The sequence below is a fragment of the Shinella sp. S4-D37 genome (genome assembly GCF_040812195.1).
Lineage (GTDB): Bacteria > Pseudomonadota > Alphaproteobacteria > Rhizobiales > Rhizobiaceae > Shinella.
Genome location: NZ_JBFNXL010000005.1, coordinates 1 through 108,020, shown reverse-complemented (window position 1 = coordinate 108,020; position 108,020 = coordinate 1). Strand labels below are relative to the sequence as shown.

At 65.7% G+C, this 108,020-nt stretch carries 118 protein-coding genes and 1 tRNA gene (1 of these 119 running past the window's edge); 48 read left to right on the top strand and 71 right to left on the bottom strand.

Going from position 1 to position 108,020, the window contains the following annotated elements; translation table 11 throughout:
• The 8 genes from cysP to AB3G45_RS07950 all read right to left on the bottom strand — a co-directional run.
• Positions 1-830, bottom strand: the 5' portion of a protein-coding gene (gene cysP, locus AB3G45_RS07985) for a thiosulfate ABC transporter substrate-binding protein CysP (RefSeq protein WP_367830083.1). The gene continues 154 nt to the left of window position 1, outside the view; 830 of the gene's 984 nt are visible here — the first part of the coding sequence; the start codon lies at positions 828-830; its stop codon lies off the left edge, out of view.
• 141 nt (positions 831-971) lie between these two features.
• On the bottom strand, positions 972-1,844 hold the full coding sequence (locus AB3G45_RS07980) for a 3-hydroxybutyryl-CoA dehydrogenase (RefSeq protein WP_367830082.1): 873 nt from the start codon (positions 1,842-1,844) through the stop codon (positions 972-974).
• A 146-nt stretch (positions 1,845-1,990) separates the two neighbouring features.
• Positions 1,991-2,920, bottom strand: coding sequence for an electron transfer flavoprotein subunit alpha/FixB family protein (locus AB3G45_RS07975; RefSeq protein WP_367830081.1), 930 nt, complete (start codon positions 2,918-2,920; stop codon positions 1,991-1,993).
• A 22-nt stretch (positions 2,921-2,942) separates the two neighbouring features.
• Positions 2,943-3,692 carry an electron transfer flavoprotein subunit beta/FixA family protein gene (locus tag AB3G45_RS07970; protein WP_367830080.1) on the bottom strand — a complete coding sequence of 250 codons (750 nt, stop codon included), beginning with the start codon at positions 3,690-3,692 and terminating at the stop codon, positions 2,943-2,945.
• A 183-nt stretch (positions 3,693-3,875) separates the two neighbouring features.
• Positions 3,876-4,661, bottom strand: a complete 786-nt coding sequence (locus AB3G45_RS07965) for a rhomboid family intramembrane serine protease (protein ID WP_367830079.1) — start codon at positions 4,659-4,661, stop codon at positions 3,876-3,878.
• 34 nt (positions 4,662-4,695) lie between these two features.
• The gene (locus tag AB3G45_RS07960) at positions 4,696-5,274 is read right to left on the bottom strand and encodes a cob(I)yrinic acid a,c-diamide adenosyltransferase (protein WP_367830078.1); all 579 of its coding nucleotides are present in this window, start codon (positions 5,272-5,274) and stop codon (positions 4,696-4,698) included.
• 7 nt (positions 5,275-5,281) lie between these two features.
• Positions 5,282-5,479: a twin transmembrane helix small protein gene (locus AB3G45_RS07955; RefSeq protein ID WP_367830077.1), complete on the bottom strand. Its 198-nt coding sequence runs from the start codon at positions 5,477-5,479 to the stop codon at positions 5,282-5,284.
• A gap of 101 nt (positions 5,480-5,580) precedes the next feature.
• Positions 5,581-6,408, bottom strand: a complete 828-nt coding sequence (locus tag AB3G45_RS07950; RefSeq protein ID WP_367833534.1) for an SDR family oxidoreductase — start codon at positions 6,406-6,408, stop codon at positions 5,581-5,583.
• 214 nt (positions 6,409-6,622) lie between these two features.
• Here AB3G45_RS07950 and AB3G45_RS07945 point away from each other — a divergent pair, with 214 nt between their 5' ends.
• Positions 6,623-7,567, top strand: a complete 945-nt coding sequence (locus tag AB3G45_RS07945) for a YihY/virulence factor BrkB family protein (protein ID WP_367830076.1) — start codon at positions 6,623-6,625, stop codon at positions 7,565-7,567.
• On the opposite strand, the gene gluQRS is transcribed toward AB3G45_RS07945, so the two are convergent.
• Positions 7,514-8,422: a tRNA glutamyl-Q(34) synthetase GluQRS gene (gene gluQRS, locus AB3G45_RS07940; protein ID WP_367830075.1), complete on the bottom strand. Its 909-nt coding sequence runs from the start codon at positions 8,420-8,422 to the stop codon at positions 7,514-7,516. The genes AB3G45_RS07945 and gluQRS overlap by 54 nt on opposite strands.
• Positions 8,423-8,548: 126 nt before the next feature.
• On the opposite strand from gluQRS, the gene AB3G45_RS07935 reads away from it, so the two are divergent.
• Together AB3G45_RS07935 and AB3G45_RS07930 are read left to right on the top strand one after the other, a co-directional pair.
• Entirely contained in the window at positions 8,549-9,199 is a 651-nt protein-coding gene (locus AB3G45_RS07935) for a DNA-3-methyladenine glycosylase (protein WP_367833533.1), read from the top strand.
• 104 nt (positions 9,200-9,303) lie between these two features.
• Positions 9,304-9,861, top strand: a complete 558-nt coding sequence (locus tag AB3G45_RS07930; RefSeq protein WP_367830074.1) for an HNH endonuclease — start codon at positions 9,304-9,306, stop codon at positions 9,859-9,861.
• A gap of 70 nt (positions 9,862-9,931) precedes the next feature.
• Here the strand turns inward: AB3G45_RS07930 and AB3G45_RS07925 are convergent, their stop codons facing one another.
• On the bottom strand, positions 9,932-10,441 hold the full coding sequence (locus AB3G45_RS07925) for a disulfide bond formation protein B (RefSeq protein ID WP_367830073.1): 510 nt from the start codon (positions 10,439-10,441) through the stop codon (positions 9,932-9,934).
• A gap of 170 nt (positions 10,442-10,611) precedes the next feature.
• Between AB3G45_RS07925 and AB3G45_RS07920 the strand changes: the two genes are divergently transcribed.
• Positions 10,612-10,696, top strand: a tRNA-Leu gene (locus AB3G45_RS07920).
• A gap of 256 nt (positions 10,697-10,952) precedes the next feature.
• Here AB3G45_RS07920 and AB3G45_RS07915 read toward each other — a convergent pair.
• Positions 10,953-11,303 (bottom strand): hypothetical protein, encoded by a 351-nt coding sequence (locus AB3G45_RS07915; RefSeq protein ID WP_367830072.1) that lies wholly within the window; start codon positions 11,301-11,303, stop codon positions 10,953-10,955.
• A gap of 24 nt (positions 11,304-11,327) precedes the next feature.
• The gene (locus tag AB3G45_RS07910; RefSeq protein ID WP_367830071.1) at positions 11,328-11,480 is read right to left on the bottom strand and encodes a hypothetical protein; all 153 of its coding nucleotides are present in this window, start codon (positions 11,478-11,480) and stop codon (positions 11,328-11,330) included.
• Between the two features lie 138 nt (positions 11,481-11,618).
• Here AB3G45_RS07910 and AB3G45_RS07905 point away from each other — a divergent pair, with 138 nt between their 5' ends.
• Positions 11,619-11,951 carry an RcnB family protein gene (locus AB3G45_RS07905; protein ID WP_367830070.1) on the top strand — a complete coding sequence of 111 codons (333 nt, stop codon included), beginning with the start codon at positions 11,619-11,621 and terminating at the stop codon, positions 11,949-11,951.
• A gap of 48 nt (positions 11,952-11,999) precedes the next feature.
• Here AB3G45_RS07905 and AB3G45_RS07900 read toward each other — a convergent pair whose 3' ends face one another.
• A complete protein-coding gene (locus AB3G45_RS07900; protein WP_367830069.1) occupies positions 12,000-12,407 on the bottom strand; it encodes a hypothetical protein in 408 nt (135 codons plus the stop codon).
• Positions 12,408-12,416: 9 nt separating this feature from the next.
• Here AB3G45_RS07900 and AB3G45_RS07895 point away from each other — a divergent pair, with 9 nt between their 5' ends.
• Positions 12,417-12,722, top strand: coding sequence for a hypothetical protein (locus tag AB3G45_RS07895; RefSeq protein WP_367830068.1), 306 nt, complete (start codon positions 12,417-12,419; stop codon positions 12,720-12,722).
• Between the two features lie 27 nt (positions 12,723-12,749).
• Positions 12,750-13,493 (top strand): hypothetical protein, encoded by a 744-nt coding sequence (locus tag AB3G45_RS07890; RefSeq protein ID WP_367830067.1) that lies wholly within the window; start codon positions 12,750-12,752, stop codon positions 13,491-13,493.
• A 471-nt stretch (positions 13,494-13,964) separates the two neighbouring features.
• Here the strand turns inward: AB3G45_RS07890 and AB3G45_RS07885 are convergent, their stop codons facing one another.
• The 4 genes from AB3G45_RS07885 to AB3G45_RS07870 all read right to left on the bottom strand — a co-directional run bounded on the left by AB3G45_RS07885 (position 13,965) and on the right by AB3G45_RS07870 (position 15,094).
• On the bottom strand, positions 13,965-14,258 hold the full coding sequence (locus AB3G45_RS07885) for a hypothetical protein (protein WP_367830066.1): 294 nt from the start codon (positions 14,256-14,258) through the stop codon (positions 13,965-13,967).
• A complete protein-coding gene (locus AB3G45_RS07880; protein ID WP_367830065.1) occupies positions 14,255-14,512 on the bottom strand; it encodes a hypothetical protein in 258 nt (85 codons plus the stop codon). Before AB3G45_RS07880 ends, AB3G45_RS07885 begins: the two co-directional genes overlap by 4 nt.
• Complete coding sequence (locus AB3G45_RS07875; protein ID WP_367830064.1) at positions 14,509-14,844, bottom strand: hypothetical protein; 336 nt, start codon at positions 14,842-14,844, stop codon at positions 14,509-14,511. The genes AB3G45_RS07880 and AB3G45_RS07875 overlap by 4 nt, the downstream gene beginning before the upstream one ends.
• Positions 14,845-14,932: 88 nt before the next feature.
• Complete coding sequence (locus AB3G45_RS07870; protein ID WP_367830063.1) at positions 14,933-15,094, bottom strand: hypothetical protein; 162 nt, start codon at positions 15,092-15,094, stop codon at positions 14,933-14,935.
• A gap of 266 nt (positions 15,095-15,360) precedes the next feature.
• Here AB3G45_RS07870 and AB3G45_RS07865 point away from each other — a divergent pair, with 266 nt between their 5' ends.
• Entirely contained in the window at positions 15,361-15,624 is a 264-nt protein-coding gene (locus AB3G45_RS07865; RefSeq protein ID WP_367830062.1) for a BON domain-containing protein, read from the top strand.
• A gap of 74 nt (positions 15,625-15,698) precedes the next feature.
• Positions 15,699-17,342: an AMP-binding protein gene (locus tag AB3G45_RS07860; protein ID WP_367830061.1), complete on the top strand. Its 1,644-nt coding sequence runs from the start codon at positions 15,699-15,701 to the stop codon at positions 17,340-17,342.
• A gap of 22 nt (positions 17,343-17,364) precedes the next feature.
• Here AB3G45_RS07860 and AB3G45_RS07855 read toward each other — a convergent pair whose 3' ends face one another.
• The 3 genes from AB3G45_RS07855 to secA all read right to left on the bottom strand — a co-directional run bounded on the left by AB3G45_RS07855 (position 17,365) and on the right by secA (position 23,053).
• Complete coding sequence (locus tag AB3G45_RS07855) at positions 17,365-18,633, bottom strand: GNAT family N-acetyltransferase (protein ID WP_367830060.1); 1,269 nt, start codon at positions 18,631-18,633, stop codon at positions 17,365-17,367.
• Positions 18,623-20,050 carry a lipopolysaccharide biosynthesis protein gene (locus tag AB3G45_RS07850; RefSeq protein WP_367830059.1) on the bottom strand — a complete coding sequence of 476 codons (1,428 nt, stop codon included), beginning with the start codon at positions 20,048-20,050 and terminating at the stop codon, positions 18,623-18,625. Before AB3G45_RS07850 ends, AB3G45_RS07855 begins: the two co-directional genes overlap by 11 nt.
• Positions 20,051-20,326: 276 nt before the next feature.
• Positions 20,327-23,053 carry a preprotein translocase subunit SecA gene (gene secA / locus AB3G45_RS07845; RefSeq protein WP_367830058.1) on the bottom strand — a complete coding sequence of 909 codons (2,727 nt, stop codon included), beginning with the start codon at positions 23,051-23,053 and terminating at the stop codon, positions 20,327-20,329.
• A 238-nt stretch (positions 23,054-23,291) separates the two neighbouring features.
• Between secA and AB3G45_RS07840 the strand changes: the two genes are divergently transcribed.
• The 6 genes from AB3G45_RS07840 to AB3G45_RS07815 all read left to right on the top strand — a co-directional run bounded on the left by AB3G45_RS07840 (position 23,292) and on the right by AB3G45_RS07815 (position 27,337).
• A complete protein-coding gene (locus AB3G45_RS07840) occupies positions 23,292-24,191 on the top strand; it encodes a peptidylprolyl isomerase (RefSeq protein ID WP_367830057.1) in 900 nt (299 codons plus the stop codon).
• A gap of 50 nt (positions 24,192-24,241) precedes the next feature.
• Positions 24,242-25,474: a bifunctional glutamate N-acetyltransferase/amino-acid acetyltransferase ArgJ gene (gene argJ / locus AB3G45_RS07835; protein WP_367830056.1), complete on the top strand. Its 1,233-nt coding sequence runs from the start codon at positions 24,242-24,244 to the stop codon at positions 25,472-25,474.
• A 33-nt stretch (positions 25,475-25,507) separates the two neighbouring features.
• Positions 25,508-26,266, top strand: coding sequence for a GNAT family N-acetyltransferase (locus tag AB3G45_RS07830; protein ID WP_367830055.1), 759 nt, complete (start codon positions 25,508-25,510; stop codon positions 26,264-26,266).
• Entirely contained in the window at positions 26,263-26,685 is a 423-nt protein-coding gene (gene mutT / locus AB3G45_RS07825) for an 8-oxo-dGTP diphosphatase MutT (protein ID WP_367830054.1), read from the top strand. Before AB3G45_RS07830 ends, mutT begins: the two co-directional genes overlap by 4 nt.
• A 112-nt stretch (positions 26,686-26,797) precedes the next feature.
• The gene (locus AB3G45_RS07820) at positions 26,798-27,115 is read left to right on the top strand and encodes a hypothetical protein (RefSeq protein ID WP_367830053.1); all 318 of its coding nucleotides are present in this window, start codon (positions 26,798-26,800) and stop codon (positions 27,113-27,115) included.
• 39 nt (positions 27,116-27,154) lie between these two features.
• The gene (locus AB3G45_RS07815; protein ID WP_367830052.1) at positions 27,155-27,337 is read left to right on the top strand and encodes a Flp family type IVb pilin; all 183 of its coding nucleotides are present in this window, start codon (positions 27,155-27,157) and stop codon (positions 27,335-27,337) included.
• 4 nt (positions 27,338-27,341) lie between these two features.
• Here the strand turns inward: AB3G45_RS07815 and AB3G45_RS07810 are convergent, their stop codons facing one another.
• A complete protein-coding gene (locus AB3G45_RS07810; RefSeq protein ID WP_367830051.1) occupies positions 27,342-28,211 on the bottom strand; it encodes a methyltransferase domain-containing protein in 870 nt (289 codons plus the stop codon).
• 62 nt (positions 28,212-28,273) lie between these two features.
• Here AB3G45_RS07810 and AB3G45_RS07805 point away from each other — a divergent pair, with 62 nt between their 5' ends.
• Genes AB3G45_RS07805 through AB3G45_RS07785 form a run of 5 tightly spaced genes read left to right on the top strand, consistent with a single transcriptional unit; the run spans position 28,274 to position 31,228 of the window.
• Positions 28,274-29,065 carry a ComF family protein gene (locus AB3G45_RS07805; protein WP_367830050.1) on the top strand — a complete coding sequence of 264 codons (792 nt, stop codon included), beginning with the start codon at positions 28,274-28,276 and terminating at the stop codon, positions 29,063-29,065.
• Positions 29,066-29,099: 34 nt separating this feature from the next.
• On the top strand, positions 29,100-29,357 hold the full coding sequence (grxC, locus tag AB3G45_RS07800) for a glutaredoxin 3 (RefSeq protein WP_367830049.1): 258 nt from the start codon (positions 29,100-29,102) through the stop codon (positions 29,355-29,357).
• Between the two features lie 10 nt (positions 29,358-29,367).
• Complete coding sequence (locus AB3G45_RS07795) at positions 29,368-30,225, top strand: carbon-nitrogen hydrolase family protein (protein WP_367830048.1); 858 nt, start codon at positions 29,368-29,370, stop codon at positions 30,223-30,225.
• Positions 30,222-30,650 carry a DUF1178 family protein gene (locus AB3G45_RS07790; protein WP_367830047.1) on the top strand — a complete coding sequence of 143 codons (429 nt, stop codon included), beginning with the start codon at positions 30,222-30,224 and terminating at the stop codon, positions 30,648-30,650. Before AB3G45_RS07795 ends, AB3G45_RS07790 begins: the two co-directional genes overlap by 4 nt.
• Positions 30,650-31,228, top strand: a complete 579-nt coding sequence (locus AB3G45_RS07785) for a DUF3291 domain-containing protein (protein WP_367830046.1) — start codon at positions 30,650-30,652, stop codon at positions 31,226-31,228. The genes AB3G45_RS07790 and AB3G45_RS07785 overlap by 1 nt, the downstream gene beginning before the upstream one ends.
• Before the next feature lies 1 nt (position 31,229).
• Here the strand turns inward: AB3G45_RS07785 and ubiG are convergent, their stop codons facing one another.
• The 4 genes from ubiG to AB3G45_RS07765 form a co-directional block, all read right to left on the bottom strand.
• Positions 31,230-31,979: a bifunctional 2-polyprenyl-6-hydroxyphenol methylase/3-demethylubiquinol 3-O-methyltransferase UbiG gene (gene ubiG, locus AB3G45_RS07780; protein WP_367830045.1), complete on the bottom strand. Its 750-nt coding sequence runs from the start codon at positions 31,977-31,979 to the stop codon at positions 31,230-31,232.
• 94 nt (positions 31,980-32,073) lie between these two features.
• Positions 32,074-33,198, bottom strand: coding sequence for a mandelate racemase/muconate lactonizing enzyme family protein (locus tag AB3G45_RS07775; protein ID WP_367830044.1), 1,125 nt, complete (start codon positions 33,196-33,198; stop codon positions 32,074-32,076).
• 22 nt (positions 33,199-33,220) lie between these two features.
• The gene (locus AB3G45_RS07770; protein ID WP_367830043.1) at positions 33,221-34,720 is read right to left on the bottom strand and encodes an aldehyde dehydrogenase family protein; all 1,500 of its coding nucleotides are present in this window, start codon (positions 34,718-34,720) and stop codon (positions 33,221-33,223) included.
• Positions 34,721-34,728: 8 nt separating this feature from the next.
• Entirely contained in the window at positions 34,729-35,871 is a 1,143-nt protein-coding gene (locus AB3G45_RS07765; protein ID WP_367830042.1) for an iron-containing alcohol dehydrogenase, read from the bottom strand.
• A 91-nt stretch (positions 35,872-35,962) separates the two neighbouring features.
• On the opposite strand from AB3G45_RS07765, the gene AB3G45_RS07760 reads away from it, so the two are divergent.
• Genes AB3G45_RS07760 through AB3G45_RS07745 form a run of 4 tightly spaced genes read left to right on the top strand, consistent with a single transcriptional unit; the run spans position 35,963 to position 39,221 of the window.
• Complete coding sequence (locus AB3G45_RS07760) at positions 35,963-36,886, top strand: LysR substrate-binding domain-containing protein (protein ID WP_367830041.1); 924 nt, start codon at positions 35,963-35,965, stop codon at positions 36,884-36,886.
• Positions 36,887-36,942: 56 nt separating this feature from the next.
• Positions 36,943-37,776 (top strand): DUF6030 family protein, encoded by an 834-nt coding sequence (locus AB3G45_RS07755; protein WP_367830040.1) that lies wholly within the window; start codon positions 36,943-36,945, stop codon positions 37,774-37,776.
• A 23-nt stretch (positions 37,777-37,799) separates the two neighbouring features.
• Entirely contained in the window at positions 37,800-38,414 is a 615-nt protein-coding gene (locus AB3G45_RS07750) for a thermonuclease family protein (protein ID WP_367830039.1), read from the top strand.
• Positions 38,415-38,471: 57 nt separating this feature from the next.
• Positions 38,472-39,221 carry a metallophosphoesterase gene (locus AB3G45_RS07745; protein ID WP_367830038.1) on the top strand — a complete coding sequence of 250 codons (750 nt, stop codon included), beginning with the start codon at positions 38,472-38,474 and terminating at the stop codon, positions 39,219-39,221.
• Here AB3G45_RS07745 and AB3G45_RS07740 read toward each other — a convergent pair.
• The 9 genes from AB3G45_RS07740 to AB3G45_RS07700 all read right to left on the bottom strand — a co-directional run bounded on the left by AB3G45_RS07740 (position 39,218) and on the right by AB3G45_RS07700 (position 50,137).
• Positions 39,218-40,645 (bottom strand): mannose-1-phosphate guanylyltransferase/mannose-6-phosphate isomerase, encoded by a 1,428-nt coding sequence (locus tag AB3G45_RS07740; RefSeq protein ID WP_367830037.1) that lies wholly within the window; start codon positions 40,643-40,645, stop codon positions 39,218-39,220. The two genes, AB3G45_RS07745 and AB3G45_RS07740, sit on opposite strands and share 4 nt — an antisense overlap.
• A 222-nt stretch (positions 40,646-40,867) precedes the next feature.
• Entirely contained in the window at positions 40,868-41,275 is a 408-nt protein-coding gene (locus tag AB3G45_RS07735) for a F0F1 ATP synthase subunit epsilon (RefSeq protein ID WP_367833532.1), read from the bottom strand.
• A 64-nt stretch (positions 41,276-41,339) separates the two neighbouring features.
• On the bottom strand, positions 41,340-42,866 hold the full coding sequence (atpD, locus tag AB3G45_RS07730) for a F0F1 ATP synthase subunit beta (RefSeq protein ID WP_367830036.1): 1,527 nt from the start codon (positions 42,864-42,866) through the stop codon (positions 41,340-41,342).
• Positions 42,867-42,892: 26 nt separating this feature from the next.
• Entirely contained in the window at positions 42,893-43,774 is an 882-nt protein-coding gene (locus tag AB3G45_RS07725) for a F0F1 ATP synthase subunit gamma (RefSeq protein WP_367830035.1), read from the bottom strand.
• 116 nt (positions 43,775-43,890) lie between these two features.
• Complete coding sequence (gene atpA, locus AB3G45_RS07720; RefSeq protein WP_367830034.1) at positions 43,891-45,420, bottom strand: F0F1 ATP synthase subunit alpha; 1,530 nt, start codon at positions 45,418-45,420, stop codon at positions 43,891-43,893.
• Complete coding sequence (locus AB3G45_RS07715; RefSeq protein WP_367830033.1) at positions 45,420-45,986, bottom strand: F0F1 ATP synthase subunit delta; 567 nt, start codon at positions 45,984-45,986, stop codon at positions 45,420-45,422. The genes atpA and AB3G45_RS07715 overlap by 1 nt, the downstream gene beginning before the upstream one ends.
• Positions 45,987-46,248: 262 nt before the next feature.
• The gene (locus tag AB3G45_RS07710; RefSeq protein ID WP_367830032.1) at positions 46,249-46,632 is read right to left on the bottom strand and encodes a DUF4345 domain-containing protein; all 384 of its coding nucleotides are present in this window, start codon (positions 46,630-46,632) and stop codon (positions 46,249-46,251) included.
• A gap of 102 nt (positions 46,633-46,734) precedes the next feature.
• A complete protein-coding gene (locus AB3G45_RS07705; protein WP_367830031.1) occupies positions 46,735-48,939 on the bottom strand; it encodes a primosomal protein N' in 2,205 nt (734 codons plus the stop codon).
• 61 nt (positions 48,940-49,000) lie between these two features.
• The gene (locus tag AB3G45_RS07700; protein WP_367830030.1) at positions 49,001-50,137 is read right to left on the bottom strand and encodes an AAA family ATPase; all 1,137 of its coding nucleotides are present in this window, start codon (positions 50,135-50,137) and stop codon (positions 49,001-49,003) included.
• 93 nt (positions 50,138-50,230) lie between these two features.
• Here AB3G45_RS07700 and AB3G45_RS07695 point away from each other — a divergent pair, with 93 nt between their 5' ends.
• On the top strand, positions 50,231-51,166 hold the full coding sequence (locus AB3G45_RS07695) for a tyrosine recombinase XerC (protein WP_367830029.1): 936 nt from the start codon (positions 50,231-50,233) through the stop codon (positions 51,164-51,166).
• A gap of 145 nt (positions 51,167-51,311) precedes the next feature.
• Complete coding sequence (locus tag AB3G45_RS07690) at positions 51,312-52,310, top strand: TraB/GumN family protein (protein WP_367833531.1); 999 nt, start codon at positions 51,312-51,314, stop codon at positions 52,308-52,310.
• A 3-nt stretch (positions 52,311-52,313) separates the two neighbouring features.
• On the opposite strand, the gene AB3G45_RS07685 is transcribed toward AB3G45_RS07690, so the two are convergent.
• From AB3G45_RS07685 to sdhC, 17 genes are all read right to left on the bottom strand, one after another.
• Positions 52,314-52,811, bottom strand: coding sequence for a DUF2867 domain-containing protein (locus AB3G45_RS07685; protein ID WP_367830028.1), 498 nt, complete (start codon positions 52,809-52,811; stop codon positions 52,314-52,316).
• An 83-nt stretch (positions 52,812-52,894) separates the two neighbouring features.
• A complete protein-coding gene (gene lpdA, locus AB3G45_RS07680; RefSeq protein WP_367830027.1) occupies positions 52,895-54,301 on the bottom strand; it encodes a dihydrolipoyl dehydrogenase in 1,407 nt (468 codons plus the stop codon).
• 24 nt (positions 54,302-54,325) lie between these two features.
• Positions 54,326-55,078: an SDR family oxidoreductase gene (locus tag AB3G45_RS07675; RefSeq protein ID WP_367830026.1), complete on the bottom strand. Its 753-nt coding sequence runs from the start codon at positions 55,076-55,078 to the stop codon at positions 54,326-54,328.
• The gene (locus AB3G45_RS07670; RefSeq protein WP_367830025.1) at positions 55,075-55,563 is read right to left on the bottom strand and encodes a hypothetical protein; all 489 of its coding nucleotides are present in this window, start codon (positions 55,561-55,563) and stop codon (positions 55,075-55,077) included. Before AB3G45_RS07670 ends, AB3G45_RS07675 begins: the two co-directional genes overlap by 4 nt.
• Before the next feature lie 3 nt (positions 55,564-55,566).
• A complete protein-coding gene (locus AB3G45_RS07665) occupies positions 55,567-56,208 on the bottom strand; it encodes a LysE family transporter (protein ID WP_367830024.1) in 642 nt (213 codons plus the stop codon).
• A gap of 14 nt (positions 56,209-56,222) precedes the next feature.
• On the bottom strand, positions 56,223-56,636 hold the full coding sequence (locus AB3G45_RS07660; RefSeq protein WP_367830023.1) for an MAPEG family protein: 414 nt from the start codon (positions 56,634-56,636) through the stop codon (positions 56,223-56,225).
• A gap of 12 nt (positions 56,637-56,648) precedes the next feature.
• Entirely contained in the window at positions 56,649-57,884 is a 1,236-nt protein-coding gene (gene odhB / locus AB3G45_RS07655) for a 2-oxoglutarate dehydrogenase complex dihydrolipoyllysine-residue succinyltransferase (RefSeq protein WP_367830022.1), read from the bottom strand.
• Between the two features lie 55 nt (positions 57,885-57,939).
• Positions 57,940-60,936: a 2-oxoglutarate dehydrogenase E1 component gene (locus AB3G45_RS07650; protein WP_367830021.1), complete on the bottom strand. Its 2,997-nt coding sequence runs from the start codon at positions 60,934-60,936 to the stop codon at positions 57,940-57,942.
• Positions 60,937-61,073: 137 nt separating this feature from the next.
• On the bottom strand, positions 61,074-61,976 hold the full coding sequence (sucD, locus tag AB3G45_RS07645) for a succinate--CoA ligase subunit alpha (protein WP_367830020.1): 903 nt from the start codon (positions 61,974-61,976) through the stop codon (positions 61,074-61,076).
• Positions 61,977-61,994: 18 nt separating this feature from the next.
• Positions 61,995-63,188, bottom strand: coding sequence for an ADP-forming succinate--CoA ligase subunit beta (sucC, locus tag AB3G45_RS07640; RefSeq protein WP_367830019.1), 1,194 nt, complete (start codon positions 63,186-63,188; stop codon positions 61,995-61,997).
• A gap of 27 nt (positions 63,189-63,215) precedes the next feature.
• Positions 63,216-64,178, bottom strand: a complete 963-nt coding sequence (gene mdh / locus AB3G45_RS07635; RefSeq protein ID WP_367830018.1) for a malate dehydrogenase — start codon at positions 64,176-64,178, stop codon at positions 63,216-63,218.
• 165 nt (positions 64,179-64,343) lie between these two features.
• The gene (zapE, locus tag AB3G45_RS07630) at positions 64,344-65,537 is read right to left on the bottom strand and encodes a cell division protein ZapE (RefSeq protein ID WP_367830017.1); all 1,194 of its coding nucleotides are present in this window, start codon (positions 65,535-65,537) and stop codon (positions 64,344-64,346) included.
• 38 nt (positions 65,538-65,575) lie between these two features.
• Positions 65,576-66,115 (bottom strand): protease inhibitor Inh/omp19 family protein, encoded by a 540-nt coding sequence (locus AB3G45_RS07625; protein WP_367830016.1) that lies wholly within the window; start codon positions 66,113-66,115, stop codon positions 65,576-65,578.
• Between the two features lie 145 nt (positions 66,116-66,260).
• Entirely contained in the window at positions 66,261-67,040 is a 780-nt protein-coding gene (locus tag AB3G45_RS07620) for a succinate dehydrogenase iron-sulfur subunit (RefSeq protein WP_367830015.1), read from the bottom strand.
• 18 nt (positions 67,041-67,058) lie between these two features.
• The gene (gene sdhA / locus AB3G45_RS07615; protein ID WP_367830014.1) at positions 67,059-68,900 is read right to left on the bottom strand and encodes a succinate dehydrogenase flavoprotein subunit; all 1,842 of its coding nucleotides are present in this window, start codon (positions 68,898-68,900) and stop codon (positions 67,059-67,061) included.
• A 6-nt stretch (positions 68,901-68,906) separates the two neighbouring features.
• Positions 68,907-69,287, bottom strand: coding sequence for a succinate dehydrogenase, hydrophobic membrane anchor protein (gene sdhD, locus AB3G45_RS07610; RefSeq protein WP_367830013.1), 381 nt, complete (start codon positions 69,285-69,287; stop codon positions 68,907-68,909).
• A gap of 10 nt (positions 69,288-69,297) precedes the next feature.
• Entirely contained in the window at positions 69,298-69,690 is a 393-nt protein-coding gene (gene sdhC, locus AB3G45_RS07605) for a succinate dehydrogenase, cytochrome b556 subunit (protein WP_367830012.1), read from the bottom strand.
• Between the two features lie 300 nt (positions 69,691-69,990).
• On the opposite strand from sdhC, the gene AB3G45_RS07600 reads away from it, so the two are divergent.
• The gene (locus tag AB3G45_RS07600; protein WP_367830011.1) at positions 69,991-70,452 is read left to right on the top strand and encodes a hypothetical protein; all 462 of its coding nucleotides are present in this window, start codon (positions 69,991-69,993) and stop codon (positions 70,450-70,452) included.
• Between the two features lie 15 nt (positions 70,453-70,467).
• Here AB3G45_RS07600 and AB3G45_RS07595 read toward each other — a convergent pair whose 3' ends face one another.
• The 5 genes from AB3G45_RS07595 to tsaD are packed head-to-tail and all read right to left on the bottom strand — an operon-like array spanning position 70,468 to position 73,999.
• Positions 70,468-71,124 (bottom strand): methyltransferase, encoded by a 657-nt coding sequence (locus AB3G45_RS07595; protein ID WP_367830010.1) that lies wholly within the window; start codon positions 71,122-71,124, stop codon positions 70,468-70,470.
• A 22-nt stretch (positions 71,125-71,146) separates the two neighbouring features.
• Positions 71,147-71,578: an EVE domain-containing protein gene (locus tag AB3G45_RS07590; RefSeq protein WP_367830009.1), complete on the bottom strand. Its 432-nt coding sequence runs from the start codon at positions 71,576-71,578 to the stop codon at positions 71,147-71,149.
• 5 nt (positions 71,579-71,583) lie between these two features.
• Positions 71,584-71,877 carry a YciI-like protein gene (locus AB3G45_RS07585; protein ID WP_367830008.1) on the bottom strand — a complete coding sequence of 98 codons (294 nt, stop codon included), beginning with the start codon at positions 71,875-71,877 and terminating at the stop codon, positions 71,584-71,586.
• Positions 71,878-71,921: 44 nt separating this feature from the next.
• Positions 71,922-72,908, bottom strand: coding sequence for an NAD(P)H-dependent glycerol-3-phosphate dehydrogenase (locus AB3G45_RS07580; RefSeq protein WP_367830007.1), 987 nt, complete (start codon positions 72,906-72,908; stop codon positions 71,922-71,924).
• Positions 72,905-73,999 (bottom strand): tRNA (adenosine(37)-N6)-threonylcarbamoyltransferase complex transferase subunit TsaD, encoded by a 1,095-nt coding sequence (gene tsaD / locus AB3G45_RS07575; protein ID WP_367830006.1) that lies wholly within the window; start codon positions 73,997-73,999, stop codon positions 72,905-72,907. Before tsaD ends, AB3G45_RS07580 begins: the two co-directional genes overlap by 4 nt.
• A 75-nt stretch (positions 74,000-74,074) precedes the next feature.
• Here tsaD and hemC point away from each other — a divergent pair, with 75 nt between their 5' ends.
• From hemC to AB3G45_RS07535, 8 genes are all read left to right on the top strand, one after another.
• Positions 74,075-75,004, top strand: coding sequence for a hydroxymethylbilane synthase (gene hemC / locus AB3G45_RS07570; protein ID WP_367830005.1), 930 nt, complete (start codon positions 74,075-74,077; stop codon positions 75,002-75,004).
• 5 nt (positions 75,005-75,009) lie between these two features.
• Positions 75,010-75,735, top strand: coding sequence for a uroporphyrinogen-III synthase (locus tag AB3G45_RS07565; protein WP_367830004.1), 726 nt, complete (start codon positions 75,010-75,012; stop codon positions 75,733-75,735).
• Between the two features lie 99 nt (positions 75,736-75,834).
• Positions 75,835-77,097 (top strand): COG4223 family protein, encoded by a 1,263-nt coding sequence (locus tag AB3G45_RS07560; protein ID WP_367830003.1) that lies wholly within the window; start codon positions 75,835-75,837, stop codon positions 77,095-77,097.
• 13 nt (positions 77,098-77,110) lie between these two features.
• A complete protein-coding gene (locus tag AB3G45_RS07555) occupies positions 77,111-78,715 on the top strand; it encodes a heme biosynthesis protein HemY (protein WP_367830002.1) in 1,605 nt (534 codons plus the stop codon).
• A 77-nt stretch (positions 78,716-78,792) separates the two neighbouring features.
• Positions 78,793-79,275 (top strand): TerB family tellurite resistance protein, encoded by a 483-nt coding sequence (locus AB3G45_RS07550; protein WP_367830001.1) that lies wholly within the window; start codon positions 78,793-78,795, stop codon positions 79,273-79,275.
• Between the two features lie 3 nt (positions 79,276-79,278).
• A complete protein-coding gene (locus AB3G45_RS07545; protein WP_367830000.1) occupies positions 79,279-79,995 on the top strand; it encodes a glutamine amidotransferase in 717 nt (238 codons plus the stop codon).
• Positions 79,996-80,097: 102 nt separating this feature from the next.
• Positions 80,098-80,388, top strand: a complete 291-nt coding sequence (locus AB3G45_RS07540) for a YggT family protein (protein WP_367829999.1) — start codon at positions 80,098-80,100, stop codon at positions 80,386-80,388.
• A complete protein-coding gene (locus AB3G45_RS07535) occupies positions 80,385-80,714 on the top strand; it encodes a DUF167 family protein (protein WP_367829998.1) in 330 nt (109 codons plus the stop codon). The genes AB3G45_RS07540 and AB3G45_RS07535 overlap by 4 nt, the downstream gene beginning before the upstream one ends.
• Positions 80,715-80,718: 4 nt before the next feature.
• Here AB3G45_RS07535 and ppa read toward each other — a convergent pair whose 3' ends face one another.
• Complete coding sequence (gene ppa, locus AB3G45_RS07530; protein ID WP_367829997.1) at positions 80,719-81,255, bottom strand: inorganic diphosphatase; 537 nt, start codon at positions 81,253-81,255, stop codon at positions 80,719-80,721.
• A 134-nt stretch (positions 81,256-81,389) separates the two neighbouring features.
• Between ppa and AB3G45_RS07525 the strand changes: the two genes are divergently transcribed.
• Positions 81,390-81,995 (top strand): hypothetical protein, encoded by a 606-nt coding sequence (locus AB3G45_RS07525; RefSeq protein ID WP_367829996.1) that lies wholly within the window; start codon positions 81,390-81,392, stop codon positions 81,993-81,995.
• 3 nt (positions 81,996-81,998) lie between these two features.
• Here AB3G45_RS07525 and AB3G45_RS07520 read toward each other — a convergent pair whose 3' ends face one another.
• From AB3G45_RS07520 to dapF, 7 genes are all read right to left on the bottom strand, one after another.
• On the bottom strand, positions 81,999-82,505 hold the full coding sequence (locus AB3G45_RS07520) for an N-acetyltransferase family protein (protein ID WP_367829995.1): 507 nt from the start codon (positions 82,503-82,505) through the stop codon (positions 81,999-82,001).
• Between the two features lie 214 nt (positions 82,506-82,719).
• Complete coding sequence (typA, locus tag AB3G45_RS07515) at positions 82,720-84,549, bottom strand: translational GTPase TypA (RefSeq protein ID WP_367829994.1); 1,830 nt, start codon at positions 84,547-84,549, stop codon at positions 82,720-82,722.
• Positions 84,550-84,682: 133 nt separating this feature from the next.
• Positions 84,683-84,880: a hypothetical protein gene (locus tag AB3G45_RS07510; protein ID WP_367833692.1), complete on the bottom strand. Its 198-nt coding sequence runs from the start codon at positions 84,878-84,880 to the stop codon at positions 84,683-84,685.
• 283 nt (positions 84,881-85,163) lie between these two features.
• A complete protein-coding gene (locus tag AB3G45_RS07505) occupies positions 85,164-85,814 on the bottom strand; it encodes a septation protein A (RefSeq protein WP_367829993.1) in 651 nt (216 codons plus the stop codon).
• The gene (ftsY, locus tag AB3G45_RS07500; protein ID WP_367829992.1) at positions 85,811-87,319 is read right to left on the bottom strand and encodes a signal recognition particle-docking protein FtsY; all 1,509 of its coding nucleotides are present in this window, start codon (positions 87,317-87,319) and stop codon (positions 85,811-85,813) included. The genes AB3G45_RS07505 and ftsY overlap by 4 nt, the downstream gene beginning before the upstream one ends.
• 14 nt (positions 87,320-87,333) lie before the next feature.
• Positions 87,334-88,611, bottom strand: a complete 1,278-nt coding sequence (gene mtaB / locus AB3G45_RS07495) for a tRNA (N(6)-L-threonylcarbamoyladenosine(37)-C(2))-methylthiotransferase MtaB (RefSeq protein WP_367829991.1) — start codon at positions 88,609-88,611, stop codon at positions 87,334-87,336.
• Positions 88,608-89,507, bottom strand: coding sequence for a diaminopimelate epimerase (gene dapF / locus AB3G45_RS07490; RefSeq protein WP_367829990.1), 900 nt, complete (start codon positions 89,505-89,507; stop codon positions 88,608-88,610). Before dapF ends, mtaB begins: the two co-directional genes overlap by 4 nt.
• 314 nt (positions 89,508-89,821) lie before the next feature.
• Here dapF and ffh point away from each other — a divergent pair, with 314 nt between their 5' ends.
• The 5 genes from ffh (at position 89,822) to trmD (ending at position 93,495) form a co-directional block, all read left to right on the top strand.
• Entirely contained in the window at positions 89,822-91,366 is a 1,545-nt protein-coding gene (gene ffh, locus AB3G45_RS07485) for a signal recognition particle protein (RefSeq protein WP_367829989.1), read from the top strand.
• An 11-nt stretch (positions 91,367-91,377) separates the two neighbouring features.
• Positions 91,378-91,701, top strand: a complete 324-nt coding sequence (locus tag AB3G45_RS07480; protein ID WP_367829988.1) for a chorismate mutase — start codon at positions 91,378-91,380, stop codon at positions 91,699-91,701.
• Positions 91,702-91,738: 37 nt separating this feature from the next.
• Positions 91,739-92,104: a 30S ribosomal protein S16 gene (gene rpsP / locus AB3G45_RS07475; protein ID WP_367829987.1), complete on the top strand. Its 366-nt coding sequence runs from the start codon at positions 91,739-91,741 to the stop codon at positions 92,102-92,104.
• Between the two features lie 115 nt (positions 92,105-92,219).
• Positions 92,220-92,798, top strand: coding sequence for a ribosome maturation factor RimM (gene rimM / locus AB3G45_RS07470; protein WP_367829986.1), 579 nt, complete (start codon positions 92,220-92,222; stop codon positions 92,796-92,798).
• A gap of 1 nt (position 92,799) precedes the next feature.
• A complete protein-coding gene (gene trmD / locus AB3G45_RS07465; RefSeq protein WP_367829985.1) occupies positions 92,800-93,495 on the top strand; it encodes a tRNA (guanosine(37)-N1)-methyltransferase TrmD in 696 nt (231 codons plus the stop codon).
• Here the strand turns inward: trmD and AB3G45_RS07460 are convergent.
• Positions 93,477-94,223, bottom strand: a complete 747-nt coding sequence (locus tag AB3G45_RS07460) for a sulfite exporter TauE/SafE family protein (RefSeq protein WP_367829984.1) — start codon at positions 94,221-94,223, stop codon at positions 93,477-93,479. The genes trmD and AB3G45_RS07460 overlap by 19 nt on opposite strands.
• A 303-nt stretch (positions 94,224-94,526) precedes the next feature.
• On the opposite strand from AB3G45_RS07460, the gene rplS reads away from it, so the two are divergent.
• The 5 genes from rplS to AB3G45_RS07435 all read left to right on the top strand — a co-directional run bounded on the left by rplS (position 94,527) and on the right by AB3G45_RS07435 (position 99,045).
• On the top strand, positions 94,527-95,045 hold the full coding sequence (rplS, locus tag AB3G45_RS07455; RefSeq protein ID WP_367829983.1) for a 50S ribosomal protein L19: 519 nt from the start codon (positions 94,527-94,529) through the stop codon (positions 95,043-95,045).
• A gap of 153 nt (positions 95,046-95,198) precedes the next feature.
• Positions 95,199-95,996 carry a transporter substrate-binding domain-containing protein gene (locus tag AB3G45_RS07450; protein WP_367829982.1) on the top strand — a complete coding sequence of 266 codons (798 nt, stop codon included), beginning with the start codon at positions 95,199-95,201 and terminating at the stop codon, positions 95,994-95,996.
• A 9-nt stretch (positions 95,997-96,005) separates the two neighbouring features.
• Positions 96,006-96,809 (top strand): amino acid ABC transporter permease, encoded by an 804-nt coding sequence (locus AB3G45_RS07445; RefSeq protein ID WP_367829981.1) that lies wholly within the window; start codon positions 96,006-96,008, stop codon positions 96,807-96,809.
• Between the two features lie 248 nt (positions 96,810-97,057).
• Positions 97,058-98,467, top strand: a complete 1,410-nt coding sequence (gene leuC, locus AB3G45_RS07440; protein WP_367829980.1) for a 3-isopropylmalate dehydratase large subunit — start codon at positions 97,058-97,060, stop codon at positions 98,465-98,467.
• Between the two features lie 65 nt (positions 98,468-98,532).
• Complete coding sequence (locus AB3G45_RS07435) at positions 98,533-99,045, top strand: histidine phosphatase family protein (protein WP_367829979.1); 513 nt, start codon at positions 98,533-98,535, stop codon at positions 99,043-99,045.
• A gap of 199 nt (positions 99,046-99,244) precedes the next feature.
• Here the strand turns inward: AB3G45_RS07435 and AB3G45_RS07430 are convergent, their stop codons facing one another.
• Positions 99,245-100,075 (bottom strand): aldo/keto reductase, encoded by an 831-nt coding sequence (locus AB3G45_RS07430; RefSeq protein ID WP_367829978.1) that lies wholly within the window; start codon positions 100,073-100,075, stop codon positions 99,245-99,247.
• A gap of 131 nt (positions 100,076-100,206) precedes the next feature.
• Positions 100,207-100,752: a L,D-transpeptidase gene (locus AB3G45_RS07425; RefSeq protein WP_367829977.1), complete on the bottom strand. Its 546-nt coding sequence runs from the start codon at positions 100,750-100,752 to the stop codon at positions 100,207-100,209.
• 109 nt (positions 100,753-100,861) lie between these two features.
• Here AB3G45_RS07425 and AB3G45_RS07420 point away from each other — a divergent pair, with 109 nt between their 5' ends.
• Positions 100,862-101,545 carry a response regulator transcription factor gene (locus tag AB3G45_RS07420; RefSeq protein ID WP_367829976.1) on the top strand — a complete coding sequence of 228 codons (684 nt, stop codon included), beginning with the start codon at positions 100,862-100,864 and terminating at the stop codon, positions 101,543-101,545.
• A gap of 31 nt (positions 101,546-101,576) precedes the next feature.
• Positions 101,577-102,032, top strand: coding sequence for a cyclic nucleotide-binding domain-containing protein (locus AB3G45_RS07415; RefSeq protein WP_367829975.1), 456 nt, complete (start codon positions 101,577-101,579; stop codon positions 102,030-102,032).
• A 62-nt stretch (positions 102,033-102,094) separates the two neighbouring features.
• Here AB3G45_RS07415 and AB3G45_RS07410 read toward each other — a convergent pair whose 3' ends face one another.
• From AB3G45_RS07410 to AB3G45_RS07395, 4 genes are all read right to left on the bottom strand, one after another.
• Entirely contained in the window at positions 102,095-102,901 is an 807-nt protein-coding gene (locus AB3G45_RS07410; RefSeq protein ID WP_367829974.1) for an exodeoxyribonuclease III, read from the bottom strand.
• Positions 102,902-102,994: 93 nt separating this feature from the next.
• Complete coding sequence (locus AB3G45_RS07405) at positions 102,995-103,651, bottom strand: outer membrane lipoprotein carrier protein LolA (RefSeq protein WP_367829973.1); 657 nt, start codon at positions 103,649-103,651, stop codon at positions 102,995-102,997.
• 130 nt (positions 103,652-103,781) lie between these two features.
• The gene (locus AB3G45_RS07400) at positions 103,782-106,439 is read right to left on the bottom strand and encodes a DNA translocase FtsK (RefSeq protein WP_367829972.1); all 2,658 of its coding nucleotides are present in this window, start codon (positions 106,437-106,439) and stop codon (positions 103,782-103,784) included.
• Positions 106,440-106,635: 196 nt separating this feature from the next.
• Positions 106,636-107,997 carry an ammonium transporter gene (locus AB3G45_RS07395; protein WP_367829971.1) on the bottom strand — a complete coding sequence of 454 codons (1,362 nt, stop codon included), beginning with the start codon at positions 107,995-107,997 and terminating at the stop codon, positions 106,636-106,638.
• Positions 107,998-108,020 lie beyond the last annotated feature (23 nt).

Below are 108,020 nucleotides of genomic sequence, written 5' to 3'. Positions count from 1 at the left end.
CGGTGGCCGAACTCGGCGGCGATCTTCTGGCCTTCAGGCGCATAGAGGAAATCGAGATAGGACTTCGCGAGGTCGCGGCTGCCCTTGGCGTCGGCCACCTTGTCGACGATGGCGACCGGGAATTCGGCGAGCAGCGAAACGGAGGGCACGACGCTCTCGTACTTGTCCTCGCCATACTGCTTGGCGATCGACTTGGTCTCCGCCTCGAAGGTGATGATGACGTCGCCGATCTCGCGCTCGACGAAGGTCGTCGTCGCCGCACGACCGCCCGTGTCGAAGACCGGCACGTTGTCGAAGATCTTGGTGACGAATTCCTCGACCTTGGCCGGATCGTCCTTGAAGGCTTCCTTGGCATAGGCGGTCGCGGCGAGATAGGTGTAGCGCGCATTGCCCGAGGTCTTCGGGTTCGGGAAGATGATCTTCACGTCGTCACGGGCAAGGTCGGACCAATCCTTGATGTTCTTCGGGTTGCCGGCGCGCACGAGGAAGGACGGGAAGGAGTAGAAAGGCGACGCATTGTTCGGGAACTTCTGCTGCCAGCCGTCGGCGACGAAACCGTTCTTCACGAGAAAGTCGATGTCCGACACCTGATTGAAGGTCACGACGTCGGCCTCTAGGCCCTCGACGATGGCGCGGGCCTGCTTGGACGAGCCGGCATGCGACTGGTCGACGGTGACACCGGGATTCGCCTTCACGAAGGCCTCGTTCTCGGCGACGAAAAGTTCGCGCGCCACGTCGTAGGAAGCATTGAGCAGCTCGTCGGCGGCCTGCGCGGAGAACGGAGCGGCGAGGCCGAGGAGAGCCACGCCGAGAAGGAGCAAACGTTTCATCTGAAAAACCCCGAATGGAACCTGAATTCGGGCAGACAATAGCGACCGGCCGACCCCGATCCGAGGCATGGCCTGCCGCGGCGCTTGCGGCAGGCGAAACATTTTTCCCTGAAAGGGCAGGCTTGGGAAATGTCCCGCCGCTCAGCGTGTCGGGACGGGGACGTCGCCGCGATAATCGTAGAAACCGCGGCCGGACTTGCGGCCGAGCCAGCCGGCCTCGACATACTTCACCAGCAGCGGGCACGGGCGGTACTTCGAATCGGCGAGGCCGTCATGCAGCACCTGCATGATCGACAGGCAGGTATCGAGGCCGATGAAATCGGCAAGCTGCAGCGGGCCCATCGGGTGATTGGCGCCGAGCTTCATGGCGGTATCGATCGCTTCCACCGAACCGACGCCCTCATAGAGCGTGTAGATCGCCTCGTTGATCATCGGCAGAAGGATGCGGTTGACGATGAAGGCCGGGAAATCCTCGGCGACGGTGATCGTCTTGTCGAGCTTGGCGACGAATTCCTTGGCGGCGGAGAACGTGCCTTCCTCGGTCGCGATGCCGCGCACGAGTTCCACCAGCTTCATGACCGGAACGGGGTTCATGAAGTGGATGCCCATGAAGCGTTCCGGCCGGTCGGTGGCCGAGGCGAGCCGCGTGATCGACAGCGAGGACGTGTTGGTGGCAAGGATGGCGTCCGGCTTCAGCACGGAACAGACCTGACCGTAGATCTTGCGCTTGACGGTCTCGTCCTCGGTCGCTGCCTCGATGACGAGATCGGCGTCGGAAAGGTCGTTTATGTCGGACGACCCCTTGATCAGGGCGAGCGCGTCCTTGCGCTCCTCGTCGGTCATCTTGCCAGAGGAAACCTGACGGGCAAGGTTGCCGTTGATCGTGGCCAACCCGGTTTCAACGCGCTCCGGTGACAGATCGTAGATGTGGACCTTGTATCCGGCCACGGCAGAGACGTGCGCGATACCGCATCCCATCTGGCCCGCACCGACAATACCGACATTCTTGATCATAGCGCCAATCGCCCCATCACACGCTCTGCGCCTCTATGCGCAGGCAAAAAAACACCGGGCCGGTCGAGCCGGCCCGGTGAAGTGATAAAGCGCCGCGACGCATTTTTCCAGTGAAATCATCGTCGCAAAGCCGGGCCAAAGCCGGCTCAAAGCGCCTTTTCAAGTTCAGGCAGGATCTCGAAGAGATCGCCGACGAGGCCGTAGTCGGCGACCTGGAAGATCGGGGCCTCCTCGTCCTTGTTGATCGCGACGATGACCTTACTGTCCTTCATGCCGGCGAGATGCTGGATCGCACCGGAGATGCCGCAGGCGATGTAGAGCTGCGGCGCGACCACCTTGCCTGTCTGCCCGACCTGCCAGTCGTTCGGCGCATAGCCCGCATCGACGGCAGCACGGCTTGCGCCAACCGCTGCACCGAGCTTGTCGGCGACGGGCAGGATGACTTCCCGGAACTTTTCCGACGAGCCGAGCGCACGGCCGCCCGAGATGATGATCTTGGCAGACGTCAGTTCCGGACGGTCCGACGAGGAGAGTGCATCCTTGACGTGGGTCGAGAGGCCCGGGTTTGCTGCGGCCGAGACGGTCTCGATGGCCGCGCTTCCGCCTTCGCCGGCAGCGGCGAAGGACGCCGTGCGGACGGTGATCACCTTCTTGTCGTCCGTCGACTGCACCGTCTGGATGGCATTGCCGGCATAGATCGGACGCTTGAACGTGTCGGAAGAGACCACCTCGACGATTTCCGAGACCTGCGCGACGTCGAGCAGGGCGGCCACGCGCGGCAGCACGTTCTTGCCGACCGAAGTCGCGGCCGAGACGATGGCGTCATAGCTGCCGGCCAGTGAGACGATGAGCGCGGCCAGCGGTTCGGCGAGGTTGTTGGCAAGGGTTTGGTCGTCGGCGAGCAGCACCTTCGAGACGCCTGCCAGCTTTGCCGCCTGTTCGGCGGCAGCTTTGGCACCGGCGCCGGCGACGAGCACATGCACGTCGGAGCCGATCTGCGTTGCTGCCGTCAGCGCCTTGGCGGTCAGGTCGGAAAGGGTGGCGTTGTCGTGATCTGCCAGAAGAAGAATGGCCATGGTTTAGTTCTCCCTTTCCTGCTTAGAGCACGCCGGCTTCGTTTTTCAGCTTGTCGACCAACTCGGCGACCGACTTGACCTTGACGCCCGCCTTGCGGCCCGACGGCTCCTCGGTCTTCAGCACCTTCAGGCGCGGGCTCGTGTCGACGCCGAAATCGGCCGGCGTCTTCTTGTCGAGCGGCTTCTTCTTCGCCTTCATGATGTTGGGAAGCGAGGCATAGCGCGGCTCGTTAAGGCGAAGGTCCGTCGTCACCACCGCCGGAAGCTTCACCGAAATGGTCTGGAGACCGCCGTCGACCTCGCGGGTGACCTGTACGCTACCGTCGCCGATCTCGACCTTGGAGGCAAACGTCGCCTGCGCCCAGCCGAGCAGGGCCGAGAGCATCTGGCCGGTCTGGTTGCTGTCGTCGTCGATCGCCTGCTTGCCGACGATGACGAGGCCGGGCTGTTCGGCTTCCGTGACACCCTTGAGGATCTTGGCGACGGCGAGCGGTTCGACGGCGTCGTCCGTCTCGACCAGCACGGCGCGGTCGGCGCCCATCGCGAGTGCCGTCCTCAGTGTCTCTTCTGCCTTCGCAGGGCCGATCGACACGACGACCACTTCCTCGGCCTTGCCGGCTTCCTTCAGCCGCAGCGCCTCTTCCACGGAAATCTCGTCGAACGGGTTCATCGACATCTTCACATTCGCAAGCTCGACACCCGAGCCGTCGGACTTCACGCGAATTTTGACGTTGTAATCAACGACCCGCTTTACAGGGACCAGGATCTTCATGGCTTCCTTCCTTCAAATGCCCGCGAGGGAAAATGCGCCTTTCAAAGGCGCCCTGATTGTCGGTTGGCGACATCGATACGCGTTTTTTCCCCAATTACAATGCACCACGGCCCCTCTCGACCTGAAAAGGGGCGGGTTATAAATTGCCTTTACGTTCACGTCAATTTCCTCCGCGCGACACGCTCACCGCCCCCAATGGGTCGGCGGCGTAGAAGGCTGCGCGGCCGTCTCCTCGACGGCGGCGGGCGCCGCCTCGACATGCCGCACAGCCTTCGGTGTCACGATTGTGCGGTCGAACAGCGGCACGCCCCGCCGACGCAGGACGAGCACGAGGATCGCGCCCGCGAGGATGCCCCCGACATGGGCACCCCAGGAGACGCCGCTGTCGCCATCGACCACCAGCATGTAGAACTGCTGGGCGATCCAGAAGGCGAGCGGAATGACCGCCGGCAGCGGCAGGGGGATGCGGAAGAACACCAGCACCCAGACCCGCACCTTCGGATGCAGCAGGAAATAGGCCGCCACCACGCCGGAGATCGCCCCCGAGGCGCCGATCAGCGGCGCCTCCGAATCCAGCTGCACGAGGCCGTGCACCAGCGCGCCGGCCGCCGCGCAGAGCAGATAGAAGAGCAGGAAGCGGAAATGGCCGAGCGCATCCTCGACATTGTCGCCGAACACCCAGAGGAACAGCATGTTCGAGGCGAGATGCATGAAATCGCCGTGCAGGAACGCATAGGTGATGTAGGTCGCGTCCTCCGGCACCAGCACGAGGCTCGGCTCCAGGTCGGCGAAATCGAAGGCGACGGCGGGGATATAGCCGAGGCCGACGACCGTCGCATCGGAGAAGGCCTGCGTGGAGGCCAGCCCCGTCACCAGCCAGACGACGACATTGATCGCGATCAGGCCGATCGTGACATATTGTACCTTGATGTATTTCAGGGTGTTCGCATCGTGCAGCGGTATGAACATGGATCCCCTTCCCCAAGGCCTGCCGGAAGCGAGCTTACCTGTTCTTGCCCGGAACCCACAATATGTCCGTTCGGCCCTTGTCGTTGACCCAGCGCGCGGCGACGAAGAGGAAATCGGAGAGCCGGTTGATATAGGCCGCAGCCGCGGCTGAGACCGCTTCGCCCTCAACATCCTGCAGGGCGACGATCCGCCGTTCGGCGCGGCGCGCGACGGTGCGCGCAAGGTGCAGCGCCGCCGCCGCGGGCGTGCCGCCCGGCAGGACGAAGGAGCGCAGTGGCTCGAGATCCGCATTGAGCAGGTCGATTTCCTTCTCCAGCCGGTCCACCTGCACCTGCGCGATGCGCAAGGGCTCGTAGTCGAGCTTCTTTCCCGTCTCCGGCGTCGCAAGGTCCGCCCCGAGATCGAACAGGTCGTTCTGGATGCGCATCAGCATCGCGTCGAGATCGGAATGATCGGCAAGGTGCTGGCGCACGAGGCCGACGCAGCAATTCGCCTCGTCCACCTCGCCATAGGATTCGACGCGCAGGTCGTGCTTCTTGCGGCGCGGCCCCGCGACGAGCCCGGTCGTGCCGTTGTCCCCGGTGCGCGTATAGATCTTGTTGAGCTTGACCATGTCTTCCTCAGCGCCCGCCGCCCGTGAGCCAGAGCGTCAGCATAATGAGGACGATCGCGACCGCCTGCAAGAGCACGCGCAGCTGCATCAGCTTGTTGGAGGTGTTGCCGCTGCCGCCCCTGGCCATGTTGACGAGACCGCGCACCAGCACGATGGCGACGAGGCCCATGACGAGCAGGGTCATGAAGGTGAGAAAGGAAGACATGCCAGCGATCCGATTTGATTTCCGTCAGCCCTATTCACATAGGGCATTTCGCGCAAAGTGCACGCTTTTTGCGGGCGAGACCCCTGCGGCGCCGTGCCGCGTCAGCCGAGCCTGCCGATGATGCGGTAGAAGAGCGCCGCCGGCAGCAGCTTTTTCAGGAGCACGCCCTGCCGGGCCGGCGTCGTCACGACATAGTGCGGCTTCGGCGTCTTCGCGGTCAGCGCATGGCGCAACACCGCATGCACCGCCTCCGGCCCAAGCTTGCCGTGCGCCGGCTTCGCCTCGCCGCGCAGGCGCTGAAGCTGGCGGCGATATTCCTCCGCATGGACCGAATGCTCAAGGTCGATGTTCTTCTCGATATGCGTCAGGGCATTGGCCGTGAAGCGCGAGGCGATCGGCCCCGGCTCGATGAGGCTGACATGTATGCCAGAACCCGCAAGCTCCATGCGCAACGTCAGCGACAGCGCCTCGATCGCGAATTTCGAGGCATTGTAGGCGCCGCGCCAGCGATAGGGCACGATGCCGAGGATCGACGAGCACTGCACGATGCGCCCGAAACCCTGCCGGCGCATGATGGGGATCACCCGCCGCGTCAGGTCGTGCCAGCCGAAGACATTCGTCTCGAACTGCATCCGCAGCGCCTCGACCGGCAGGTCCTCGACGGCGCCTGCCTGGCCGTAGGCGCCGTTGTTGAAGAGCGCGTCGAGCCGGCCGCCGGTGCGCTCCAGCACGGTCTCGACGAGCGCGGCGATCGTCTCGGGTTTGGTATAATCCATCGGAAGCGCCTCGATGCCGTCGGCCTCAAGGCTGGCGATATCCTCCTGCCGGCGCACCGTTGCGAAGACGCGCCAGCCCTCCGCTTTCAGCGCCCGGGCGCAATGAGCGCCGATGCCCGAGGAGCACCCGGTCACGATGATGCTCGGCGGCATTGCCGCATTCGAAGAAGGCATGGCGGTTTCCTGTACAAATCTGCGCGTGTTTCCCATATTCATCCCCAGCACGCCGCGCGCCTCTCATGAGGCGCGGCGACGTGGCAAACCATTGAATCCGGACCACACCTGAACCGATCCCGGTGTAAGGGGTTATCTCCGGGCAGACAATGCAAGAGCGGCCGAAGACGGCCGCAAGGGACTGGGATTGCCGATGCCGACCGCCATCCGCCTTGCCTACAAGGTCGTCTTCGATGCGATCTGGCACTTTTCCGAAGACGACGGCTGGGCGATGGCGAGCCATGTCGCGCTATCGACGCTGCTGGCGATCTTCCCCTTCCTGATCTTCGGCACGGCTCTCGGCTCCTTCCTCGGTGCCGACCAGTTCGCCGAAACCGCCGTGCATCTCATCTTCGACACATGGCCGGAATCGATTGCGGCCCCCATCTCGCGCGAGGTCGTCGCGGTGCTCACCATTCCGCGCGGCGGGCTCCTGACCCTCTCCGTGCTCGCCGCCGCCTACTTCGCCTCGAACGGGGTGGAGGCGCTGCGCGTCTCGCTCAACCGCGCCTACCGGGTGGCCGAGACGCGCTACTGGTACGTCACGCGCCTTGCCAGCCTCGGCTTCGTCATCGCGGGCGTGCTGGCGCTGGCGATCCTCAGCATCGTGCTCGTCGCCGCTCCCCTCGCCGTGCGGGCGACGGGCGACTGGCTGCCCTGGCTCGCCTATGTCTATTCCTGGGTGGAAAGCTGGGGGCTGTTCGGCACCATCCTCGTGCTGCTCGTCGGCCTGCTGATCGCCCATCTCTGGCTGCCCGCCGGCCGGCGCAAGATCGCCGACGTGCTGCCGGGCATTCTGGTAACGCTCGTCGCCTGGGGCATCGGCGCCTATGCCTTCGCTTCCTACCTCGCCACCTTCGCCAATTACGTCTCGACCTATGCCGGCCTCGCCTCGATCATGGTGGCGCTGGTCTTCCTCTACATCGTCGGGGCAATCTTCATCATCGGCGCGGAAATCAACGCGGCGCTGATGAAATATCGGGTGAAGCACCTGATCCTCGACAGGGTCCGCGGCGTGCGCAAGCCGCCGCGACCGGAGGAGGATTCAATGGAGGACGAAGCCATAGCCCGCGAGCAGGGCGCGAATGCCGGCCGGTGAGACGCCCCTTTCCCGGTAGGCCGCAAGGCCGGTGTCCTCGTTGCTCTTGGACAGTTTCCGTCCATCCGGCCCCGGCACCAGCCCGTGATGCCGGTAGGAAGGCGTCGGCAGGCCGAGCAGGCTTTGCAGCAGGCGGTGCACGGCCGTCGCATGAAAGAGGTCCTGTCCGCGCACCACGTCGGTGATGCCCTGCGTCGCATCGTCGAGCACCACGGCGAGATGGTAGCTCACCGGCGCATCCGGCCGGGACAGGATGACATCGCCCCAGCGCTCCGGCCGCGCGGCGACGATGCCTGTCTCGCCCTCCGGCCCCTCGCCCGCCTCCGACCATGAAAGCGCCTCCGGCACGAGCGCCAGCGCCTTCTCCATGTCGAGCCGCCAGGCATGCTGGCGCCCCGCCGCGATCCAGCCGAGCGTCAGGTTCCGGTCGAGCGAGCGCTCTTCCGTCGGATAGAGCGGCGCCCCGTCCGGATCACGCGGCCAGGTTCCACCTGCAGCCTCCTGCGCCAGGACCCGCGCCTTCACCTCGCCGCGGCTGAGGAACCCCGGATAGAGCACGCCCATGGCCTTGAGGCGCTCCAGTGCCTCGCCGTAGAAGGCGAGATGCTCCGACTGGCGCCGCGCCGGCTTTTCCCAGTCGAGGCCCAGCCAGGCGAGATCGCGATAGATCGCCGTCTCGAATTCTGGCCGCGAACGGGCGGGGTCGATATCCTCGATGCGCAAGAGGAACCGCCCGCCGCAGGCCGCGGCAAGATCGTGGTTGAGGATCGCCGAGAGGGCATGGCCGAGATGCAGGAGACCGTTCGGGCTCGGCGCGAAGCGGAAGACACGATTTTTTGACAAAGCAGGTTGCATGAGGTCTTCTGGCATGAAGAGGCGTGTCACGTCACACTGTTTGATTTGTCGCATGGTGTCATCGCAAAACCGCGGTAGATTCTTGCGCATCATGCTCGGCACCGGGGCCGCTTGGCGAAAATGCAACTGCACATGATCAGGACGGATGCGGATGTCGCGGCGGGTCTCGTCGACCTCGCCCTGCTCGACGTGCGCCTCTTCACCGTCATCGACAAGGCCGGCCCCGTGCCGCTTCGCCGCCTTTCGCCGGGCTATCGCGGCCTTGCCGGCATCATCGTCGCGCAGATGGTTTCGCGCGCCAGCGCCGACGCCATCTGGCGCCGGCTGGAGGCGGCGGCCGGCGATATCACGCCGCACCACATCCTCGCCCTTTCCGACGAGGACTGCCGCGCCGTGGGCCTGTCGCGCGCAAAGACGGAGACGCTGCGCCGTGCCGCCGACGCCGTCGACCGCGGCGAACTCGACCTCGACGCCGTCTGCCGCATGGAGGCGGCCGCGGCGACCCGCCGGCTGACCGCCATCAAGGGCGTGGGCCGCTGGACGGCGGATGTCTACCTGCTGTTCTGCGGCGGCCATCCGGATATCTTCCCGTCCGGCGACATCGCACTGCAAAACGCGGTCGCCCATGCGTTCGGCCTCGCCATGCGCCCGAGCCCGCAGGAACTCGACCGGATCGCCGAGGGCTGGTCGCCCTGGCGCGGCGTCTCGGCGCGCCTGTTCTGGGCCTATTATTCGCGGGAGATGCGGCGCGAGGCGGCGCCCGTGCTCGAAGGCTGATCCGCTGCGAAATAGCTTGTTTTCGCTTTTCCTTTCCGCTTCACAATGCTGTAACAACGAGCCTAATATAGAAGGGCAGATGCCGAATCGATCAGGAGAAGCCCTTGACGATTTCTGTTTCACCACAGGCCCTGCCAGCCCTCGTCTTGAATGCTGACTACAGGCCGCTGAGTTATTATCCCTTGTCGCTCTGGTCCTGGCAGGACGCGATCAAGGCGGTGTTTCTCGACCGCGTAAACATCATCGCCGAATACGACCATTCGGTGTCGTCGCCGAGTTTCACGATGCGCCTGCCAAGCGTCGTGTGCCTGAAGACATACGTGCAGCCGTCACGCCACCCGGCCTTCACCCGGTTCAACGTGTTCCTGCGCGACAAGTTCGAATGCCAATACTGCGGGTCGCCGGACGACCTGACCTTCGACCATGTGATCCCCCGCGCCCACGGCGGCGAGACGACATGGGCCAACGTGGTCGCGGCCTGCTCCCCGTGCAATTTGAGAAAAGGCAGCAAGCTGCCGAAGCAGGCGGGCATGCACCCGCATCAGAAGCCCTACCAGCCGACGGTTCAGGATCTGCACAACAACGGGCGACTGTTTCCACCCAACTATCTGCACGAAAGCTGGATGGACTATCTCTACTGGGACGTCGAACTGCAGCCCTGATGCCGCAACCGCAGAAACGCCGGACGTTTTTGCGGCACCCACGAGCATTTGCGACCGGGTTGCAGGGATATCACGCTTTCGCCGACCGCACGCCCGAAAAGGCGATCGCGGCGAGGATGAGGCTTGCGATCACGTTCCAGCCGGCAAAGGACAGGCCGAGGAAGCGGAAGGACGCCTCCGTGCAGGACGGGCCGTGCTTGGCGTTGAGATCGGCGAGGAGGTCGCCGGCATTCTGCGTGACGCCCTGCGCCGTGGTCGCGCAGGTCGCAGGTCCCTCCCAGAAGCCCCATTCGACGCCCGCATGGTAGACACCCATGCCGACGCCGACGAGCATCATGATGCCGGCAACGGCAAGCAGCATCCGCGTCAGCCAGGCCGGGCCGCCGAAAAGCGCCGACAGCAGCGCGGCGATCGCGACGGGGATGCCGTAGTAATAGGGATCGCGCTGCAAGAGGCAGAGCGCGCAGGGGATGTAGCCGCCGATATGCTCGAAGCCGAGCGCCCCGCCGACGGTCGCCGCCATGCCGAGCGTCAGGAGGCCTGCGGATGCCTTGCGGGAAAGGTCGAGAGATGCCGTCATCAGGATCGTCCAATCGGGCCGGCAGGGGTGCCGGCGAAACGGCGCCGAGTTCTATCAGGTGAGGCAGCGTTGTAAATCACCCGCACGCATATGTGATCGCACCCCATCCCGGATTTGTCGGTTGCCGCCCGCCAGCGCTTCGTGTAAACGGCGATGGCTGCAAGTGCCGTGCCCCATTGGCGGAACTGGTAGACGCGCTCGACTCAAAATCGAGTTCCGAAAGGAGTGCTGGTTCGATTCCGGCATGGGGCACCATAGTTTTTCGAGAAACGCTGGCTTTTCAGGCAGTACAGGTGAGGCAACTGTTTTCAGTCCACCTTTTAGCCCACCTTTGCGAGCGCGGTAGGATGCGGTGGCCGCTCTCTTATCGTTGGCCAATCGGCATCGGTCCAGATTCGCATGAGGCGGCCCGGGAAAGCGGAGACTCTGACCGGGCATAGCCGATAATCACAGAATCTTATCCTATCGCTGGGCATGTTCCACTTCTTATCGGCGCCCTCTCGATAGAGTTTTATTCAAGCACATGCTTAGTAGCCATACCAAAGGAGGAGGCGATAGGCAGAAAGCGCCGAGAGCGACTTTGGAAGAGATGAAGGCAATCGAAGCGAAGAACCAAAAACCTGCGAAGAGGTCGCGTGATTTGTGGACTGACTACACCGTCGTCGCGCGTCCAGTCCCCGGCGGGGCGCCCGGGCTCAAAAGCCAGAAACAGAAATGATGCTCCTACCTCGTGACGCTCTCTCAGGGTGATGAAGCCGCAGGGGTGATGAAAATCCGGGCTAGCCTCGATCTGCATCGAGAATGGCTGCTGCCCGTTCTCGCTATAAGGAACATCATCCCACCAGCCACGGCTCGCGGTCATGTCACGCTCCTTGCTTGGGAGGGGTTAGGCGCGATGCCTGAAGAGGTATGCGATACCGTCCATGATGGCCGCGACGATCAGAGAGAAAATCGCTCCGAACAGGAAGCCGCCCCACCACGGGGTGACGATCAAGGCGCATATAAACCCGGAGATCAGCATCGAGGTGAAGTTGTTCATCGCTCTCTCCTGAAATGAGGCGCCCGCCTCAGGCGACAGACCGGGGCGGCCTTCATTACAAAAAGTTAACCCTCGCTTTCATCTTTGGTTCATTTCGTCACGGTTACGGTCACCCCATCAACAACGAGGACCGCAACCATGAAGGTTTTAGCCAGATCCATCGCAGCAGCACTGGCCGTGTGCTTTGCTATCGCCCCACTGTCGGCACAGGCCCAGAACTACCAGCCGCACAAGAAGCCGGCCTACCAAACCTCACAAAAGCACCATGCTCAGAAGCCGCCGGTGAAGCGACACAAGTGGTCGAAAGGCCAGCGATACTCGGATTGGAAGCGCCGGCCGCCCGTGCGGGACTACAAGCGCTACGGCCTGCGTGCTCCAGCAAGAGGGCAGCAATGGGTAAAAGTCGACAACGACTATTTGCTCGTGAGCGTTGCGACGGGCCTTATTCTCGGCCTCACTAACGGCCGCTGACATTTCAGCAACGCCCCGCTCTCCGGTTAAGGGGCGGGGCTGAATGCGTTAGGCCGCGGCCGTGTCATCGTCGATGTCATCGCTCGAAACGAGCGTCACGGTGTTCGTCACGACGTTCTTGATCACGAGGACGTCGCCGCCTTCGGGATTGTCCTCCAACGTGCCTTGCCACTTGATGGCCTTGCGGATGTCGGCGAAACCGATCTTGGCCGCCAGGACCCGCTCTTTCGTGATGGCGAGCTTGTCGATGGCCTTCTCCGTGGCCTTTCGCTCTACCGCCTGTTCCCATTCCAAAAGCTCGGCCACACGTTGTCTGATGTTGTCTTTCTGCTGTAATCGTGACGCGTTGCCCCGGTCAGGTTTGAAGCCGGCCTCCGCATATGCGTCATCTGCCGTCTTGCCTTTGGCGAGCGCCTGGGCGAACTTCTCGTGACGAGCATTCTTCAAGACTGGCATTGGATTCCTATGACCGAAAAAATCTCCGATTTGCTGACCGACATGTACTTCACGGTCGATGACCTCGATGGAAGCTATGGAACCGGTCAAGTCATCCGACCGGCCGCCGATGGTATCTATTTTGTACGCTTCGATGGCACGGAGGTGACGCTCCCCCTCGAACTAGCCTCGCTTGGGGAGATGCTGGAGACAACCGACGAAGGCTACAAACTTTGGCGTTTCTTCGACACGCTTGAAGAACGGGCCAAGTGGATCGAATGGCTTGATGCACCGTCAAAGCCGCGTGTCGTATCGCTCGTTAAACCGACGAAGTGAGGGATTAGCTGGGGGAGGATCGACACAATGGATATTCGGATATGCCTTTGCGCTTTCGCCGCGCTCTTCACTTCCGCGAGTGCGGCGAGCTCCGAGAATCTTCAATGGCTCGTCAGCCAATATGACAACACGACTTTTCTCTCATACGGAATTCCGGACACGGACTATTCCCCCATCGGATTTTACTGTTCGACAGGTGATGAAACCGTCCGCCTAATCGTGACCCATGATGCGCCTGACGCAAAGGACGGCCAGCAAATGCGGGTCACGCTGTCGTCGGATGCAGGATCGGTCGAACTCTCTGCCAGTGGCCAGTTTCAAGAGATCGACGACATGCTCCATCTGGAAGGGCAGACTAGACTGGATCGGAAACTCGTCCGGATCCTATCCGCCAATGGTGCCCTGAACGTCTCAATCGATGGCTCCAAACAGGATATCCCACTTGCTGGTGCTGCCGATCATATCGACGCGCTCGTGGCGGCATGCGGGGCGCCGCTCAATCCCAACGACCTTGAGGTCAGGATCACCAACAAAGCAGATATGCCGATCGTCAGCCTGCTTTTCTCGGAACAAGGCGTGAACGATTATGACGGCGACACATATGGGAACCAAGTTCTCGCACCGGGCGACACCACGTATCTGATCATACCGGACGGACGCCCCTCATGCTCATTCGATCTGAGGGCGGAATACGATGAAGAAGCGGAACGTGATCCATTCGAGGGGACGCAGAACCTGTGCGAGAATGGCGAGTTTCTGATAGCCCAGTGAAACCTCTATCTCTACTCTCAACCGAGGATACAGAGAGAATCATCTGAGAAGCCGGACCTAAGCCCGGCTCTCGTTTCAGGCATGCGGGATCAGCAGCGCCTTCGCACCTCGATGAAGTGCAGGCGGGTGCCGGTGGCATCGGTGATATTCATCGCGTCGGCCTGGAACGAACTTCTTCCGCTGGTAAAACCGCGTGAATCCACTCGGCCGATTTGCAAAAAAAGTCGGCTGGAGGGCCTGTAAATCCAGCATTCCCGTAGGGAGAATCCGCCGTCTGGTTCGGGCTATCTGCCCCGAAAAAAAGAACGCATTTCCCCTATCGCGCCGAATGCAGATTTTCGGCAGTGGGACTGGCAGCCTGTCAGCGTGAAGCATGAAGGTCGCACTGGTCGATGATCCATACCCCGCAATCGGCCACCAGTTCACCTACCCAGGCAATGCCTCTGGCGGCTTTCAGGAGGGCAATGAGCTTCATTTGCCGACGCCTCCCCGGAAATCGTGGAGCAGCGGCGGCCGTGGTGTGTCGGCGTATTCGTCGGCCCGCATCGATGCTGCTGGCGAGGCTGCAATCATGCGAAACGCCTCCGCCACGCCGTCGCTCGACCATTGGCGCGTTGGCAACTCGTCCTCATAGCCGGACCAGTCGGCATCGCCACCGCCCTCAAGGTCAGGGTCGCCGTCAAGCATATCGAGAAACTCAATCATCTCCTCGACGTGGCGCTCAAGTTCGGCGCGGCAGAAGCTTTCGGTGATGGCCCTCCTCATGACGGCCACCCCTCTTTCTCGAAATGCTCGCGCTTCGGATGCGTCACATGAAACAGTTCCCCACGCAAGCACTCGGCGGCACTGCACTGTTCGATGGCCAGCCAAGCCATGCGCTGCACGACCCTGCCATGATCATCGTCCATCGTCTCGGCGATCAGCGCAATACCATGCAAGATATCGGAAACCGTGGTCAGTGGAGTTTCCATATCCGATACATGCCGGAAGGGTCCGGTTTCATAAGGATTTCTGCTCATGCCCGTATCCCACGCGTCCAATTTATGCTGCCACGGCACATATGTGGCTTCACCGTATTCATTCCAACGGTCATCATCGTCGTCTTCTTTCGCGAGACGATTGAATTCGATGAGGCGGCGCGATAGGCTTTGATCGCTTCAATCAGCGGGTCAGTACCATGCTCAACGAGTTCGTCTCGCTCTTCATTTGTGCCGGTGCCGATGAGCGAGCCGAGAAACTCGTCAAAATAACCAATCTGGACGGTTTCATGGACCGCGCGTGCCGCGCCGGTATCCTGCTGGTAAACCAGTCCCCATCGGTCCACCTTTGGCCGGACGACGTAATGCGACAAGATGCTACTCAGCATATGAGAACGAAACAAGGACCCGTCGAGAGATTCAGGCAGTTTTCGACGGGTTGTTAGAATGTGTTTTCCTGCGCTACGGCGCTTCAATGCTGGCATGGGGCAGCATTTTTTGTTTGCGCGATGCCGTCAGCCGGAGCGCGGCGCTTTCAGCCCTCGCTTCGATGCGTCCTGCCCGTTGGAACGGGTCCGGCGCGAGGCGCGCGATGGCCTCAACGATCGACTGCACACGATACATCGAACGATGATCCCCGGCTAACCCTTCAAAAAATTTGCTTTTTAGCGGGAACAAATTTTGCGGGGCCGCATTTATTCGGTGCAACGACAGACACCCCCGGATGTGGTTGCGGAGGGGGACCCGAGAGCGATGTGCACGCTCTTGGGTCTCAACCGTTTTCGGGCAAGGTCGCCGATATCGCGCGCCGCCCGTCTTTCCTTCAGCCACAAAGAACAAATAGGCTCCTTCCGCGTTTTGCTGCGGAAGCCGAGCAAGAGGAGTGCGACATGGTCTTCAAGGAAGGGACGTTCAAGGGTAAACCGCCCGAGCATTTCGATGGGCCGCATCCGGCCTGGCTGGAGGCCGCGGTGGCCGATGCACTGTCGATCGCCGGCGACGTGGATGCCTCCGACATCACCGTCACCTGCAAGGGTACGCGGATCGTCCTTTCCGGCAGCGTCGGCTCGGCCGAAGAGGCTGGCCGGGCCGTTGCGATCGCCGCCTCCGTCAAGGAGGTCGGTGAGGTGGACAACCGCCTCTCCTGGCTCTGAGCCCCCAAAAACCGCCATTGCCGGGCGGCACTCCGGAATGCTAGGTGCAATGCAGCAAACTGGAGTGACGCCCGATGCTCGCCGAGAGATCGACTTATGATGCGCTGTACCGGGACTTCCGCTGGGAGACCCCCGAGCGCTTCAACATCGGCACCGCGGTTTCCAATGCCTGGGCGGCGCGCGACCCCGGCCGGGTCTGTCTTCAGCATTTCCTGCCGGACGGCCCGCCGCTCTCCCTCACCTATGGCGAACTTGCCGCCCGGTCGGATGCTTTCGCTGCGGCGCTTGCGGCGGAGGGCGTCCGGGTGGGCGACCGCGTCGCCATCCTGCTGCCGCAGGGTTTCGAGACGGTCATCGCGCATCTGGCGATCTACAAGCTCGGTGCCATCGCCCTGCCGCTCGCCCTGCTTTTCGGCGCAGACGCGCTCTCCTTCCGACTGAGGAACGCCGAGGCGCGGGCGATCGTCACCAACCCCTTCGGCCTGGAACGGCTGGCACCGATCCGGGCCGACCTGCCGGCACTCGACCTGGTGATCGCCACCGGGCTGGCCGCGGGCGGCGCGGCAAAATCCTTCGAAGACCTCCTCGCCCGCCATGCCGGCCCCTTTTCAGCCGTCGACAGCGGGCCGGACGATCCGGCGATGATGATCTACACGTCGGGCACGACGGGCCCGCCGAAGGGCGCGCTGCACGGCCATCGCGTGCTGCTCGGCCATGTGCCGGGTTTCCAGATGCATCACGAATTCCTGCCGCAGCCGGGCGACCGCATCTGGACGCCGTCCGACTGGGCCTGGGCGGGCGGGCTTCTCAACGTGCTCCTGCCGGCTCTGCTGCTCGGCGTGCCCGTCGTCTCCTCGCCGGGCCAGAAGTTCGACCCCGACATGGCCTATCGCATCATGCAGGACATGGACGTGCGCAACGCCTTCATCCCGCCGACGGCGCTGCGGCTAATGAAATCGGTCGCGAACCCTCGCGAAAAATATCGGCTCAACCTGCGCACCATCGGCTCGGCCGGCGAATCGCTCGGCCGCGAGACCTGGGAATGGGTGCGCGATACGCTGGGCATCACCGTCAACGAATTCTACGGCCAGACGGAGTGCAACATCGTGCTCGGCTCGATCGGAAAGCTCGGCGTGTCGCGGCCGGGGCCGATCGGCAAGCCCGTGCCCGGCCATGTGGTGGCCATCATCGATGCAAACGGCCGGGAAATGCCGCGCGGCACCGTCGGCCAGGTCGCGGTGAAGCGGCCCGATCCCGTCATGTTCCTCGGCTACTGGAGGAACGAGCGGGCGACGGCGGAGAAATTCATCGGCGACTGGATGACGACCGGCGATCTCGGGCGCATGGACGAGGAGGGCTACGTCACCTTCTTCGGCCGCGACGACGACGTCATCACGTCCTCCGGCTACCGCATCGGCCCGAGCGAGATCGAGGACTGCCTTGCCGGCCACCCGGCCGTGCAGCTTGCCGCCGCCGTGGGAAAGCCCGATCCCGTGCGCACGGAAATCGTCAAGGCCTATGTGATGCTGCGCCCCGGCCACGCGCCCTCGCAGGCTCTTTCGGACGACATCCGCGACTGGGTGAAGTCGCGCCTTTCCATGCATGAATATCCGCGCGAGGTGGATTTCGTCGATGCCTTGCCGCTGACGACCTCGGGCAAGGTCATCCACCACCTCCTGCGCAAGCGGGCGGCGGAGGAGACGCCGTTCGCCGCCTGATTTACGAAGTCGCGCCCGCCCCTTAGCGGCGCGCCAGCGCGCGGATCTTCTCGCGCAGCAACCGCGCGACATTGCGCGTGTTGCGGTAGAGGTGAAGCTGCGTCGCCACCTGGCGCACGTCGCGGTCGCGGTTCTGCTGCAGGCCGACGACGAGCGTGCCCATGTCTTCGCGTTCCTCCCAGAAGCGGCTCATCACCGGGTGGTCCGGTACGGCGCAGGAATCGGACCGGGCGATGTTGGCATCATCGAGATGCCACTCCGTCAGCTCCGCCACGAGCAGCTTGCCGGGCGAAAATTTCGCGAAGTCCTCGTCATAGGCGGTCTTCCACGTATAGGCTTCGCCGCCCGTCATGAAGACGATCATCGAGGCGATGGCGCGGCCGTCGAGGTCGAGCGTGTGGATGCGCACGCCGTCGATCTCGGCAAGGTTGCTGATCGCCTCGCGGGCGAAAGCCGCGCGGTAGCGGTCGTTGATCATCGCGGTGCGGCCGCGCCCCTTCCAGCCCGAGGCTTCGAGCAGCAGAAACTCCTCCATGCGCAGCCGGATGTCGGCGGGCTGGCGGGCGACGTTGTAGAAAAGCGCGCCCATGGCGTCGAGCTTGCGCCATTGCCGGCGCAACTCGCGGAAATGCTCCGGCGAGACGGCGTGCTGCAGGTAGGTCTGGCCGTCGAGCAGGCTCTCCAGCATCGGGCGGCGATAGGTATCGGTGACGGTGACGGGAAGGTTCCGGCCGATGGCGACGGCGCGCATCATCTGCGCGAAGGCGCCGTTGAGGCGCAGGTCCGGCAGGACGAGGATGCCCGGCAGGCCGCTGCCCGCACTGCCGAGGGCTTCCAGCACGTTGTCGAGCGTTTCGGCGGCCTCCTCGGCATCAACGAGCGGCGTGCCGAGCGGGCCGAACGGGTTCGACCAGACGCGCAGGATGCTGGAGCCGATGGAAAAGCCCGGCTTCTCGATGGAGAACGGCATGAGGAAGCGCATGCGGCTGCGCCCGGCGCTCTCGTCGCGCAGCACCGAAAGGCGCACGGTGCGGTCCTCCAGGCGCGGCATGGCGGGCGCGAGGAAACGGCCGGTGAAGAAGACGTTCGGCTCCATGACGCGGTTCGACAGGAAATCGAGCTCCTGTTGCAGCTCATAGCCGGCCGTCGCCGGATAGAGCGCCAGCGACCGGCCGGTCCGGCCGACGTCGATGCGCTGGTCCGCCGGGGGGGCATGCGAGAGGGCGGGCGGAATGGCCGCCTGGACGCGTCCTGCCGCGATCGTGTGGTCGAAGCCGTGGCTATCGGTCATGGCGGTCCATCCCGTTGGCAAGGCTTGCCTTCACCGGATTGGCGAAGGCGAAGAGAATGATGGAGAGTTTCCAGCGCACGACGAGGTGCAGCAGCAGCGCCTCGACGATCATGGCGCCGGCGGTGGCCGCTGCCGCGCCCGTCAGGCCGAAGAGCGGAATGAGCGTGACGTTGAAGCCGATATTGGCCGTCAGCGCCACGGCATAGACGACGACGCAGAGTTTCTGCTGGCCCGCCATGGTGAGCAGCACCTCGCCCGGCCCGATCAGCGCCTTGGCGAGAATGCCGACGAAGAGGATGAACATCAGGCTGTAGCCGGCCGTGAAGGCGGCGCCGAACAGCGACAGGAGGAAATGGCCGAGCGCCAACACGCCGAGCCCGACGGCCAGCGACGGCCAGAAGCTCCAGCGCACCGTCTCGCCGGCAAAGCGGGCCAGTGCCACCCGGTCGCCGGCTGCGAACAGCGCGGAAAAGCGCGGCGCGGCCGCGGCCTTCACCGAGAAGAACACGAAATGCACGAGCGCCATGGTCTTTGCCGCGGCGAAATAGATGGCGACGCTTTCCGGGTCGAGATAGAGGCCGACGACGATGACGTCGGAATTGGTGAGCAGGAAGCCGAAGCCCTCGATCAGGAAGATCGGCAGCGCCGCCTTGATCCAGAGGGAGAATTCCAGCTTGCGCGGCCCCTTGACGTAACGCTTGCTGAGCCGGCGCAGGATGTTGAAGAACTGCACGACGGTCGTAAGGTAGGTCGCGGCGAGCGCGGCGACCATGGCGGTGAGCGCGGTATGCGGCGCATCCAGGAAGACCGCCAGGACCATGAAGCCGAGGATCAGCAGCGGGCGGATGATATAGGTGGGGCTGAGGGCCACCACCGCCCAGCTATGGGCGCGCGCCGTGCTGTCCAGCACGTCGCCGAGCGCGATCATCGGCATGCAGAACAGGCCGACGAAAAGCGGCACCACATAATAGCCGGCAAAACTGTCGTGGAAGAACCAAAGGACGCAGAGGCCGACGGCCGCCAGCGCCGTCGAGGACAGCATGGCGAAGACGCGGGCCGTCGAGGTGAGGCCGCGGATCTCCGCATGCGCGCTGCGGCCCGCATAGTCGGGCAGGAAGCGCACCACGGTGGTGTGGATGCCGAGGCAGGACATGTCGCCGAAGATGACGACAAGCGCCCAGACGAAGACGAAGATGCCGTATTCGAACTCGCCCATCAGGCGGGCAAGGACGATCTGCGAGAGGAAGGCGATCGCCGCATTGACGACGCGGATGGCGAAGGTGACGAGCGCCATGCGCTGGGCAAGGTTGCGGGGGTCGTCGCTGACGAGGATCGTTCCCAGCGCGCGCACCAGCGGTTCCGCCCTGCCGCGCAGAGCCGATGGCAGCAATTTCTCCGCCGACTGAATGACCGCCATCAACACAGGAACCCGAACGCAACGCAGAACAGAACGAGGATCAGTCTTGTCAGATCAGGGTTAACAAACGGTTGGGTGGCAAAGAATACGCCGCCCGGACATGATATTCAAAAGGCCAGCCGCGGATCGAGCCCTCTCCTCCGTCATGGTCGGGCTTGACCCGACCATCCCCGTCACAAACGCCGTGCGCGCCGTGTGAATCCTCGGGTCAAGCCCGAGGATGACGCTGGAGATTGAAGGCGGCGGACAAGATCAGCCGCCAACGTCATTTTTTGATCACGCCTGTTCGAAGGCGCCGTGGCAATGCTTGTATTTCTTGCCCGAGCCGCAGGGGCAGGCCTCGTTGCGCGACACGCGGCCCCAGGTCGCCGGATCGTTCGGATCGCGATCCTCCGGCGAAACGCCGACGGCCATGAAGCCGCCGCCATTGCCTTCGCCGAAATCGTCGTCGCCGGTCGTGCCGTCGATATGGTGGCCTTCCATGTCCGGCGGCACCGGCGCGGGGGCATCGGCAGCCTGGCGCACCAGTTCGACGCGCATCAGCTGCGCGGTGACGGTCTGGCGCAGGTTCGCCAGCAACGCCTGGAAGAGTTCGAAGGCCTCGGCCTTGTATTCCTGCAGCGGATCGCGCTGGGCATAGCCGCGGAAGCCGATGACGGAGCGCAGGTGGTCGAGGTTGACGATGTGCTCGCGCCAGAGGTGATCCAGCGTCTGGAGCAGCACCGAGCGCTCGACATAGGTCATGATCTCAGGGCCGAAACGCTCCGCACGGTCGGCGGCGGCCTGGTCGGTCGCCTTGTGCAGCCGCTCCAGGATGTCCTTCTCGTCGATGCCTTCCTCGGCCGCCCAGGCGTCGATCGGCAGGTCGAGATTGAGCTGTTCGAGAACGCCCTTCTTGAGGCCCGCCACATCCCATTGCTCGGCATAGGCATTTTCCGGAATGTGCATCCGCACGAGGTTTTCCACCACTTCGTGGCGCATGTCGCCGACGATTTCCGAAAGGTTCTCGCTGTCCATCAGCTCGATGCGCTGCTCGAAGATGACCTTGCGCTGGTCGTTCAGCACGTCGTCATACTTCAGAAGGTTCTTGCGGATGTCGAAGTTGCGCGCCTCGACCTTCTTCTGCGCGCGCTCCAGCGCCTTGTTGATCCAGGGATGGACGATCGCCTCGCCGTCCTTGAGGCCGAGCTTCTGCAGCATGGAATCCATGCGCTCGGAGCCGAAGATGCGCATCAGGTCGTCCTGCAGGGACAGGAAGAACTTCGAGCGGCCGGGGTCGCCCTGGCGGCCGGAACGGCCGCGCAGCTGGTTGTCGATGCGGCGGCTTTCGTGGCGCTCGGTGGCCAGAACGTAGAGGCCGCCGGCGGCCAGCGCCTGCTCTTTAAGCTTCTTCACCTCGGCGACGATGACATCGCGCTTGACGTCGCGCTCCGGGCCCGGCTCCATCTCGGCAAGGTCGCGCTCGAGGCGCATTTCGAGGTTGCCGCCGAGCTGGATGTCGGTGCCGCGGCCGGCCATGTTGGTGGCGATCGTCACGGCACCCGGCACGCCGGCCTGCGAAACGATGTAGGCTTCCTGCTCGTGGTAGCGGGCGTTGAGGACCTGGAAATCCTTGAAGCCCGACATCTTCAGCCGCTCGGCGAGATATTCGGACTTCTCGATCGAGGTCGTGCCGACGAGGACCGGCTGGCCCTTTTCCTTGGCGTCCTTGATCTCCTGGATGATCGCCTTGTACTTCTCCTCGACCGTCCGGTAGACCTCGTCGTCCTCGTCGAGGCGCTGGATCGGCAGGTTGGTCGGCACTTCCACGACGTCGAGGCCGTAGATGTTGCCGAATTCCTCGGCTTCCGTGGAGGCCGTGCCGGTCATGCCGCCGAGCTTGGAATACATGCGGAAATAGTTCTGGAAGGTGATCGAGGCTAGCGTCTGGTTTTCCGGCTGGATCGTCACCTTCTCCTTGGCTTCCAGCGCCTGGTGCTGGCCTTCCGAATAACGGCGGCCCGGCATCATGCGGCCGGTGAATTCGTCGATGATGACGATCTCGTCGTTGCGGACGATGTAGTCCTTGTCGCGGGTGAAGAGCTTGTGGGCCTTCAGGGCGTTGTTGATGTGGTGGACGATGGCGACGTTCTCGACATCGTAGAGCGATTCGCCCTTGAGCAGCCCGGCCCGGCGCAGCAGGCCCTCCAGCTTCTCCGTGCCGACTTCCGAGAAGTTGGCGGAGCGCTGCTTCTCGTCGATCTCGTAATCGGGCTCGTCCAGCATCGGGATGAAGGCATCGATCGTCGTATAGAGATCGGACCGGTCGTCGAGCGGGCCCGAGATGATCAGCGGCGTGCGCGCCTCGTCGACGAGGATCGAGTCCACTTCATCGACGATGGCGAAGAAGTGGCCGCGCTGCACCATCTGGCCGCGCTCGTACTTCATGTTGTCGCGCAGATAGTCGAAGCCGAGTTCGTTGTTGGTCGCGTAGGTGATGTCGCAGCCATAGGCGGCGCGGCGCTGGTCGTCGTCGAGGCCGTGCATGATGACGCCGGTGGTGAGCCCGAGGAAGCCGTAGATCTTGCCCATCAGCGCGCTGTCGCGCGTCGCGAGATAGTCGTTGACCGTCACGACATGCGCGCCCTTGCCGGCGAGCGCGTTGAGGTAGACGGGAAGCGTCGCCACCAGCGTCTTGCCTTCGCCGGTCTTCATCTCGGCGATCGATTTCTCGTGCAGGATCATGCCGCCGATGAGCTGGACGTCGAAGGGACGCAGGCCAAGGACCCGCAAAGCCGCCTCGCGGGCGACGGCAAAGGCCGGGACCAGGATGTCGTCGAGCGTCTTGCCGGCCGCTAGCTGCTCGCGGAATTCCACGGTCTTCGCCCGCAACTCATCGTCGGACAGCGCCTTCATCTGCGGTTCGAGCGCGTTGATGGCATCGACGCGGGGCTTGTAGGAGCGAATGCGACGATCGTTCGAGGAACCGAACAACTTGCGGGCTATGCCGCCGAGGCTGACCATCAGGATGGTCCTTTCTTCATGGGCGCCCGGCGCGTGACAGGTCGCACGATATTTGCGCGCAAAGCCTTGAGACGCCCGGAAACTGTTCTGGACGCGGGATTGCGTGACAGATAAGAGGGGGGTCGAATGATGTCAACGGCTCAAGCGGTTGCACAACTGCCACATTCTGGTGGTGTTGAACCGTTTGGCACCGGATATCGGCCCGATTCCGGCGAGGATGTGAAAGGTCTTTTTCAGTATGTACAAGTACAGCAAGCTCGCAGCAGTCGCCCTGATCGCGATTGCCGCCGCAAGCACCGGCGTCCGCGCTGAGGATGCGGCGGCCGATCCCGTCATCGCCAAGGTGGGTGCCCTCGAAATCCACGAATCGGAGCTGAAGCTCGCCATTGCCGGCCTCGACCCGCAGCTCGCCAACCTGCCGGACGAACAGAAGCGCGTCGCCGCCCTCTCCTCGATTATCGACGTGAAGCTGCTCGCCTCCGACGCCGGCAAGGAAGGCCTGCAGGAGACGCCCGACTTCAAGCAGCGCCTCGCCTTCCTCACCGATCGCGAGCTGCACAATGCCTATTTCAAGAAGCACGTCGTCGACGCCGTGACCCCGGAAGAGGTGAAGGCGCGCTACGACAAGGAAGTCGCCGCCATCGAGCCTGAAGACGAGATCCGTGCACGCCACATCCTCGTCAAGACCGAGGAAGAGGCCAAGGCCATCATCAAGGACCTGGACGCCGGCAAGGACTTCGTCGAGATCGCCAAGGAAAAGTCGACCGACCCGAACAAGTCCGAGGGCGGGGACCTTGGCTATTTCGGCAAGGGCCGCATGGTCCCGGAATTCGAGACGGCTGCCTTCGCGCTGGAAAAGGGCGCCTATTCCAAGGAGCCGGTGAAGAGCCAGTTCGGCTTCCACGTCATCAAGGTCGAGGACAAGCGCAAGCAGCAGCCTCCGGCGCTCGACCAGGTCGAAAGCCAGGTTCGTCAGCTCGTCATGCGCGACAAGTATCTGGAACTCCTGGAAAAGGCCAAGGCCGCCGCTCCGATCGACATCCAGGACGCCGCGCTGAAGACCGCCTATGACGCGGTCAACAAGCCGGAGGCCGCGGGCGAAGGCGAAGCCGCGCCGGCAACCGAAGGCCAGCAGTAGTCGACGACGGCCCGGCGACCGCCGGGCCCTTCTTGCAACAGGAAAGCACGATGTCCGGTTCCGTCTCCCCGCTCGCTCCCAAAACCTATGCCGAGATGCCGCCGGTACGCGGCGTGCGCATGGCGACCGCCGCCGCCGGGATCAAGTACAAGAACCGGACCGACGTGCTGATGATGGTGTTCGACCGCCCAGCCGCGGTCGCAGGCGTCTTCACCCGCTCGAAATGCCCCTCGGCGCCGGTCGATTTCTGCCGCGCCAACCTTCCCGGCGGCGTCGCCCGCGCCGTCGTGGTCAATTCCGGCAATGCGAACGCCTTCACCGGCCGCAAGGGCCGCGAATCGACCAGGATGACAGCCGAGGCCGCCGTCAGGGCGGTCGGCTGCAAGGAAAGCGAGGTGTTCCTCGCCTCGACCGGCGTCATCGGCGAACCGCTCGACGCGACGAAATTCTCCGGCGTGCTCGATAGCCTCGCCGCATCGGGCACGGAAGACTTCTGGTTCGAGGCCGCCAAGGCGATCATGACGACGGACACCTATCCGAAGGTCGCCACGCGCGCGGCCGAACTCGGCGGCGTCACCGTGCGCATCAACGGCATCGCCAAGGGCGCCGGCATGATCGCGCCCGACATGGCGACCATGCTCTCCTTCGTGGTGACGGATGCGGATATCCCGGCGCCGGTACTGCAATCGCTGCTGTCGGCCGGCGTCGGCCCGACTTTCAATTCCGTCACCGTCGACAGCGACACCTCGACCTCCGACACCTTGATGCTGTTTGCCACCGGCGCGGCCGAGGGCCAGGCGCCCGTCACCGCGGACGATGCCGCGCTCGACGGTTTCCGCACGGCGCTGAACGACCTCCTGCGCGACCTCGCGCTCCAGGTCGTGCGCGACGGCGAGGGGGCGCGCAAGATGGTGGAAGTCAGCGTCGAGGGCGCCGAGAACGACGCGGCGGCCAAGAGCATCGCGCTCTCCATCGCCAATTCGCCGCTGGTCAAGACCGCGGTAGCCGGCGAGGACGCCAATTGGGGCCGTATCGTCATGGCCGTCGGCAAGTCCGGCGAGATGGCCGACCGTGACCGCCTCGCCATCTGGTTCGGCAACGTGCGCGTCGCCGTCGACGGCGAGCGCGATCCCACCTACTCCGAAGAGGCCGCGACCGCGGTCATGAAGGGGCAGGACATTCCCGTCCGCGTCGAGATCGGTCTCGGCAGCGGCAAGGCGACGGTCTGGACCTGCGACCTCACCAAGGAGTATGTCGAGATCAATGGCGACTATCGCAGCTAAAGGCCTTATCGCGTGACGCCATCGGAAGAAAACATGAGCGATCTGCCGAAAGTCCGCCGGCTGGAAGCCGTCGGCTTCCGCGCCTGGCCGGCCGCATCCGTGCATTATGACGGAAGCTGGCTGTTCCGGCTGACCGCCGGCCACCCCTCGCGCCGGCTGAACTCGGTGAACCCGCTCGACCCGTCCGACATCCGCGACCTCGAGATCCGCCTGCAAAAGGCCGCGAAGAAATTCTCCGACTACGGCCGCCCGCTGCTGGTGCGCCAGACGCCGCTGACCCCACCGAAACTCGTCGCCCACATGGATGCGGCCGGCTGGGCGGAGGCGGGCCGCACCATCGTCATGATGGCGGACCTTGCCACGCTGCCGCGCGACGAAGGCCTCGACCATCTGCCGAGCCGCGACGTCGGCCGCTTCGTCGACGCCCGCATCCGCGTTGCCGGTGACGACCCGGCGCTGAAGCCCGGCCTTACCGAGATCATCAACGCCATCAAGCCGGAAACCGGCCTCTTCATCTTCGAGGAGCCCGCTTTCGGCCCGGCGGCGGTGGCGATCGCCGTGCACGACAACGACCTCGTCGGCGTGCTCCAGCTCGGCGTGGCGAAGGAGCGGCGCGGCGGCGGCCTCGGCACCGCCGTCCTCCACGCCGCCCTGCGCTGGGCAAAGCTCAAGGGCGCCCGCCAGGCCTGGGTGCAGGTCGAGGCCGACAATGCGGCCGCCATCGCGCTCTATCGCCGCGCCGGCTTCAAGGACGTCTACCAGTACAGCTATCGGGGGCCGCAGGCTGCATGAGCGAGACCGAAACGAAATCCCGCCGCATCCTGCTCGTCGCCGCCTGCGCCCTGGTCGATGCCGATGGCCGTGTCCTCCTGGCACAGCGCCCCGAGGGCAAGACGCTGGCCGGCCTCTGGGAATTTCCCGGCGGCAAGGTGGAGCCCGGCGAGACGCCGGAGGAGACGCTGATCCGCGAGCTGGACGAGGAGCTCGGCATCCGCACGAAGGTCGCCTGCCTCGCCCCGCTGACCTTTGCCAGCCATACCTATGACGATTTCCATCTCCTGATGCCGCTCTATATCTGCCGCCGCTTCGAGGGCACAGCGCATGGCCGCGAGGGGCAGGCGATCAAGTGGGTGCGGCCGAAGGCGCTGCGCGAGTACCCCATGCCGCCGGCCGACGAGCCGCTCATTCCCTTCCTGATGGACCTTCTGTGAGCGGGACGGCAGGGATTTACCCCGTCTTTTTCAGTCTCCGTTAAGCAATCGTTTAGCACCATGGTTCAAAGATTGGGTCTAACGTTGCAATGAATGCCTACGAGACCCTCAGATGCGTGACGAAGACTTCTGGAAAACCGTTCAGGAGAAGGATTTCACGCCGGCCGGCGACAGCCGCACCGGCGCGCTCAACCTCGCCCTGCTCTTCGGCACGGCCGTCATCGCGCTTGCTCTGGTTCTGACCCCGGTGCTGTCCGCAAAGACCGACAAGCGCATGATGGCGAATGTGCCCGACGAATTCGACATGATCTCGACGGGCTCGATCCCGTCGGAAGGCGGAAAACGCTATACGGTGCGCCGCAGCGTTCTGCAGGAAATGCCCGGCGCCGTATGCATCGTCAGCGGCAACGGCGTCAGCAACGGCTGCTGAAGAGACAACGGACATGCACGTAGGGCGCGGGAGCGAGGAATGGTGCGGACATTGCTGAAATCATTCTGCTCCGACCGCGCCGGCGGCACGGCCGTCGAGTACGGGCTCCTGCTGGCGCTCATCTCGATCGGCCTGCTGGCCGGCCTCGAAGCCTTCGGCAACGGCCTCTCGGAAACCCTCACCACGATCTCGAACAGCATGGACTCCGCCGGCAAGAAATAGCCGGTCAGCCGCGCCCGCCCTGTTTCAGCGCGTCGGCCAGGCGCATCGTCGCCGAACCCGGCTTCAGCGGCTTCTGCTGGCTCTCGTGCGGTGCCCAGCCCGATACGTAGATCACCGAGAAACTCGCGCGGATGCGCCCGTCCGGATCGGAGAACCGTTCCGCATAAAGCTCCGCCGCGCGCAGAAATATGCCGCGCGTCAGCGGTCGACGGCTGCGGCCGGCGAGCGGATTGGCCATGCCCATGGCCCGAAGGTCCTTCATCAGCGGAAAGATCGAATCGTAGCGCACCGTATAGGACTCCCTGTCCGTCACCGGCAGGGCGAAGCCGCCGCGCTGGAGGAGTGCGCCGACATCGCGCACGTCCGGGAAGGGGATGACCCGCGGGCTCGCCCCGCCCGTGATCTCGCTTTCCGCCGCAAGCAGCACCTCGCGCAGTTCCTGCAGGGTGCCGCTGCCGGGGATGGCCGCAAGGAACAGGCCGTCCGGCTTCAGCGCGCGGCGGATCTGCACGAAGACGCCGGGCGTGTCGTTGGTGAGATGCAGCGCCAGGGGCGAGACGATGAGATTGGCCGATTGCGGCTCCAGCGGCACCGTCTCGAGCGGCGAGACCGTCACCGCCTCGCCCGGCGCGGCGAACCGCGCGTCGCTCTCCACCCGCTCCATGCCGTCCACTTTGCCCGTCGCGACGATCGCTCGCGCGGCGGCCCCCGTATGACCGTGCAGCTCGACGGCCCGCTCGAAGCGGCGCTCGATGGCGCTAAGGCGCTCGGCAAGCTCGCGCGCCACCACGTCGAGCAGGAAATCCGCCGGCTGGCCGGCGAGCGCGCGCCGCCGGTTCGTGTCGATCAGGGCTTGGTCGAAGAGCGTTTCCATGGGAGATATCCGGTTCGCAATACCATTCGCTTTGGCCGCTCCGACCGGCTATTGTCAACCGTATGGGCGAAATCGAGGCCGAGGCAGCGCCGGCAGTCCCGCTCCGGCAGGCCCTTGCCCGCCGGCTGCGCGGCCTTGCGGAGAGCGCCGTCGACCTCGTCTATCCGCCCGCCTGCGCCGGTTGCGGCGTACTGCTCGGCAGCCACGCGAGCCTCTGCCCGCACTGCTGGTCGAAGCTCGCTCTGATCGAACGCCCCTATTGCGAGGTGCTTGGCACGCCTTTCTCGCACGATCTCGGCCCGGGCATCCTCAGCGCCGACGCCATCGCCGACCCGCCGCCCTTCGACCGGCTCCGCTCCGTCGCGCTCTACGACGATCTTGCCCGCGCGCTCGTGCATGCGCTGAAATACCGCGACCGCACCGACCTCGCGCCGATGATGGCCGGGTGGATGCTGCGCGCCGGCGACGGGGCCGTGGAGGCCGCGGACGCCATCGTTCCCGTGCCGCTGCATCGCCTGCGCCTCCTCTGGCGCAAGTTCAACCAGTCGTCGGAGCTTGCCCGCGCGCTCGGCGGCCTTGCCAGACGGCCCGTTCTCATCGATGCCGTGCGCCGCACGAAGCGCACGCGCCGGCAGATCGGTCTCGGGCCGCGCGCCCGCGAGGACAACGTGCGCGGCGCCTTCACCGTCACGCCCGGGGGCCGCGAGGCGCTGTTCGGCCGCCGCGTCGTTCTCGTCGACGATGTCTATACGACCGGAGCCACCGTTTCGGCCGTCACGCGGGCGCTGAAACGGGCCGGGGCCACCGACGTCACCGTTTTGACCTTTGCAAGGGCGCTTCCCGGACCTATATGAAGACTAGGTTTTCCAAGCTTTGGAGCAGGAGAATATGGCTTCGGTCGTCATCTATACGCGTCAGTTCTGCGGCTATTGCAGCGCCGCCAAGAAACTTCTCGAAACCAAGGGCGTGACCTATCAGGAACACGACGCGACCCACGCGCCGGAGATCCGCCAGGAGATGATCGCGCGCGCCAACGGCCGCAGTACCTTCCCGCAGATCTTCATCGACGAACGCCATGTCGGCGGCTGCGACGACCTGCACGCCCTGGAGCGCGCCGGCGAACTCGACGCCCTGCTCGCAGCCTGAGGACGCTCCCATGACCGTCACGATCGCCGCCCTCCAGATGTGCTCCGGGACCGATCCCGTCCGCAACGTGGAGACGATGCGGCGCCTCGTGCGCGAGGCGGCCGCCAAGGGCGCGGTTTATGTCCAGACGCCGGAAATGACCGGCGCGCTGCAGCGCGACCGGGCGGGGCTGCGCGCCATCCTGCGCACGGAGGCGGATGACCTCGTGGTCGCTGCCGCGGCCGACCTTGCCGCCGAACTCTCCATCCATGTGCATGTCGGCTCCACGGCCATCGCACTTTCCGACGGCAAGGTCGCCAACCGCGGCTTCCTGTTCGGCCCCGACGGCGGGCGGATCTGCACCTACGACAAGATCCACATGTTCGACGTCGACCTCGACAATGGCGAGAGCTGGCGCGAGAGCGCGGTCTATTCGCCGGGTGCCGTCGCGCGCATGGCCGACCTTCCCTTCGCACGGCTCGGCTTCGCTATCTGCTACGACGTGCGCTTCCCCGAACTCTTCAAGGTCCAGGCACAGGCCGGGGCCGAGATCATCTCCGTTCCCGCCGCCTTCACGCGCCAGACGGGCGAAGCGCACTGGGAAACGCTGCTGCGTGCCCGCGCCATCGAGAACGGGGTCTACATCGCCGCCGCCGCGCAGGCCGGCGTGCACGAGGACGGCCGCGAGACCTTCGGCCATTCCATGATCGTCGACCCCTGGGGCCGCATCCTCGCCGGCGCCGGCGGCACGGGCGAGGCCATCGTGCTCGCCGAAGTCGACACCGCCGCCGTCAAGGCCGCGCGTGACAAGATCCCCAACCTGCGCAACGGGCGCGCCTTCACGCTGGAAACGGCGAAGGCGCCTGCGAAGGGAGGCGTTGCCGCTTGATCCGCTACGAGCTCTCCTGTGACAACGGGCACGCCTTCGAAGGGTGGTTCGGCTCGGCGGACGATTTCGACCGCCAGCAGAAGCGGGCGCTCGTCTCCTGTCCCACCTGCGGCTCCGCCCACATCGCCAAGCGCCTGATGGCGCCCTCCGTCTCGACCGCCAGCAAGAAGGAGCGCCGCCAGGAAATGGTCGTGCAGGCCGGCCAGAAGGAGATGATGAGCAAGCTTCGGGAGATCGTCTCGACCATCCGTGCCAATTCGGAGGATGTCGGCGAGCGTTTTCCCGAAGAAGCACGCAAGATCCACTATGGCGAGGCCGAACAGCGCGGCCTGATCGGCCGGGCCTCCGCGGAAGAGGTGCGCGACCTCCTGGAGGAAGGCGTCGAGGTCGCGCCGCTTCCCGTCCTGCCCGACGAAACCAATTGATGCGCGGCCACCATCTCGCGATCTACAATTTCGGCCTGCATGTCGATGACTACGAAAGCCCGCGCGTCGAAGGCTTCCGCCTGCGCGAGCCGCTGAATTTCGAGGCGGCGAACCGGGCGGAGGGCTTCATCGGCCGGTCCGGCTATGATGGCGAGCCGGGACCGGAGAGCTGGGGCGAGAAGGTCTATCCCCGCTTCATCGCCGGCAGCGGCTTTGCCGATGCCCCTTCCTCGCTCTCGCTATGGAGCGGGCTGGAGGCGCTGATGGCCTTCACCTATAACGGCGTCCATGCCGACGCGCTGAAACACGCCCGCAACTGGAACCAGCGGCAGGCCTGGCCCGCCCTCGTGCTCTGGTGGGTGGCGGAAGGCGACCGGCCCCTCTGGACCGATGGCGCCGAGCGGCTGGAGCATCTTGCCGATCACGGCCCGACGCCCTGCGCCTTCACCTTCAAGACGCCCTTCTGCCCAGACGGCCGCGCCATCGCCGCCGATCGCGAGAGCGTGAAGGCGATCGCCGCGCGCAACGCGGCCGGGCAGGAAGACCTTTTGGCCGTTGCGAAGACGCTGAAGGCGTGATTCAGGCAGAGGCGCGGCGCGCCACCATCATGTAGTTCACATCCATGTCCTTCGACAGGTTCCACTGGTTGGAGAGCGGGTTGAAGAACACGCCGGTGCGATCGGTCACCGTCAGCCCCGACGCCGCCAGCGGCTTCTCGATCTCTTCCGGACGCACCAGTTTTTCATACTGATGGGTGCCGCGCGGCAGCCAGCGCAGCACGTTTTCCGCCGCGAAGATCGCCAGCGCCGCCGCCTTCAGCGTGCGGTTGATCGTGGCGACGAACATCATGCCGCCGGGACGCACCATGGAGGCGCAGGTGGTGAGGAAGAAATCGACGTCGGAGACGTGCTCGACCACTTCCATGTTGAGCACGACGTCGAAGGTCTCGCCGGCTTCCGTCAGCGCCTCGGCGGTCACGGCGCGGTAATCGACCGGAACGCCGCTGCCCGCCGCATGGGCCTTGGCGATGCCGATGTTCTTTTCCGAGGCATCCGCACCGAGCACATCCGCCCCCATGCGCGCCATCGGCTCGGCGAGCAGGCCGCCGCCGCAGCCGATGTCAAGGATGCGCAGGCCCTCCAGCGGGCGATGCACCGCGGGGTCGCGACCGAACTGGGCGGAAACGAGATCGCGCACATAGGTGAGGCGGACCGGATTGAACTTGTGCAAGGGCCGGAATTTCCCGGTCGGATCCCACCACTCGGCCGCCATCGCCGAGAAGCGGTCGACTTCCGCCTGGTCGATCGTCGTGCGGGCTGCCTCGCTCATGGCTCGTCTCCTTCGCGTCCGTGTCCTCCGTGAAGTCGGCCTCCCCGGGGCGGATGTCAAGGGTCGAATGCTCAGGGAGACGAAGTGAAGCGGCTCAGCCGAGCCGCGTCGCGCGAAGCCGGTCCTCGTCGAGAACCACGCCGAGGCCGGGCGTTTCGCCCAGTACCAGCCAGCCGCCCTCGTGCCGCAGCGGCGCCTGCAGCGGATAGTCACGGCGCGCCTCGCTCCATTCCGGCCCGTCATAGGGATATTCGAGGAAGGGCGCGTCGCCCGCCCCCGCCGTCAGATGCGCATTGGCGAGCACGCCGATGCCGTTCGTCCAGGAATGCGGGGTGAAGGCGACGCCGGCCTCGCGCGCCTGGAAGGCAAGCCGCCGGCATCCCGTGATGCCGCCGACCAGCGCCACGTCCGGCTGGATCACGTCGAAGGCGCGCTCCTCGATGATATCGCGGAACTCGTAGAGTTCGCGCGTCATCTCCCCGCCCGCGATGCGCACGCTCGTCGCCTCTTTCAACGCCTTCATGCCCTTGCGGTCGGAGCGGTGCAGCGGCTCCTCCATCCAGTAGACGCCGAGCCGTTCCAGCTCGCGCGCCACGACGAGCGCATCCTTGAAGGTCCAGGAGAGCGTGGTGTCCCAGGGCATGCGCCAACCCTGGTTGCAGTCGACCATCAGCTCCAGCCGGTCGCCGACGCGCGCACGGATCGCCTCCAGCGCCTTCACGTCCTCGCGCCAGCCGTTGCGCCCGCCGGCGGAGGAGGAGAACCGCACCTTCATCGCCGGAAAGCCCTCCGCGCTATAGCGCTCGGCCTGGTCTGCCATGGCGGCGGGCTCGCGCAGCACGCCGGAAGACGCGTAGAGCCGCACCCGGTCGGCGCGGCCGCCCAGCATGCGCCAGACCGGCTCGCCCGTCACCTTGCCCGCGAGGTCCCACAGCGCCAGATCGAGCGGCCAGCAGCGGCCATAGTGGAAATTGATGTGCGAGAGCACCTCGTAATGCCGTTCGAGACGGCGCGGGTCCTGCCCGATGAACAGGTCCTCATGGCCCTCGAACCCCTTCATCAGGTCGCCGGAGCCGATGCCTTCGCGGCCCTCCTCGTCGCGCACGCGCACGATCGTTGCGTCGAAATGGCTGCGCGGTCGCCCGTCCCAGCTCGCCTTGAACGGCGGATCGAGCGGCAGCCGGTGATGGCTGATGCCGATGGAAACGATCCTGCTCATGCGCCCCTCCCGTGGAATTCAATCAACCGAACTGCTGCCAGATCGTCTTGTAATCGCAATATTTGTCGATCGCATGCACCGAGCGGTCGCGGCCGAAGCCGGATTGCTTGAAGCCGCCGAAGGGCGTCGCGAAATTCGACATGTCGTAGGTATTGATCCAGACCGTGCCGGCATGGATGCCTTCGGAGAAGCGGTGCGCCCGGTCCATGTCGCGGGTGAAGACGGCGCCGGCAAGCCCGTAGATGGTGTCGTTGGCGATGGCGAGCGCTTCCTCCTCCGTGTCGAAGGCGATGGCCGCAAGCACGGGACCGAAGATCTCCTGCCGGGCGATGCGCATGTCGTTCGTCACATCCGTGATGACACCCGGCGAGACATAGTACCCGCCTGTCTCAGACAAGACGCGCTGCGCGCCGAAGACGCGGCGCCCGCCGTCCTTTTCGCCTGCCGCGACGAGGCCGAGGACCTTGTCCATATGCTCCGCCTCGATCAACGCGCCGATCTGCGACGAGGGCTCGAAGGGATGGGCCAGCACGATCTCCCGGCTCACCACCGCCTCGATCTTTTCGAGCAGCGCGTCCTGCACCGGGCGCTGCACGAGAAGGCGGGTCGCGGCATGGCAGGTCTCACCGGAATTGTAGAAGCAGCCCCAGGCGGCCGCGCTCGCCGCCGCGTCGAGATCGGCATCGGCGAAGACGACGAGCGGCGACTTGCCGCCGAGTTCCAGCGCCACGCGCTTGAGGTTCGACTGGGCGGCATAACCCATGATCAGCTTGCCCACCTCGGTCGAGCCGGTGAAGGCGACCATGTCGACATCGCCATGGAGTGCGAGCGGCTTGCCGACTTCCTCGCCGAAACCCGTGACGACGTTGAGGACGCCGGCAGGCAGGCCCGCCTTAACGGCAAGCTCGGCGAGCCGCAGCGCCGAGAGCGAGGATTGCTCGGCCGGCTTCAGCACCACGCAATTGCCGGCCGCGATCGCCGGTCCGAGCTTCCAGGCGTCGATGATCATCGGATAGTTCCACGGCGTGATCGCCGCGACGACGCCGAGCGGCACCTTGCGGACGAGGGCACGCGCCTTCGGCCCGGTCGGCGCGATCTCGTCATACATCTTGTCGATCATCTCGCCGTAATACTGGATGCCGTCGGCGCACAGGCGCACGTCGACGCCGAGCGAAGCCTGCACCGGCTTGCCGACGTCGAGCGTTTCGAGAAGCGCAAGCTCCTCGCCGTGGGCGCGGATCAGTTCCGCCCAGCGCAGCATGATCCGCTTCTTCTCCTGAGGCTCCTTGCCACGCCACACGCCGCTCGCGAATGCTGCGCGGGCGGCGGCCACGGCGCGGTCGACATCGGCCGCATCGCCGCGCGCCAGCACGGCGCCGGGCTGGCCGTCCATCGGCCGCGTGCGGGTGAAGGTCCGGCCGGATGCGGCAGGCTGCACCCCGCCATCGATGAAATGTCCGCAGGCAAGCGAGAGGCCGTCAAGGCGGTCTTCCCAATAGGCGCGGCTGTGCTGTTCGGTCATGATCGTCCTCAAAGCGTCCGGGGCAGGGCCATCATGCTGGCGGCGAAGGCATCGATATCGGCGTCGGTCACCGTCCGGATCGTCGAGCGGCGCATCGGCTGGTTCTCCGGCGCACGCATTTCACGGGCGAGGTCTTCGGCCGTGAAGGCGGAAAAGGCCGCCGGCAGGGCGCGCACGATGCCGCAGCGATCCATCAGGTCGGCGACGAAACCGGGCAGCATCGCCGGGTCCTGCAGGCCGCAGGCCCGCGCCGCCGCGGCAAGATCGGCCGTATCGGCCTCGACGAGCCAGCCGAGCGTCGCCTCGAAGCCGAGCGCCGTGGCGAGCCCGTGATGCACCGGCGCAAGGCCGGCGAGCGCATGGCTGATCGTATGGGCGATCGCCGTGCCGCAATTGTCGATCGCGATGCCGGCATAGCAGGCGCCGAGCAGCATTTTTCCGCGCGCGTTGCTGTCCATGGGATTGTTCACCGCCGTTTCCAGCGCGTCCGCGAGAAGGCCGAGGGCGGCATGGGCATAGAGCGCGGCGCCGGCATGGGCGTTGCGGTTGGTCGCCGCCTCGAAGGCATGGACGAAGGCGTCGAGGCCGCACCAGGCGGTGAGGTTTGGCGGGAGCGTCACGGTCAGGCCCGGGTCGAGCAGAACGAGGTCCGTCTTGGTCTCGGGCCCCCAGATCCACAACTTCCTGCCTTCCGGCCCGGTGAAGATGGTCGTCGCCGACGTTTCCGATCCGGTGCCGGCGGTGGTCGGCACCAGGATCTTCTTCAGGGGCGCTTTCGGCAGCGGATTGGCGGCCAGCGCATAGTGCATCGGGCCTTCCGCGCCCGCCGCCACGCAGGCCGCGATCTTGGCGATATCGAGCGCCGAGCCGCCGCCGAGGCCGACCACGAGGTCCCGGCTGCGGGCGGCGGCCGTGGCGGCCTCCACGGCGTCGAGCTTCGGCTCGCCCGCAAAGCCGGAGAAGAAATCCGCCGCCACGCCTTCTGCCGCGAACCGGGCGGCGAGGCGCTCGCCGAGCCCGCTTGCGGCAAGGAAGCCGTCGATGACGACGAGCACCGAGCGCGCGCCGAGCGCATGGGCGGATGCGGCGATGGTGTCGTGGACGCCTTCGCCGAAGCGGATCTCGGGCACGAAAGACGTTGTGAACTGCACGGAACCTCCCGAACGGATTTCCCGAACCGTGCATCACGATTTCAGATTTTCAAATCCTTGGATTTTTCGGCCTTTTTGATAACTTCAGATCATGAAGGATGCCCTGCTCGCCCATATCCCCCTTGAAGCCTTCCGCGTCTTCGACGCCGCCTGCCGGCACATGAACTTCTCGCGCGCCGGGCGAGAGCTGAACATCACCCAGGCCGCCGTCAGCCGGCGCATCAAGGGGCTGGAGGACCATCTCGGCACGCAGCTCTTCACCCGCAGCGGCAAGAACCTGGCGCTGACGCCGCGCGGCGAACGGCTGTTCCAGCGCGTGCGCGCCTCGCTCGATTATCTAGAGGAAAGCCTGGAGCCGTTCCGCAGCGGGGCGGGACAGAGCATATCGCTCGCCGCCAGCGGTTCGGTCTCCCATCTCTGGCTCGGCCCGCGCCTGCGCGATTTCTCCCGCGACAATCCCGACGTCGCGCTGCGCCTTGTCACGTCGGACAGCCCGGCCGACCTTGCCTCGGAGAACAACGACCTCGTCATCCTCTACAGTGCCGGGGAACACCCCCGCTGGGCGCTGACGCCGTTGCTTGCCGAGACGCTCGCCCCCGTGGCCTCGCCGGACTACATCGCCCGCAAGGGCCTCGATGCCGCCGCCGTCATGCCGGGCGACCTCACCGGCCTCGACCTCATCGACTACGAGCGCTTCAACGCCAACTGGATCTCCTTCCGCCCCTGGCTGGAAAGGGTCGCGCCGCAGGCGTTCCGCAAGGCGCCGCCGCGGCCGCACCTTACCTTCTCCACCTATGCGCTCGCCATCGACGCCGCCCTCAACGGCGACGGCGTGGCGCTCGGCAGCCTCGACCTCCTTGCCGCCCCGCTTGCCGACGGCACGCTGGTAAAGCTCGGGGCGGCGCATCTCGTCACCGGCTACGGCTACCATCTTGGCCTGCCGAAATTCCGCACCGCGCCGCCCGAAGCCCTCCGGCTCCATGACAGCCTGCTCGCCAGCCGTATCGCACCATAGACCCGCGCGCTTGCAGGCACCCGGGGAGTAGCCTATCAGGAGCGGGAGATCGATGGATGCGGCCCATCGCATCGACACGGGCAACAGCGCGGTTCGGCATGACGGAGCGGAAGCAAGGCAGATCCGGCTTGGTTGTCTTCGGGCTGTTGGCCATCGTGCTGCTCGGAGCGATCGTCGCGACCGTGCTCCTGGCCAACGGCAACCGCAATCTCAACCGGCTGCTCGCCCATTTCGGCTACGATCCGCTCACCGTGGCGCCCCATGCACGCCAACTCCGGCCCTACGAGCTGAAGGGCAACCGCCTGCCGCGCCCGAAGGGCCTCATCTCGGAACGGCTGCTGACCCCCGTCACGCCGACGCAGACCCAATTCGTCCGCACCATCCGCAAGGCGCCGGAAATGCTCTGCGAGGCGCTCCGTCGCGGCGGTTTCGAAACGGCGGGCTGGAAGGCCGGGCTGCTCGATCGGCAAAGCTGGGAGTGCCAGTCCTACCGGGAATTCCCCCACGCGGGCGATGGCGCGAACACGCCCTCCTCCGCCTTCCTGTCGATCCGGGGCAATGCGGAAACCCGCGTCTCCTCCTTCCGCATCAAGCTCAACATCGAGAACGCGGCAACGCAGAACCGCGTGACGGACGCCGTCATCGCGGCCACCGAGGTCTTCCTCGACGAGGTACGCTGGAAAGAGGCGCCCGACATCTTCGCGAATATCCGCGCCCTCCGGGAATTCGACATCATCCGCTTCGGCAACCGCATCCAGCTCAAGAAGGAGTTCGGCGAGACGCCGCGCTACAATTTCATCATCACGCCGGATCGCACGAGAAACCGCGGGTCCTACCTGCCGGATTACTTCGACCGCAGCGGCTGGCTGCCGCTGTCGGACAAGCTGTGACGCACGGGAAAAGGGAGTTTGCCATGAAGGGACCCGCAAGGCGGAGACGATGGACACGGGCGCCCGCCCTCCTCCTGCTCCTTCTTTCGGCGACCGTCGCCCCCGCTGCCGGGCTTGAGCTAGGCCCGGCCTCGGACGACCCGATCTGGACCGACAAGCCGATGCGCGTCGACAGGAAGACGCAGGGCTATGAACGGCTGGCCGTCGAGCCGATCGTGCTGCCGCTACGCCTTCACCCCACGGTCCGCGTCACCGTCTTCGACAGCGCCTCCTTCAAGGACCGCGGCCGGCTCTACATTTTGACGGATGCCGTGCCGGTCGATCCGAAGCGGTTCTGCCGCGATGCCGCGGGCACGGTCGCCGTCTGCGGCCAGCAGGCGCGCATCGCCCTCAAGCGGCTGATCGCCGGCAGGCGCCTGACTTGCGAGGAGGATATACGGTTCGCCGGCGTATCCTTCCTCACCTGCGCGGCCGGCGGCAGGGATCTTGCCGAAACGCTCGTCGCGCGCGGCGCGGCCTCGGCCGCCACGCCGCGGCTGGCCGGCATCCAGCGGGACGCCATGCGGGAAAAGGCCGGTATCTGGATCGATGCGGCATGCCGCGCCCTCGGGCGATGCCCGCCGGGGCGGCGGCGCTGACGGTGACGCGCCACTTTGCCGGTTCCCTCCCCGGCCCGTCCCGGCTATGACAGGTCCATGACCCTTCCTGCCCAGCCCATGCTTCGCCAGCGCCTCACGCTTGCCGCCGACCGCCCGCTCATCTACGCTATCGGCGACGTGCATGGTTGCCTCGACGCCCTGCTGGCGCTGGAGGAGCGCATTCGCGCGGATGCCGCGTCGTGCATGGCCGAGCGACCGCTCATCCTCTATCTCGGCGATTATGTCGATCGCGGCCCGGCGTCCCGGGCGGTGATCGAGCACCTGGCGACACCCGACCACGGCGACGGCATCGAGCGCATGGCGCTGTGCGGCAATCATGACGACACGTTCCTGAAATTCATCTTCAATCCGCACCAGCACCTGCGGTGGCTGGATTACGGCGGCGACGCGACGCTGCGCTCCTACGGGCTGGACCTTGCGTCCTATCCCGACCGCGACGAGGCGATGCACGCGCTCGGCGCGGCCCTGCGCCGGGCGGTGCCGCAACACCATGTCGATTTCCTGCAGGCCATGCCGATCGCGGTTTCGAGCGGCGACCGGCTTTTCGTCCATGCCGGCATCATGCCGGGCGTTCCACTCGCCCGGCAGGAGGACCACGACCTGATCTGGATCCGCGAGCCCTTCCTCAGCGAAGGCCCCGGCCTGCCGCTGACCGTCATCCACGGCCATACCGCGGGACGTGATCCGGTCTTCGGCAAGGGGCGCATCTGCATCGACACGACCTGCTACGCCACCGGCCGCCTGACCGCCCTCAGGGTGACCCTTGCGGGCGCGGACCTGGTTTAACCCCGCCCGAACTCGTCCTCGATCCGGATGATGTCATCCTCGCCGAGATAGGAGCCGGTCTGCACCTCGATCAGTTCGAGCAGGATCTTGCCCGGATTGGCGAGGCGGTGCACCTCGCCCTGCGGGATATAGACGGATTCGTTCTCGCGCAGCGGGATCGTCCTGTCGCCGATCGTCACCTCGGCCGTGCCCCGCACGACGATCCAGTGTTCGGAGCGATGATGGTGCTTTTGCAGCGACAGCCGCTTGCCGGGCGTCACGAACAGGCGCTTGACCTGGAATCGCTCGCCGTTCAGCACCGAGGTGTAACCGCCCCAGGGCCGGTAGGAGGTCGGGTGCGTCTCGGTCAGCTTCGCCGTCTTCGGCAGGCTGGCAAGATGCTTGACCAGCTTGCCGACATTCTGGCTGTCCTCCATGCGCCCGACATAGACCGCGTCCTCGCTGGCGATGACGGCGACATTGTCGAGGCCCTGCACGGCGACATGGATGTCCCGCGAGATGACCAGCGAATTGCGCGTGTCGAGCACGGTCGTGCTGCCGTCGACAACATTGCCCGCCTCATCCTGCCAGCCGGTCTTCCACACGGAATCCCAGCTGCCGAGATCGGACCAGGTGATGGGCGAGGGCACGACGGCGGCGATCGGCGTCTTCTCGAAAATGGCATAGTCGACGGAGATATCCGGCGCGCGCGAAAAGGCGGCCTCGTCGAGCCGTTCGAAATCGAGGTCGTGCTGCGCCTTGGCGACGGCCTCCGCGGCCGCCTCCAGCACGGCAGGCGCATACTGCCGAAGCTCGCGCAGGAAAAGCCCGACGGGCAGCATGAACATGCCGGAATTCCAGAGGTAGCCGCCCGCAGCCAGCATGGCCGTCGCCCGCATGTGGTCCGGCTTCTCCACGAAGCGGCGCACCGCATTGGCGCCGTTGCCGAGATCCTCGCCGGTCTCTATATAGCCGTAGCCGGTCGCCGGCTCGCTCGGCGTGATGCCGAAGGTGACGAGGCGGCCGGATCGTGCAGCCGCCGCCGCCCTGGCGATGCAATCGAAATAGGTGGCGTCGGCGTCGATCTCGTGGTCGGAGGCGAGCACCTGCATGATCGCATCGTCGCCGTGAAGACGCGCGACGAAGGTCGCGGCCGCCGCAAGCGCCGGCGCCGTATTGCGGGCGACGGGCTCCAGCAGGATCGAGGCGAGTGCGACGCCGGCGGCGCGGGCCTGCTCGGCGACGAGGAAGCGGAAATCGCTGTTGGTGACCACGACCGGCGCCGCGTAGAGCACCGCATCGGCCACGCGCGACAGCGTCTTCTGGAAGAGCGTGGTTTCGCCGAGGAATTCCAGGAACTGTTTGGGCGCGGAGGCGCGCGACAGCGGCCAGAGGCGCGTGCCCTTTCCGCCGGCCATGATGACGGGTACGATCTTGCTGCTCATCCTGCTCATCCTGATGCGATGGTTCGCCCTCATGGCGCACCCTTGCGCGCCACTCTCATCCAGCGTCGTAAAGAAACAGCAAATGAAGACAAGCTGACGTTTCGGTCAGGTACGCCTTGTTTCGGACAGGGTAAAGAAGACCCTCCGCCAAAAGGACAAATTGCGGACAATAAAAAACCCGCCGGAGACGGCGGGTTCGAAGGGCGAAAGCGAGCGCCGCGATCAGACGGGCACGACGATGCCCTGCAGCGTGGTGAGTTCGGCGAGATACGTCTCGATGCCGAACTTCTGGTCGTCCGACTTGGCATGCGCCAGTTCGCCGCGCGCAGCTTCGATGCGGCGAACGATGTCGTCGCTCTTGAAGTCGTCGACATGCACGGCCGATTCGGCCAGCAGCGTGCAGCCGGTCGGGATGATGTCGGCGAAACCGCCGAAGACCACGTAGCGGTCCTTCTTGCCGTCCGCGAACTTCACGGTGACGACGCCCGGCTTGATCGTCGTCATGGTCGGCGCGTGGTTGGCCATGACGGTCATCTCGCCCTCGGTCGCCGGGATGACGACCTCGCTGACGCTGCCGGAAACCAGCAGGCGCTCGGGGGAAACGAGTTCAAAGTTGAAATTGTCGGCCATGACCATTCACTTCTTCTGATGTCGTCCGGCAGGAACGGGCGCCCGCGAAGGGCGCCCGAATTCATCAAGCGGCTTCGGCGGCCAGCTTCTTGGCCTTTTCGACGGCTTCTTCCATGGAGCCGACCATGTAGAAGGCGGCTTCCGGAAGATGGTCGTAGTCGCCGTTGACGAGGCCCTTGAAGCCCTTGATCGTGTCTTCGAGCGCGACGAGCTTGCCCGGCGAGCCGGTGAAGACTTCGGCCACGAAGAACGGCTGCGACAGGAAGCGCTCGATCTTGCGGGCGCGGGCGACGGCCAGCTTGTCGTCTTCCGACAGTTCGTCCATGCCGAGGATGGCGATGATGTCCTGGAGAGCCTTGTAGCGCTGCAGGGTCGTCTGGACCTTGCGGGCGACGTCGTAGTGCTCTTCGCCGACGACGATCGGGTCGAGCATGCGCGAGGTCGAGTCGAGCGGGTCCACGGCCGGGTAGATGCCCTTTTCGGCGATCGAGCGCGACAGAACCGTCGTTGCGTCGAGGTGGGCGAACGAGGTTGCCGGCGCGGGGTCGGTCAAGTCGTCGGCGGGAACGTAGATAGCCTGGACCGAGGTGATCGAGCCCTTGGTCGTGGTGGTGATGCGTTCCTGCATCTGGCCCATGTCGGTTGCGAGCGTCGGCTGATAGCCCACGGCCGACGGGATACGGCCGAGCAGAGCCGACACTTCGGAACCGGCCTGCGTGAAGCGGAAGATATTGTCGACGAAGAACAGAACGTCCTGGCCCTTGTCGCGGAAGTCTTCGGCGATCGTCAGGCCCGTCAGGGCGACGCGGGCGCGGGCGCCCGGCGGTTCGTTCATCTGGCCGTAGACGAGCGCGGCCTTGGAGCCTTCGCCGCCGCCGTGCTTGTTCACGCCGGATTCGATCATTTCGTGGTAGAGGTCGTTGCCTTCGCGGGTGCGTTCACCCACGCCGGCGAACACCGAGTAACCACCGTGCGCCTTGGCGACGTTGTTGATCAGTTCCATGATGAGAACGGTCTTGCCGACGCCTGCGCCGCCGAAGAGGCCGATCTTGCCGCCCTTCGCGTAGGGCGCGAGCAGGTCGACGACCTTGATGCCGGTGACGAGGATCTGCGCTTCCGTGGACTGCTCGACATAGGCCGGTGCGTCCTGGTGGATGGCGCGGCGGCCGGAGGTGACCAGCGGGCCGGCTTCGTCGACGGGCTCGCCGATGACGTTCATGATGCGGCCGAGCGTTTCCGGGCCGACCGGAACGGTGATCGGGGCGCCCGTGTCGGCGACCGGCTGGCCGCGGACGAGACCTTCGGTCGAGTCCATGGCGATCGTGCGAACGGTGTTTTCACCGAGGTGCTGGGCGACTTCGAGAACGAGGCGGTTGCCGTTGTTGTCGGTTTCCAGCGCGTTCAGGATCTGCGGCAGGTCGCCTTCGAAGGCGACGTCGACGACGGCGCCGATGACCTGGGTCACGCGACCGGTGGCGACGAAAGCGGCCGGAGCCGCATCCTTCGTCGCAGCAGCCGTCTTGGTTGCCGGCTTGCGAGCAGCGGGCTTCTTTTCCGCTACGGTTTCCTTCGGGGTAGCTGCCTTAGCCATGTATCTTACCCTCTTTGTCCTGGTCCTTAGAGCGCTTCGGCGCCCGAGATGATTTCGATGAGTTCCTTGGTGATCTGAGCCTGGCGCTGACGGTTGTAGGAAAGCGTCAGCTTGTTGATCATCTCACCGGCATTGCGGGTCGCGTTGTCCATGGCGCTCATCTTGGCACCCATTTCGCCGGCGACGTTCTCGAGCAGGGCCCGGAAGATCTGGACGGAAATGTTGCGCGGGATGAGATCCCCGAGGATCGCGCCAGCATCCGGCTCGTAGTCGTAGATCGCGCTGGCACCCGTCGTCTCGGCGACAACCGCGGGAGCGGAGGCCGGAACGAGCTGGAGCGCGGTCGGGATCTGCGAAATGACCGACTTGAACTCGGAATAGAACAGCGTGCAGACGTCGAACTCGCCCTTTTCGAACAGGCCGATGACCTTGCGGCCGACCTGGTCTGCATTGGCGAAGTTGATGCGCTTGACCTCACGCAGGTCGACGCGGTCGATGATCAGCGAAGCGTATTCGCGCCGCAGGATATCGAAACCCTTCTTGCCGACGCAGATGATCTTGACCGTCTTGCCGCTCGCCAGAAGCTTGCGGGTATGGTCACGCGCCAGACGCGCGATCTGCGAGTTGAAGCCGCCGCAAAGGCCGCGTTCGGCCGTGCAGACGACGAGCAGATGAACCTGGTCCTTGCCCGTGCCGGTCATCAGGCGCGGCGCCGAATCGTCCTGGCCGACGGCCTGGGCGATGTTGGCGAGAACGGCGCTCATGCGCTGCGAATAGGGCCGGGCGGCCTCGGCCGCTTCCTGGGCGCGCCGAAGCTTCGCCGCGGCGACCATTTTCATCGCCTTGGTGATCTTCTGCGTCGCCTTGACGGAGGCGATCCGGTTTTTCAGATCCTTAAGTGAAGGCATCCGTTTTCCGTCCTGTAACATGCTCTCCCAGAAAGTCCTCTGGGCGGATCATGCGTCAATCAAAGTTCCCGGGCTGCCTGCGCGCCGTCGGCGCGCAGGGCTCGAACCGTTAGGTCTCAGCCGAAGCTCTTGGCGAAGGCATCGAGAGCAGCCTTGAGCTTGCCCTTGGTGTCGTCGCTGATCGCCTTTTCGGCGCGGATCGTGTCGAGGATCGCCTTGCCCTCGGAGCGCATGTAGCCGAGCAGGCCCTGCTCGAACTTGCCGACTGAAGCGACCGGCAGCTTGTCGAGGTAGCCGTTGACGCCGGCGAAGATTACGACAACCTGCTCTTCCGTCTTCAGCGGCGAGAACTGCGGCTGCTTCAGGAGTTCGGTCAGGCGCGCGCCGCGGTTCAGCAGGCGCTGCGTCGCGGCGTCGAGGTCCGAGCCGAACTGGGCGAAGGCTGCCATTTCGCGGTACTGGGCAAGCTCGCCCTTGATCGAGCCGGCGACCTGCTTCATCGCCTTGATCTGGGCGGAGGAGCCGACGCGGGAAACCGACAGGCCGACGTTCACGGCCGGGCGGATACCCTGGTAGAACAGGTCCGTTTCAAGGAAGATCTGGCCGTCGGTGATCGAGATCACGTTGGTCGGGATGAACGCCGAAACGTCGTTGCCCTGCGTCTCGATGACCGGCAGAGCCGTCAGCGAGCCGGCGCCCATCTCGTCGTTGAGCTTTGCAGCGCGTTCCAGCAGGCGCGAATGCAGGTAGAAGACGTCGCCCGGATAGGCTTCGCGGCCCGGCGGGCGGCGCAGCAGGAGCGACATCTGGCGGTAGGAGACGGCCTGTTTGGAAAGGTCGTCGTAGCCGATGAGGGCGTGCTTGCCGTTGTCGCGGAAGTATTCGCCCATCGCGCAGCCGGCGAAGGGTGCGAGATACTGCATCGGCGCCGGGTCGGAAGCCGTTGCAGCGACGATGATCGAGTACTGGAGAGCGCCGCGCTCTTCGAGGACCTTCACGAACTGGGCGACGGTCGAACGCTTCTGGCCGATGGCGACGTAGACGCAGTACAGCTTGTCGCCGTCCGGACCGTTGTCGTGGATCGCCTTCTGGTTCAGGATCGTGTCCAGGATAATGGCGGTCTTGCCGGTCTGGCGGTCGCCGATGACGAGCTCGCGCTGGCCGCGGCCGACCGGGATGAGGGCGTCGATGGCCTTGAGGCCGGTCGACATCGGCTCATGCACCGACTTGCGCGGAATGATGCCGGGAGCCTTGACGTCGACGCGGGCGCGCTGCTTGGCATTGATCGGGCCCTTGCCGTCGATCGGGTTGCCGAGCGCGTCGACGACGCGGCCGAGCAGTTCCGGACCGACCGGCACGTCCACGATGGCGCCGGTGCGCTTGACGGTGTCGCCTTCCTTGATGTCACGGTCGGAACCGAAGATAACGACGCCGACATTGTCGCTTTCCAGGTTCAGCGCCATGCCGCGGATGCCGCCGGGGAACTCCACCATTTCGCCGGCCTGGACATTGTCGAGGCCGTAGACGCGGGCGATGCCGTCACCGACGGAGAGCACCTGGCCGACTTCCGAGACTTCCGCCTCTTTGCCGAAGTTTTTGATCTGATCTTTGAGAATTGCGGAAATTTCCGCGGCGCGGATATCCATCAGCCGACCTCTTTCAGTGCAAGCTTAAGAGTAGAGAGTTTGGTGCGAAGGGACGTGTCGATCTGGCGCGATCCCACCTTGACGATCAGACCACCGAGAATGGACGGGTCGACGGTGACGGCGATCGCCACGTCTTTGCCGGTGACGCCTTTCAGCGCCGCCTTCAATTCTGCTTCCTGCGCCGCGGTCAGCGCATGGGCCGAGGTGACGTCGGCCGTGATTTCGCCGCGGGCGCGGGCCGCGATGGCGCGGTATGCCTTGATCATGCCGGGAACGGCGAAGAGGCGGCGGTTCGACGCGACGACCTTGAGGAAGTTTGCGACGAGGCCCGTGATGCCGGCCTTCTCCGCGACGGCGGCGATGGCCTTGGTCTGATCTTCGGCGGAGAAGACGGGGCTGACGATCAGCCGCTTCAGGTCGTCGCTTTCGTCGATCATCGCCTGGAAACGGGCAAGATCGGCACCGACACTGTCAGCCGAACCGGCTTCCTGAGCGAGGTCGAAAAGCGAAGACGCGTATCTTTCTGCAACACCGGAAACAAGCTGGGATGTGTCTGCCACGGGCACAAGCTTCTCTTCTTTTCATTCAAGAGACAGGGCAGTAGCGGAGCTACGGTCCTAACAACTTGAAATCGTTGCGGTAATCTTCAGTGCGCACAGGCTTTTGCGCCCGCTTTCTCTGAATTTCGCGGTTCGTCTAGCATACGAAACCGGGACTCGCAACACGCCGGACGCAGGAATGCGCCATAAGTCGGCCACAGTCGCGGCAAAAGTTGCCTGCGCGCACTCTGTTCGGTTGCTTTTGGGCCTCAGAGGTTGGTTTTTGCGCTCAGAGGAAGCCGAACGCATAGCCGAGCGGCAAGGCCGCGAGCACGGCCTGGATGGCGAGAACGAGAAGGCTCTTCGCCGTGAAGGCGCCGTCCGACATCATCGAGAGGATGCGGCCGAACGCGGCGAGCGCGAAGCCGCCGCCGATCGCCATGTAGATCCAGCTCTGCGCCATCAGGAGCGCGACGACGGCGAGCCCCGCATGGAAACCACCGGCCGAGCGGGCGAAGGCATAGCCTTCCCGGCTGCCCTCCCGGACCTGGAGCCCGGCGAGCTTCAGGGCCGTGCCGGGCGCGAAGAGGGCGAAGAGACCGAAGAGCGCCGTCGCGATGGCGGCGCAAAAGGCCAGGAACTCGCCCGTCTCGGTGGGGATGTAGAATTCCATCTCGGCCTCTCTTCTTGCCTGCCCGTCGCCCTCTATCGCACAGGCCTGCGATAGGCAGAAGCGTGCGGGAAGAATTCACACAACTCTTTGTGAACCTGCCTGTCAGAGAAAACTCTGCGGGTCGATGTCGAGCTGGACCTGGAGCGAGGCCCGCTCCTTCGGCCCGTTGGCGAGCATGGCCCGCAGGAAGGCCTGCATGTCGCTGCTGCGCCGGCCGTGCACCAGGAGGCGGAAGCGGTGGCGGCCGCGGATCAGCGCCAGCGGCGCCTCCGCCGGACCGAGGATCGAGATGCCGGAGACCTGCGGCGCCGCCTGGCGCAGCCCCCGCGCATGCGCCTCCGCCTCGCCGCGCGTGTCGGCCGAGACGATGACCGAGGCGAGCCGGCCGAAGGGCGGCAGCAGCGCCCTTTCCCGCTCGCCGATCTCGCGGTCGTAGAACGCCGTCGCATCGCCCGAGACGATGGCCTGCATGACGGGATGGGCCGGCTGGTAGGTCTGGATGAGGCCGTGGCTCTTCAGGCCCGCGCGCCCCGCGCGCCCCGTCACCTGCGAGAGAAGCTGGAACGTGCGCTCCGCGGCCCGCGGATCGCCGTTGGCAAGCCCGAGATCCGCATCCACCACCCCGACGAGCGACATCAGCGGGAAATTGTGCCCCTTGGCGACGAGCTGCGTGCCGATGACGATATCGGCCTCGCCCCGCGTGATCGCCTCCAGCTCCAGGCGCAGCCGCTTCACGCCCATGAGATCGGAGGAGAGCACGATGGTGCGCGCCTCGGGGAAATGCTTCTCCACCTCTTCCGCGATGCGCTCCACCCCCGGCCCGCAGGCGGCGAGATGATCGAAGGTGCCGCATTCCGGGCAGGCTTCCGGCGTGCGCTCGGCATAGCCGCAATGGTGGCACTGGATCTGCCCGCGAAAGCGGTGTTCGACCAGCCAGCTTGAGCATTGCGGGCACTGGAAGCGATGGCCGCAGACCCGGCAGAGCGTCAGCGGCGCGTAGCCCCGGCGATTGAGGAAGAGCAGCGCCTGCTCGCCCTTCTCGATGGTACGCTGGATGCCGCGCAGCATGAGGGGCGAGAGGAAGCCGCCGCGCGCCGGCGGATGGCGGCGCATGTCGACGAGATGCAGGTCCGGAAGGGCGGCATCACCGTAGCGCGTCGGCAGATGCAGCTTGCGATAGCGCCCGACATCGCTGTTGACCCGGCTTTCGACCGAGGGCGTCGCAGAGACGAGCACGGCCGGGAAATCGCCGATGCGCGCGCGCACCACCGCCATGTCGCGGGCATTGTAGAAGACGCGATCCTCCTGCTTGTAGGCGGGGTCATGCTCCTCATCGACGATGACGAGGCCGAGATTCTCGAAGGGCAGGAACAGCGCCGAGCGCGCGCCGGCCACCACCCGCACGTCCCCCGTCGTCACCTGCCGCCATACTTTTTCGCGAATGCGCGGCGCGAGATCGGAATGCCATTCGGCGGGCTTGGCGCCAAACCGATCCTGGAAACGCTCCAAAAAACTCGCCGTCAGCGCGATTTCCGGCAGCAGGATCAGCACCTGTTTGCCTCGCCGCAGCGTCTCGGCGATCGCCTCGAAATAGACCTCCGTCTTGCCCGAACCGGTAATGCCATCGATCAGCGAGACGTTGAAGCCACCGGCGCGCACGCTCTCGACAAGCTCCGCCGCACTCTCCGTCTGTGGCCCTTCGAGCCGCGGCGCGACATAATCCGGATCGGGCAGGGCCACCACCGCCGGCGGCGGCAGGAAGACCGTCTCGAACGTGCCCTGCTTCACCAGCCCGTCGATGACGCTCGTCGAAGTGCCGGAGGCATGCGCAAGGCCGGACCGCGTCCACGGCACGCCGTCCTCGATCAGTTCCAGCACGCGCTCGCGCGCGCTCGTCAGCCGCTCCGGCCGGTGGCCGGTGAAGCGCAGGCCCTCGATCATCGGTTCGGGGTCGAAGGCGGTCGGCGCGCGCAGCGCCATGCGGGCGACGAGGCCCGGCGGCGTCACGGTATAGGCCGAGACCCAGTCGAGGAAGTCGCGCATCTCGCGGGAGAGCGGCGGGCAGTCGAAGACCTTCTCGATGGGACGCAGCTTCTTCGGATCGACCTTGCCGTCATCGCCGCCATCCCAGACGACGCCCGGCACCAACCGCGGCCCGAGCGGCACCTGCACGATCGAGCCCGGCTCCACCGCCATGCCTTCGGGCACGGAGTAGGAATAGGGCGCGGGCGTCGGCACCGGCACCATCACGGGCACGGTGCGCGGAAAGAGTTTCTCTCCGAAGAGGTCGGTCGAATCGCTGCTCATCGCCCGCGAAGATGCCTCCGCCGCCGCGCGAAGAAAACCGCAAAGATCGCCGCCGGGCTCGTCATTCGTCGTCCTCCGGCATTTGCCCGGTCAGCCGCATGCCGTCGATCCAGGTCGCCCCGTCGTTACGCACGACGCGCTTCGCCCTGACGCCGCAGCGCGCCTCCACCTCCTGCGCCAGCCGCTCGGAATGGGTGACGATCCAGAGCTGGCTCCCTTCGGCGGCCCGCGCGATCATCCCGGCGAGCGGCGGCAGCATGTCCGGATGGAGGCTCGCCTCCGGCTCGTTCAGCGCGATCAGCGGCGGCGTGCGATAGGAGAGCAGGGCCGCGGCGAGCGCCAGGAAGCGGATCTGCCCGTCGGACAGTTCGCGCGGCTGGAAGACGCGCTGGGGAAACTGCGGAAAGGTCAGCCCGTAGGAAGCGAATTCCTCCGGCTCCGGCACGGAAAGCCGCGCCCCGTCAAACGCATCCGCCACCGCGCGGTCGAGATCGACGGAATCTCCCCGCGTCCATTTCAGCGTTGCGAAGACGGCCGCCATGTTCGCCCCGTCCTCGTCAAGGAGCGGCGCTGTGACGGCAAGGCACGGCTGACGGAGCGCCGAATCGCGGTCCGAGCGGAAACCGTGGAAGAACCGCCACTGCGAAACCGCGCGGCGGAACGTACCGACCTCGGGATAATGGCCGGCATCGCCGAGCAGCGCGATGGCCGTCTCCGAGGTCAGGGCCTGTTCGGGATACTCCACCATCCGGCCCGCCTCGCTGCGCACCATGATGCCTGGTCCGCCGCGTTTCATCATGGTCACCGGCCGGCGGCCGGTTTCGATCGACAATTCCTCGGCCTTGACCTGCGGCTCGAAGGCAAAACCCGCGGCGTTTATCGGCGGCCGCAATCCCGCCTCCACGCGGTAGCGGAAGGTGACCGCGCGGTCCTCATCGAGCAGTTCGGCTTCAAGGCGGATGCGCACCGGTTCGTTCGCCCGCCGCCTGCCCGTCCAGAGCGCCGAGGCCATGCCGCCCTCCGCCGCGATCTCATGGGCGAAACTGCCGCGCACCGCCGCCTGCACCAGTTGCAGCGAGCGGTAGAGGTTGGACTTGCCCGCCCCGTTCTCGCCGACGAACAGGTTCACGCGCCCGAGGTCCATGCGGATTGCGCGCAGCGAACGGTAGTTTTCGGCGGACATGGACCGCAAGAGCATGATGGCCCCCGGATTGGTGACGACGACGCTCTATATAAGCGCCTGATCCCGCCCGTGAAGCCAACGTTAACGCAAATCGTCGATCCTCTCTGCATGACCGAACTTCTCATCATCGCCGATCCCGCGCTTCTCGCTGAACGGCAGGACTGGCTGGACGCGCTTTCCGACGAGCGGCGGCTTTCCGGCAACACGCTGGACGCCTACGAGCGCGACACCCGCCAGTTCCTCGCCTTCCTGACACAGCATCTGGCGGCTCCCGCACGGCTCAAGGACATCGGCGACCTTCGCCCGGCGGACCTGCGCGGGTTCCTCGCCGCCCGCCGCCGCGACGGGGCGGGCGCCCGCACGCTTGGCCGCGGCCTTGCGGGCCTGCGCTCGTTCCTGCGCCATCTGGAGCGCAAGGGCCTCGCCAATGCCGCCGGCGCCTCCGCCGTGCGCTCGCCGAAGCAACCGAAATCCCTGCCGAAGCCGCTCTCCGACCGGCAGGCGATCGCCGTCGTCGACGCCCATGAGCAACTGGCCGAGGAACCGTGGATCCGCGCGCGCAACGCCGCCGTCTTGACGCTCCTCTACGGGTGCGGCCTGCGCATTTCCGAGGCCCTGTCGCTGACGCCGGCCGATTTTTCCGGAACGCCGACCGCGCTGCGCATCACCGGCAAGGGCGACAAGACCCGCATCGTGCCGCTGATCGCCCCGGCCCTCGCCGGCGTGAAGGATTACATGGACCTCTGCCCCGTGCCGCTTGCGCAGGACAAGCCGCTCTTCCGTGGCGCCCGCGGCGGCCCCTTGCAGCCGGCGATCATCCAGCGCGAGATGCAGAAGCTGCGCGGCGCGCTCGGCCTGCCCGACAGCGCGACGCCCCATGCGCTACGCCATTCCTTCGCCACGCACCTTTTGGCGGGCGGCGGGGACCTGCGCACCATCCAGGAACTGCTCGGACATGCCAGCCTTTCCACCACGCAGGTCTATACCGGTGTCGATTCCGCCCGCCTGCTCGAAATCTACGACCGCGCCCATCCGCGGGCATGAGGCGTTAAGGGATTGTGAGGACGGGACGGCTAGGGTCCGCCCAAATGCAGGGAGTGCGGCCATGACAGTCCTTCTTCGCCGACAGCGCCTGGCGCTTGCCGACCGGCTGGCCGAGGCCGGCCTTTGGGGGCTCGCCGCCGTCCATATGCTTGTCGCGCTCGTCTTCCTCTTCGTGCTCGCCGCCCTCTCGCCGGCCCGGGCGGAGGAGCCGCCGGCCTGCGGCGGCGTCAACCTGCTGGAGAAATTCGAGAGGGACGATCCGGCCGGCTACGCGAAGCTGCGCGCCGAGGCCGACGCCCTGCCGAACGGCAAGGGCATCTTCTGGAAGATCGAGAAGGACGGACGGCCCGCCTCCTGGCTGCTCGGCACCATGCATGTGACGGATCCGCGCGTGCTGGCCATGCCGGAAGCCGCGCGCACCGCCTTTGCCGCGGCCGCCACCATCGTGGTCGAATCGGACGAGATCGCCGACGAGAAGAAGGCCGCCGCGGCGATGCTCGGCCGCCCCGACCTCACCATGTTCACCGACGGCAGGTCCATCACCGACTTCCTCGACGAGGAGGATGCCGGAAAGCTGGCCGAAGGCCTGAAGAGCCGCGGCCTCTCGCTCGCCGCCGTCGGCCGCATGAAGCCGTGGATGATCGCCAGTTTCGTCGCCCTTCCCGCCTGCGAGATCGCCCGCAAGACGGCCGGCGCGGCCTTCCTCGACCAGCGCCTCGCAAGGGATGCGCTTACCGAAGGCAAGACGCTGAAGGGCCTCGAAACGCTCGTCGAGCAGATTTCCGCCCTCGATTCCCTGCCGCTCGAGCCGCAGGTCCAGGGCCTCGTGCAGACGCTGGAACTCGGCGACACGCTGAAGGACGTCATCGAGACGATGAGCCAGCTCTATCTTTCCGGCGATACCGGCATGATCATGCCGATGATGCGCGCCGCCGCGCCCGAGACGGACGCCGACGCGAAAGCCTATGCCGATTTCGAGCAGCGCATCATCATCGACCGCAACCACACGATGGCGGAGCGCGCCGCGCCGATCCTGGCGGACGGCAACGTCTTCGTCGCCGTCGGCGCATTGCACCTTGCCGGCCCGGAAGGGGTGGTCGAGCTGCTGCGCAGGCAGGGGTTCACCGTCACTGCGTTGCCCTGAGGCTCAGGCCTTGCGCGCACGCGAAACCCTCTTGCCGATGCCGGCCAGCATGGTGCGCACGATCAGCTTGTGAAACGGCAACACGGCGGCGAGATAAAGCCGGCCGAACAGATTGTTGCGATGGACGAGCGTCATGACGCTGAGGGTCTGGCCGCTCGGCCGGTCCTGCCGGACATCGATGACGATGCGGAAATTCAAGTGCCGGTCGTCGAAGCCGAGCACCACGCGGTCGTCGTCGGCGCTGAGCACCGGAAAGCCGCCGATCTCCGTCTGCGTCGGCGCTGCCTTCCCGGCCGCCCCCTTCAGGCCGAGGGGCCGGACGAGCGCATTGCGCAGCATCATGAGCCGGCGTATCCAGGCCGGCGGATGTTCGAGCGCCAGCCGCGCCGCCTCCCGCGCCGTGAGGTTTTCGACGGGCAGGCCCAGCGTGAAGCGATCCGCCCAGTCGGCGGCGGGCAGAAGCGGATGCGGAAGAGAGACGGGTCTCGAAACGGGGGACATGAAGGCCATCCTTGAAGGCCTCCATCGTGCCCCTCTTCGCCGGGCGAAGACAGGCGGCCGGTTGTCGCAGCCGCCTGACCGAATCACATATGGATCGGCTTGAAGAAGGTCGCGAGCGCGGCTTCCTTGACGGCTTCCGACATGGTCGGGTGCGCGTGGCAGGTGCGGCCGAGGTCCTCGGAGGAGCCGCCGAATTCCATCAGCACGGCCGCCTCGTGGATCATCTCGCCGGCGCCGAAGCCGACGATGTGCACGCCGAGGACGCGGTCGCTCTCCTTGTCGGCGAGAACCTTGACGAAGCCGTCCGTCGCCAGCATGGCGCGGGCACGGCCGTTCGCGGTGAAGGGGAACTTGCCGGCCTTGTAGGCGATGCCCGCGGCCTTCAGCTCCTCTTCCGTCTTGCCGACGGAGGCGACTTCCGGCTGGGTGTAGACGACGCTCGGAATGACGTCGTAGTTCACATGGCCGGCCTGGCCCGCGATGATCTCGGCGAGGGCGACGCCCTCGTCTTCCGCCTTGTGGGCGAGCATCGGGCCGCGCACCACATCGCCGATGGCATAGATACCGGCAACGTGGGTCTGGAAGTGGTTGTCGATCTCGACACGGCCGCGATTGTCGAGCGCGACGCCGGCTTCCTTGAGGCCGAGGCCCTCGGTATAGGGCTTGCGGCCGGTGGCGATCAGCACGACGTCGGCCTCGATCGTGGCGGCCTCGCCGCCCTTGACGGGCTCGTAGGTCACCTTGGCGCCGGAGCCCGCCTTTTCGACGCCCGTCACCTTGGCACCCAGCTTGAACTCCATGCCCTGCTTGACCAGCATGCGCTGGAACTGCTTGGAGACGTCGCCGTCCATGCCGCCGAGGATGGTGTCGAGATATTCGACCACCGTGACCTTGGCGCCGAGGCGAGCCCAGACGGAGCCGAGCTCGAGGCCGATGACGCCGCCGCCGACGACGATCAGATGGCCCGGCACCTTGTCGAGCGCGATGCCGCCGGTGGAGGAGACGATGACCGTCTCGTCGATCTCGACCGGAACGCCCGGAATGCCGGCGACGTCGGAACCGGTGGCGATGACGATGTTCTTCGTCTCGAGGACCTGCTCGGTGCCCTTGTCGTCGGTGACCGAGACCTTGCCGGCACCGAGCACCTTGCCGGTGCCCTGGATGCCGTCGATCTTGTTCTTCTTGAAAAGGAAGGCCACGCCGTCGACATTCGACTTCACGGTCGCATCCTTGTGCGCCATCATCTTCGGCAGGTTGAGCGTCGGCTTGACGCCGTCGATGCCGAGCGCCTCCATGCCGTGGGCGGCGTGGCTGTAGGTTTCGGAGGCATGCAGCAGCGCCTTGGAGGGGATGCAGCCGACATTCAGGCAGGTGCCGCCATAGGTCGCCCGCTTCTCGACGACCGCGACCTTCAGGCCGAGCTGGGCCGCCTTGATGGCGCAGACATAGCCGCCGGGGCCGGAACCGATAACGATGAGATCATATGCCATGGCAAATCCTTCCTTAGCGAGACCCTAGCGGCCGCCGCTGACGTTGAGGGCGGCACCCGTCACATAGGATGCCGCGTCGGAGAGAAGATAGAGAATGGAATGGGCGACTTCGTCGGCCGTGCCCGGCCGCTGCATCGGGATGAGCCCGGCGGCTTCGCGCGCCCGGTCCGGCAGGCCGCCGGACGCATGGATATCGGTGTCGATGATGCCGGGACGCACGAGGTTCACGCGGATGCCCTCGGCGGCGACCTCGCGGGCAAGGCCGGTCGTGAAGCTCTCGATGGCGCCCTTGCTGGCGGCATAGTCGACATATTGTCCGGCAGCGCCCAGCAGCGCCGCCATCGACGAGAGGTTGACGATGGAACCGCCGCACCCGCCATGGCGCGTCGACATGCGGCGCACCGCCTCCTGGGCGCAGCGGATCGAGCCCATCACGTTGACGGCGAACATGCGTTCCAGCCGCTCGGCGGACATCTCGTCGACACGCTGCGGCACGGCGACGATGCCGGCATTGTTGACGAGCCCGTCGAGCCGGCCGAACGTGCCATCGATGGCGGAGAAGATGGAGGCGAGGCCGAGTTCAGTGGCGACATCGCCCGCAACCGAGATCGCCGAGCCGCCGAGCGCCCGAATATCGGCGACCACAGCCTCGGCCGCCTCGCGATTGGCGGCATAGTTCACCGCCACCTGCCAGCCGGCCGCCCCCGCCATGCGGCAGACGCTGGCGCCGATGCCGCGGCTTCCGCCGGTGACGAGGAGAACAGGGGCCTCGGTCATGCTGCACATCCCTTCCGCTTGAAGACATCCCAAGGCGCGACGCGCGCCTTGCCCTCGTCCCACAGTTTCGAATAGCGCACCGCCGGCCCGAAGCCGGACAGAAGCAGGGTCTCGGCCGCCGCCGCACCCTCCTCCGGCAGGAGGCCGGCATCGCCCGTGCCGTCGAGCGCGTAGATGACGCCCTCCCAGACGGTGCAGGCGGCGATCTCCTCGCCGGTCGCGTCGCCTTCGGGGCAATCGTGCAGGACCATGCCGTTGGAACGGGCGGGCTCGCCCGGCATGACCACACCGTCGAGCACCACGCCGCTCACGAAAACCTTCAGCCTGAAATGATGGCTCGTCGCGGCGGCATCGGAGCCGACCGGTTCGAAGGCCAGCTCATAACTCCCGTCGCGATCCGCATAGATCGCGCGGTCCTGCCGGCACTCGGCCGCGGAGGCGGCGGTCGCTGCGAGAAACGCGGCAAGGACGACGGCGGCGCGCATGGCTCAGTGCGCCTTTTCCGTGGCGAGCTTGATGCCGAGCGCGATGAAGACGAGGCCGCTGGTGCGGTCGATCCACTGGCTCATGCGCGAGAAAGCCGCGCGCATCTTCGGCGTCGTCATGAAAAGCGAGACGCCGACGAACCAGGCGATCAGGCAGCTCGCCATGACGAGGCCATAGCCGAACTTGACGGCGATCGGCGTGTGGGCGGCGACGACGGTCGAGAAGATGGAGAGGAAGAAGAAGACCGCCTTCGGATTGAGCAGGTTGGCGAGGAAGCCGAGGCTGAAGGCGCGCAGGGCCGACTGGCCGACCTTCGTCTCGTCGGCATCGGCGGGCGCGAGGGTCAGGTCCGTCCCCTTCGCGCGTAGCGCCTTGACACCGATATAGACGAGGTAGGCGACACCGCACCATTTCACAACGTTGAAGAGATAGATCGACTGGGAAATGATGAGGCCGAGGCCGAGGATCGTATAGGTGACGTGGACCATCAGCGATGCGCCGATGCCGAAGGACGTAACGATCGCCGCACGCCGCCCATGCACGAGCGACTGGCGCATGACCATGGCAAGATCCGCGCCGGGCGAGATGATGGCGAAGGAGAAGATCGCCATCAGCGAGGCGAGTTCGAGAAGGTAGCTGCTCATGGGATGCCTGCCTCCTAGAGGATGATCACGCCCGCCATGACCGCGAGCCCCGCCAAGGCCACGATCCAGACGAGCGAACGGATATAGGGTACGCCCGCAAGATAGAGCGGAAGATAGACGAGCCGGGCGGCGAACCACAACCAGGCGCCGGCAAGCCCGTAACCCGCCGGATCGCCCGCGATGGCGAGCGCCAAGGCGAGGGCGACGAAGGCCGGATAGGTTTCCCGGAAGTTCGCCGACGCGCGGGCGGCGCGTCCGGCGATCACGCCGGCCGGCCTGCGCGGTTCATCGCGGGGACCGGCATTCCAGGCGGAGCCGAGTTCCCGCGTCGAAAGCATGCCCTGAAGCCCGATATGGAAGACGAGCAGCGCCACGCTCAATGCCAGGAGCACGAGCATGGGCGAGGACGCTGATGCTGCCGCCTCCATGGGATTCCCCGCTCAGAGATCGAGAACGAGGCGTTCGGGATCTTCCAGGCTGTCCTTGACGCGCACGAGGAAGGTCACGGCTTCCTTGCCGTCGACGATGCGGTGGTCGTAGGAGAGCGCGAGATACATCATCGGGCGGATGACGATCTGCCCGCCGACGACGACCGGACGCTCCTGGATCTTGTGCATGCCGAGGATGCCGGACTGCGGGGCGTTGAGGATCGGCGAGGACATCAGCGAACCGTAGACGCCGCCGTTCGAGATGGTGAAGGTGCCGCCCTGCATGTCGGCCATGGAGAGCGCGCCGTCACGGGCGGCCTTGCCGAGACGGCCGATTTCCTTCTCGATCGCGGCGATGCCCATCTGGTCCGCATCGCGCACGACCGGAACGACCAGGCCCTTGTCCGTGCCGACGGCGACGCCGACATGGCAGTAGTTCTTGTAGATGATGTCGGTGCCGTCGATCTCGGCGTTGACGGCCGGCAGTTCCTTCAGCGCGTGGGTGACGGCCTTGGTGAAGAAACCCATGAAGCCGAGCTTGACGCCGTGCTTCTTCTCGAAGAGGTCCTTGTAGCGGTTGCGCAGGTCCATCACGGCCGACATGTCCACCTCGTTGTAGGTGGTCAGCATGGCCGCGGTGTTCTGGGCGTCCTTCAGGCGCTTGGCGATCGTCTGGCGCAGGCGCGTCATCTTCACGCGCTCTTCACGCGGCGCGTCGGCCTCGGAAGACGGGGCGCGGGCGACGACCTTGGCCGGCTCGGCGGCAGCGGCGGTGGAAGACGTGATGCCCTTGGCGACGGCGGCGATGACGTCGCCCTTCAGCACCTGGCTGCGCTTGCCGGAGCCGTCGACCTGATCGGCCGAGAGATTGTTCTCGGCGAGCATCTTGGCGGCGGCCGGGGCGGCCGGCATCGTGGCGCCGGCGGCGGGCTTGGCCTCGGCGGCGGGTGCGGCAGCAGCGGCCTTCTCGACCTTTTCGGCAGCAGCGGGCGCCGCAGCACCGGCGGAAGCGCCTTCGGAAATCTGGCCGAGAAGGCCGCCCGGGGCAACCGTCTCGCCAGCGGCGGCGGTGATTTCCGACAGGACGCCGGCGGCCGGCGCCGGCACTTCGATCGTCACCTTGTCGGTTTCGAGCTCACAGAGCGGCTCGTCGGCCTTGATGACGTCGCCGACCTTCTTGAACCAGGTGCCGACGGTCGCTTCGCTGACGGATTCGCCCAAGGTCGGGACGCGGATTTCGGTAGCCATGAGTTGAGTTCCGTTCGTTCGTGTCTTTGCGTGAGAAGAGATAGGGCCGGGCGGATCAACCGCCCAGCGCATCCTCGAGGAAGGCGGCGAGCTGCGCGAGGTGCTTCGACATCAGGCCCGTCGCCGGCGAGGCAGCGGCCGGACGGCCGGTGTAGCGCACGCGCTGATACTTGGCGTCGATATGGGCGAGCACCCATTCCAGATAGGGGTCGATGAAAGCCCAGCCGCCCATGTTCTTGGGCTCTTCCTGGCACCAGACCATCTCCGCGTTGCGGAAGCGCGACAATTCGTTGATCAGCGCCTTGGCCGGGAACGGATAGAGCTGTTCCAGGCGCAGGAGGTAGACGTCGTCGATGCCGCGCTTCTCGCGCTCTTCCAGAAGGTCGTAGTAGACCTTGCCCGAGCACATCACGACGCGGCGGATCTTCGCGTCCTTCTGCAGCTTGATCGGGCCGTCCTTGATGACCTCGGCGTCGTCCCACAAGAGACGATGGAACGAGCTTTCGCCCGCCAGTTCCGACAGCGAGGAGACGGCGCGCTTGTGGCGCAGCAGCGACTTCGGCGTCATCATGATCAGCGGCTTGCGGAAGTCGCGCTTCACCTGGCGGCGCAGGATGTGGAAGTAGTTCGCCGGCGTCGTGACGTTGGCGACCTGCATGTTGTCCTCGGCGCACATCTGCAGCCAGCGTTCGAGGCGGGCGGAGGAGTGCTCCGGACCCTGCCCCTCATAGCCGTGCGGCAGGAGGCAGACGAGGCCCGACATGCGCAGCCACTTGCGTTCGCCCGACGAGATGAACTGGTCGAAGACCACCTGCGCGCCGTTGGCGAAATCGCCGAACTGGGCTTCCCACAACGTCAGCGCGTTCGGCCGGGCCAGGGAATAGCCGTATTCGAAGCCGAGCACCGCCTCTTCCGAGAGCATCGAGTTGATGACCTCGTAGCGGGCCTGGGTCGGCGAGAGGTTGGCGAGCGGGATGTAGCGATCCTCGGTCTCCTGGTCGTAGAGAACTGAATGGCGCTGCGAGAAGGTGCCGCGTTCGCAATCCTGGCCGGACAGGCGAATCTTCGTGCCCTCGACGCAGAGCGTGCCGAAGGCCAGCGCTTCACCCATCGCCCAGTCGAGGCCCTCGCCCGTCTCGACCATCTGCATGCGGTTGTCCATGAACCGCTGGATGGTCTTGTGGGCCTTGAAGCCTTCCGGGATCGTCGCGATCTTGCGGCCGACCTCCTTGAGCTGCTTCATCGGCACGGAGGTCTTGCCGCGGCGCTGTTCGTCCTGGTTGTCGGCCGAGCGCAGGCCCGACCAGACGCCGTCCAGCCAGTCGGCCTTGTTCGGCTTGTAGGACTGGCCGATCTCGAATTCCGTCTCGAGATTGGCGCGCCAGTCGGCCTTCATCTTCTCGAATTCGCCCTCGCTGATCACACCCTCGGCAACGAGGCGCGCGCCGTAGAGGTTGACCACGGTCTTGTGGGCGCGGATCGCCTTGTACATCTTCGGCTGGGTGAACGCCGGCTCGTCGCCTTCGTTGTGGCCGAAGCGGCGATAGCAGAAGATATCCAGCACGACGGGTTTGTGGAACTTCATGCGGAACTCGGTCGCGACCTTGGCGGCATAGGTCACCGCTTCCGGATCGTCGCCGTTCACATGGAAGATCGGCGCCTCGATCATCTTCGCCACGTCCGACGGATAGGGCGAAGAGCGCGAGAAGGCCGGGTTCGTGGTGAAGCCGATCTGGTTGTTGATGATGACATGCACGGTGCCGGCGACGCGGTGGCCGCGCAGGCCCGACAGGCCGAGGATCTCGGCGACGACGCCCTGGCCCGCGAAGGCCGCATCGCCGTGCAGGAGCAGCGGCATGACCTTGACGCGCTCGCGCAGCGGGATGATGTCGCCCTCGAAGACGGTCGCCATCTGGTCCTGCTTGGCGCGGGCCTTGCCCATGACGACCGGGTTGACGATCTCCAGGTGCGAGGGGTTGGCGGTCAGCGACAGGTGCACCTTGTTACCGTCGAACTCGCGATCCGAAGAAGCGCCGAGATGGTACTTCACGTCGCCCGAGCCTTCCACGTCGTCGGGCGCATAGGAGCCGCCCTTGAACTCGTGGAAGACGGCGCGGTGGGGCTTGGCCATCACGTTGGTCAGCACGTTGAGGCGGCCGCGGTGGGCCATGCCGAGCACGATTTCCTTGAGGCCGAGCTGGCCGCCGCGCTTGATGATCTGCTCCAGCGCCGGGATGAGGGATTCGCCGCCGTCGAGGCCGAAGCGCTTGGTGCCCTTGTACTTGACGTCGATGAACTGCTCGAAGCCTTCCGCCTCGATCAGCTTCTGCAGGATCGCCTTCTTGCCTTCCGGCGTGAAATCGACGCCCTTGTCCGGGCCCTCGATGCGCTCCTGGATCCAGCCCTTCTCTTCCGGGTTGGAGATATGCATGAACTCGACGCCGATGGTGGAGCAGTAGGTGCGCTCCAGGATCTCGACCATTTCGCGGATCGTCGCGTATTCGAGGCCGAGCACGTTGTCGATGAAGATCTTGCGGTCGAGATCCTTGTCCTCGAAGCCGTAGTTCGAGGGGGAAAGCTCGTGATAGTCCTCGACCGGCGCGGCGATGGCGAGCGGATCGAGCTTGGCATGGAGGTGGCCGCGGGCGCGGTAGGCGCGGATCATCATGATGGCGCGCACGCTGTCGCGCGTCGCCTGGTTGACGTCGGCCTGGTTGACCGGAGCGCCGGTCTTGGCGGCGACGGCCTCGGCCTTCGCCTGGACCTTCTTCTCAAGCACCTTCTCGACGACGCCCCAGTTGCCGTCGAGCGCCGAGACAAGCTCGCCGTTTGCCGCGATCGGCCAGTTGGCGCGCTTCCACGAGGCGCCCTTCGCGGCCTTCACGATGTCGGAGGGCTGGTCTTCGAGGGCCTTGAAGAAGGCCTGCCATTCCTCGCCGACAGAGGCGGGATCTGCCTCGTACTTGGCGTAGAGCTGTTCGATATAGGCCGCGTTCGCTCCATCGAGGAAGGACGTGGCCAGGAATTGTTCGTTGGCGTCTTGCCGTGCCATGGTTTCTCGCGGGCGCTGCGCCCGCCTCCCGAACGATCGTGTTGACCGGGCCTTCCCGGATTGCCGCCCGGCGCGCACCGCGCCGGGAAGAGACGGACCGGCCGGCATTTCCAGCCGGCCGATCCCCGTTTCGTTTCTCAGCCCTTGAGGACTTCGACCAGGGTCTTGCCGAGGCGCGCCGGCGAAGGCGAAACGCGGATGCCCGCCGCCTCCATAGCCGCGATCTTGGATTCCGCATCGCCCTTGCCGCCGGAAACGACAGCGCCGGCATGACCCATGGTGCGGCCCTTCGGCGCGGTACGACCCGCGATGAAGCCGGCCATCGGCTTCTTGCGGCCCTTCTTGGCTTCGTCGATGAGGAACTGCGCCGCATCTTCTTCAGCCGAGCCGCCGATTTCGCCGATCATGATGATGGAGGTCGTGGCGTCGTCCGCCAGGAACATCTCCAGCACGTCGATGAATTCGGTGCCCTTGACCGGGTCGCCGCCGATGCCGACAGCCGTGGTCTGGCCAAGGCCCTCGTTGGAGGTCTGGAACACCGCTTCATAGGTAAGCGTGCCGGAGCGCGAGACGATGCCGACCGAGCCCTTGCGGAAGATCGAGCCCGGCATGATGCCGATCTTGCATTCTTCCGGCGTGAGGATGCCCGGGCAGTTCGGGCCGAGCAGGCGCGAGGAGGAGCGGTCGAGGCGGGCCTTGACGCGCACCATGTCGGCAACCGGGATGCCTTCGGTGATGCAGGTGATGAAGGGGATTTCCGCTTCGATCGCCTCGATGATCGCGTCCGCGGCGCCTGCCGGCGGAACGTAGATCACGGAGGCGCCCGCGCCGGTCTTTTCCTTGCCTTCGGCGACGGAGGCGAAGATCGGCAGGCTTTCGCCCTTGGAACCGGTCCAGGTTTCGCCGCCCTTCTTCGGGTGGATGCCGCCGACCATCTGCGTGCCGTAGTAGGCGAGCGCCTGCTCGGTGTGGAAGGTGCCGGTCTTGCCGGTCAGGCCCTGAACGAGGACCTTGGTGTTCTTGTTGACGAGAATCGACATGAGGTCTGGTCCTTCAGGTTAGCCGTTGATCGCGGCGACGATCTTCTTGGCAGCATCGTCCAGATCGTCGGCGGCGGTGATCGCCAGGCCCGATTCGTTCAGGATCTTCTTGCCAAGCTCGACATTCGTGCCTTCGAGACGAACGACCAGCGGAACCTTGAGGCCGACTTCCTGCACGGCTGCGACCACGCCTTCGGCGATGACGTCGCATTTCATGATGCCGCCGAAGATGTTGACGAGGATGCCCTCGACCTTCGGGTCGGCCGTGATGATCTTGAAGGCCGCCGCGACCTTCTCCTTGCCGGCGCCGCCGCCGACGTCACAGAAGTTCGCCGGCTCCTTGCCGTAGAGCTTGATGATGTCCATCGTCGCCATGGCAAGACCCGCGCCGTTGACCATGCAGCCGATATTGCCGTCGAGCGCCACATAGGCGAGGTCCCACTTGGAGGCCTCGATCTCCTTGGCGTCCTCTTCCGTCTCGTCGCGCAGCGCCTTGATGTCGTCATGGCGGAACAGCGCGTTGCCGTCGAAGGAGACCTTGGCGTCGAGAACGCGCACGCGGCCGTTCTTCATGACGATCAGCGGATTGATCTCCAGGAGGCTCATGTCCTTCTCGACGAAGGCCTTGTAGAGAATCGGGAAGAGCTTTTCGGCGTCCGCCTTGGCTTCGCCTTCGAGCTTCAGCGCCGAGGTGAGCTTCGCCAGGTCGTCGGCGGTGACGCCGGCTTCCGGGTCGATCGCGACGGTCAGGATCTTCTCCGGCGTGTCATGGGCGACGGCTTCGATGTCCATGCCGCCTTCCGTCGAGACGACGAAGGCCACCTGGCCGACGGAGCGGTCGACGAGCAGCGAGAGGTAGAGTTCGCGGTCGATGTCGGCGCCGTCCTCGATATAGAGGCGGTTCACCTGCTTGCCGGCTTCGCCGGTCTGGGCGGTGACGAGCGTGTTGCCGAGCATGTCCTTGGCGTGGGCCTTGGCTTCGTCGATCGAGAAGGCGAGGCGAACGCCGCCCTTGGCATCGGGGCCGAGTTCCTTGAACTTGCCCTTGCCGCGACCGCCGGCATGGATCTGGCTCTTGACCACGTAGAGCGGGCCGGGCAGCGACTTCGCAGCCGCTTCAGCCTCGTCGGCGGAGAAGATCGCGACGCCTTCGGCGACCGGCGCGCCAAAGCTCTTGAGCAGAGCCTTGGCCTGATATTCATGAATGTTCATAGGGAAGATCCTGTCTGGAAATCGGGATTACTTCAGCGCGGGCGCGATGTTGATGCAGGCTTCGCAAAGGCCGGCGACGGCGCCGACGGACTTGTCGAAGGCCTCCTGCTCGGCCTTGTTGAGGTCGATCTCGACGATGCGCTCGACGCCACCGGCACCGATGACCGTCGGAACGCCGACATACATGTCCTTGACGCCGTACTGGCCCGAGAGGTGGGCGGCGCAGGGCAGCACGCGCTTCTTGTCCTTGAGGTAGGATTCGGCCATCTCGATGGCGGAGGCGGCCGGGGCGTAGTAGGCTGAGCCGGTTTTCAGCAGGCCGACGATCTCGGCGCCGCCGTCACGGGTGCGCTGGATGATCTCTTCCAGGCGTTCCTTGGTGACCCAGCCCATCTTGACGAGGTCCGTCAGCGGAATGCCGGCGACGGTGGAGTAGCGGGCGAGCGGCACCATCGTATCGCCGTGGCCGCCGAGAACGAAGGCGGTGACGTCCTGGACGGAGACCTTGAATTCCTCGGAGAGGAAGAGGCGGAAGCGGGCCGAGTCCAGCACGCCGGCCATGCCGACGACCATGTTCTTCGGCAGGGCGGAGAACTTCTGCAGCGCCCAGACCATCGCGTCGAGCGGGTTGGTGATGCAGATGACGAAGGCGTTCGGGGCATACTTCTTGATGCCGGCGCCGACCTGTTCCATGACCTTGAGGTTGATGCCGAGAAGATCGTCGCGGCTCATGCCGGGCTTGCGGGCAACGCCGGCGGTGACGATGCAGACGTCCGCGCCTTCGATGGCGGCATAGTCGCTGGCGCCCGAAAGCGAGGCGTTGAAGCCCTCGACCGGCGAGGACTGGGCGATGTCGAGGCCCTTGCCCTGCGGAATGCCGTCGGCGATGTCGAAGAGGACGATGTCGCCCAGTTCCTTCAGGCCGGCGAGATGCGCCAGCGTGCCACCGATCATGCCAGAACCAATAAGTGCGATCTTCTTGCGGGCCATGAAAGCTTCCTTTGCTCCGATCAACAGGCCCCCAATGTCGCAATTGCGGGACCTTTCGGCGCAAGGGCTTACGCTTGTCAGATTAAAAATTCAACACATACTTTTGGATCGAAGTTTTTCAATCGGTTAGATGGGAAATATCTTACGTAAACGTAAGAATATCCGTCACGCTTCGGTCACATCGCCAGCATAGCGCGCCTTGTGGTCGGCGAAATATTCCGTGCTGCGGATCTCGATGAGACGCGAAACCGTGCGGTCGAACTCGAAGCCTTCCGTGCCCTTGCGGGTCACGAGCAGGTCTTCCGGCGCCGCGGCGGCGGAGGCGAAGAGCCGCACGCGATGGTCGTAGATCGTATCGACGAGATTGATGAAGCGCTTCGTCTCGTTGCGCCTCTCCGCCCCGAGGAAGGGGATGTGGTCGACGAAGAGCGTGTCGTAATGCGCGAGGATTTCCAGATAGTCGGCGGCGCCCAGCGGCTTCTCGCAGAGATCGGCGAAGGAGAACCGCGCGGCGCGGCCGACGGCTCGCGGCACCGCGATGCTGCGGCCCCGGAAGGCGATCGTCCCGGCCTCCCCCGCCTTGCCCGCCGTTTCGCGCCGCCAGGCCGCGTCCATCGCCATGTCCGCCTCGACGCCGAGCGGATGACGGAAGACCGGCAGGCCGCTATCCTTCTCCATGCGGTAATCGGTCAGCGAATCCAGCGGCACGATCTCGACATATCGCTTCAGGAGATCGACGAAGGGAAGGAAGAGCCCGCGGTTGAGGCCGTCCCTGTAGAGATCGTCGGGCTCGACATTGGAGGTCGCGACGAGAATGCAGCCGCGCTGGAAAAGCTCGCCGAAAAGCCGCGACAGGATCATCGCATCGGCGATGTCCGTCACCGAGAACTCGTCGAAGCACAGAAGCCGCGCCTCCTCGACGAGACTTGCGGCAACCGGCGGCACGGGATCGGCCTGCTTCGTCTCGCCGGCCTTCAGCTTCTGGCGGTGCTTGTGGATGCGGTCGTGCACATCGGCCATGAATTCGTGGAAATGCGCCCGCCGCTTGCGCTTCACCCGCGCCAGATCGAAGAACATGTCCATCAGCATGGTCTTGCCACGCCCGACGCCGCCATGGATGTAGAGGCCCTTGGGGGCGCTGACGGTCTCGGGTTTTCGCGATGCGAAGAGCCAGCCGAGCGCGCTGGACTTGCGGGCCGGACGCTGGGCATGAAGCTCGGCGAGCAGCCGGTCGAAGCGGGAGGCCATGGCCTTCTGCGCCGGGTCCGGCTTCAGTTCGCCGCTCGCGACAAGGGCCTGCAGCCTATCCGAAACGCCATGGTCCGGATGTGTCGATCCGCTGTCCCAGTCCTTGCCCATGGGCGGGTTCTATCCGTGTCGGTGTCGGAAGGATGCGATCAGCGCGAAAGGCTGACGGGCTGGCCGGAATTGGTCGTGCCGTCGAAGCGGGTGTCCGCCGACTTGTAGAGGCGGGCGATGGCGTTGCCGTTGCGGTCCTTCAGCACGACCTGCTTGCCGGCGACCTCCCAGGAGCCCATCGTCGTCAGTTCGCCCGCGCAGCCGCGCGTGCCGCCACGCGAACCGCTGCCGAGATTGGTGAGCGTCAGGAACATGTCGCAGGAGGACGGACCGCTCGCTACGCGCCAGTTGCCGACCATGGATTCCTTGGTGACGTCGAGGGCCGTCGCGGCTGCCGCATCCGTCGCACCGCCGACCCCCATGCCGGTCGCCATCGCCGTGTCGGTCGTCGGCTTTTCCGGGAACTGCGAGGTGTCGGTCGTCGGGTCGGGAAGCTGGCTGGAGGAGACGCTGCCGATCGGCTGGGCCTGCAGCGGGCTAATATTCTGCTGCGTATTGACGCTGTCCATCGACGTGCGCTGGCAACCGGCCAGAGCAAGCGCCATCATCAGCCCGCCTGCCACATGGTGAATCCGCATGTCGTTACACTCCCGATATCTGCCCGATACTGCTGCCATGCAGCAATTTGTGCCGAATTAACGTGAATCGCCCGCATGAATCAAGACGAAACGGCCCGAATAGTCGAGCCGCCTCCTCACGTTTCGTGAATGTCCATCACATGGGTCAGAGCCTGCGCTCGACCAGCATCTTCTTGATCTCGCCGATCGCCTTGGCCGGATTGAGGCCCTTCGGGCAGGCCTGGGCGCAATTCATGATCGTGTGACAGCGATAGAGGCGGAAGGGATCTTCCAGGTTGTCGAGGCGCTCGCCCGTGGCTTCGTCGCGGCTGTCGATCAGCCAGCGATAGGCCTGGAGGAGAACGGCCGGGCCGAGATAGCGGTCGCCGTTCCACCAGTAACTCGGACAGGAGGTCGAGCAGCAGGCGCACAGGATGCACTCATAGAGGCCGTCGAGCTTGAGGCGCTCCTCATGGCTCTGCTTCCATTCCTTGGCCGGCGTCGGCGACACCGTCTTCAGCCAGGGCTCGATCGAGCGGTGCTGGGCGTAGAAGTTCGTGAGATCGGGGATGAGGTCCTTGACGACCGGCATGTGCGGCAGCGGATAGACCTTCACCGCGCCCTTCACCTCGTCCATGCCCTTGGTGCAGGCGAGCGTGTTGGTGCCGTCGATGTTCATGGCGCAGGAGCCGCAGATGCCTTCGCGGCAGGAGCGGCGCAGCGTCAGCGTCGGGTCGATCTTGTTCTTGATATAGAGCAGCGCGTCGAGCACCATCGGGCCGCAATCGTCGACATCGATGTAGAACGTGTCGACCGATGGGTTCTTGCCGTCGTCGGGGTTCCAGCGGTAGATGCGGAACTCGCGGGTGTTGGTGGCGCCTTCCGGCTTCGGCCAGACCTTGCCCTCGGTCAACTGCGAATTCTTCGGGAGAGCGAGTTCAACCATGTCCTGTTCTCCTCGTGATCAGTAGACGCGCGCCTTGGGCGCGATCTTGTGGGGATCGATCCCGTCGGCGATAAGTTCGGTGTGCACGGGGCGATAGTCGAGCTTGACGTCGCCCGCCTCGTTGACCCAGGCGAGCGTGTGCTTGCGCCAGTTGACGTCGTCGCGGCCGGCGAAGGGGCCGTCGACATAATCCTCGCGGGCGTGCGATCCGCGGCTTTCCTTGCGGGCCTCGGCGCCGTAGACGGTCGTGATGGCGTTTGCCATCAGGTTTTCCAGCTCCAGCGTCTCGACAAGGTCGGAATTCCAGATCATCGAGCGGTCGGTGACCTTGATGTCGGGCAGTTCCTTCCAGATCTCGGTCATGCGGCGGCAGCCGCTTTCCAGCGATTCCTGGGTGCGGAACACGGCCGCGTCTTCCTGCATGGTGCGCTGCATCTTGTCGCGCAGGATCGCCGTCGGCATGCTGCCATTGGCGTTCCGGAGGCGGTCGAAGCGGTCCATGATCCTGTCGCAGGCGGCAATGTCGAGCGCCGGGACGGCCTCGTTGCGGTCGATCACCTCGCCGGCGCGGATGGCCGCGGCGCGGCCGAAGACCACGAGGTCGATCAGCGAGTTGGAGCCGAGGCGGTTGGCGCCGTGCACCGAGGCGCAGCCGGCTTCCCCGACCGCCATCAGGCCGGGCGCGATGCGCTCCGGGTTCTGGCTGTCGGCGTTCAGCACTTCGCCCCAATAGTTCGTCGGAATGCCGCCCATATTGTAGTGGACGGTCGGCAGGACCGGGATCGGCTCGCGCGTCACGTCGACGTCGGCGAAGATCTTCGCGCTCTCGGAAATGCCCGGCAGGCGCTCGTGCAGCACGGCCGGATCGAGATGGTCGAGATGCAGGAAGATGTGGTCCTTGTTCTTGCCGACGCCGCGGCCTTCGCGGATCTCCATCGTCATGCAGCGCGAGACGACGTCGCGGGAGGCGAGGTCCTTGGCGGACGGCGCATAGCGCTCCATGAAGCGCTCGCCCTCGGAATTGACGAGATAGCCGCCCTCGCCGCGCGCGCCCTCGGTGATGAGGCAGCCGGCGCCGTAGATGCCGGTCGGGTGGAACTGCACGAATTCCATGTCCTGCAGCGGCAGGCCGGCGCGGGCGATCATGCCGCCGCCGTCGCCCGTGCAGGTATGGGCCGAGGTGGCCGAGAAATAGGCGCGGCCGTAGCCGCCCGTCGCCAGCACCACCATTTTCGCTGCGAAGCGATGGATCGTGCCGTCATCGAGGTTCCAGGCGATGACGCCGGTGCAGCGGCCATCGGCCGACATGATCAGGTCGAGCGCGAAATACTCGATGAAGAATTCCGCATTGTTGCGCAGCGACTGGCCGTAGAGCGTGTGCAGGATGGCGTGGCCGGTGCGGTCGGCAGCGGCACAGGTGCGCTGCACCGGCGGGCCTTCGCCGTAGTTCTGCATGTGGCCGCCGAACGGGCGCTGGTAGATCTTGCCTTCCGCATTGCGCGAGAAGGGCACGCCGTAATGCTCCAGCTCATAGACCGCCTTCGGCGCTTCCATGGCGAGATATTGCATGGCGTCGACGTCGCCGAGCCAGTCGGAACCCTTGACGGTGTCGTAGAGGTGCCACTGCCAGCAGTCGGGCGTCATGTTGACGAGCGAGGCGGCGATGCCGCCCTGGGCGGCGACAGTGTGCGAGCGCGTCGGGAAGACCTTGGTGATGCAGGCCGTCTTGAGGCCCTGCTCGGCCATGCCGAGCGTGGCGCGCAGGCCCGCGCCGCCGGCGCCGACGACGATCACGTCGAAGGAATGGTCCACATAGGTATAGGCCTTGCCGTTGGCCGCCGGGGAAGAGATCGCTGCCATGATGGATTATCCTGCGAAGGCGATTTTGAGGACGGCGAAAAGACAGAGCCCGCCGACCAGGATCGCGAAGAAGGTGTTGAGCATGAGGAGCGCGATCTTCACGCCTTCCGCGTGCACGTAGTCCTCGATGATGACCTGCATGCCGAGCTTCATGTGGATGAGGCCGGAGACGACGACGAGGCCCATGAGGACGGCGACGATCGGGTTCGACAGGGCCGCCGTGACCTGCGCATGGGAGGCGCCGTTGTAGCAGATCAGGAAGCCGACGAAGAACAGCAGCAGCGGAACGTTGGCGACGGCCGTCAGGCGCTGGCGCCAGAAATGCTCCGTGCCGTCCTTTGCCGAGCCGAGGCCGCGGACCTTGCCGAGGGGGGTGCGCATATCCATGGAACTCTCCTCAGCGGGCCAGGTAGCCGATGATCCAGACCAGCACCGTCAGGGCGACGGAGACGAACGGGGTCACGATGGCGAGCTTGGTGTTGAAGTGCTTCTCATAGCCGCGGCCCATGTCCCACATGAAGTGGCGAAGACCGCCCAGCATGTGGTGCATCAGCGCCCAGGTATAGCCGAAGAGCACGAGGCGGCCGATCAGCGTGCCGAAGAACCAGTTGACCCAGTCGAAATAGGCCTCGCCCGAGGCGGCCGCGATCAGCCACCAGGCGACGAGCACCGTGCCGAAGTAAAGGGCAGCGCCGGTTATGCGATGCACGATGGACATGACCATCGTCGGGATCGGCTTGTAGACTTGGAGATGCGGCGAGAGCGGCCGGCTTCGAGTGACATTCGCCATCTGAACCTCACGGAACCCCGGAGAGCCATAAACTGGACAAATTTTCTCCGGAATTGCAGTATGTTGTGCACAATGCAGTGATTGCGACGTTTAATCACCGGAACGCGGAACCACAAGCCTTCTTGCAGTGCAAAATGAATTTAATCGATTAAGCAGCCTGCCGCGTTTGCGCCATTCCAGGACGCATTCCGCCAATTAACGATAACTGGAAAATCCATAACCAAATCCGTGACTTTTGCCGTGCGCTGCCCCATCTTGCCGTTAAGGATCTGTTAAGCGTAATCCGGAAGGCAGGACAGAATGACTCTGTTTTCAGCGTCCCATGCGACCAAAGTTCTAGCGCTCGCGGTCGCCCTTACGGCCGGCGGCATGACGGTCGCCGCGGCCCGCGACCGCAGCCCCGATGTCGGCTGGTCGGACAATTCCGACGCGGACTGGTCGAAAAGCAGCTTCATCGGCCGCAGCATCGAGCGGCGCGGACACCGCGACTGGCGTCCGCGCGACCGCCACCGCGACGACCGCCGGGTGGAACGGCATCGCGACCGCCATTGGCACAAGGACCGCAATTTCTACGGCGGCGCCATCTCGGCCTATCGCGACCCGGGCAATGGCATCTACTTCTATGTCGACAGGAACCGCTACTACGAAGACCGGGTCGATGCGCCCCGCGTCGAGAACCGTGGAAAGGTCATCGTGGTGACGCCGGGGCAGAACGGCTGTTCGTGGGAAGCCGGCGTCTGCGTCATCCGCCGGGGATTCTGACGGCCGTAAAGACCGTCACACGCCTAACGCGCGATAGCGCCAGACCGTGGTCTTCTTGACCTCGCTGTCTTCCAATGCCCGCGTCACCGGCACCACATAGGTGGCGAGCGCCTCCATGCGCTCGCGCGGGCAATAGGCCCGGCCGGGATCGCCGACGAGCACCACGGCGCCCCGGGCCGCAAGCGCCGCGAACCAGGGCAGGAGTACCTCCGCGAAGCTGCGGTCATAGAAGACGTCGCCGGCCAGTACGACATCCCAGCTTTCGTCCCGGCCGATCAGGTTTTCCGACGTATGGGCGATCTCGACGCCGTTGAGCGCGGCGTTCAGGCGGACGGCGGTCTTACTCCAGGGATCGATATCGGCCGCCAGCACCGCGGCAGCGCCGGAAAGCCGCGCCGCGATGGCGACGAGGCCGGAGCCGCTGGCAAAATCCAGCACCGATTTCCCGGCCACCAGCGCGGGATGGTCGAGCACATGGCGGGCAAGCCCCTGCCCGCCCGCCCAGGCGAAGGCCCAGAAGGGCGGCGGCAGGCCGATCGCCTCCAGCTCCTCCTCGGTCTTCAGCCAGAGGTCGTGCGCCTCGGTGGCAAGGCGCAGCCTCACCTCCGGCACATGGGGCGGGGAGAGGATGCCCGTATTGTCGCGGATGAAGACCTCGGGATCCGTCTTCACCGGCGCATCGCCCGGCGGGCCATCAACGCGGCGGCGTGTCGAGGCCGCCCATGCGGCAGACCTCGATCCATTCCTCCTCGGTCACCGGCTGCACCGAAAGGCGCATGGAGGTCACGAGCGACATGTTGGCGAGCTTCGGATTGGCCTTGACGTCCTTCAGGGAGACGGGCAGCGGCATGTCGCGCACGGCGCGGATGTCGACGCAGTCCCAGCGCGGGTCCTCGCCGGCCGTCGTGTCCGGATGCGAGAGGACGCAGACCTCGGTGATGCCGACGACCTCCAGCCCCTCGTTGGAGTGGTAGAAAAAGCCCTTGTCGCCGATCTTCATGGCCCGCATGTTGTTGCGCGCCTGGTAGTTGCGCACGCCGTCCCATTCCTCGCCGGCCTCCCCTTTCGACTTCAGCTTCTCCCAGGAGAACTTGAAAGGTTCGGACTTGTAGAGCCAATATGCCATGCGGATCAGGCCTCCGGATTGTTGAAGACCCAGTTCCAGGCCTTCACCTCGACGCTCGCGAAAAGGCCCGCCTTGGCATAGGGGTCGTTCTCGGCGATCCGCCGCGCCTCCTCGATCGTCTCGGCCTTGACCACGACCAGGCTGCCGGTCGGCTTGCCGTCGTCGCCGAGGAAGGGGCCGGCGACGGCGAGCTTGCCGTCGGCATCGAGGCCGTTCAGGTAGGCGAGGTGATCAGGGCGCGTATCGAGGCGCACCTGCAGCGCGCCGGGCTTGTCCTGGCAGAGAAATGCGAAATGCATGACACGATCCTTCCTTCTGTTCCGGGCTGTTCCTGGCCGCTCTGTCATTCCTGGGTGATCGGGCGCGTCATCAGCTGCCCGATGGCGGTCTTCACGTCGAGGCTGCCGTCGATGATGCGGGCGACCGCATCCGTGATCGGCATGTCGATACCCTTTTTCGCGGCGACGCCGGAGGCGACCGAGGCGGCGAAGGCGCCTTCCACCAGATCGCCCGACCAGCCGGCGGCATCGCCGTGACGGCCGAGCGCGATGCCGAAGCGCAGGTTGCGCGACTGGTGGCTCGTTCCCGTCAGCACGAGGTCGCCGAGGCCGGAGAGCCCGGTAACCGTGGCGCCCTCCCCGCCATGGGCCGCGACGAAGCGCGACAGTTCCGCAAGCCCGCGCGAGATCAGCGCCGCGCGTGCCGAATCGCCGAGCGCGGCGCCCTCGATGATGCCGCAGGCGATCGCCAGCACGTTCTTGAGCGCGCCGCCGAGCTGCACACCGATACGGTCGGTCGAGGGATAGAGGCGGAAAGTCGGCCCCGAAAGGGCCTGAGCCAGCGCGGCGCCGGTCCCGGCCGTGCGCGCGGCGATCACCATCGCCGTCGGCAGGCCGTTCGCGATATCGGCGGCAAAGCCGGGGCCGGAGAGCACGGCGACCTCGCGGCCGGGAAGCTCTTCCTCCAGCACCTCCGTCAACAGTCGGCCGGTGTCCTTCTCCATGCCCTTGGCGCAGATCACCACCGCCGTGCCCGGCGCCAGCAGCGGCGCGAGAGACCGTGCCGCATCGCGCTGGGCCTGCGAGGGCATGGCGAACAGCACGATGCCCGCACCGCGGATCGCCCTGGCGTCGGCGTTGAAGGAAAGGGCCGGCGGCAGGTCGATGCCGGGCAGCGCCTTTTCGTTGCGCCGCGCGGCGCGCATCAGATCGACGGCCGCCGCATCGCGGCCGATCAGCGTGACGTCGCCGCCGCCTGCCGCGGCCACGCTGGCCAGCGCCGTGCCGAAGGCGCCCGCGCCGACGACGGCGATCCTCGCGGTGGTGCTCATGCCTTGGCTCCCCGCTTGCCGGATCCGAGAATCGTCGCCGCCGCGCGGTCGAGCGGCCAGCGCGAGCGCGGCGCGACGGCAAGGTCGTCCGGCGCGAAACCGGCGGCCATGCGCTCCAGCCCCGCCCAGGCGATCATGGATGCATTGTCGGTGCACAGCGCCAGCGGCGGGGCGACGAAGCGGAATTTCTGCTTGTCGCACAGCGCCTGCAGGGTCGCGCGCAGCTCCGCATTGGCCGCCACTCCACCGGCGACGACCAAAGCCGGCGTCTCGATATCCGGGAAGAGCGTGCGGAACCGTTCGAGGCCCCGGCCGATTCGATCCTTCAGCGTGCGCGAGACGGCGCGCTGGAAGGAGGCGCAGATATCGGCAATGTCCTGCTCGGTGACCGGCTCGATCGACTGCGCGGCCTGCCGCACCGCCGTCTTGAGGCCGGAGAAGGAGAAGTCGAGCCGCGCTTCGCCGACAAGCGGCCGCGGGAAGGTGAAGCGTTCGGGATTGCCCGTCTTTGCCATGCGCTCCACCGCCGGGCCGCCCGGATAGGGCAGGCCGAGCAGCTTGGCGGTCTTGTCGAAGGCCTCGCCGAGCGCGTCGTCGATCGTCGTGCCCCAGCGCTCGTAGTCGTCGACACCGCGCACCAGGACGAGCTGGGTATGGCCGCCGGAGACGAGCAGCATGAGATAGGGGAAGGAAAGCCCGTCCGTCAGCCGCGCCGTCAACGCGTGGCCTTCCAGATGGTTGACGGCGTAGAGCGGCTTGCCCGTCGCCCGGGCGATCGCCTTGCCGGTCATCAGCCCGACGATGAGGCCGCCGATCAGCCCCGGCCCGCTCGTCGCGGCAATCGCGTCAACATCGCCGAGCGACTTTCCGGCGCGCAGCAGCGCCTCGGAGATCAGGCTGTCCAGCGCCTCCACATGGGCACGCGCGGCGATCTCCGGCACTACGCCGCCATAGGCGCTGTGCTCTTCGAGCTGGCTCAGCACCACCTCGCCGAGGATTTCGCCCCGCCCCCCGGCATCGCGCATGACGACGGCCGCGGCGGTCTCGTCGCAGCTCGTTTCGATGCCCAGGATGGTCAGATGGGACGACATGTAGCACTTGGGAATTGATTGCGATGGACCGGAAACCCGGTTACGAGACATCCCGGTAACAACGGATCAAGGCGGATGCAAACAAAACCTTTCAGGATCGGCACGCGGGGCAGCCCGCTGGCGCTCGCCCAGGCCCACGAGACCCGATCGCGCCTGATGGCGACCCATGGCCTGCCGGAAGACATGTTCGAGATCGTCGTGCTCTCGACCAAGGGCGATCGCATCACCGACCGCTCGCTGGCGCTGATCGGCGGCAAGGGCCTGTTCACTGAGGAGATCGAGGCGCAGCTTGCCTCCGGCGAGCTCGACTTCGCCGTGCACTCCTCCAAGGACATGCCGACGAAGCTGCCGGAGGGACTGCACCTCTCCGCCTTCCTGCCGCGCGAGGACGTGCGCGACGCCTTCATCGGCCGCAGCGCCGCTCGCCTGCTCGACCTGCCGCAGGGCGCGACCGTCGGCTCGGCCTCGCTCCGCCGCCAGGCGCTCATCCGGCGCCTTCGACCCGATCTCAACGTCATCGTCTTCCGCGGCCAGGTCGATACCCGCCTTGGCAAGCTCGCCGAAGGCCAGGCGGACGCGACGCTGCTCGCCTATGCCGGGCTGAAACGCCTCGGCAAGCTCGACGTGCCGACGGAAATCCTCGATCCCGTTTCCTTCCCGCCCGCCCCGGCGCAGGGCGCGATCTGCATCGAGAGCCGCATCGGCGACAAGGGGACGGAAGACCTGCTCGCCGCCATCGACGACCGCGCGACACGCACGGCGGTCTCCTGCGAACGCGGCTTCCTCGCCACGCTCGACGGCTCCTGTCGCACGCCGATCGCCGGCTATGCGACGGTCGAGGGGAAACATCTGACGTTCCGCGGCATGATCCTGACGCCGGACGGCAGCCGTTTCCACGAGATCGAGACCAGCGGCCCGGCAGGCGAGGCCGGCAGGCTCGGCGAAGCGGCGGGACAGGCGATCCGCGACAAGGCGGGGGCGGGCTTCTTCGAAAGCTGGGGCTGAACCGCGTGCGCGTCCTCGTCCTTCGCCCGCAGCAGGCGGCAAGCCGCACCGCCCGCAAGCTCGCGGCGCTGGGCCACGACACCGTGTGCCTGCCGCTGTCGCGGCCCGAGCACGACCTTGACGCGGTAAAGGCAGCGCTTGCGGAGCGCCATTCGGCCATCGCCATCACCAGCGCCGAGGTGGCGCGCCTCTTCGGCCATCTCGGCGAGGCGCTCGACCGCCACCTCCTGACCACGGTCTTCTCGGTGGGGCGGGCCTCGGCGGACGCCGCCGGCGTTGCGGGATTCCGCACCGTGCTCACCCCCGGCGGCGACGGCCGGGACCTTGCCGACATGATCGTGGCGCATTGCCGGGATTTCGGCATGCCGGCCGAACCGATCCTCTACCTTGCCGGCGTGCCGCGCGCGCGCGGCTTCGAGGCGCGCCTTGCCGAAGCGGGCGTCCCGCTCCGTACCGTGGAAGCTTACCGCATGGTGCCTGTCGTCCCCCGGCGCTCCGAGACGGAAACCGCGCTTCTCAAGCCGGTGCCGGATGCCGTGCTGTTCTATTCCGGCGAAAGCGCGCGAGCCTTCTTCAAGCTCTCCCCGCTCGTGGAGATTCCCGAGCGCTTCCTGTCCACGCTGATGCTCTGCATGAGCGCGAATGTCGCCAAGGCCGTGCCGCAGCGCTTTGCCGCATCCACCGTCATCGCCTCGGCGCCCAACGAGGAAAGCCTGCTGGATCTGCTCTGAAGGCCAGGCGGCGGCGGACGAATTTGCCGCAAGGGTCTTTCCCTCGCTGCCTTCCCTGTCTACGTTTAATGCAATGCACATGAACGCGAGGAGGTCGCCATGGAACCGGAAACCCCGTCCCGTCGCAAGAAGGCAGGCGACGAACCCGTGACGATCGACCTCGAAGCGGTTCCCGTATCCGCAAGCGACGAGGCACTGGCAGCCGAGGACGCGGCCAAGGCCGAAACGCCGGAGAGCCAGGCTTCGGAGACCGTCGAAGCCGAGGCGGCGGAACCCGCGGCAGCCGAAACCGCAGCCGAGCCCGTCGAGGAAAAGGCCGAACCGATCGAACCTGCCCGCACGACCTACGAGGAGCCGGCGCGCGCCGAAACGCCGCCGCCACCGCAGCGCAGCAATGCCGGCACGCTGGCGGCCGGCATCCTGGGCGGCCTCATCGCGCTTCTGGGCGCCGGCAGCCTGCAATATGGCGGCTACCTGCCGACGCCCGGCCCCGACAGGACGAGCCAGTCCGATGCCGTTGCCACCCTGACGAACGAGGTGGAAGCCCTGAAGACGCGGCTTTCCGAAAGCACGGCCGCAAGTCCGGTCGATCTCCAGCCGATCGAGACGCGGATCGCTGCGCTGGAAAAATCCGCCAGCGAAGGTAGCGATGCCGGCGCGACCCCGGAGGCCGTCAGCAAACTGGAAGGCGACGTGACGAGGCTGACGACGGAACTCGCGGCACTGCGCGAGGCCATCGCGCGCACCACCGAGGCGGTCAGCGCGACGGAAAGCCAACTCACCGAACGCATCGCCGCCGCCGAGGAGAAGCTCGACGAACCGCGCAGCGACATCGAGATGGCGCGGGCCGTTGCCGCAAGCGCCCTCAAGACCGCGATCGACCGCGGCGGGCCCTATCTTGCCGAACTGGAGGCCTTCGCCAGCATCGCGCCGGACGATCCCTCCCTTGCCGGCCTGCGCGAACACGCCGCCGTCGGCGTATCCTCGCGCGCCGATCTCGTGCGCGATTTCCAGGCGACGGCCGACGCCATCCTCGACGCCGTGCACCAGCCGGAGGGCGATGCGGGCATCTTCAACCGCCTGATGTCGAGCGCCGCCTCGGCGATCCGCGTGCGCCCCGTCGGCAGTATCGACGGCGACACGCCCGAAGCGATTGTCGCGCGCATCGAGAACAAGCTGCAGAACGGCGATTTCAAGGGTGCGCAGATCGAATGGCAGACCCTGCCGGAAAAGGGCCAGGCCGCAGCGGCCGACTACAAGCGCAAGCTCGACGAACGCGTGAGCGTGGAAGGCTTGATCGGCACCGTCGTTTCCGGCGCCCTCAACGGCACGACGACCGGCACCGCAGGCAACCAGGGCTGAGGAGACAGGCTTCATGATTCGCATTCTGGTCTTCGCTCTCTTCGTCCTCGCGCTCGCCGCCGGCTTCGCCTGGCTTGCAGACCGTCCCGGCGAACTCTCCATCATCTGGCAGGGCCAGCGGGCCGACATGAGCCTGATGGTCGCCGCCACGCTGATCGTCTCGCTGGTCGCCGCGATCATGTTCTCCTGGTGGATCCTGCGCGTCGTCTGGACCTCGCCGCACACGATCCAGCGCTATTTCCGCGCCCGCAAGCGCGATCGCGGCTACCAGGCGCTCTCCACCGGCCTGATCGCCGCCGGCGCGGGCGATGCCGCCGGCGCGCGGAAAATGCTCGGCCGCACCAAGGGTCTCCTGAGTGCCAACCAGGAACCGCTCATCCACCTGCTCGAAGCGCAGGCGGCGATGATCGAGGGCCGCTACGACGATGCGCGCCGGAAATTCGAGCTGATGGCGGATGATCCGGAAACGCGCGAACTCGGCCTGCGCGGCCTCTACCTGGAGGCCCGCCGGCTCGGCGCGAACGAGGCGGCCCGGCAATATGCCGAACGCGCTGCGGAAAAGGCGCCGCAGTTGCCCTGGGCGGCCGAAGCCGCGCTCGAATACCGCTCTGAGGCGGGGGACTGGGACGAGGCGCTGAAACTTCTCGGCGACGGCCGTTCCGGCTCGGCCGAGGAGAAGAAGGCCCATGCCCGCCGCAAGGTAGTGCTGCTGACGGCCCGCGCGGCCGCCAGGCTCGACGCAGACCCCAAGGGCGCGCGCGAGGATGCCCAGCAGGCATTGAAGCTCGACGAGAATTTCGTGCCCGCCGGCCTCGTGGCGGCCAAGGCCTATCTGCGCGAGGACAACCTGCGCAAGGCTGCCACCATCCTGGAAAAGCTCTGGAAGGCGACCGCTCATGGCGATGTCGCAAAACTCTATGTCCGCGCGCGCAGCGGCGATTCGGCGGCCGACCGCCTGAAGCGGGCGGAAAAGCTCGAAGCGATGCGGCCGAACAATGCCGAAGCGCTCTATGCCGTCGCCGAAGCCGCGCTGGAAACGCGCAACTTCGCGCTGGCCCGCGCCAAGGCCGAGGCAGCCGCCCGCCTGTCGCCACGCGAGAGCGCCTTCCTGCTGCTGGCCGATATCGAGGATGCCGAGACGGGCGACCAGGGCCGCATCCGCCACTGGATGAACCAGGCGCTGAAGGCGCCACGCGATCCGGCCTGGACGGCCGACGGCATCACCGCCCCGGAATGGCGGGCCGTCTCGCCGGTCACCGGCCGTCTGGATGCCTTCGAATGGAAGACGCCGGTCAGCCCGCTCGACGGCCCGATCGAGGAAGGCTCGACCGCCGCCGTCGACGAGGCCATCCGCACCCTGCCGCCGCTCGCCATCGAGAGCAGGCCCGCTGCGCGGGTCGAGGAGGTCGTCAGGACCGAGACGGTGGAGGCGGAGAAGCCCGTCGTCGTCGCTGCGGTCGTAGAGGCCGCGCCGGCGAAGGTCGCGACGGTGGAAAAGACCAGGGAAACGGTGAGCGCCGAGGAAGAGGAGCGCCCCTTCTTCGGCCTGCCCGACGATCCGGGCGTCAAGGAAGGCGCCGTCAAACGGGACGGGACGAGCGGCTTCCGCTTGTTCTGAACGAAACGGAAAAGAGGCAGCGCCGCGAACCTGAAGGACGCGGCCTCCCAGGGCTCGAGGGAACGGGGCGACACCGAATGTTCGAACGCTTGCAGCAGTTTCTGGCGGGCCTTTCCGGCGGCGACAGACCGGTCTTTGCCGCCGACGACCCGCGGGTCGCCGTCATGGCGCTCTGCATCCAGGTCATGGAGGCCGACGGCAAGATCCTGGCGGCCGAGAAGAAGGCGCTGCGGACCCGCTTCAAGGAATTCTACGACCTCGACGAGGCCGAACTCGACGCGCTGGTCGCCGCCGGCTCCGATGCGGAGAGCGAGGCGATAGACTTCTTCCGCTTCACCTCGGAACTGAAGCGGCAGCTTTCGGAAGAGCAGCGCATCGACCTGATCGGCCTGCTCTGGGAGATCGTCTATGCTGACGGCGAGCGCAGCGAGATGGAGGACCACGCCATCTGGCGCATCGCGGACCTGCTCGGCGTCTCCGGCCGGGAGCGCATCATGAAGCGGCAGGAAGTGGCCGGGCGGGCCGGTGTCGCGACGGGCGGGGAGTCGGACGAAGGCTGAGCGATGCTCGATTTCCCCCGCAAGCCGCGCCGCAGGCGCCCCGTCCTCATCGTCCTGCACCAGGAGACCTCAAGCCCCGGCCGCGTCGGGCAGATCCTCCAGACGATGGGCCACGCGCTGGATATCCGCCGGCCCGTCCTCGGCGATCCGCTGCCCGAGACGCTGTCGCACCATGCGGGCACGGTCGTCTTCGGCGGGCCGATGAGCGCCAATGACGAGGAGGCCTATGTGCGCGCGGAGATCGACTGGCTCTCCGTGCCGCTGACCGAGAACCGCCCCTTCCTCGGCATCTGCCTCGGCGCACAGATGCTGGTGAAGAACCTCGGCGGCACGGTTTTCGGCCATGCCGAGGGGTGGACGGAGATCGGCTGGTATCCGCTGGCGGCGACGGAGGCGGGCACGGCGCTGATGGCCTGGCCGGGCATGGTCTACCAGTTCCACCGCGAGGGTTTCGACCTGCCGCGGGACGCCACGCTGCTCGCCACCGGCCATCACTACGAGAACCAGGCCTTCCGCTATGGCGACAATGCCTGGGGCATCCAGTTCCACGGCGAACTGACGCTCGCCATGATGCACCGCTGGGTGGTGCGCGGGGCCCACCGTTTCGAATTGCCGGGCGCGCAGGCCGGCCGCGCCCATCTCGACGGGCGCCTGCTGCACGATGCGGCTCTCCGGCTCTGGATGACGTCCTTCCTGGAACGCATCTTCCACGAGGCCTGAGGGCGCTCACCATTAAACATGTTGCCGCGCCATCCGGCGCGCGGCCTTGCTGGCGGGGCGCGCAATGGCTACATGTCGAGACGAAACCAATTGGAGACATCAATGATAGCGGTCATCAACACCCTATTGTTCATCATCAGCATAGCGTGGTTCCTGGTGATCGCCTCGGCGATCTTCTCCTGGCTCTATGCCTTCAACGTCATCAATGCGAACAATCAGGTGATCGCCACCATCGGCCGCTCGCTCTACCAGTTGACGGAGCCGATCTACCGCCCGATCCGCCGCATCCTGCCGAATTTTGGCGGCGTCGATCTTTCACCGCTCGTCGTGCTCGTCATCCTGTTCTTCCTGGAGCAGGTAATCCGCAGCGTCCTGGCGCCCGCCGTCCTGTGACGCAGGCACCCGGCGCCGCCTTGCGGCGCCATGACGACTACCATGTGCGCCTGACCGTGCGGCTCACCCCGAACGGCGGGCGCGATGCGATCGACGGCTGGGAGACGGGCAGCGACGGCGCCTGCTATCTGAAGACGCGCGTCAGCGACCCGCCGGACAAGGGCAAGGCCAACAAGGCGCTGCTCGCCCTCATCGCCAGGGCGGCCGGCGTGCCGAAATCGGCGGTCAGCCTGCTCACCGGCGATACCCAGAGAAAGAAAATCCTCCGGATCGAGGGCGACCCGGAGGACATCATGTTCAGGCTCGAAAGCGCAGCAGCCCGATAGCCGCTTATTTCTTGCTCGCCTCGTAGCGCTCGACGGCTTCGAGGATCATCTTCTTGGCGACATGGACGTCCTGCCAGCCGGCGATCTTCACCCACTTGCCGGGCTCCAGATCCTTGTAGTGCTCGAAGAAGTGCTCGATCTGCTTCAGCGTGATCTCCGGCAGGTCGGTGTAGTTCTCGACCTTGTCGTAGCGGCGCGTCAGCTTCGGCACGGGAACGGCGATGATCTTCTCGTCCTTGCCGCCATCGTCTTCCATGACCATGACGCCGATCGGACGGACATTGATGACGCAGCCCGGAACGAGCGGGCGGGTGTTGGCGATCAGCACGTCGATCGGGTCGCCGTCTTCCGACAGCGTGTGCGGCACGAAGCCGTAATTGCCCGGATAGGTCATCGGCGTGTAGAGGAAGCGGTCGACGACGAGCGCGCCGGCTTCCTTGTCCATCTCGTACTTGATCGGATGGCCGCCGACCGGCACCTCGACAATGACGTTCACGTCATCCGGCGGATTCTTGCCAACGGAAATCGCATCGATACGCATGGGGGGCTCCCTCAGATGGAATGGTACTGTTCGCGGGCTTCCTAAAGCGAATCCCAGTGCAGTGCAACATGACTTTCACGGGAGGCGAATAGATGGCGGCCGTATCCCGTCTCCCCAAGAGCGGAGGACGATCCATGCGCCTGACCCCTTTTCTCCTCGCCGCGGCTCTTGCCGCGCCGGCCGCCCGGGCCAACGAGAGCACCTATACGGACCGCGACCTCGATGCCTGCAAGACGCTGTCGCAGGAGGCGGAAGGCGGTAGCGTGAGCCTGCAATGCGCCGGCTACAAGGATCTCGCGGTCTATTTCAAGGAGGGCGATCTGCGGCAGAGCCAGGCTTACGGCCCGATAAGCAAGGCCTGGCTGGACGAGGCCTTCGAGAGCTTCGGCCACTTCAACCACACCAATGCGAAGATCGAATGGCGGCTTGCGGCGGATGGAAGGCCGGTCGCCACCATCGTGCGCTGGTTCGTCTCGGACCCCGAGACCACCAGCGACACCGAGACGCGCTACGGCCAGGTCCTCGTCGTCTCGACGGTCGCGACAGTGGAGAATCCGACAAGCTGCGTCGTCGGCTATGTCGATGCACTGGAGAACAGGGAGGCCAACGCCCTCGCCCGCAAGGTGGCGGACGACGAGGCCCATGACTTCGCCTGCGGCATGGCCGAGCCGCAATGGCACGGCGCGCGCGGCAGGCTTGCCGGCGAGCCGATGCGGCACCTGCCGCCGGCCGTCGAATAGGGCTCAGGGCCAGACGAAGCCGAGCTTCTTCAGTTCCTTGTCGCCGAAATTCTCCATGCCCTCGGCAATGTCGCGTCCGCCGGCGGAGCGGAAGAAGCGCTCGGCATGCTCGCTGTCCTCCAGGCACCAGACGATCATGCCCTCGCAGCCCAGCGACTTCAGGAGCCGCCGCGCCTCGCCGAAGAGTAGCCGGCCAAGGCCGATGCCCTGGTATTCCGGCCGAAGGTAGAGTTCGTAGATCTCGCCTTCCTGCGGCAGCGCGCGGGCGCGGTTGAGGCCGAGCGTGGCGTAGCCGGCGACCGTGCCGGCGACGTCGAGCACCAGGAGGGTCGCGGGGCCGCGCGTCGCCTTGCGCCACCAGCCTTCGCCGCGGCGGTCGACCATCTGGATAAGCGGCTTGTGCGGAATGAGGCCGCCATAGGCCTGCAGCCACGATACCCGGTGCGTCTCGGATATCGCGCGCGCATCCTGCGGCTCGGCGCGCCGCACATCGATCGACAGTGTCTTCATAACACGACTCATATTCCGGCACCGATTCCACCGGAATCCCGCGAGGGCACGGGAGGCTTCCCTGCCCACAGGCGAGTGCCGGTCGGCACGCGGAAAAGTTAACGCTTTTTTAACAAACGTCACAAGTCGTAAAACGATGGCACACACATGAAAAACCCCGGCGCCCGTTCATCACGGGCGCCGGGGTCAAAATCATCCCGTTACGGGAAACGGCTCACGCCGCGCCGGCCGAACGCTGCTTTTCGAATCGCTTGCGGTCGTTGGGGTCGAGATAGAGCTTGCGCAGGCGGATGGACTTCGGCGTCACCTCGACGAGTTCGTCGTCCTGGATCCAGGAGAGCGCACGCTCCAGCGTCATCTTGATCGGCGGCGTCAGGCGCACGGCCTCATCCTTGCCGGCGGCACGGATGTTGGTGAGCTTCTTGCCCTTCAGGACGTTGACCTCAAGATCGTTGTCGCGCGTGTGGATGCCGACGATCATGCCCATATAGACCTTCTCGCCCGCGTCGATGACCATCGGGCCGCGGTCTTCCAGGTTGAAGAGCGCGTAGGCGACGGCCTCGCCCGCTTCGTTGGAGAGCAGCACACCATTGACGCGGCCGCCGATCTCGCCCTTGTAGGGCTGGTAGTCGTGGAACAGGCGGTTCATGATCGCCGTGCCGCGCGTGTCCGTCAGAAGCTCCGACTGGTAGCCGATGAGGCCGCGGGTCGGCGCGAAGAACACGAGACGGACGCGGTTGCCGCCGGACGGGCGCAGCTCGGCCATCTCGGCCTTGCGCTCCGACATCTTCTGCACGACGACGCCGGAATGTTCCTCGTCGACGTCGATGACGACTTCCTCGATCGGCTCGAGCATCTGGCCGGTCGTCTCGTCCTTGTGCATGACGACGCGCGGACGCGAGACGGCAAGCTCGAAGCCTTCGCGGCGCATGGTCTCGATGAGGACGGCGAGCTGGAGTTCGCCGCGGCCGGAGACGAAGAACGAATCCTTGTCGCCCGACTCTTCGATCTTCAGCGCGACATTGCCTTCGGCCTCCTTGAAGAGACGGTCGCGGATGACGCGGCTCGTCACCTTGTCGCCCTCGGTGCCGGCGAGCGGCGAATCGTTGACGATGAAGGACATGGTGACGGTCGGCGGATCGATCGGCTGGGCCTTCATGGCTTCGGAGATCGACGGATCGCAGAACGTGTCGGCGACGGTGCCCTTGGTGAGGCCGGCAATGGCGACGATGTCGCCCGCATGGGCTTCGTCGATCGCCGTGCGCTCGATGCCGCGGAAGGCGAGGATCTTCGAGATGCGGCCGTTTTCGATGAGATGGCCGTCCTGGCCGAGAACCTTGACGGCCTGGTTCGGCTTGATCGAGCCCGAATGGATGCGGCCGGTGATGATGCGGCCCAGGAAGGGGTTGGCCTCGAGGATCGTGCCGATCATGCGGAACGGGCCTTCGGCGACGGCCGGCTCCGGCACATGCTTGAGCACGAGGTCGAGCAACGGCGCCATGCCTTCGTCCTGCGGGCCTTCCGGATTGACGTTCATCCAGCCGTTGCGGCCCGAACCGTAGAGGATCGGGAAGTCGAGCTGTTCGTCGGTGGCGTCGAGATTGGCGAAGAGGTCGAACACCTCGTTCAGCACTTCCTCGTGGCGGCCGTCCGGACGGTCGATCTTGTTGATCGCGACGATCGGCTTCAAGCCGACCTTAAGCGCCTTGCCGACGACGAACTTGGTCTGCGGCATCGGGCCTTCCGACGAGTCGACGAGAACGATCGCGCCGTCCACCATCGAGAGGATGCGCTCCACTTCGCCACCGAAATCGGCGTGGCCGGGCGTGTCGACGATGTTGATGCGCGTGCCCTTCCATTCCACCGAGGTGGCCTTGGCGAGGATGGTGATGCCGCGCTCCTTTTCGATGTCGCTGGAATCCATCACGCGCTCGGCGACGCGCTGGTTTTCACGGAACGAACCGGACTGTTTCAGGAGTTCGTCGACGAGCGTGGTCTTGCCATGGTCGACGTGCGCGATGATCGCGATATTGCGGATGGACATGGTTTAATCTCTGAGGTTCGGGGCGCGCGGTATGGGGGGCGCCGTCTTCAATGGCCGGGCTCTTACATGTTTTTCCGCAAATGCGAAAGGGGCGGGGCGCAACTCTGTTGCCCGCCTTGCGCAGAGGCCGGCCTCACGCGGCGCGCACCGGCGGCAGCGTGACGTTCCAGAGTTCCCGGTCTTCCCGGTCCATCAGGCGCACCGTCATCTCCTCGCTCGTCCCGCTGATATCGACGAGACCGAAGAACTGCAGGCCGGCCGAGGGCGGCAGGTTAGGCGACCTTGCGGAAGATCCGCCCGGGCTCGGTGGGAAATAGCGGATCGGCGTCATCTCGTGGAAGGCGCGCCGGGCGCACCTCGTAGACGCCGATCTCCTTTTCCGGATGGCGCCGGTCCACCCGCGCCCAGACCATGCCGGAGGAACAATCGACATCGCCGGACTGCACGCCGTGGGAAAAGACCGGGGCACCATGGCGCCGCGCATAGTAGGGAACGCGAGCGCCGCGTCAGCGTCTCGGGAACAATCGCCATGCCACCTGCGGCCAAGCCCGCGAATCGACGGGCAGACCATCGGTCGCGGGCATGTCAGTCCGGTGACGGGACGATGACGGCCCTCAGGACGCCTTGTCCTCTTCTGGCTGCTCGACGGAGTGGCGCATGATCAACGGCATCTGCGACAGCGTGAAGAGAATGGTGATGGGCATGGTGCCCCAGACCTTGAAGGCCACCCAGAAATCCGTCGAGAAGGAGCGCCAGACGACCTCGTTGAGCACGGCGAGAAAGAGGAAGAACAGGCCCCAGCGCAGCGTCAGCTTGCGCCAGCCCTCGTCGGTGAGCTTGAAGGCGGCGTGGAAGACATAGCCGAGCAGCGACTTGCCGAAGAGAAGCCCGCCGAGGAGGATCGCGCCGAACAGCGTGTTGACGATGGTCGGCTTCATCTTGATGAAGGTATCGTTCTGCAGCCAGAGCGTCAGCGCGCCGAAGACGAAGACGACGACGCCGGAGATCAGCGGCATCATCGGCAGGGTGCGCGTCAGGACCCAGGAGACGACGAGCGCGATGGCCGTCGCCGCCATGAAGAGGCCGGTGGCGATGAAGATCGGCCCGCCCATTTCGGCCAGCACGGGAAAATGCGATGCCAGCCATTCGCCGCGCGAATTGGCGAAGAAGAACACGACGAGGGGCCCAAGTTCCAGCACCATCTTGAGGAGCGGGCTGATCGTCTCCTCCGCCTTGGCCGGGGCGCCCGGTGCTGTCTTGCTCATGCTTCGACTCCTGCGATCGCTTGCGCGAAATCCTTGGCCTCGAAGGGTTCGAGATCGTCGATCCCCTCCCCGACGCCGATGAAATAGACCGGCAGCTTGTGCTTGGCCGCGATGGCCACAAGGATGCCGCCGCGGGCCGTACCGTCCAATTTTGTCATGATCAGGCCCGAGACGCCCGCGACGTTGCGGAAAATCTCCACCTGGTTCATGGCGTTCTGCCCGGTCGTCGCATCCAGCGTCTGGAGAACGGTGTGCGGCGCGTCCGGATCGAGCTTGGCGAGCACGCGCACGATCTTTTCCAGCTCCGCCATCAGCTCGGTCTTGTTCTGCAGGCGGCCGGCGGTGTCGATGATCAGGACGTCGCTCTTCTTTTCCTTCGCCCGCTCGTAGGCCTCATAGGCAAGGCCCGCGGCATCGGCGCCGAGCTTCGAGGAGACGATATCGGAGCCGGTGCGCTCCGCCCAGATCTTGAGCTGCTCGATGGCCGCCGCGCGGAACGTGTCGCCCGCCGCCATCATCACCTTCAGGCCCGCGCCGGAAAGTTTTGCCGCGAGCTTGCCGATCGTCGTCGTCTTGCCGGTGCCGTTGACGCCCACGACGAGGATGACGTGCGGCTTGTGGTTGAGATCGAGCGCCAGCGGCCTGGCGACGGGGTCGAGGACCTTGGTGATCTCGCTCGCCATGATGCGCGAGACGTCCGCGCCGGTGACGTCCTTGCCGTAGCGCTCGGAGGCGAGCGTATCGGTGATGCGCAGCGCCGTCTCTACGCCGAGATCGGCCTGGATCAAGAGGTCTTCAAGATCCTGCAACGTGTCGTCGTCGAGCTTGCGCTTGGTGAAGAGGCTGGTGATCTGGCCGGTGAGCTGCGAGGAGGTGCGCGACAGGCCGTCGCGCAGGCGCTGGAACCAGGTGCGCCTGGCCTGCGGCGCCGGGGCTTCGGCGACCGGTTCGCGCGCGGCCGTCGCAAACCCCTTCGGCAGGGCCGGTGCCTCGCTGCGGATCGCCTCTTCGAGAACCGGGTCCTCCACCTCGGCGGGCGTCGTTTCCTCGACCGGGGCGATCGTGTCTTCCGGCTGTTCAACCTCTTGCGCCGCGACCGGCTCGGTCTCGACGATCTCCTCGACGGGAGCGACGGGTTCTGCCTCGACGGCATCCTCCACCGCCCCGGGCGTCGGCGCGTCATCCGCGGGGCCGCCGGCGGTCTCCATCTCGGCGGGCGCGACCGGGTCTTCCGCCACGGGCAGCTCCGGGGCATGCGGCAGCGGATAGATATCGGGCTCGGCCTCGTCAGGCACATGCTGGGCGGCTTCGGGATTGGCGGCCTCCGCCGCGTCGAGCAGCGCGTCCCGCTCCTTAACGACGGCAGGCTCCGGGCTTTCCGCAACCGCTTCGGGCGCGGCTTCGGCAGCCTTCGGCGCGACGGCCGGTGCTTCCGCCTCCGGCTTCGGCTCGGGGGCGGTGTCTTTTCCGAAGGTGAAGATCTTCTTGATGAAGCCGAGGGCCATGAAGGATGTGTCCGCTAGTTATGCGAGAGGGCGGTTTCGGGCCGCATCGTCAGGTGCCTGCCATTGTGGCCGGTGATCGTGACCGGCACAAGGTCGCGGGGTTTCAGCCCCGCGGCATCGACGAGCGTGAAGTTTTCCGTATGGGCGAGGCCGTTGTTCTCGACGAGGATCATTTCCCGCTTCCCGACCATGGAGGCGAGATGGGCCTCGGCGAGCCGCTTTCCCGTCGCGCGCAGGCGCCCGGCGCGCTCCTTGACGAGCGCCCGGTCGAGCTGCGGCATGCGGGCGGCCGGCGTGCCGGGACGCGGGCTGTAGGGGAAGACATGCAGATGCGCGATACCGCAGTCTTCCGCAAGCCGCGCGGCATTGGCGAACATCTCCTCCGTCTCAGTCGGAAAGCCGGCGATCATGTCCGCGCCGAAGCTGGCATCCGGACGAAGATCGCGCACGCGCGTGCAGAAGGCCCGCGCATCGGCGCCGGAATGGCGGCGCTTCATGCGTTTCAGGATCAGATCGTCGCCGTGCTGGAGCGAGAGGTGCAGATGGGGCATGAAGCGCGGCTCGCCGGCGATCAGGTCCCAGAGGTGATCGTCCGCCTCGATGCTGTCGATCGAGGAGAGGCGGAGGCGCCGGATCTCCGGCACCTGCCTCAGCAGCACCTTTGCGAGATATCCGAGGCTCGGCCGACCCGGCAGGTCCGCGCCGTAGCTGGTGGCGTCGATGCCCGTCAGCACGATCTCGCAATAGCCGCTCTCGGTGAGCTTGCGCGCCTGGTCGACGACGGCGCCCATCGGCACGGAGCGGGAATTGCCGCGGCCATAGGGGATGATGCAGAAGGTGCAGCGATGGTCGCAGCCGTTCTGCACCTGCACGAAGGCGCGCACATGGCCGTCGATCAGCCTGACCATCTGCGGCGCGGTCTCACGCACGCTCATGATGTCGTTGACGCGCAGCTTCTCTTCCGCCGAGACGCCGAAATCCGGCAGCGCGCGATAGGAGGCGCTTTTCAGCTTCTCCTCGTTGCCGAGCACGGCATCGACTTCCGGCATGTCGGCAAAGGTGCGCTTCTCCGTCTGCGCCGCGCAGCCGGTGACGATGATGCGCGCGTGCGGATTGTCGCGCCGCGCCCGGCGGATCGCCTGGCGTGCCTGTCGCACGGCCTCGCCCGTCACGGCGCAGGTATTGACCAGGACGGCATTGTTCAGCCCCGCCTTCTCGGCTTCCGTGCGCATCACTTCCGATTCGTAGGTGTTGAGCCGACAGCCGAAGGTTATGACCGCGACGCCGCTCAAAGGGCCGTCGCCCCGGCTTCGTCGCGGCGATAGGCGCCGGTGACGGGATCGAGCATGCCCGACCATTCCCATTCGGCAGGCCCCGTCATGACCACATGGTCGTCGTCGCGCCATTCGATCGTCAGCACGCCGCGGTTCGGGCTGCTGGCGACGGTGATCGCCACCGTGCGGCCCGTGCGGCCCGTGCGCGCGCCGGAAACGCCCGCCGAGCAGGCGGCGGAGCCGCAGGCAAGCGTCAGGCCCGCGCCGCGCTCCCAGGTGCGCGTCGTCATCGACGTCGGCGAGGTCACCTGCGCCAGGGTGATGTTTGCCTTTTCCGGGAACATCGGATGATTTTCGAGAAGCGGACCGAAACGGTCGAGATCGAAGGTCATGGGGTCGCGGTCGATCCAGAAGATCGCATGCGGATTGCCCATCGACATGGCCGAGGGCGAGTGCAGGACCGGATCGTCGATCGGCCCGATCTGGAGTTCGATGCGGCTCGTGTCGTAGAACTCTTCGGCAAGCGGGATGCGGTTCCATTCGAAGACCGGCCTGCCCATGTCGACGGAGATCGTACCGTCCGCGTGCTCCACCGCGTTGAGGATGCCGGCGACGGTCTGGAAGGTGAAGGCCTTGCGGCCGGTCTCAGTGGCCAGCGCCTGCACGACGCAGCGCGTGCCGTTGCCGCAGGCCTGCGCCTTGGTGCCGTCGCAATTGAGGATGTCGATGAAGGCGTCGGTGCCGTCGATCCTGGGGTCGTGGATCGCCATGATCTGGTCGAAGCGGGTGGCGGGATCGGCGTTGAGCGCGATCGCCGCGCCCGGCGTCACGCCATCACCGCGGCCGCGCATATCGACGACGAGGATCATGTTGCCGAGCCCGTTCATGCGGGCGAATTGCACGTCTGCTGCCATGGCGATGTTCCGTATTTCACGCGCATCGAAGGCGCATCTTTACCGCGCGTATATGGCGCATAAGGGTCGCAATTACCAGACGCTCTCTTCCGATCCTTGACTTTCCAGGCCCAATGCTGTTTAAGCCGCGCCATCTGCGACAAGTAACGATACTTGCAGCCGCCGACTGGGACCCGTCAAAGGTATAAACAGATCCCGGAGGTCAACACCCGACAGCGCGATGCGCCCTCGGGTGCTTTTCGGCTTTGCGTCTTGTTTTTGGCGCGGATGGCACCGATGTTTCCGCCTGACGCGGAAACAAGAAGGAAGACGTGATGTTTGAAACACTCCAGGACCGCCTTGGCTCCATTCTGAATGGACTGACAGGCCGTGGCGCGCTTTCCGAGGCCGATGTCTCGGCGGCGCTACGCGAGGTCCGCCGTGCGCTTCTCGAAGCGGACGTGGCGCTGGAAGTGGTGCGCTCCTTCACCGATGCCGTGCGCGAAAAGGCCGTCGGCGCGGAAATCCTGAAGTCGATCAAGCCCGGCCAGATGGTCGTGAAGCTCGTGCATGACGAGCTGATCTCCATGCTCGGCTCCGAGGGCGTGTCGATCGACCTGAATGCAGCCGCCCCCGTCGTCATCATGATGGTGGGCCTCCAGGGCTCGGGCAAGACCACCACCTCGGGCAAGATCGCCAACCGGCTGAAGACGCGTGACAAGAAGAAGGTCCTGATGGCCTCGCTCGACACGCGCCGCCCGGCCGCGCAGGAGCAGTTGCGCCAGCTCGGCGTCCAGGCCGGCATCGATACCTTGCCGATCGTCGCCGGCCAGTCGCCGACCGATATCGCCGCACGCGCCGTGCAGGCCGCAAAGCTCGGCGGCCATGACGTCGTCATCCTCGATACCGCCGGCCGCACCCATATCGACGAGCCGCTGATGATCGAGATGGCGGAGATCAAGCGGAAGTCCGATCCGCACGAGATCCTGCTCGTCGCCGACGCGCTGACCGGCCAGGACGCCGTCAACCTCGCCCGCAATTTCGACGACCGCGTCGGCATCACCGGCCTCGTGCTCACCCGCATGGACGGCGACGGCCGCGGCGGCGCGGCGCTTTCCATGCGCGCCGTCACCGGCAAGCCGATCAAGCTGATCGGCGTCGGCGAGAAGATGGGCGAGCTGGAGGAATTCCATCCCCGCCGCGTCGCCGACCGCATCCTCGGCATGGGCGACATCGTCTCGCTGGTCGAGAAGGCCGCTGAAAATATCGACGCCGAGAAGGCGGCCGCCATGGCCGCCAAGATGGCCAAGGGCAAGTTCGACCTCAACGACCTCGCCGACCAGCTTCGCCAGATGCAGAAGATGGGCGGCATGGGCGGCATCATGGGGCTGATGCCCGGCATGGCCGGCATGAAGGACAAGATGTCCGCCGCCGGCCTCGACGACAAGCTCTTCGGCCGCCAGATCGCCATCATCAATTCGATGACCAAGGCCGAGCGCGCCAACCCCGACATGCTCAAGCATTCCCGCAAGAAGCGCATCGCGGCCGGCTCCGGCACCGATGCGGCCGACATCAACAAGCTTCTGAAGATGCACCGCCAGATGGCCGACATGATGAAGATGATGGGCGGCAAGAAGGGCGGCATGATGAAGCAGATGATGGGCGGTCTTGCCGGCAAGATGGGGCTTGGCGGTCTGGGGGGCGGCGGCATGGGCGGCATGCCCGATCTTTCGAAGATGGACCCGAAGCAGCTCGAAGCGCTCGCCAAGCAGGCGGAAGCGGCCGGCATCAAGCCGGGCGGCCTGCCGGGCCTCGGCGGCGGCGGTCTTCGCCTGCCCGGCCTCGGCGGCGGCCTTCCGGGCCTGCCGAAGAAGAAGTGAGGAATTGAGGCATGACGATCGATCCGAAGGTCAAGCAGCAATTGGGGGAATACCGGCAGTCGATCGATAATATCGACGCTGCCCTTGTGCATATGCTCGCCGAGCGCTTCCGCTGCACCCAGGCGGTGGGCGTGCTGAAGGCGACGCATGACCTGCCGCCGGCCGACCCGGCGCGCGAGGAATACCAGATCGAGCGCCTTCGCCGCCTGGCGAAGGACGCCAATCTGGATCCGGATTTCGCGGAGAAGTTCCTGAACTTCATCATCCGCGAGGTGATCCGGCACCATGAAGCCATTGCCGCTGAACACAGCGGTGCAAACCACACGTCCGCGTAAACCGAAACGCGGATTCACCACATCTAAGGAGAAAAAAATGTCCCTGAAAATCCGTCTCGCCCGCGGTGGCTCCAAGAAGCGCCCGTACTACCAGATCGTCGTTGCCGACGCCCGCTCGCCGCGCGACGGCCGCTTCCTGGAAAAGCTCGGTTCCTGGAACCCGATGCTGGGCAAGGACGACGCAAACCGCGTCCAGATCGACGCCGACCGCGCCAAGGAATGGCTCGCCAAGGGCGCCCAGCCGACCGACCGCGTCAGCCGCTTCCTCGATGAGGCTGGCGTCCTCAAGCGCGAAGCCCGCAACAACCCGGACAAGGCAAAGCCGGGCAAGAAGGCCCTCGAGCGCGCTGCCGAGAAGAAGCAGAAGGAAGAAGACGCCGCTGCTGCCGCCGCTGGCGAATAATCCTTCGCAAGACCCTTTCGCGAGCGGGCGGCGTGTTTCATGCCGCCCGTTTTCATTTGGAGCCGTGGCGCGAACGTAATAAAGCCTAGGCGTCCCATACACACGGAACCGAACCATGGCGAAACTGGAAAATCCCGTCCTCATGGGCACCGTCGGTGCGGCACAGGGCCTGCGCGGCGAGGTCCGCGTGAAATCCTACACGATCGACCCGACGGCGATCGGCGACTATGGCCATCTCCATACCGAGGACGGCCGGTCCTTCGAGGTGCTCGAAGTGCGCGAGGCGAAGAATGTCGTCGTCGTGCGCCTGCGCGGCATCAACGACCGCAATGCCGCCGAGGCGCTCACCGGCACCGACCTCTATATCGAACGCGACAACCTGCCGGACGAGGAGCTGGACGAGGACGAGTTCTTCTATGCCGACCTCGAAGGCCTGGAAGCGGTCGACACCACCGGCCGCAGCCACGGCAAGGTGACGGGCATCTTCGATTTCGGCGCCGGCGACCTTCTCGAACTCAAGGGGCCGGGCAAGCGGCCCGTGCTCATTCCCTTCTCCGAGGCGGCCGTGCTGGAGATCGACCTCGAAGGCGGGCGCCTTCTGATCGACGCCGTCGCCGCCGGCCTGGAAGAGGAGGAGAACGACGGCCCGGGCAGCCGGCGCCGCCGTCCGCCGCAAGAAGACGGCGGGGAATGACGTGGGTTTCCGCGCCACCATCCTGACGCTCTATCCGGAGATGTTTCCCGGCCTTCTCGGCCAGTCGCTCTCCGGCAAGGCGCTTGCCCGCGGCGACTGGACGCTCGACTGCGTGCAGATTCGCGATTTCACCACCGACCGCCACCGCACGGTGGACGACACGCCGGCCGGCGGCGGCGCCGGCATGGTGCTGAAGCCGGATGTGCTCGCCCGCGCCATCGACCACGCCTGCGAAGGCGACGACCGCCCGCGCCTGCTGATGAGCCCGCGCGGGCGTCCGCTGACGCAGGCCCGCGTGCGCGAGCTGGCGGCCGGCGACGGCGCCATCATCGTCTGCGGCCGTTTCGAAGGGGTCGACCAGCGCGTCATCGACGGACGCGGGCTCGAAGAGGTCTCGATCGGCGACTACATCCTTTCCGGCGGCGAACCGGCGGCGATGATCCTGCTCGACGCCGTGGTACGCATCCTGCCGGGCGTCATGGGCAACGCGCTCTCGGGCGAACACGAAAGCTTCGAAGGCGGCCTGCTGGAGCATCCGCACTATACCCGCCCGCAGGTTTGGGAGGGCATGGAGATTCCCGGCGTGCTCACCTCCGGCCATCACGCGGCCATCGAGACATGGCGGCGCGAGGAGGCGAAGAAGCTGACGCGCGAGCGCCGGCCGGACCTTCTCGCCGCTCAGCCCGTCACGAAATAGTAGACCGTCAGCGCTATGCCGACCGCGACCACCAGGCCGCGGATGACGGGCTGCGGCACGCGCCGCGCCGCCCAGACGCCGGACCAGCCGCCGAGCGCGGCCGCCGGCACCATGACGGCCGCCTGCGGCCAGCCGACCACGTTGCCGCTGGCGAAGACGACGATCGCCATGCCGGCGATCACCACGGCGAGGAAGTTCTTCAGCGCATTCAGGCGGTGGTAGTCGCCGCCCTTGGTGAGGCCGAGCACGGCGAGCGTCATAATGCCCATGCCGGCGCCGAAGAAGCCGCCATAGATCGAGGTGACGAACTGGCCGGCAAGGCCGAGCGGCGTGACCGGCTTTTCCGCGCTCAGCGTCTTCGGCTTCAGGTAGGGCCCGGCGGCGAAGATGGCGGTCGCCGCGAGCAGCAGCCAGGGCACCAGCGCCCGGAAGGACGGGTTGGAAAGCGACAGCAGCAGCAGCGCGCCGGCAAGCCCGCCGACCAGCGAAAGCGCGCCGAGCAGCAAGGCCTCGCGCCAGTCCGCCCTGATCTCCTTCGCATAGGCGAGAGAGGAGGTGACATAGCCGGGAAACTGGGTGATCGAGGACGTGGCATTGGCGACGATCGGCGGCAGGCCGGTCAGTGTCATCGCGCCGAAGGTGAGGAAGGTGCCGCCGCCGGCAATGGCATTGACCACGCCGGACAGGAACCCGGCGACGAACAGCAGAACGGCATCGGCAAGCGTCATGATCTTTCCACCCGCGGCCGCTGAAATGAGCGGCCCTACTCCGCAAAGGGTGATAGCGTGGCGCCGGCGGACCGGCAAGGCCCGAAAAACCGCCGTTCCGGCGCGGATTCTTTCGCCGCGGGGATGACAAGCCGGTTCGATTGGTGTATTGGCCCGCACGGATTTGGGATTACCTCCCGCCGACCTGCAATCAAAGAATGGCGAATCCGCTCCGTCCGGCAACGGACTAACCTTGAAGGCCATGGCCATAAGGTAACCGTCGAGCGCTCTGGCTGTTTCAGAAGAACCACGAAGGTTAGACCGATGAACATCATCCAGCAGCTCGAAGCCGAACAGGCCGCGAAGATCGAAGCCAAGCGCACCCTCCCGGAATTCTCCCCGGGCGATACCGTCCGCGTCAACGTGCGCGTCACGGAAGGTACGCGCACCCGCGTGCAGGCCTATGAAGGCGTCTGCATCGCCCGTTCCGGCGGCGGCATCAACGAGAGCTTCACCGTTCGCAAGATCTCCTACGGCGAAGGCGTCGAGCGCGTCTTCCCGGTTTACTCGCCGCTCGTCGAAAGCGTCGAGATCGTCCGCCGCGGCAAGGTCCGTCGCGCCAAGCTCTACTACCTGCGCGATCGTCGCGGCAAGTCGGCCCGTATCGTCGAGAACACCGGCACGCGCGCCCGCAAGCTGAACGACGCCGAGCGCCAGGCCATTGTCGAGGAAAAGGCACGTCTCGAAGCCGAGAAGGTCGCAGCCGCCCAGGCGCTTGCCGCTGAAAAGGCCGCAGCAGAAGCTGCCGAAGCCGCAAAGGCCGCGGAAGCCGCGGCCGAATAATCCGGCAGCCGCATCGATTCAGGAAAGCCGTCGGCCCCCGGGCCGGCGGCTTTTTTGTTTCGCGGAAAGGCGTGTGCACGCAAGCGCTGTGCTTGCCTCCCTCCCTGAACCTGTGACACTGTTCCGCCGCCACGATTTCAGGAGCATATCTCGATGTTTTCCCGCCGCGCCGTCCTTGCAGGCCTTGCCGCCGCCGCCCTCATGCCCGCCGTCGCCCTTGCGGCCGACCTGCCCGACCTTGGCGGCAAGACCGTCGTCGTGGTCACGGAAAACGCCTATCCGCCGCTGCAGTTCGTCGATCCGAAGTCCGGCGAGCAGATTGGCTGGGAATATGACGCCATGAACGAGATCGCCAGGCGGCTGAACGTCAAGGTCGAGTACCAGAACGCCAGCTGGGACACGATGATCCAGGCGGTCTCCGACAACCAGTACAATATCGGCATGACCGGCATCACCATCAAGGACGACCGCAAGGAGAAGGTCGACTTCTCCGATCCCTACATGCGCTCGCAGCAGTTCATGCTGGTGCGCGGCGACGAGGAGCGCTTCAACGACGCGAAGTCCTTCGCGGCGCTGGCGGACGGCCTGATTGCCGCCCAGCCGGGCACCTCGCCCTTCTACACGGCCGTCTACGAAATCCTTGACGGCAACGAACAGAACCCGCGCATAAAGCTGTTCGAGACCTTCGGCGCGACCGTGCAGGCGCTGCAGGCGGGCGACGTCGATCTCGTGCTCACCGACAGCGTCGCCGCCAAGGGCTATGTCGATGCCTCCGGCGGCAAGCTCAAGGTGGTCGGCGGGCCGCTCGGCACCGAGGATTTCGGCTTCATCTTCCCGAAGGGCTCCGACCTCGTCGCGCCGGTCAACGCGGCCATTGCGGCGCTGAAGGCCGACGGCACGCTGGAAGACCTCAACAAGAAATGGTTCCTCGATTACAAGATGGGTCAGTAGCGGGCGCGCATGGCTCCCGGTTCTCCTGATACGGCGAAGGGCGACTATCCCTGGTGGTTGATCGCCCTCGGCGTCGTCGCGCTGGCGCTTGCCGGCGTCATCATCGCCAACGATCTCTACAGGCAGGTTTTCGGCGTCGTGCTGAAGGGGCTGTGGGTGACGATCTTCGTGACCCTCGTCGCCTTCCTGCTCGCCACCCTTCTCGGTCTTGGCATCGCGCTGATGGCGCTCTCCGGAAGCAAGGCGCTGCGCCAAATCGCGCGCTTCTACACGGAGGTGATCCGTGGCGTGCCGGTGCTTGTCCTGCTCTTCTACATCGCCTTCGTCGGCGCCCCCGCGCTGGTGGCGGTGATCAATTTCGTCATCGGTCCGCTCCTTGCCGCCGGCTATATGGAACCGGTGCAGGTGCGCGACCTCTCGCTGATGTGGCGGGCGATCATCGCGCTGATGATCGGCTATTCCGCCTTCATCGCCGAGGTTTTCCGCGCGGGCATCCAGTCGGTCGACAAGGGGCAGATCGAGGCGGCGAAGGCGCTCGGCCTGTCGCGCTTCCAGCGCTTCCGGCTCGTCGTCTTTCCGCAGGCCGTGCGCGTCATCCTGCCGCCGCTCGGCAACGATTTCGTGGCGATGGTGAAGGACTCGTCCCTCGTCTCCGTGCTCGGCGTCGCCGACATCACCCAGATGGGCAAGGTCTACGCCTCCGGTTCCTTCCGCTTCTTCGAGACCTATTCCATCGTCGCCTATGTCTATCTCATCCTGACCATCGGCCTTTCCCTGGCCCTTCGGGCACTGGAGCGGCGCCTGCGAGGGTGACCTGGCGTCCCGTCATGCATCAACTTGCCGGACCGTCAAAAAATCGTTATATGCGGGGCATGGAATCCAAGTTCGGATGCACGGAAAAGCATGTCGTCGTGCTGCAGGATCACAAGCGCCTGCCGGCACGCTTCTTTGCGCGTGTTTTCGGGGCGCTTATCAGCCGCCTATCCTGATCGCTTGCGATCCCGCAGCCTTGCGCTGCCGATTTCCAGTATCCCGCAACATGCCCAGACGGATGAAGAGCCATGAGCGCACCCCGTACCCTCTATGACAAGATTTTCGACGACCACATCGTCAACCGCCAGGAAGACGGAACCTGTCTTCTCTACATCGACCGTCACCTCGTTCACGAAGTGACGTCGCCGCAGGCCTTCGAAGGCCTGCGCATGACCGGCCGCAAGGTGCGCGCGCCGGAAAAGACGCTCGCCGTCGTCGACCACAACGTTCCCACCTCGCCGGATCGCCACCAGGGCATCAAGAACGAGGAAAGCCGCATCCAGGTCGAGGCGCTCGCGAAGAACGCCGCCGATTTCGGCGTGGAATACTATTCCGAAAAGGACGTCCGCCAGGGCATCGTGCACATCGTCGGCCCCGAGCAGGGCTTCACCCTGCCGGGCATGACCATCGTCTGCGGTGACAGCCACACCTCCACGCATGGCGCTTTCGGCGCGCTGGCGCACGGCATCGGCACCTCCGAGGTGGAGCATGTCCTCGCCACCCAGACGCTGATCCAGAAGAAGGCGAAGAACATGCTGGTGCGCGTCGACGGGAAGCTTCCCGAAGGCGTGACGGCCAAGGACATCATCCTCGCCATCATCGGCGAGATCGGCACGGCCGGCGGCACCGGCCACGTCATCGAGTTCGCCGGCGAGGCGATCCGTGCGCTCTCGATGGAAGGCCGCATGACGATCTGCAACATGACGATCGAGGGCGGCGCCCGCGCCGGCCTCATCGCGCCGGACGAGACCACCTTCGACTACATCAAGGACAAGCCGCGCGCGCCCAAGGGCAAGGCGCTGGAAATGGCGATCGACTACTGGAAGACGCTCTACACGGAAGAGGGCGCGCATTTCGACCGGGTCGTCGTGCTCGACGCCGCCAACCTGCCGCCGATCGTCTCCTGGGGCTCCTCGCCGGAAGACGTCGTCTCCGTCGAGGGCGTCGTGCCGAACCCGGACGATATCGACGACGAGACCAAGCGCTCCTCCAAGTGGCGCGCGCTCGACTATATGGGCCTGAAGCCGGGCACGAAGATCACCGATATCGCCATCGACCGCGTCTTCATCGGCTCGTGCACCAACGGCCGCATCGAGGACCTGCGCGCCGTCGCCGCCGTCGTCGAGGGCAGACAAGTCGCCTCCACCGTCAGCGCCATGATCGTCCCCGGCTCCGGCCTCGTGAAGGAGCAGGCGGAAGCCGAAGGCCTCGACGCGATCTTCAAGGAAGCCGGTTTCGACTGGCGCGAGCCGGGCTGCTCCATGTGCCTTGCCATGAACGACGACCGCCTGAAGCCGGGCGAGCGCTGCGCCTCCACCTCGAACCGCAACTTCGAGGGCCGCCAGGGCTTCAAGGGCCGCACACATCTCGTCTCGCCCGCCATGGCCGCCGCCGCCGCGATCGCCGGCCACTTCGTCGATATCCGCGACTGGAACTGATCACGGCACGATCATGACAGAAGGCCGGGAGCATGCTCCCGGCCTTTTTCATTTGAGGAATCCCCATGAAACGCCTCCTGCTGCTGCGTCACGCCAAATCCGCCTGGCCGGAAGGCGTCGAGGACCACGACCGCCCGCTCGGCGACCGCGGCCGTCGCGACGCACCCCGCATGGGCGCCCATATCGCGTCCGAGGGCCTCGCCCCGGATTTCGCGCTGGTCTCCTCCGCCCGGCGCACACAGGAAACCTGGGCCCTCGTCTCGCCGGCCCTCGCAAAGCCCTGCCCGTCCCGCACGGTGGCGTCGATCTACGAGGCCGAACCGGCGGCCATCCTCGCAGCGATCCGGCAAGCACCGGAGGAGAGCGAGACGCTGCTGGTCATCGGCCACAATCCGGGTTTCGAGGATGTCGCAGCCTTGCTCGCACCGACGGGCGAGGCGACGGCGCTGGCGCGGATGAGGACGAAATATCCGACGGCAGGGCTGGCGGTGATCGCCCTTGCGACGGCTCGATGGAATGAGGTTGCGCCCGGCGAGGGCCAACTAGAGCGTTTCATTACGCCTAGGATGCTGTCTTAGGCAGATCATGACGGCTGAATCGGTTGCCCTGTGGGCAGCCTAGTATCCCAGCCACCACGTCATCCTCGGGCTTGACCCGAGGATCCAAAACCGCTCTGCACAAGCGACATGGATGGTCGGGTCAAGCCCGACCATGACGGAGATGGGGTCTGCGGTCTTCGGGGCAGCCGGCAAACGACCACCGAGCGCAGGCAGACGATCAGAACGTCGCCGTCATCGGATCCGGCCCGATACGCTTGCCGTCCTTCTCCAGGCTCGCAAAGGTCGCCATGTCCTCGGCGTCGAGCTTGAAGTCGAACACCTTGAAGTTCTCCTCGATGCGCGACGGCGTCACGGATTTGGGGATCACCACCAGCCCGTTGTCTATATGCCAGCGGGTGATGACCTGTGCCGGCGTGCGATCGTGCTTTGCCGCGACCTTGCCGACGACGGCGTTCTCCAGGAGCGTGCCCTGGCCGAGCGGGCTCCAGGACTGCGTGACGATCCGGTGCTTGTCGTGATAGGCGCGCGCCTCTTTCTGGGGGAAATCCGGATGCAGCTCGATCTGGTTGATGACCGGGGTGACGCCGGTCTCGTCGATCAGGCGCTGCAGGTGTTCCGGATAGAAGTTGGACACGCCGATCGAGCGGGCGCGGCCTTCCTTCTGGAGCTGGACGAAGGCCTTCCAGCTATCGACATACTGGTCGCGCTTCGGCGCCGGCCAGTGGATGAGATAAAGGTCGACATAGTCGGTGCCGAGCCGCTTCAGGCTGGCGTCGAAGGCTTTTAACGTCGCCTCGTAGCCCTGGTCGGCATTCCAGAGCTTCGTCGTCAGGAAGATCTCCGAACGGGCGACGCCGGAGGCGCGGATGCCCTCGCCGACGCCCGCTTCGTTCTCATAGATCGCGGCCGTATCGATATGGCGGTAGCCCGCGCCGAGCGCCACCTTGACCGCGGTCACGGCCGTGTCGTTCGGGGTCTGCCAGACGCCGAGGCCCACCTGGGGAATGCTGTTGCCGTCGTGAAACAGGATTGTCGGTTGATCGCTCATCAGAATATCTCCGTGAAAAAATGGCGTGCTTGAACCCGGACGGGTTTCCCGTGGCGCCTTGAAGCCCGGCGACGGTCGAGGCTGATATAGGTTCCGCAGCGCAGCATTTCAGCCCGCCGCCGGCAAAATCCCTAAAGCACCCGCACGACGGTGCCGCGCCGCAGATGGAGCAGGATGCGCAGCATGTCGCGCCGCGCTAGGGCGATGCAGCCGGCCGTCGGTTCATAGCCGGGACGGATGAGGTGGAAGAAGATCGCCGAGCCGGCATTGCGGCGGCGCGCGGTCACGTTCCAGTCGAGCACGAGGCAGATATCGTAGAGTCCGTCCTCGCGCCGCATCTCCTCATGGCTCGGCGTGAAGGGCGCGCGGACGAGCCGGTTGTAGGACGGATGCTTCGGCTCGTCGCACCACAGCATGGCGGGCCGGATGCGCCGGAACGGCAGGGCGCTTTGCGGCCGGGACAGTCGGTCGCCGCGCAGGAAACCCGAAAGAAGTGGCATGGCGGCGATCGGCGTCGCCCCGTCGCCTTCCCGCTTGCGGCTCGTCCGCCCGGTACGGCCGATGGCGGCGGGCAGGCGCAGAGGGCCGACCTGGACGATGGCGCGGCTCTTCCTGCCCGGCGCCGGTCGCACCAGGATCGTCTTCACGCAATGTTCATGAGATGTGATCCGGCTCATGTCGCTCCGCCATATTCGCGCCTTGCGGGGCCTCATTGGCTAAACCATGGGCGGGCTTGCCAAAAGTCCCAATTCCCTTACTTTCCAGAGGAATGCCGAGAGGTAAAGCATGACATCCCGCACGATCCTTCTTGTCGATGACGACAACGACCTGCGCGAGACGCTCGTCGAGCAACTTTCGCTCTACGAGGAATTCTCGACGCTCGAGGAAACCACCGCCGCCAAGGGCATCCAGACCGCCCGGGCCAATCAGATCGACCTCCTGATCATGGATGTCGGCCTGCCGGACATGGACGGGCGCGAGGCCGTCAAGCTGCTGCGCAAGGGCGGCTTCAAGGCGCCGATCATCATGCTGACCGGGCATGACACCGATTCGGACACGATCCTGGGCCTTGAGGCCGGCGCCAACGACTATGTGACGAAGCCCTTCCGCTTCGCCGTGCTGCTCGCGCGCATCCGCGCGCAGCTTCGCCAGCACGAGAGCAGCGAGGACGCCACCTTCACCGTCGGCCCCTATACGTTCAAGCCCGGCCAGAAGCTGCTGACGCTGGAAAACGGCCAGAAGATCCGCCTGACGGAGAAGGAGGCGGCGATCATCCGCTACCTCTATCGCGCCGATCAGAAGGTGGTGACGCGCGACGTGCTGCTGGAGGAGGTCTGGGGCTACAATTCCGGCGTCACGACCCACACGCTGGAGACCCATGTCTATCGACTGCGCCAGAAGATCGAGCGGGACCCTTCCAATGCGGAGATTCTCGTGACAGAGAACGGCGGCTACAAGATCGTACCGTAATTTCACGCATTGCTTTTGGGGGACGCCGACCGTGGGCCTCAGCGACGACATCGCCCTTTTATCCCGCGTGCCGCTCTTCGCGGACCTTGCCGACGACAAGCTTCGGCTGATGGCCTTCGGCGCCGAGCGCCGCCGGCTTGTCGAGGGGCAGACGCTGTTTCGCGAGGGCACCTCGGCCGATTGCGGCTTCGTCGTCGCCTGTGGAGCGTTCCGGCTGAGCTCGACGCTGCGCGACGGGACGACGCGGGACGAGGGCACGGCCGGCGCCGGCACGCTGCTTTCGGAACTTGCAATGATCTCCGCCGTCGAGCGCAAGTACACGGCAATGGCGATGGAGGACAGCGAGGTCATCCGCATCAACCGCCCGCTCTTCCGCCGCATGCTGGAGGAATATCCCGACGTCGCCGTGCTCGTGGACGCGCGCATTCGCGAAAATCTCGCGGCGATGATCAGTTCGATGCGGGGGCTTGCCGGGCGGTTTGCCTGAGGCAGGCAACTGCAGTCTCGCCCCTCATCCCGCTTGCGGGGAGAGGATGAGGGGCAAACCCCTTAAAAATCGAATTCCGCGATCACCGGCACATGGTCGGACGGCCGTTCCCAGCCGCGGGCCTCGCGGATGACCGCGATGTTGCCGAGATGCGGCGCGAGGTCGGCGGAGGACCAGATGTGGTCGAGGCGGCGTCCCTTGTTGGCGGCGACCCAGTCGGCCGAGCGGTAGCTCCACCAGGTATAGAGCTTCTCATGGGCCGGCACCTTGCGGCGCATGAGATCGACCCAGGCGCCCTTGGTCATGACGTCGATCAGGCCCTCCGTCTCGATCGGCGTGTGGCTGACGATCTTCAGGAGCTGCTTGTGCGACCAGACGTCATGCTCCAGCGGGGCGATGTTGAGGTCGCCGACGAGGATCGAGGAAATGCCGGCCTCGGCCTCGGCGTGCAGCAGCTTCATCTCCTCGATGAAATCGAGCTTGTGGCCGAATTTCGGGTTGATCGCGCGGTCCGGCTCGTCGCCGCCGGCCGGCACATAGAAATTGTGCAGGCGGATCGATTTGCTGCGATGGTGGAAGAGCACCGAAACATGGCGCGCATCGCCGACGCCGCAATAGTCGCGCCGCTCGACGATCTCGGTCAGCGGCAGGCGGGAGACGGTGGCCACGCCGTGATAGCCCTTCTGGCCATGCACGACGATATGCTCGTAGCCCAGCGCCTTCAACGGCTTGGAAGGAAAGAGGTCGTTCGGGCACTTGGTTTCCTGCAGGCACAGGATGTCCGGCGAGAAGGTCTTCAGGAAATGCTCGACGAGCGGCATGCGCAGCCGCACGGAGTTGATGTTCCAGGTCGCAATCGAAAGTGCCATGCCGTCGCCCTCAAAAACATCCGGCCCGTTTTCACGGGCCGGTCGGGGCGTCTTAGCGCATGAAGGGCGAAACGGAAACGGTTCCGGCCCGAATTAACCGCCCTTGTTGCGCACTTCGTCGTAGGGAATGGAGAAAACCTTGTCGTCGAGCTTCACGCCGGTCCTGACGTTGAAGATCATGACGGAGGTATCCTTGCCCTGTGCGTCGGTGATCGTCCACTGGCGCAGGTCGTAGGTCTTGGGGTCGAACATCATGGTGATGGTCGAATCACCGAACATGTTCCGGTCGCCGAGCACGATCGTCGTCAGGTCCGCCTCTTCCTTGACGCTGCGCACCATCTTGGCGGAGAGGTCGATCTTCTCCCCAAGCAGGAGGTTGAGCGGTGTCTTGGAGAGCGGATAGAGATCCCAGGTCTTCAGCTTGCGGTTGCCGATGACGACGGCCTTGCCGTCGGCAATGACGCGCATCGGCGAGGGTTCCTCGTAGTTGAAGCGGATCTTGCCGGGACGGTCGATGTAGAACTTGCCGCCGGTCTGCTCGCCGCGCGGGCCGAACTGCACGAACTCGCCCATCATCGTCTTCACCGAGGCGAAGTGATCGGCGATCTTCTGCGCGGCGGCGCTCGCCTGCGCCGAGGCGTCGGTGGGCGCGAACGCCGAAAGGCCGGCCAGGAGCGTGAAGGCCATCAGGCCGGTGAAGCCGCGGCGCGTCAGCATTCCGCTCGCACGGCCGTTTTCCGATCGGATCATGTCGGTCTCCTTCATGCGTTCTTCATGCGGGCCAAACGCGGCGCCATAATGGCGTTCGGCCCTGACCCGAGACTTGCCGGCCGAAACGCCGCAAAAGGCGCCCCGTTCCCCGTTCAACGTCCCGAAAATCTCACTCCTCCGTCGGCACGAGGATCTCGCGCTTGCCGGCGTGGTTGGCAGGGCCGATCAGCCCTTCCTTCTCCATGCGCTCGATCAGCGAGGCGGCGCGGTTGTAGCCGATGCCGAGGCGGCGCTGGATGTAGGAGGTCGACGCCTTGCCGTCGCGCAGCACCACGGCCACCGCCTGGTCGTAGGGGTCGTCCGAATCGTCGAGATTGGCGGTGCCGGCCGGGCCGTTGCCGCCCTCGCCGTCATCGTCGTCGTCCTCGGTGATCGCGTCGAGATATTGCGGCGCGCCCTGCGTCTTCAGATGCGCGACGACAGCCTCCACCTCGCCGTCCGAGACGAACGGGCCGTGCACGCGCTGGATGCGCCCGCCGCCGGCCATGTAGAGCATGTCGCCCATGCCGAGAAGCTGTTCGGCACCCTGCTCGCCGAGAATGGTGCGGCTGTCGATCTTCGACGTCACCTGGAAGGAGATGCGCGTCGGGAAGTTCGCCTTGATCGTGCCGGTGATGACGTCCACGGACGGACGCTGCGTCGCCATGATGACATGGATGCCGGCGGCGCGCGCCATCTGGGCGAGCCGCTGCACGGCGCCTTCGATATCCTTGCCCGCCACCATCATCAGGTCGGCCATCTCGTCGATGATGACGACGATATAGGGCATCGGCTGGAGGTCGAATTCCTCCGTCTCGTACATCGCCTCGCCGGTCTGGCGGTCGAAGCCGGTCTGCACGGTGCGGCTGATCTGTTCGCCCTTGGCCAGCGCCTGCTCGACGCGGCTGTTGAAGCCGTCGATGTTGCGCACGCCGATCTTCGACATCTTCTTGTAGCGCTCCTCCATCTCGCGCACCGTCCACTTCAGCGCCACGACGGCCTTCTTGGGATCGGTGACGACGGGGGAGAGCAGGTGCGGGATGCCGTCATAGACGGAGAGTTCCAGCATTTTCGGATCGATCATGATCAGGCGGCACTGTTCCGGCTTCAGCCTATAGAGCAGCGACAGGATCATGGTGTTGATGGCGACGGACTTGCCCGAGCCGGTGGTGCCGGCAACGAGCAGGTGCGGCATCTTGGCGATGTCGGAGATGACCGGCTCGCCGCCGATCGTCTTGCCGAGCGCCATGGCGAGCTTGGCTTTCGATGTCTCGAAATCGCGGCTGGCGATGAGTTCGCGCAGGAACACCGTCTCGCGGCTCTGGTTCGGCAGTTCGATGCCGATGGCGTTGCGGCCCGGCACGACGGCGACGCGGGCGGCGATCGCGCTCATCGAGCGGGCGATATCGTCGGCAAGGCCGATGACGCGGGAGGACTTGATGCCGGGGGCCGGCTCCAGCTCGTAGAGCGTGACGACCGGGCCGGGGCGGACATGGATGATCTCGCCCTTGACGCCGAAATCCTCCAGCACGCCTTCCAGCATGCGGGCGTTCTGCTCCAGCGCGTCGGCCGAAAGGGTCATGTCGCGCACCTGGCCCTTCGGCTCGGCGAGCAGGTGGATCGGCGGCAGCGCGAAGCTGTCCGAGCCGACGAAAGAGGTCTGCGCCTCGCGCTCGATGCGCTGGCCGGGCTTCGGCCGGCCGGCGGCGGGCACGATGCGGGCGGTCGTCGGCGGCATGGGCTGGCGGGCCGGCGCGCGGCGCGGCGCCCAGTCGGCGGCGATGTCGTCCATGTCGTCGTCCGGCAGGATGCCGCTCGGGCGGGCGATCGGCCCGTCCATGTCGAAGGGCAGGTCGTCGTGATCATCGTCGCCCGCCATCGGCGCGGCGACGACGACGCGGCGGCCGTCGAGGGAGGGCTCGACACGATCGGCGGAGCGCGACGGCGTACGGGCGCGGGCCGGTTCGTTCAGCGTGCCGAACTCGTCCTCGTTGAAATCATAGGGTTGCTCGATGCCGCGCGCCCTGCGGCGCGGGCCGGCGAGACCGAACAGGCGGCGGAACCGCGCCTGGCCGGTATACCAGGCATGGGTCATGGCCCCGGCAAGCACGGTGAGCGGGCCTTCCCGCTCGTCGTCGTCCTCTTCCTCGGCGATGGTGCGCGCGCGGCTCGGCGTCGGGACGGGGGCGAAATCCTCCTCGTCGTCGATTGCGACGGTGCCGATCAGGCCGGCGGAAAAGACCATCAGCCAGGCGGCCGGAAGGGCGATGATACCGCCGAGGATGCTGGCGAAGAGGCCGGTCGGATAGGCCCCGGTAAAGAGCGCGGGAAAACGCAGGATCATGTCGCCGAAGACGCCGCCGAGCCCGGTCGGCAGCGGCCAGGTGACCGGCGCGGGCACGCAGGCGAGCGCCGCCGAGGCGAGAATCGCCCCGCCGAGCCAGGCGCCGGCGCGCTGCGGCACCCGGTTGAAGCGCCGGCCGCTGATCAGCGCCAGGCCCCAGGCGACGACCGGCAGCAGCGCGATAACGCTGGCAAGCCCGAAGACCTGCATGAAGATGTCGGCGAAGACGGCGCCGGAATAGCCGAGGATATTGGCCGGCTCGCCGCCCGAGGCATAGGAGAGACTGGGGTCGGAGACGTTCCAGGTGGAGAGCGCGGCGATGGCGAAGGCAAGGCCGAGGAAGACGCAGATGCCGAGGAGGATCTGCACCTGCCGCCAGACGAATGCCGACAGAACGAAGCGGTCGTGACGGTTGTCCAGTCCTGCCGAAATGCTTCTGCTCATGGTCACAGCCTATGGTCCATCGCCAATGGAAATCGCACGTTTCCGCCGAATCGCGGTGGGTGCCTGACTGCGAACCCTACGAAGGAAGCCTTAATGGCGTGTTAACCATGCACTCCCACGAATGGTTTGCGGGCGGTAAACGAAAGAGGCCCGGACCGAAATCCGGGCCAGCGGCGCTGGTTGCTGCGGCAGAACCTTAGGAGTGGTAGGCCGCTTCGCCGTGGGAGGAGAGGTCGAGGCCTTCGCGCTCGGCTTCAACGGTGACGCGCAGCCCGACGATCATGTCGACGATCTTGTAGAGGATCGCCGAGCCGATGCCGCACCACAGAATGGTGACGATGACGGACTTGATCTGGATCCAGACCTGGCCGCCCATGCCGATGCCTTCGGCATAGCCGACGCCGCCGAGCGAGGAGGCCGCGAAGATGCCCGAGCCGATGGCGCCGACGATGCCACCGACGCCGTGCACACCGAAGACGTCCGCGGTGTCGTCATAGCCGAACTTGTTCTTGACGACGGAGACGAAGAAGTAGCAGAGCGCCGAGGCGATCGCACCGAGGAAGATGGCACCGATCGGGCCAACGGCACCGGCGGCCGGCGTGACGGCGACGAGGCCGGCGATGACACCCGAGGCGGCACCGAGCATCGACGCCTTGCCGCGGCCGAAGGTTTCGATCACGCACCAGGCGACGACCGCGCCGGCCGTGGCGGTGAAGGTGTTGATCATCGCAAGGCCCGCGACCCCGTTAGCGGCGGCGGCCGAGCCGGCGTTGAAGCCGTACCAGCCGACCCACAGCATGGAGGCGCCGACCATGGTCAGCGTCATGGAGTGGGGCGCCATCATGTCCTTGCCGAAGCCGGTGCGCTTGCCGACCATGATCGCGCCGACAAGACCCGCCACACCGGCATTGATGTGAACGACGGTGCCGCCTGCGAAATCGATCGCGCCCCAATCCCACATCAGGGCGCCGTCACCCGACCAGACCATGTGCGCCATCGGGAAATAGACGAAGGTGACCCACAGGATGCAGAACAGCATGACGGCGGAGAACTTGATGCGCTCGGCAAACGCGCCGACGATCAGCGCCGGCGTGATGCAGGCGAACGTCATCTGGAAGGCGATGAAGACATATTCCGGGATCGAGCCGGAGACGCTGTCGGGCGTCACGCCGGAAAGGAACAGCTTCTCGAAGCCGCCGACGAAGGTGTTGAAGCCGCCGCCATTGGAGAAGGCGAGGCTGTAGCCGTAGACCACCCAGACGATCATGATCGCGGCGGAGACGACCAGGCATTGCATGAGGACGGACAGCATGTTCTTGCTGCGCACGAGGCCGCCGTAGAAGAGGGCGAGGCCCGGCAGGATCATGAAGAGGACGAGAACGGTCGAGGTCAGCATCCAGGCGGTGTCGCCGGAGTTGATCGCGGCCTCGGCTGCGGCCGGTGCGGCTTCGGTTGCCGCTTCCGTCGCTTCCTGCGCAAGGGCCGTCACCGGCGCCAGCAGGCCTGCCGCGGCGGCACCGACGCGGGCGAATGTGTTGAGGATCGAATTAGACAACATGTAAGAATGCTCCCTGATAGGCC

Excerpts from the sequence above, each read along its gene's own strand:
- AB3G45_RS07870 (WP_367830063.1), bottom strand. The coding sequence starts at position 15,094 with ATGTATCGTGTGCAGTCGATCGTTGAGGCCATCGCGCGCCTCGCGCCG.
- AB3G45_RS07520 (WP_367829995.1), bottom strand. The coding sequence starts at position 82,505 with ATGAAGACACTGTCGATCGATGTGCGGCGCGCCGAGCCGCAGGATGCG.
- ubiG (WP_367830045.1), bottom strand. The coding sequence starts at position 31,979 with ATGAGCGAGGCAGCCCGCACGACGATCGACCAGGCGGAAGTCGACCGC.
- AB3G45_RS07555 (WP_367830002.1), top strand. The coding sequence starts at position 77,111 with ATGATTCGCATTCTGGTCTTCGCTCTCTTCGTCCTCGCGCTCGCCGCC.
- AB3G45_RS07410 (WP_367829974.1), bottom strand. The coding sequence starts at position 102,901 with ATGGCACTTTCGATTGCGACCTGGAACATCAACTCCGTGCGGCTGCGC.
- AB3G45_RS07755 (WP_367830040.1), top strand. The coding sequence starts at position 36,943 with ATGCGGCCCATCGCATCGACACGGGCAACAGCGCGGTTCGGCATGACG.
- AB3G45_RS07925 (WP_367830073.1), bottom strand. The coding sequence starts at position 10,441 with ATGACGGCATCTCTCGACCTTTCCCGCAAGGCATCCGCAGGCCTCCTG.
- AB3G45_RS07625 (WP_367830016.1), bottom strand. The coding sequence starts at position 66,115 with ATGCGGATTCACCATGTGGCAGGCGGGCTGATGATGGCGCTTGCTCTG.
- AB3G45_RS07980 (WP_367830082.1), bottom strand. The coding sequence starts at position 1,844 with ATGATCAAGAATGTCGGTATTGTCGGTGCGGGCCAGATGGGATGCGGT.
- AB3G45_RS07510 (WP_367833692.1), bottom strand. The coding sequence starts at position 84,880 with ATGACGCCGATCCGCTATTTCCCACCGAGCCCGGGCGGATCTTCCGCA.
- AB3G45_RS07710 (WP_367830032.1), bottom strand. The coding sequence starts at position 46,632 with ATGGAATTCTACATCCCCACCGAGACGGGCGAGTTCCTGGCCTTTTGC.
- AB3G45_RS07675 (WP_367830026.1), bottom strand. The coding sequence starts at position 55,078 with ATGACCGAGGCCCCTGTTCTCCTCGTCACCGGCGGAAGCCGCGGCATC.
- AB3G45_RS07960 (WP_367830078.1), bottom strand. The coding sequence starts at position 5,274 with ATGGTCAAGCTCAACAAGATCTATACGCGCACCGGGGACAACGGCACG.
- AB3G45_RS07850 (WP_367830059.1), bottom strand. The coding sequence starts at position 20,050 with ATGGCGGTCATTCAGTCGGCGGAGAAATTGCTGCCATCGGCTCTGCGC.
- AB3G45_RS07840 (WP_367830057.1), top strand. The coding sequence starts at position 23,292 with ATGTACAAGTACAGCAAGCTCGCAGCAGTCGCCCTGATCGCGATTGCC.
- AB3G45_RS07725 (WP_367830035.1), bottom strand. The coding sequence starts at position 43,774 with ATGCCTTCACTTAAGGATCTGAAAAACCGGATCGCCTCCGTCAAGGCG.
- argJ (WP_367830056.1), top strand. The coding sequence starts at position 24,242 with ATGTCCGGTTCCGTCTCCCCGCTCGCTCCCAAAACCTATGCCGAGATG.
- AB3G45_RS07705 (WP_367830031.1), bottom strand. The coding sequence starts at position 48,939 with ATGAGCAGCGATTCGACCGACCTCTTCGGAGAGAAACTCTTTCCGCGC.
- AB3G45_RS07910 (WP_367830071.1), bottom strand. The coding sequence starts at position 11,480 with ATGAACAACTTCACCTCGATGCTGATCTCCGGGTTTATATGCGCCTTG.
- AB3G45_RS07785 (WP_367830046.1), top strand. The coding sequence starts at position 30,650 with ATGCGCGGCCACCATCTCGCGATCTACAATTTCGGCCTGCATGTCGAT.
- dapF (WP_367829990.1), bottom strand. The coding sequence starts at position 89,507 with ATGGCAGCAGACGTGCAATTCGCCCGCATGAACGGGCTCGGCAACATG.
- AB3G45_RS07425 (WP_367829977.1), bottom strand. The coding sequence starts at position 100,752 with ATGAGCCGGATCACATCTCATGAACATTGCGTGAAGACGATCCTGGTG.
- AB3G45_RS07900 (WP_367830069.1), bottom strand. The coding sequence starts at position 12,407 with ATGCCAGTCTTGAAGAATGCTCGTCACGAGAAGTTCGCCCAGGCGCTC.
- AB3G45_RS07775 (WP_367830044.1), bottom strand. The coding sequence starts at position 33,198 with ATGAGCAGGATCGTTTCCATCGGCATCAGCCATCACCGGCTGCCGCTC.
- zapE (WP_367830017.1), bottom strand. The coding sequence starts at position 65,537 with ATGGGCAAGGACTGGGACAGCGGATCGACACATCCGGACCATGGCGTT.
- AB3G45_RS07670 (WP_367830025.1), bottom strand. The coding sequence starts at position 55,563 with ATGCGCGCCGCCGTCGTCCTTGCCGCGTTTCTCGCAGCGACCGCCGCC.
- AB3G45_RS07505 (WP_367829993.1), bottom strand. The coding sequence starts at position 85,814 with ATGAGCAAGACAGCACCGGGCGCCCCGGCCAAGGCGGAGGAGACGATC.
- AB3G45_RS07950 (WP_367833534.1), bottom strand. The coding sequence starts at position 6,408 with ATGCCGCCGAGCATCATCGTGACCGGGTGCTCCTCGGGCATCGGCGCT.
- AB3G45_RS07700 (WP_367830030.1), bottom strand. The coding sequence starts at position 50,137 with ATGCTCTTGCGGTCCATGTCCGCCGAAAACTACCGTTCGCTGCGCGCA.
- AB3G45_RS07430 (WP_367829978.1), bottom strand. The coding sequence starts at position 100,075 with ATGAGCGATCAACCGACAATCCTGTTTCACGACGGCAACAGCATTCCC.
- AB3G45_RS07480 (WP_367829988.1), top strand. The coding sequence starts at position 91,378 with ATGACGATCGATCCGAAGGTCAAGCAGCAATTGGGGGAATACCGGCAG.
- AB3G45_RS07590 (WP_367830009.1), bottom strand. The coding sequence starts at position 71,578 with ATGGCATATTGGCTCTACAAGTCCGAACCTTTCAAGTTCTCCTGGGAG.
- AB3G45_RS07525 (WP_367829996.1), top strand. The coding sequence starts at position 81,390 with ATGCGCCTGACCCCTTTTCTCCTCGCCGCGGCTCTTGCCGCGCCGGCC.
- gluQRS (WP_367830075.1), bottom strand. The coding sequence starts at position 8,422 with ATGCAACCTGCTTTGTCAAAAAATCGTGTCTTCCGCTTCGCGCCGAGC.
- AB3G45_RS07460 (WP_367829984.1), bottom strand. The coding sequence starts at position 94,223 with ATGACGCTTGCCGATGCCGTTCTGCTGTTCGTCGCCGGGTTCCTGTCC.
- AB3G45_RS07970 (WP_367830080.1), bottom strand. The coding sequence starts at position 3,692 with ATGAAGATCCTGGTCCCTGTAAAGCGGGTCGTTGATTACAACGTCAAA.
- AB3G45_RS07620 (WP_367830015.1), bottom strand. The coding sequence starts at position 67,040 with ATGGTTGAACTCGCTCTCCCGAAGAATTCGCAGTTGACCGAGGGCAAG.
- AB3G45_RS07660 (WP_367830023.1), bottom strand. The coding sequence starts at position 56,636 with ATGGAGGCGGCAGCATCAGCGTCCTCGCCCATGCTCGTGCTCCTGGCA.
- AB3G45_RS07690 (WP_367833531.1), top strand. The coding sequence starts at position 51,312 with ATGCTTGTCGCGCTCGTCTTCCTCTTCGTGCTCGCCGCCCTCTCGCCG.
- AB3G45_RS07895 (WP_367830068.1), top strand. The coding sequence starts at position 12,417 with ATGACCGAAAAAATCTCCGATTTGCTGACCGACATGTACTTCACGGTC.
- ppa (WP_367829997.1), bottom strand. The coding sequence starts at position 81,255 with ATGCGTATCGATGCGATTTCCGTTGGCAAGAATCCGCCGGATGACGTG.
- AB3G45_RS07740 (WP_367830037.1), bottom strand. The coding sequence starts at position 40,645 with ATGAGCAGCAAGATCGTACCCGTCATCATGGCCGGCGGAAAGGGCACG.
- AB3G45_RS07745 (WP_367830038.1), top strand. The coding sequence starts at position 38,472 with ATGACCCTTCCTGCCCAGCCCATGCTTCGCCAGCGCCTCACGCTTGCC.
- ffh (WP_367829989.1), top strand. The coding sequence starts at position 89,822 with ATGTTTGAAACACTCCAGGACCGCCTTGGCTCCATTCTGAATGGACTG.
- AB3G45_RS07445 (WP_367829981.1), top strand. The coding sequence starts at position 96,006 with ATGGCTCCCGGTTCTCCTGATACGGCGAAGGGCGACTATCCCTGGTGG.
- AB3G45_RS07405 (WP_367829973.1), bottom strand. The coding sequence starts at position 103,651 with ATGATCCGATCGGAAAACGGCCGTGCGAGCGGAATGCTGACGCGCCGC.
- ftsY (WP_367829992.1), bottom strand. The coding sequence starts at position 87,319 with ATGGCCCTCGGCTTCATCAAGAAGATCTTCACCTTCGGAAAAGACACC.
- AB3G45_RS07905 (WP_367830070.1), top strand. The coding sequence starts at position 11,619 with ATGAAGGTTTTAGCCAGATCCATCGCAGCAGCACTGGCCGTGTGCTTT.
- rpsP (WP_367829987.1), top strand. The coding sequence starts at position 91,739 with ATGTCCCTGAAAATCCGTCTCGCCCGCGGTGGCTCCAAGAAGCGCCCG.
- AB3G45_RS07540 (WP_367829999.1), top strand. The coding sequence starts at position 80,098 with ATGATAGCGGTCATCAACACCCTATTGTTCATCATCAGCATAGCGTGG.
- AB3G45_RS07890 (WP_367830067.1), top strand. The coding sequence starts at position 12,750 with ATGGATATTCGGATATGCCTTTGCGCTTTCGCCGCGCTCTTCACTTCC.
- mutT (WP_367830054.1), top strand. The coding sequence starts at position 26,263 with ATGAGCGAGACCGAAACGAAATCCCGCCGCATCCTGCTCGTCGCCGCC.
- AB3G45_RS07545 (WP_367830000.1), top strand. The coding sequence starts at position 79,279 with ATGCTCGATTTCCCCCGCAAGCCGCGCCGCAGGCGCCCCGTCCTCATC.
- grxC (WP_367830049.1), top strand. The coding sequence starts at position 29,100 with ATGGCTTCGGTCGTCATCTATACGCGTCAGTTCTGCGGCTATTGCAGC.
- atpA (WP_367830034.1), bottom strand. The coding sequence starts at position 45,420 with ATGGATATCCGCGCCGCGGAAATTTCCGCAATTCTCAAAGATCAGATC.
- AB3G45_RS07965 (WP_367830079.1), bottom strand. The coding sequence starts at position 4,661 with ATGTTCATACCGCTGCACGATGCGAACACCCTGAAATACATCAAGGTA.
- AB3G45_RS07955 (WP_367830077.1), bottom strand. The coding sequence starts at position 5,479 with ATGTCTTCCTTTCTCACCTTCATGACCCTGCTCGTCATGGGCCTCGTC.
- rimM (WP_367829986.1), top strand. The coding sequence starts at position 92,220 with ATGGCGAAACTGGAAAATCCCGTCCTCATGGGCACCGTCGGTGCGGCA.
- AB3G45_RS07560 (WP_367830003.1), top strand. The coding sequence starts at position 75,835 with ATGGAACCGGAAACCCCGTCCCGTCGCAAGAAGGCAGGCGACGAACCC.
- AB3G45_RS07770 (WP_367830043.1), bottom strand. The coding sequence starts at position 34,720 with ATGACCGAACAGCACAGCCGCGCCTATTGGGAAGACCGCCTTGACGGC.
- AB3G45_RS07585 (WP_367830008.1), bottom strand. The coding sequence starts at position 71,877 with ATGCATTTCGCATTTCTCTGCCAGGACAAGCCCGGCGCGCTGCAGGTG.
- AB3G45_RS07945 (WP_367830076.1), top strand. The coding sequence starts at position 6,623 with ATGCCGACCGCCATCCGCCTTGCCTACAAGGTCGTCTTCGATGCGATC.
- hemC (WP_367830005.1), top strand. The coding sequence starts at position 74,075 with ATGCAAACAAAACCTTTCAGGATCGGCACGCGGGGCAGCCCGCTGGCG.
- AB3G45_RS07550 (WP_367830001.1), top strand. The coding sequence starts at position 78,793 with ATGTTCGAACGCTTGCAGCAGTTTCTGGCGGGCCTTTCCGGCGGCGAC.
- AB3G45_RS07855 (WP_367830060.1), bottom strand. The coding sequence starts at position 18,633 with ATGACCGATAGCCACGGCTTCGACCACACGATCGCGGCAGGACGCGTC.
- secA (WP_367830058.1), bottom strand. The coding sequence starts at position 23,053 with ATGGTCAGCCTCGGCGGCATAGCCCGCAAGTTGTTCGGTTCCTCGAAC.
- tsaD (WP_367830006.1), bottom strand. The coding sequence starts at position 73,999 with ATGTCGTCCCATCTGACCATCCTGGGCATCGAAACGAGCTGCGACGAG.
- AB3G45_RS07815 (WP_367830052.1), top strand. The coding sequence starts at position 27,155 with ATGGTGCGGACATTGCTGAAATCATTCTGCTCCGACCGCGCCGGCGGC.
- AB3G45_RS07860 (WP_367830061.1), top strand. The coding sequence starts at position 15,699 with ATGCTCGCCGAGAGATCGACTTATGATGCGCTGTACCGGGACTTCCGC.
- rplS (WP_367829983.1), top strand. The coding sequence starts at position 94,527 with ATGAACATCATCCAGCAGCTCGAAGCCGAACAGGCCGCGAAGATCGAA.
- AB3G45_RS07600 (WP_367830011.1), top strand. The coding sequence starts at position 69,991 with ATGACTCTGTTTTCAGCGTCCCATGCGACCAAAGTTCTAGCGCTCGCG.
- AB3G45_RS07880 (WP_367830065.1), bottom strand. The coding sequence starts at position 14,512 with ATGAGCAGAAATCCTTATGAAACCGGACCCTTCCGGCATGTATCGGAT.
- AB3G45_RS07400 (WP_367829972.1), bottom strand. The coding sequence starts at position 106,439 with ATGAGCAGAAGCATTTCGGCAGGACTGGACAACCGTCACGACCGCTTC.
- AB3G45_RS07580 (WP_367830007.1), bottom strand. The coding sequence starts at position 72,908 with ATGAGCACCACCGCGAGGATCGCCGTCGTCGGCGCGGGCGCCTTCGGC.
- sucC (WP_367830019.1), bottom strand. The coding sequence starts at position 63,188 with ATGAACATTCATGAATATCAGGCCAAGGCTCTGCTCAAGAGCTTTGGC.
- lpdA (WP_367830027.1), bottom strand. The coding sequence starts at position 54,301 with ATGGCATATGATCTCATCGTTATCGGTTCCGGCCCCGGCGGCTATGTC.
- AB3G45_RS07420 (WP_367829976.1), top strand. The coding sequence starts at position 100,862 with ATGACATCCCGCACGATCCTTCTTGTCGATGACGACAACGACCTGCGC.
- mdh (WP_367830018.1), bottom strand. The coding sequence starts at position 64,178 with ATGGCCCGCAAGAAGATCGCACTTATTGGTTCTGGCATGATCGGTGGC.
- AB3G45_RS07865 (WP_367830062.1), top strand. The coding sequence starts at position 15,361 with ATGGTCTTCAAGGAAGGGACGTTCAAGGGTAAACCGCCCGAGCATTTC.
- AB3G45_RS07395 (WP_367829971.1), bottom strand. The coding sequence starts at position 107,997 with ATGTTGTCTAATTCGATCCTCAACACATTCGCCCGCGTCGGTGCCGCC.
- AB3G45_RS07665 (WP_367830024.1), bottom strand. The coding sequence starts at position 56,208 with ATGAGCAGCTACCTTCTCGAACTCGCCTCGCTGATGGCGATCTTCTCC.
- odhB (WP_367830022.1), bottom strand. The coding sequence starts at position 57,884 with ATGGCTACCGAAATCCGCGTCCCGACCTTGGGCGAATCCGTCAGCGAA.
- sdhA (WP_367830014.1), bottom strand. The coding sequence starts at position 68,900 with ATGGCAGCGATCTCTTCCCCGGCGGCCAACGGCAAGGCCTATACCTAT.
- AB3G45_RS07760 (WP_367830041.1), top strand. The coding sequence starts at position 35,963 with ATGAAGGATGCCCTGCTCGCCCATATCCCCCTTGAAGCCTTCCGCGTC.
- AB3G45_RS07750 (WP_367830039.1), top strand. The coding sequence starts at position 37,800 with ATGAAGGGACCCGCAAGGCGGAGACGATGGACACGGGCGCCCGCCCTC.
- leuC (WP_367829980.1), top strand. The coding sequence starts at position 97,058 with ATGAGCGCACCCCGTACCCTCTATGACAAGATTTTCGACGACCACATC.
- AB3G45_RS07795 (WP_367830048.1), top strand. The coding sequence starts at position 29,368 with ATGACCGTCACGATCGCCGCCCTCCAGATGTGCTCCGGGACCGATCCC.
- AB3G45_RS07435 (WP_367829979.1), top strand. The coding sequence starts at position 98,533 with ATGAAACGCCTCCTGCTGCTGCGTCACGCCAAATCCGCCTGGCCGGAA.
- atpD (WP_367830036.1), bottom strand. The coding sequence starts at position 42,866 with ATGGCTAAGGCAGCTACCCCGAAGGAAACCGTAGCGGAAAAGAAGCCC.
- AB3G45_RS07975 (WP_367830081.1), bottom strand. The coding sequence starts at position 2,920 with ATGGCCATTCTTCTTCTGGCAGATCACGACAACGCCACCCTTTCCGAC.
- typA (WP_367829994.1), bottom strand. The coding sequence starts at position 84,549 with ATGTCCATCCGCAATATCGCGATCATCGCGCACGTCGACCATGGCAAG.
- AB3G45_RS07650 (WP_367830021.1), bottom strand. The coding sequence starts at position 60,936 with ATGGCACGGCAAGACGCCAACGAACAATTCCTGGCCACGTCCTTCCTC.
- AB3G45_RS07695 (WP_367830029.1), top strand. The coding sequence starts at position 50,231 with ATGACCGAACTTCTCATCATCGCCGATCCCGCGCTTCTCGCTGAACGG.
- sdhC (WP_367830012.1), bottom strand. The coding sequence starts at position 69,690 with ATGGCGAATGTCACTCGAAGCCGGCCGCTCTCGCCGCATCTCCAAGTC.
- sdhD (WP_367830013.1), bottom strand. The coding sequence starts at position 69,287 with ATGGATATGCGCACCCCCCTCGGCAAGGTCCGCGGCCTCGGCTCGGCA.
- AB3G45_RS07820 (WP_367830053.1), top strand. The coding sequence starts at position 26,798 with ATGCGTGACGAAGACTTCTGGAAAACCGTTCAGGAGAAGGATTTCACG.
- AB3G45_RS07735 (WP_367833532.1), bottom strand. The coding sequence starts at position 41,275 with ATGGCCGACAATTTCAACTTTGAACTCGTTTCCCCCGAGCGCCTGCTG.
- AB3G45_RS07685 (WP_367830028.1), bottom strand. The coding sequence starts at position 52,811 with ATGTCCCCCGTTTCGAGACCCGTCTCTCTTCCGCATCCGCTTCTGCCC.
- AB3G45_RS07915 (WP_367830072.1), bottom strand. The coding sequence starts at position 11,303 with ATGACCGCGAGCCGTGGCTGGTGGGATGATGTTCCTTATAGCGAGAAC.
- AB3G45_RS07830 (WP_367830055.1), top strand. The coding sequence starts at position 25,508 with ATGAGCGATCTGCCGAAAGTCCGCCGGCTGGAAGCCGTCGGCTTCCGC.
- AB3G45_RS07885 (WP_367830066.1), bottom strand. The coding sequence starts at position 14,258 with ATGAGGAGGGCCATCACCGAAAGCTTCTGCCGCGCCGAACTTGAGCGC.
- AB3G45_RS07810 (WP_367830051.1), bottom strand. The coding sequence starts at position 28,211 with ATGGAAACGCTCTTCGACCAAGCCCTGATCGACACGAACCGGCGGCGC.
- sucD (WP_367830020.1), bottom strand. The coding sequence starts at position 61,976 with ATGTCGATTCTCGTCAACAAGAACACCAAGGTCCTCGTTCAGGGCCTG.
- AB3G45_RS07450 (WP_367829982.1), top strand. The coding sequence starts at position 95,199 with ATGTTTTCCCGCCGCGCCGTCCTTGCAGGCCTTGCCGCCGCCGCCCTC.
- AB3G45_RS07805 (WP_367830050.1), top strand. The coding sequence starts at position 28,274 with ATGGGCGAAATCGAGGCCGAGGCAGCGCCGGCAGTCCCGCTCCGGCAG.